Genomic DNA, 83,371 nt, shown 5'->3' on the forward strand with positions numbered 1-83,371 from the left:
CTTGTCGGGCCGCGACCTGGCTTTTCCTGATGATGTGCTGGCCATTGTCATCAACAAGAGCCCCCTCGTTTCCTGGTTGGGGCGCCTGAGCTCGATATTTCTGATCTTCTCGTGTGGCGAGCGCATATTGCGCTACGTGCTGAACGCTGGAAGCGAGCACAAGCGCATGCCCGGCATGCTGCTGTTTGCTTTCTGGATTTTTTATGTCAGCAATACATTGGCACCCGCGCTGTTCGGCCTATACCCATATTTTTCCCACGAATTCCTGTATGCGCTGCTGGCTTGCCAGGCGGCGCTGATGGCCAATACCAAGGCCAACGTGGATGCCATGACGGTCACACTGCGCAATTCTCTGCTGGCGCTGCTCGTTGCCAGTGCAGCTTGCATCGTATGGAAGCACGGCCTGGTGATGAGCACGAACTACCACGGTCTGGTGCCGGGCCTGAAGCTGCGTTATGCTGGGCTGACCAGCCACGCCAACAGCCTTGGACCATTGTGCATGCTGTTCATGCTGTGCCTGTGGTACCGGCCTTTCAAGAGTGACTGGCTGAGGCGCTGTGGCTGGATATTGGGTGGTGTCAGCCTGGTGCTGACGCAGTCGAAGACTAGCTGGATCGCTTTTGTCCTGTCGGTGGTGGTGCTGGCCTGGTATAGCCGCCGCGATGAAATCAACGCCCGCATCCAGGATTTCCGTCGCCCCCATCTGCCCGTGCTGCTGGTGCTGCTGATGATGTTTTCCGGCACCATGCTGTGCGTGATTTTCATGTTCGGCGGCGGTAGTGACAAGATTGCGCGTTTCTTCACCACTCGTGACGGTGCTGAACTGATGACCTTCATGGGACGCGAACAGATCTGGCAGATCGCCGTCGAAGAGTGGCGCAAAAACCCCGTGTTTGGCTATGGACTGAATATCTTCGATGAAACTTTCCGCAAGAGTATTGGCATGCCGTTCGCCACGCATGCGCACAGTCAGTTCTTTCAGAGTCTGTCTAGCGCCGGCAGCGTCGGCGCCTTCGGCTTGCTTTTCTACACGCTGGTGATCGCCTATTTTGTGGCTAACACCGTCCGGGCCAGCCAGGGTCTGTCGCTGGCGTTGTTTATCGTGCTTATTTGCAAGTCGATCAGTGAGGTGCCCTTGTCGCTGGCTAGCATTAGTCCTGACTTGCCGATTCATATGCTGCAACTGGCTGTGCTCGTCCGCTACTATGTGCCGGCGGCACAGCAGCGGCGCGAGAAAGCCTTGGCGCGGCGCAATATGATGGAAGGGAGTTTGTCTTGATGTTGTGCTCCGTCATTATTCCGCTGTATAACAAGGAAAAATATATCGTCTCGGCGATTGAGTCTGTGATAGCGCAAAGCTACCAGGATTTTGAAATCGTCGTCGTCGATGACGGCTCGCGCGATGGCGGCGCGGCGCTCGTAGAAGCGATGGCCGATCCGCGTGTACGTCTGATCCGACAAGCCAATGGCGGCGTGTCGCGCGCGCGCAATGCCGGAATCGCAGCGGCACGCGGTGAGCTTGTATGCTTTCTTGATGCCGATGACTGGTATGGTGTGGCGTTTCTGGAAGTGATGGTGAGCATGTACAGGCAGTACCCCGAGGGCAGCTTCTTCTCCAGTTCGTTCTTGTGTATGGAAGAGGCGGTGGATGGCCAACTTGATACTGATGTTGATGCCAATTTTTTCGCGTTGGACAATTTCTATGAATATCAGGCTGCGCATGGCGTCTTTTATTGTACTAATTCGATAGCTGTACCGCGTGCCACTCTACAGTCCATGCCGCAGTGTTTCCCTGAGGACGATCATTTCGGAGAAGATCAGGATTTGTGGTTCAGGTTGGCAGATCGTTTGCAGTTCATTTTTTGCCCAGCCAAGTTGGTGGCATATCGAATGGACGTTGCCGGCAGCCTTTGTGCCGTGCATGATATGCGCACCATGCCCGAGGTATACTCGCGGCTGGAGCAGCGGGCTTTGCGGTGGTCCGCCAGCGATCGTTCACGGCGGGCGGCATTGCGTATTGTGGCGTATGCATACGTGGGAGTTGCCCGATATGCCTTGCAAGATGGGCGTCGTGCCGACGCATTCACTGCCTTGCGCCGCGCCGCGCGTTACGCCGTCAGCATGCGATGGCTAGCGACGTTGCTGATGTGTGCAATAGGTAACGGGGCGTTGCTTAAGCGTTGGGAATTGTGGCGCGAACAGCGCATGCGCGACTAATCTATGGGTTGTAGAAAGGCAAAAACGGTATAATCAGGCTTGCACTGACGTATTTATGCGCGCCGACGGCAAGTGAGATGCAAAGCTGCGGGAAAAATCGGATGCTATTCCCGACAAGTTACCATTATTCTCATGGAGGCTACAAGTATGAAAGCCGCTAAACGAACTTTGCTTTGCAGCGTCGCCTGGTTGCTGTTCCCCTATTCCCCTTATGCTTATGCCGACTGGGCACAGTCCACGGATGTCCTGATTGTGCGGCCCAAGCCGGCGGGCATGGAGACGCAGTCGCAGAATCCTCCTAGCTTTACATGGGCTAGGCATGCGACCAATTTTGCATCTTATACTTTGGAAATTCGTCAAGGTGAGACCGTAGTGCGTTCTTACACGACTACACGTAATTGGTACTTGCCAAGCAAGGCATTGCCTAACGGAAATTACACGTGGCGCGTGCGACCCACTAGCAGCCCTGCGGAGTGGTCCACTGACCGTGCTTTTATCATTAGCACCGCGTCGCTGCCATTCGAATTGGCCGAGAATGACGCGTTGCGTGCGACAATTTTACGAAAATCCAGGCCACGCGCGCTGCAACTGAACATGCCACTGGCGAGCGCATGGTCGGCGGCTATGAAGGCCGAGCGCGGCGCTGCCTTGTTATCTTTGACGAACGAAGTGGTGCGTCAATCGACGGCGATTGCATATCCTCGCGATAGTGACTGGCCGCTTGTGTTGCCTAGCACCAAAATCGTCACGGCGGCACTTGCCGCTCAGATGGCATCTATCCGCACGTCGATTAATTTGAATACGCGTCAATTGACAGCTGCGACCTTGTTGTACCGATTGACTGGCGAAGAGCGTTTTTTGACCGAGGCATTGAAGCGTGGCAACGCCCTCGCTGCGCTTAGTCCCGCAGGCCCGACGAGTTATCTTGAACAGGATCAGGGGAGTCGCGCCATTTCGCTGGCGCTGATACGTGCCGTTGATACTATAGGTAGCTCGCTCGATGCCACGCGTCGGGCCGCCTGGCTCAACATCGTCAAATTACGTGTTACGGATTTTTATAAGGATATGTCCGCAAATAACGGTCGTATTGAGAATTATCCGTATGAGTCACACGCACATACAAATTTGTTCTTCCTGGCCTTGATTTCTGCCCTGTCCGTTGGCGATATCCCTGAAGCGAATACTTGGTTCGATTTTTCTGTGCGCTACATGGCTAGCTCGCTGATGGTCTGGAGCGGTCCGGAAGGGGGGTATTCAGAAGGTACTGCATATGCGGAATATACTGCTGATTACGCTTTGCAAACCTGGCCAAGTCTGGAGCAGGCGACGGGCATCAATCTGTTTGCCAAGCCATGGTCTGCCGGCCTGGCCCGTTTCTTCATGCATTTCGTGCCACCAGGCACGAAAACGCATTTGTTTGGTGATGGAAAGGAAAATGAGCCGGTATATCGCTTCGAGAAAGCGTTCGTCTCGCGTTTTGCTACCCCGCAGGCGGCTTGGTATGTGCGCAATATGCCAGGTACGGAGGATGCGTTGAGTCTACTGTCGGCGCCATATCCTTTGCCAGTAAATACTGTCACTGCTCCACCGGCGCCGCCAGCGAATGCTGCCCTGTATTCGAGCATTGGCTGGGTTGCCATGCATAGCGATCTCCAAAATTTTCTGCGTACCTCTGTTTACTTCAAGGCAAGTCCTTACGGCGCTATTTCCCATGGGCATGGTAACCAGAATGGCTTTGTGCTGACGAGCGCCGGGGTTCCCTTAATTAGCGAAACGGGCTGGTACGACTGGTATGGCTCACCAATGCACACGAGCTGGTACCGGCAAACCAAATCTGCCAATGCGCTGACTTATGATGGTGGTGTTGGGCAAGTCGTTGACGGATATCGCGAGCCGTTTCAAAGCAATGGCTACATCAAGGCGTTTTCAACAACTCCCTTGGTCGACTATGTGCAGGGTGATTCTACTTTGGCCTATGGTGGCGCCCTCGGCTCCGCAGTACGCCAGCTATGGTATTTACGTCAGAGCGATGCCGTGGTTGTGAGAGACAAGGCAAGTTCTGCGAATAAACGTCTGTTCGAGTGGAATTTTCACGCTCTTGCCCCAATCCTCGTTGATACTGCAGGCAAGGTTTCTATCGTAAAAAGTGGACGTTCCGTTTGCGTAACCCCTATTGTTGCAAATGGCTTACGCTTTGAGCGGCGCACCGGTCCGCCACCGAAAACGGGTGTCACTGAGGATCATGGAGTGTTTTTGTTGCCTGCGGCTACGAATAACGCCGAATTCCTGATGTTACTGGATGTCGGCTGTAAAAAACCGCTAGTCTCTCTGGCGCCTGCTGCTGGAGGGCGTAACGTTACCGTTGGCACACAGACCATTTTTATTGCCGATTGAGATAGGCATCTTGTTACATGTTCGTAAGCATTCAGCCACGCCTCCTTTCAATCAGTCTTGAGGCGTACTAGACTTTGCAAATGACAGCAGTGAACGATCTCGCTGCGCGGGCAGGAGGGGAGTTTTTCGACGGTTTGGGTCGGCCAGCGCAGGGGTTCCAAGCCATTGAGTTTGGCGCTGGCGAGCCGGCCGATGTCGACCGGCGCCACGGCGATACTCACTGCCGTCAATTGCAGGTTCATGCCGGCCGCCTACGCGGTGCGGCGACACCGCCGCCTCGGTAACGTTGTCGGACTTGACCGCCACCGGCACCAGTTCTGGTGTTTGGGCGCCGACGCCGTCGCGCAGCTTGCGTATCCAATAGCCGGCCTGGCGCACGGGCCAGCCATGCTCAAGCGCGAAGGCGCGTTGGCTCAGGCCAGTGTACGCCATTGCTGCGCCCGCTCTTTTTATGGGGCCCTGCGTACACTTCAATTCATTCTGATCTCCATAGCGAAAATCGGAGTACGGTCAGGCATTCCGGGTATTTACAGATGTGGCGGCAGGATGCTTATGCATAGTCATCCTGCCCGCTTGCTGCAACAGCGAGCGGGCGTTTTTCAATATTGCTATTGTGAGAATCCAAAGGTGTATTTCTCATGGCGTGGGGTGCGCAATGGTGCTTTTGACGATATTTGAGACACGGCATGTACTGGTCAATAGGGCTACCTTTATGTCATTGTTGCAATAACAAACCTATGTTCGTGATACTATTTACATAATTTTGATTTTGCAGGATTTGTAAATGCGTAAGAAAGTGACGAGTGTGTTGCCCGCTTTTGATCGGTTGAGAGTTTTGCAACTGGTGCCTGAGTCGCTGCCAACGTTTCGCGTGGATGTCGCGACCTTGTTTGGTAAATATCTTCCACGCGTTGGTATTGAGTGTGATCTGGTGGGGAAGCCAGGTGGGGTGGCAGCGGTAGCTGCGACGGGCTTTTCCCGTGTGCGTATGGCAAGTCCCATCGGTGGCCGGTTACGCCGGGAATGGTCGTTTCTTTGTACCTGCCTGCATGCGCTGCTGAAGGCTGATAGGCGCTCTTGCGATATTATCCAGGTACGCGACATGGTGTCCATCGGCACTTTGGGAATGGTTATTGCTCGTTGCAAACGCGTTCCATTTGCCTATTGGGTATCATTCCTGATGTGTGAAGCACGTATTGATCGCGCTCGTGCCCAACTGGCTGCAAACGGAGGACTACGCAATCGTCTGATTTTGCTCAAGGGATTGGTGGAAGAGCGCATTTTGTACCGTGTGTTATTGCCACGTGCACAGCATGTTTTTGTGCAAAGCGAAGCGATGTTGCAATTAATGCTAGATAAGGGGATTCCACGCGAGCGCCTGACTGCGGTGCCGATGGGAGTTGATACTCAGGAGCTTGCCTCGTCACCTGTCCGTGGTCAACGTCCATTGGGCTGGAGCAGCGGCCCCTTGATTGCTTACCTGGGCACTCTTGATGCCAGCCGTCAGATCGAGCGGATGATTGATGCACTGACGATAATACGTAAAAGCTATCCTGATGCGCGTTTGCTGTTGATTGGTAGTGCGGCCTTGCCGCAAGATGCCGGAAAACTGCGCGCGCGCGCGGAGGCAGCGGGACTGGCGGACGCAGTACGCATTACCGGCTGGTTGCCTTCGCCGCAGGCCTGGACTTTATTGGCTGGCGCCGATGCCGCTGTTTCATACTTTCCAAGAGGCTTGATTCACGATGTGTGTTCACCAACCAAGCTTCTGGAGTATCTTGCGCTTGGTATTCCCGTCGTCGCCAACGACAATCCAGACCAGGTTCGGGTGTTGCGCGACAGCGGTGCTGGCTGGCTGGTGGACAGTTCGACCGAAGCGATGGCGGAAGGTCTGCTGCAGATCCTGCGTGATCTTCCATCGGCCCGCGCGCGTGCCGGTCTTGGCCCTGCGTATATTGAAGCGCAGCGTAGCTATGGCGTCATTGCGGAAGCAGTAGGGCAATCTTACCGACGCATGGTTCCGGGCTGACCGTCTGCTAGTGTTATGTACAGACTTAGCAAGGCATTGCGTACCTGCACTGCATGGTGATTTTCAGCGACATGAATGTGGGCGGCTTGAACCAGGCGCTGATGCAGGGCTACGTCCTCCCACACTCGCAGCAATTGTGTCGCAAATGCCGCAGCATCCTGCGCAGGGGCTAGCAAGCCATGTACTTCATGTTTTATCAAATCGGGGATACCTCCCACGTTGGTGCTTACGACCGCAGCGCCACAAGCCATGGCTTCGAGTAGCACCATCGGCTGTGCCTCCGTGTGTGATGCTAGGGCCAGTACACGGGCGCGCCGCAGCAAGGCATTTTTTTCATCGGGACCTATCCAACCTGGAAAGCTCACCTGCTCGCTTACTCCAAGCGTGACGGCTTGTGCCTGCAGTTGCGCCAATGCAGGGCCGCTGCCGGCCATGATCAGGCGGGCGTCAGGATTTGTTGCAAACAGGGTGGAAAATGCCTGCAGTAGATCTTCCACGCCTTTTGCCGGCAGCAAGGCGCCCAGATACAGCAGCAAGGGAGCGCGTTGAGCCGCCTGTCTTTGCGTATTGGTGCTTTCAAACAGATGGGCGGGTATTGGATTGGGCCAGAAGCGTAATGGCACCAAAGGCGCGACTTGGCGTAGCCATGTTGCGGCCGGGGTTGAAAGGCATAGCAACTGATCGCTATGCCGAATTGTGGCGAAGGCGCAATAACGCTTCCAGGTCGGTAGTGCTTCGATGAAGCGAATAAAGCCACCGCTATGTAGGTGGAATATGATTTTGCGCCGCCACAGTACTGCGAGCCAGATAAACACGGCTTTACGCCAGAAGCTGGCGTCGGAAGCGACATGTACATGGAGAACCTTGCCCTTGCCGCGCATTAGCAAGCTGGCGTAGCTATATAGCGCCTTGGTGGCTGTGATGAGTTTGTGTAGCTTGCTGCCGTCGCTGAAGCTGGCCAACAAGCGTACTTGTCCGTTGTTAAACAGGCCAGATTCCACATATACCTTTATGACGCTTGCCATGCCTCCCTGGGCTTGGGGGTCGGGCCCTATCATGACGCACAGAGGGGTCTTACTCATAATGCCCCCTTGAACTGAAGTTGTGCTACCAAAAACGAACGTAATTTGTGGCATGTGTGCATAAAGCTCGTCAATATTGTCATGGAAAAGATAGGGATGGCGATCTGAATCAGGGGTTCATGTTTCTGTGCAGACCTTGTAAGTTTCCTGGTCCGTAGAGAGTGCGGGATGAAGTTGCATCAGAGGCAAGGTGTTATATGTATAATTTTATTGTAAACAGAGACACTCTGTGCACTGCACCAATTGCATTTTATACTATAATAAGGGTCTCTTTTACAATATTTTCGTCATGCTCCTGGTTTGTGCTGGACATGTCTTTAACTGCTTGAAAGTCAAATATGAACATTGTTGCAGTGATAGGTCTGGGCTACGTGGGATTGCCCCTGGTCGTAGAGTTTGGCAAGCTGGGACGTACCATCGGCTTTGATATTTCCGTTGAGAAGGTTCAAGCTTGTCAGCGCGGCACGGATCCTTCGCGTGAATTGAGTGATCAGCAGATGGCTTTGGCCGTGCACGCCGAGTATTCGTTCGAGCCGAAGATACTGGCTGAGGCCGACATCATCATCGTCGCCGTGCCGACGCCCGTCGACCAGGCGCACAATCCGGATTTTTCGCCCTTGATCGGGGCTAGCCGGACGGTCGGGCAGTACCTGAAGAAGGGCGCGACCGTCGTGTATGAATCGACGGTATACCCCGGCGCCACCGAGGAAGTGTGCATACCCGTGTTGGAAGAGGTCTCCGGCCTGAAGTGGATGCAGGACTTTTTTGTCGGCTATTCCCCCGAGCGTATTAATCCTGGCGACCGCAAGCACATGTTGACGAATGTCATCAAGGTCGTCTCGGGCGATACACCGCAGACGCTCGAGCGCGTGGCCACCATGTACGAGACCATCGTCGAGCCGGGCGTGCATCGCTGCTCCAGCATCAAGGCGGCGGAAGCCTGCAAGGTGATCGAAAACACCCAGCGCGACTTGAATATTGCACTGATGAACGAGTTGGCGATTATTTTCGACAAGATCGGCATCGATACGTCGGAAGTGCTGAAGGCGGCTGGCACCAAGTGGAACTTCCTGAAGTTCTCGCCGGGTCTGGTGGGCGGTCATTGCATCGGGGTCGACCCGTACTATCTGACGCACAAGGCAGAAATGCTGGGCTACCACCCGCAGGTGATCCTGGCCGGGCGCCGCATCAACGATGGCATGGGCAAGTACATCGCCGAGCAGACCATCAAGAACATGATCGCTTCGGGCAGCTATATCAAGGGCGCCCGCGTCAATGTGCTGGGACTGACGTTCAAGGAAAACTGTGCCGACTTGCGCAACTCGAAAGTGGGTGATGTCATCCGTGAATTGAAGACTTACGGCGTGGAAGTGTTTGTGCACGATCCGTATGCCGAACAGGAAGAAGCGATGCACGAGTATGGCGTGCGTCTGTTCAGCTGGGAAGAGCTGCCGCGCGCTGACGCCATCGTGGCGGCCGTATCGCACCAGCAATTGCTTGATTTGCCAGTGGAAGAGCTGCAGCGCAAGCTGATCAAGAACGGTTGCTTCATCGACGTCAAGGCGTGCTTCGACCAGCAGGCGCTGGAAGAGGCAGGCATCAAGGTCTGGCGCCTGTAAGGGCCGACGCCGGACACGGGCGCGGCATCTTTTTTTATTGTTGTAAGGGTAATTCATGCGTATCTGGTTTGAACTGACCAACTCGCCGCACATCAATATGTTTGCGGCCATGATCCGCGAACTGGAACGCGAACACGAGGTTGTAATCACGTGCCGGCCGCTGGCCAATACGGTCGAGCTGCTCGACCTGCATGGCTTCAAGTACACGGTGGTGGGCAAGCATTACGGCGGCAAGCTGTCGGCCAAGCTGTTTGGTTTCCCCGTGCGCGTCTACCAGCTGTGCCGTTTTCTGAGAGGCAAGAAGATCGATGTGGCGATCTCCCAGAGTTCCTTCCATTCGCCGGTGGCGGCGCGGCTGATGGGCATACGTTCCATCTACATGAATGATAACGAGCATGCGGCAGGCAATATCCCCGCGTTCCTGTTTGCCAACAGCATCATGGTGCCGGAGTTTCTCGGCATGGAAAAACTCAAGAAGCAGTGGGCTAATCCGCGCAAGGTCTTGCATTATCCTGGCGTGAAGGAAGGCATTTACCTGTGGGAACTCGACCAGCGGCTCGGCGCCAATGTCTTGCCGCAGCGGGCCGGGCGTGCGCGGCGGGTGGTGTATATCCGTCCGGAACCTTGGACGGCCCAGTATTACAAGGGCAGTCGCAATTTCCTTGATGAGTTGCTGCTAGGTATGAAAGACCACGTCGACATCATCTTGTTGCCACGCGGGAAAGAGCAGGGCGTGCACTACCAGGAACCCAAGTTTGCCGGCGTGCGCGTGGTGACCACGGCGCTCGACATCGCCGATATTGCGCCCGATTGCGACCTGTTTATCGGTGCTGGCGGCACCATGACGCGCGAGATGGCGGTGCTGGGCATCCCTACCATTTCTGTCTATCAAGATGCCTTGCTCGACGTCGACTGCCACTTGCTGGAGGCGGGTGCCTTCGAGCACTGGCCCAGCTTGACGGCCGCGCAGGCGCTGGCCTACCTGGACAGCGCCACGCAGAAACCACCGAATCGTAGTTTGCTGGAAAAGGGCCGTGCCGCGTATGACATGGTCAAGCGGCAACTCGTGGATAGATAATATTTGATTAACAACATCCGGGCGATGGCGGCACAGGCCCCGTTGTCCCGGCAGCGCTAAAGGACAGGATATTATGATACGCCTCGCAGTAGTAGGCTTGGGCAAGATGGGCTTGTCCCACCATTCCATGATCAATGCACATCCCGGTGTCAAGCTGGCGGCCGTCTGCGACGCCACCGGTTACATGCTCGACATCCTAGGGAAATATACGGGCGTGAAGACTTATACGGACTTCGACGTCATGCTTGAGGAGTTGGAACTCGATGCAGTGATCATCGCGACGCCATCGAGCATGCACGGCAAGATGGTACTGGCCGCGCTGAACAAGAATATCCATGTGTTTTGCGAAAAGCCGTTCTGTCTCGACACGGTGGAAGGCGAGCAAGCCACCCTCCTGGCGGAGGAAAAAGGTCTGGTCAACCAGGTCGGCTATCACTATCGCTTCGTTGGTGCCTTCCAGGAGGTCAAACGCCTGCTCGATCTGGGCGTGATCGGCGAAGTGACGCACATGCTGGCCGAGGCTTACGGTCCGGTGGTGCTGAAGCCGAAAGGTTCCACGTGGCGTACCCAGCGCTCGGAAGGCGGCGGTTGCCTGTATGACTACGCGGCCCATCCGCTGAACCTGCTTAACTGGTATTTTGGCGCGCCGCGCGGCGTGGGCGGTTCCGTGCTCAACAAGATTTTCTCGGCTGACACGGACGATGAAGTGTTTTCCACCCTGTATTACCCTGACGGCAAGAGCGCCCAGTTGTCCGTCAACTGGAGCGATGAGTCCTACCGCAAGATGTCGACGAAAATCAGCGTGTGGGGCAAGAACGGGCGCATCTCTGCCGACCGCCAGGAAGTCCAGGTCTACCTGCGCGACGCCAGTGGCGCGCCGGAAGGCTATGGCGAGGGCTGGACCGTGCGCAATACCACGGAATTGACGGAACCAGTCGATTTTTACCTGCGTGGCGAAGAATACTCGGCCCAGCTCGATTATTTCGTTCGTTGCATTGTCGATAAGCGCGCGGGTGATAACGTCAACTCCTTCGCTTCCGCGCTGGCCACAGACCGCGTCATTTCGATGCTTATCGCCGATGCGGAAAAGGGTCCAAGTGTGCTGTCCAGCGATGCTTTGCCGGAACTGCCGAAAAAGAAAAAAGGTTTCTTTTTTGGCCGCTGACAGCCGGCGCAGCTGGATTTTGATACGAAATATGAATGGAGCAGGAAATGGATCAACTCGATCGTTTGTTATTTGGTGATAATCAGTTCTTCGGTGTAAATCATATGTCTGAGGAAAAAGCACGGGCCCAGGCCATGCGCTTTCAGGATATCAAGGCCGTTATCGGCGTACTCGATAATGCATACGATGAAGGAGTGAAATCCTTCATGTGCACGACGCATGACCGTATCGCGCAGGTATGCGATCACATGCGCGCCGACCCGGTACGCTACAAGGATTTCAAATTTATGCCTTGCATGCCGTATGCCCACAAGTATGCCAATGCCGTCACGGAAGACGGCATCATGGGCGCACTCAAGCGTTTCACGCCCGACGAAGGCTTCCTGAATGCTGCCTTGCGTGGAGGCAAGGCATTGGCGACCAAGGATATCGAAGGCATCATCACCTTGCTGGTGGACGCGGAAATGAAGATGTTCGCCGGGCTGAATACGCCCGTTATCTTTCTGCAAAACGTGGTGGTCGATCTGTTGCTGGGCCTGGGTTTCAAGGAGGCCTTCTCGATTTTCGCCAACCACGTACGCAAGCGCTACAATGCCGAGCCTGGCTTCATCACGATGAATTTGCCGATGCTGCTTGACGTGCTCGAAGAGCAGGGCATCGACAACCCCATCGTCTGTTCGAACATCAATAAAGTGGGTTTCCGCATGTCTGGCGGTTTTGATGCCTACCAGAGCGCTTTGCGCGATCGCAAGTTTCGCGCGATCGCCATGTCCGTCTTCGCTTCGGGAGCCATTGCGCCCGAAGAGGCGATTGAATGGGTATGCCAGCAGCCGAACATCGAGTCGATTGTTTTTGGCGCTTCCAGTCGCGGCAATATCCGCAACACGCGCGAGCTGGTGGACCGCTACTGGCGAGCCGGGCAGGAGCAGACTTCATGAAGATGATCTACCTAGTGGCTGGCGCGCGCCCCAATTTCATGAAGATCGCGCCCATCGTGCGTGCGCTGCAAGGCCATGCGCGCCTGGCATACAAGATCATCCATACGGGCCAGCACTACGACCGCGACATGAACGACGTGTTCTTCGAAGAACTGGGCATTCCCGAGCCGGACGTATTCATGGCGGCCGGCGGCGGCACGCACGCGGAACAGACGGGCAAGATCATGCTGGCCTTCGAGCAGCTGTGCCAGGCCGAGCGGCCCGCCGCGGTGCTGGTGGTAGGCGATGTCAATTCAACGCTGGCCTGCTCGATTGCGGCGAAAAAGCTCGGTATTGCCGTGGCGCACGTGGAAGCGGGCTTGCGCAGCGGCGACATGAGCATGCCGGAAGAAATCAACCGTCTCGTCACTGACAGTATTTCGGACTGGTTCTTTGTCACAGAACCGAGTGCCGTCGAGCATCTGCGGCGCGAAGGCAAGGCCGATGCCGCCATCCATTACGTGGGCCACGTGATGGTCGACAACGTGTTGTACCAGGCTGAAAAACTGGGCCGTGAGTCGCCGCAGCAGTTTGAAACGTCGCCCTTCAAGGCGGCGCATAGCGTTGCCGGCGCCCGCTATGGCGTGGTGACTTTACACCGTCCGAGCAACGTCGACAGCGCCGAAGACATGCGCAAGGTGGCCGGTGCGCTGGTCGAGATCGCCGCCGAGCTGCCCCTGATCTTTCCCGTGCATCCACGCACGCGCGCCAACCTGGACAAGTTTGGCATCGATCTGGGTCCGAACATCACGCTGGTGGGGCCGCAAGGCTACATGGCCTTCCTCAATCTGTGGAAGGATGCAGCACTGGTGTTGACCGACAGTGGCGGTCTGCAGGAAGAGACCACGGCGTTGGGCGTACCCTGCATTACGATACGCGAAAATACTGAGCGTCCCGTTACCGTCGACGAGGGCAGCAATGTCCTTGCCGGTACAGATCCTCTGCGCATCGTGGCCGAGGCGCGCAAGGTGTTGCGCGGCGAAGGCAAGCAGGGCCGCCGTCCGTACCTATGGGATGGCCAAGCCGCGCAGCGCATTGTGGCACAACTGGACCAAGAGTTGGCATAGGCACTGGCAGGCAAGCGATAGGCTGGAAGAGGATGAGACTGGTGCACAGGGCGGACGCGGATAGCGCCGCCCAAGCGCCGGCATTGTTCTGCTGAGATGCCCGCCGGAGGTCGCATCCACCCCAAACAACGATGGAAAGCGATCCACCATGAAAGCAATGATTTTAGCGGCAGGCAAGGGCACGCGCGTGCAGCCCCTGACCTATGATTTGCCCAAGCCCATGATCCCCATCCTGGGCAAGCCCGTGATGGCATATCTTGTGGAGCACCTGGCGCAGCATGGCGTGACCGACATCATGGTCAACGTCAGTTATCTGCATGAAAAGATCGAGGGGTATTTCGGCGAAGGCCACCAGTTCGGCGTGCGCATCGGCTATTCCTTCGAAGGTTATACGAATGATACGGGCGAGGTCGTGCCACAACCGCTGGGTTCTGCTGGCGGCATGAAGAAGATCCAGGACTTTGGCGGCTTTTTTGACGAAACGACGATCGTGCTGTGCGGCGACGCCTTGATCGACCTCGACCTGCAAGCGGCCTTGCGCGAACACCGCAGCAAGGGCGCGCTGGCGTCCGTCATCACACTAGAAGTGCCTTGGGACAAGGTATCGAGCTATGGCGTGGTGGTCAGCGACGCCGATGGGCGCATCCGCGCCTTTCAGGAAAAGCCGGCGCAGGCAGATGCGCTGTCCAATTGCGTCAGCACCGGCATCTATATTTTCGAGCCGGAAGTACTGGACCTGATACCTGGCGACCGCCCGTTCGATATCGGTTCGGAACTGTTTCCTCTGCTGGTAGAGCAGGGCTTGGCTTTCTATGCGCAAAAGTGCCAGTACAACTGGATCGACATCGGCAGTGTGAAGGATTACTGGGAAGTGTTGCAAAGCGTGCTGATGGGAGAAGTTGCCCAGTTGCAGGTACCTGGCACCCAGATTGCCGATGGCGTGTGGGCTGGCCTCAATACCAGTATCGACTGGCGTGGCGGCACGCGTATCGAAGGCCCCGTCTACATCGGCTCGGGCTGCCGTATCGAAGCGGGAACCACTATCATCGGCCCCACCTGGATCGGTCACGGCAGCCATGTCTGTAGCGGCGCCGAAGTCGTGCGCAGCGTGCTGTTCGAATACACGCGTGTGTTGCCTGGCGTGGTACTTGATGAAATGATCGTCTTCAAGGATTACAGTGTCGATCGCGCCGGCCAGATGCGCCACGTATCCGATTACACGAGCGATGCCTGGGGCAATGCACGCGACCGGCGCCGCCAGCGCCGCGAAGAAGCGCCGCCGGCACTGTGCGCTTCCTATTAAACTGTTTGCCAAGTGAAACCATGAACATTTACCCAGTCATCCTGTCCGGTGGTTCGGGCACCCGTTTATGGCCGCTGTCGCGCGTCGTGCTGCCCAAGCAGTTGTTGCCGCTGGTCACCGACAAGAGCATGTTGCAGGAAACCGCGTTGCGTGTCAGCAGCCTGCCGAACCGCCGAGCCGGCGACAGTGCGCTGGCCGAGTTCGACCTCATGCCGCCGCTGGTGGTGTGCGGCAATGAACACCGCTTCATGGTCGCCGAGCAACTGCGCGAGATCGGCCTGCCGCCGCTGGGCATCCTGCTCGAGCCGGTGGGGCGCAACACGGCGCCGGCCGTGGCCGTGGCCGCGCAATACCTGTTGGCTATCGACCCGCAGGCGCTGATGCTGGTCTTGCCAGCCGATCACGTGATCACCGATGTTGCCGCGTTTCACCAAGCCATCGCCGAGGCGGCACTACTGGCGGCCGAGGGCGCGCTGGCCACCTTCGGCATCGTGCCCACGGCGCCCGAAACGGGTTATGGCTATATCCGCAGTGGCGCACCCGTGAGCCCGGGCGCCCTGGGCTGCAAGGTCGAGCGTTTCGTGGAAAAGCCGGACCTCGCCACGGCGCAGACGTTCCTTGCCGCCGGTAATTATTTCTGGAACAGCGGCATGTTTCTGTTCCGCGCCGAACGCTATCTGAGTGAGCTGGGGCAATTCCAGCCGGCCATGCTGGCCGCCAGCGAGGCGGCGGTGCGCGATGGCTACCGCGATCTCGATTTTTGCCGCCTGGAAGAGAAGGCCTTCGCCGCCTGTCCATCCGATTCGATCGACTATGCCGTTATGGAGCATACGGCGCATGCGGTGGTGCTGCCGGCCGCCATCGGCTGGAGCGATGTCGGTTCGTGGTCGGCCTTATGGGAAGTGCAGCCGGCTGACGGCAACGGCAACGTGGTGCGCGGCGACGTGTATCTCGATGGCGTCAGCAATTGCATGGTGCGCGCCGAGCGCCGCATGGTCGCTGTGTTGGGCGTGCAGGATTTGATCGTGGTGGAAACGGACGATGCCGTCCTGGTGGCGCACAAGGACCAGGTGCAGCGCGTGAAACAGGTGGTCGATCACTTGAAGCAGGCGGGGCGCAGCGAACACGTGCAACACCGCAAGGTGTATCGCCCTTGGGGCAGTTATGAAGGCATCGATATCGGCGAACGCTTCCAGGTCAAGCGCATCATCGTCAATCCGGGCGGTAAGTTGTCGCTGCAGATGCACCATCACCGCGCCGAACACTGGGTGGTGGTCAGCGGCACTGCCAGCGTCACCTGCGGCGAGAAGGTGACTCTGCTGACAGAAAATGAATCGACCTACATCCCCATCGGCATGACGCATCGGCTGGAAAACCCGGGCAAACTGCCCTTGCATTTGATCGAAGTGCAATCGGGTAGCTATCTGGGCGAGGATGATATCGTGCGCCTGGAGGATGTTTATCAGCGAGTATGAGCTACAGTTTTTACAATATCTCCACAGTGAAACTATTGGCCTTAAGAATGATGCCATAAGGTAACTTTATATTAAATATTCGTCAACATAAAAAATTACTTTATGTTATGATGTCATCTGGTTTTGTAAGATAACTCATGTGGATGCAAATGTATCCGCAACCACGGCCGGGGAAATCGCATGAAGAAAAATACATATTCGGTACTGTCCGCGCTGGCATTTGCCGGCTCGGCGTTGTTCGCGCAGTCAGCCTTTGCGGCACCCGTCGACATCAGCTCCATGCCTGGCGTCGTCAATCTGGCAGCGGGCGGTTCGCTGACCTTCGGCGATAAGTTCAAAAACAATCAAAAGAGCAATTTTTTCAATGACATGTTCAAGTTCAATGTGGCGCAGGCCAGTGACCTGAGCGTGGTATTGAGCTCGCGCAGCAGCAGTGATAAGAACGGCCTGAACCTGACAGGTTTCGGCTTGTACAGCAGCGTTGGCAATACCTTGCTGCTCGGTGGTAATCAGTTGTTGACCGGGATTGATGATAAATGGACCTTGTCGTATGCCCACCTGGCTGCCGGTTCCTATTACTTGAAAGTCAGCGGCAACGTGGTGTCGAATACGGGCGCCGCTTTCAGTGCGAACGGCAGTCTGGTATCGGCCGTGCCTGAGCCTGGGACGTATGCGATGTTGCTCGCTGGCTTGGGCTTGCTGGGTTTCATGGCACGCCGTCGACAAAAGGCTTGAGCCCAGCTGGGCTGATTGGCACCCTCGTTTGCATTTCCATCCCGCAGCTGGCCTGAGCCGGTTGCAGTCATCTTGGTGAAAAGTATGAAAAAATTTCTGAAATCCCTGTTTGTGGCAGCCATGTTTGCCGGCAGCAGCCTGGCAGCCCATGCGGCGCCGGTTGATATCAGCCACGCCACGGTAGACCTGACGCAAGACTTGCTCGACTATTCCAGTAGCGATCTGCTAGGCTCGTTTTCGTTGGCTCCAGGCCAGTTGGCTGGCGCGGGCAATAACTTTTTCAGCGACAAATTCACGTTCAGCGTCCAGGGTCTCAATGACCTGAGCGCACTGGCGACGTCGCTCAAGCCGAGCGCTAATTCCGGCCTGACATTGACCGGCTTCAGTCTGCGTAATGCCAACGGCATTCTGTTCAAAGGCGCGCTTGACTTGATTAATTTCACAGCGAAAGACCAGGCGTGGTCGTTGCAGTCCGGTTCCATGCCTTTGGCTGCGGGCAGTTATTTCCTGCAAATTGATGGTTATGTTGCTTCGCCAGCCGGCGGTAGCTATAGCGGCATCCTGGCAGTTACGCCGGTACCTGAACCAGAAACCTACGGTATGTTGCTGGCGGGCTTGGGCCTGGTCGGCTTCATGGCACGCCGCCGCAAGCTGCAGGCTTGAAGATAAAAAATTCTGTACATGAAACGGAGGCTGCGGCCTCCGTTTTTTTTTACCGTCGGATGATGTGGGGCTATAATCGTCACGCACAATGGGCGGCCGCTGCATGGCTGTTTCGATCTTTCTCAACGACGATATTGACCTTGCATAAATCTCTCTTCCTTTCGCTGGCGCTGGCCGCCGGCATCGCACATGCCGACGCGCCATCCATGGCGCCAGGATTGAATGCGCTGCAATTGGCTGTTGTGATCAATGACGCCGAACCGAACAGTATCGAAGTGGGGGAATATTACCGCCAGAAGCATGGTATTCCTGCCGCCAATGTCGTGCATGTGCATATCCCGAACAGGCCGCGCAAGCTGAGCATGGACCAGTTCGCGCAACTGAAGGAGCGCATCGACGCGCAGTTGAAGCCGGGCATCCAGGCGGTGCTGATGGTGTGGAGCGCACCATATGCGGTCGAATGCAATTCGATCACCTCTGCTTACACATTGGGTTATGATGCCGGGCAGTGCGCCAAGAGCTGCAGCGCCGGCAAGGCAAGTACTTATTTCAATAGTGATGCCGGCCAACCGTTTAGCCAACTGGGCTTGCGTCTGTCGATGTTGCTGCCGATTGATTTTGTCGACGAGGCTAAGGCGGTCGTCGACCGCGGCTCCGTTAGCGCTTTTTCCGTACCGGCCGCCAGTGCCTATTACCTCAATACGAGTGAAGGTGCGCGCAATAGTCGCGCGGCATTTTTTCCGCCGGCCGGGGTGGTGCGCCAGCGTAAGCTGACGATTAAGAACATGAAGGCAGATGTGTTGGAAGGCGCACAAGACATCATGGTGTACCAGACGGGCATGGCGAAGGTGGGCAAGCTGGAAACCCTGCGTTTCCTGCCCGGCGCCCTGGCCGACCATTTGACGTCGTTTGGTGGTGATTTGCAGGGTACCGCACAGATGAGCAGCCAGCGTTGGCTGGAAGCAGGCGCTACCGCCAGTTACGGCACGGTCAGCGAGCCATGTAATTACTGGCAGAAGTTTCCCAATCCCACGGTGCTGCTGCGCCGTTACCTGGGTGGCATGACGGCGCTGGAAGCGTATTGGGGCAGCGTCGCCTGGCCTGCCCAAGGCTTGTTCATTGGCGATCCCCTAGCCGCACCTTACGCTACTTTCCGGCGCTGACTGTAGACGGGCAGATGAAAAAAATGGCTCTTATGAGCCATTTTTTTATGCCTTGCCGTTGCGGCGGCGGCCTATCCAGCTCAGCAATCCCAAGCCCGCCAGTAGCATCAGATAGGTTTCCGGTTCCGGCACCGGAGGAATTGGCGGTATCACGATGTTCGAGCCGCCACCACTGCGGTCCAAGCCGCCGCTGGGGCCACCACCGCCGACACCACCACCACTACTACCAGCAGCCGGCGGCGCGGTGTTGCCGCTCGACAAGATCAGCGGTTCATACACGTCGCCAGCGGCCAGGGCGCGGCCAGCTTGATAGCCACGGCCTTCGATGGCCCGCTCTTCCTGGGCATAGATGAAGTCGCGGCTGCCGAATTGGTATTTACCCGTGCTGGCCAGCAGGCTTCCACTAGCGCCGTAGCCTTCATTGACGGCTTGGTCCTGGGCGTTAGCCAGGCGGTGGTCATTGCCAGAAAAGGCCGGTGTGCGCAATACCTGGTCTGACACGCCCGTGCCGAATTCGGGCGTCGAGCCGACACCGTTGTTGCTGCGCGAGCCAAAGTTGACGAAACCATTCGCTAGCCTGCAGGCGCTGCTTGAACTGTCGGGGTTGAATTCGCCTGCCTTGCCTGCGCTATCCGCATTGCCCGCTTCGCAGCGTTTGCCGTCCGCATTGGCCTGTGCTGTCGCTGTTTGCGCCTGTGCCATTCCCGCCGACATGAACAGTGCTGCCGCCATGGCGGCGCAGAAAGCAGTGTGGTGCTTAAGTGGTTTTAACATGGTGTATCTCTTTAAAATGCCCCCGAGCGTCGCGCTGGCGCGCTGTCCGTTCGTGATGCGATTAGTATTGCTACCGGTAATGCGACCTTTGTGTGCATCGCCGGATGAGCATTCCAAGAGACAAGCGAGGCTCGGGCCTGTTCTCATTGTCGCGGTATTGTTATTGCGAAGCTGCTTATCGTTGTCCACAATAAAACTTATTTGTTTTAAATATATCATATTTTCTCGCTGGCGTCTTTTATTTGCGTGTCGCACAGCACTGTGAATTGCTAAAAAATATGTCCATCCCCGCATCAAAAGAGGCCGGTAGGCACGGTTTTTACGCCATTCAACTTAATCAAATGTCATCAAGTTGTCATCCCCGGCCTTTAATATGCAAATAACAAGTCTGAAATACTTTTGTTAATTGTAGCGTGCCGGCCGATCATGTGGGGCCGGCGTCATTTATTTATCGACCGGGATCTTCATGCACACTTCGTTTTCCCCCTTGCGCACGCCGCTGCGCTTGACCGTCATGGCCGCCGTTCTGGCCAGTCTGTCCTTGCCAACAGTGGCTTTGGCTGCTTCCGATATCGTCATCAGCCAGGTATATGGCGGTGGCGGCAATACGGGGGCGCTGTATCGCAACGATTTCATCGAACTGTTCAACCGCGGTGCCAGCCCGGTGAACCTGAGCAACTGGAGCGTGCAATATGCGTCCGCTGGCGGCTCAAGCTGGGCTGTGACGGCCTTGCCGGCTATCGATTTGCAAGCCGGCCAGTATTTGCTGGTCCAGCAAGCCAAGGGTACGGGCGGTACGCAGGACTTGCCCACGCCGGACGCCTCGGGCAGCCTGGCCATGTCCGGTACAGCGGGCAAGGTGTTGTTAAGCAATAAAAAGACGGCCCAGACGGGCACCAACCCCGCGGGTGCTGCCATCGTCGACCTGGTCGGTTTTGGTACTGCCAACGGCTTCGAAGGCAATGTGGCGCCCGCGCCATCGAATACTCTATCTATTGCGCGCGCCAATGGTGGCTGCGGCGACACGGACGATAACAGCGCCGACTTCGCCTCCGGCAGCGTGACACCGCGCAACACGGCTTCCCAGCGCAACATGTGCGGCGGCCCCGTCGTACACCAGATCCTCACCACCTGCCCCGCCAGCCTGGCCTTGGCCGTGGGTAATGGCGGCAGCGCCGTGCTGCGTGCCGCCGATGTCGATGGCATCGTGAATGCGGCAAGTGTGATTTCCCCGGCCGTCGCTGGCATCAGCCTGGCCAATTTCAGCGCCGCTGGCGTGGCCGGCGAGAGCGCAAGCGTCAATTTGCGGGTGGCCGCTGGCGTGCCAGTGGGTAATTATCCTGTCGTCGTCAATTTCAGCAATGACCAGCAGCAAAGCGTTAGCTGCAAGATCGATGTTGCCGTGCAAGGCTTGGCGGCTGTCAGCCATACGATTCCACAAATCCAGGGTTCGGGCGCGGCTAGCCCCTACGCCAATTCCGTGCAAACGACGCAGGGCGTGGTCACCTTGAAAGTGGGCACGGGCTTCTTTATTCAGGATATGGCCGGTGACGGCGACCCGTTGACGTCGGACGGTATTTTTGTGTACACGGGCGCGACGGTCAGCACCGTGCAGCCGGGCGAGCTGGTGCGCGTAACGGGCACGGTGTTCGAGTACACCCCGACGGGCGCGAAAAATTCCTACACGGAATTGAAGGACGTGACGGCCATCCTGACGCAAAGCGCGGGTCACAGCATCGTGCCTGTGAACGTGACCTTGCCGAACGAAAATCTGGCCGCCGTGGAAGGCATGCTGGTGCGCTTCACGCAACCGTTGACCGTGTCGCAAAACGCCTACCTGGGCGCGCGCGGCGAACTGAGCCTGTCGGCGGGACGGCGCGAAGTGCCGACCAACCGTTATCCGGCCGGCTCGGCCGAAGCGCAAGCCTTGATCGCCGCCAATGCGGATAACCTGATCGTACTCGACGATGGCATTTTCGTCACGCCGTCGAGCATTCCTTACATCGGCCAGGATGGCACCGTACGCAGCGGCGACACGGTGTCGGACTTGACGGGCGTGGTCGATTTTGGTGCTATCGGCGGCGGTGGCGCCGCGTATAAACTGCAGCCGACGCAAGTGCCGCAGTTTTCGCGCGACAACTCGCGCACGGCAAGGCCGGAGCTGTCGCCAGGCAACGTCAAGGTGGCCAGCGCCAACGTGCTGAACTTCTTTACGACCTTTACCAATGGCAATAATATTTTTGGCCAGACGGGGCAGGGTTGTACTTTGGGCAGCTCGACTGCCAAGAGCAATTGTCGCGGCGCCGATAATCTGGCCGAGTTCTTGCGTCAGCGTGACAAGATCGTGGCCGAGCTGCAAGCTATCGACGCGGACGTGGTGGGTTTGATGGAAATCCAGAACAATGCTGAAATAGCCGTCACCTATCTGGTCGAGCAGCTCAATGCGGCCATTGGCGGCGTTACTTACGCGGTGGTGCCGAAACCAGCAGCGACCGGCACGGACGCCATCCGCGTGGCCATGATCTACAAGCCTGCCAAGCTGGGCCTGGTGGGCGGTGCTTTGTCGGACGCCAACGCCATCAACAACCGTCCGCCGATGGCGCAAACCTTCCGCGCCGCGAATGGCGAAAAATTCTCGCTCGTCGTCAACCACCTGAAATCGAAGGGTAGCTGCCCATCGAGTGGGCTCGACGCTGACCAGAATGATAGCCAGAGCTGCTGGAACGCCATGCGCGTGAAGCAGGCACAGCGCCTGATGGGCAGTTTCGTGCCGCAGGTGGCTGCTGCCGCCGGCGACGCCGACGTGCTGGTCATCGGCGACTTGAATTCGTATGGCGCGGAAGATCCGATCCAGGTCATCACGGGCGCCGGCTTCGTGAATGAACTCGAGCGCTTCGTGCGTCCGTCGGGCATGCCGTATTCGTATGTGTTCGGCGGCCAGAGCGGCTACCTCGACCATGCGCTGGCGAGTGCCTCGCTGAGCCCGCAAGTAGTCGACGTGGCCGAATGGCATGTGAATGCGGACGAGCCGGAAGTGATCGACTACAACATCGATGCGGCCAAGCCACAAGACTTGTACAACGCCTTGCCTTACCGCGCCTCGGACCACGATCCCGTCGTCATCAGCCTCGACTTGCAACCCGCCTACCGCGATATCACGGCCGGCGTGGCGCAAGCCAGTTCGGGCCTGACGTACAACCGTGTGACGCAAAAGTACACGGGTACATTTGCCTTCACCAACAAGGGCACGACGGCCATCAGCGGCCCGTTCCAGGTGGTGTTCGGTGGCTTGCCGGCCGGCGTGACCCTGGCCAATGCCAGCGGCAGCCATGCAGGCGCGGCCTTTGTCAGCGTTAATGCGGCCAGCCTGGCGCCCGGTGCGACCGCATCGTTCGCCGTCAGTTTTACCAATCCGTCGAAAGTGACGATCAATTATTCCGCCAGCATCTTTGCCGGCAAATTCTAAGGAACTATCATGTTGACTACGAAACTACATCTGACCCTGCGCCGCGTCGCGCTGGCCGCCATGCTCGCCGCCAGCAGCAGTGTGGCGCTGGCGGACCCGCTTGGCTATCACGTGGAAATCGATACCCGCGCCTTTTCCGGCGCCGGTTTCCTCGACTTCGCCTTTATCGCTGGCAATGACCCTGCGCCGGGCGCCAGTGCCACCTTGAGTCATTTTTCGGGCGCGTTCGGCGCACTGGAATCGAAGGAAGGCAGCGTCAGCGGGAGCTTGCCCGGCACTTTGGTCTTTGGCAATAGCGGTGCCTACAACGACTGGTTTCATCATGTGACCTTGGGTGGCAAGTTCGGTTTCAACATCGTCTTTAGCGGCGATTTCCTGAACAAGTCCGGCAACGTGGGCACGACCTTTGGCGTGGGCTTGCTCGATGCCTCGGCCACGTCCTACCTGGGCAATGTCAATGGCAATTTGCTGCAATTCGAACTGACCCCGCTCAACGGCGGCTTGCCCGCCAGCATAGCCGGCAGCACCTACGCCAGCATCGCGACGATCTCGGCGGTGCCGGAAGCGTCGGAATGGATGATGTTGACGGGCGGCCTGGCACTGATCGGTTTTGCCCTGCGCCGACGCCAGTCTGTTACGCCAGCATAGTCCTTGCAACGTGAACACAGCGCGCCCATGGCCCGCTGTGTTTTTTTTCATCAAAAATCTGACTCCGGTTGAAACCCCGTCCTTCAGGGCGGTAGCGAAGGAGTAAATTTCCCGGCACCGACCGTAATGCCGTTAAGTTAAGAGTTTTGGCCTGATTGATGAGCGCCAGTAAATTCGCTCAACCCAGAGGCAAAGAGCTGGGGTCGGACCCTCAGGGTCCGACCCCAGTCCTTGTTCTTGGGCTAAAAATAGCATCACTAACACTAACTTAACGGCATTTGGCACCGACCGGGCGATTTCCTACGTAGCGCTTGGGGAGGGGATATAAACCCCTTCCCAAGCTTATTTAATCGACAGGCCCATCGGCCTGGAGCCATTCAATTGCTTTTCAGGCTGTTGCATTTCCTCATGGACCATCGGCGCGGCATCGCGCTGCGCCTGCTCAGCCATTAGCGCTGGTCTTGCGGCGGGGCCTGTTTCTTTCCATTGCTGTCGCTAGTATGCGTGTGTTCGACGCTAGTGGGCGATACCTGCGCCACGTCCGGGCTCGCTCTCAGGCGCGCCACCTCGTCCGGCGTCAGCATGGCCGCGAAGCCGTTCAGAGTGACCGTGTAGCGGTATTGCACGGGCGCCCCGGCCACTAAGGCCAGCACGGCGCGCTGGCGCTCTTCCAGGTAGGCCGTGTAGCGGCGCGCCGCCTCGCTGCCGGTGTCGAGGCGACTGCCCTCCGAGACGGTGGGAACGAGGCCGGCTACGCCCCCCGTGTACGAGGCCAGCGGCGCATCCTTCAATTGCACGATGTAGCTGTGTCGCGCTTGCTGCGCCGGTTTGTGCTGCTCCGTCTGCACGGCACCGGCCAGGCCGGCGACTGCGGCAATGATGATAAATATCCAGTTTTTCGAGGGCATGGCAGGCTTTCCAGGCGGTTGTGAGGTCGTTGTCATGCCGATTCTACGCTTGTATCGGCGACCCATAAAAAAGCGCGCCCCGCAGGGCGCGCTGTGTTGCCGATCCAACGGTGTGCTTACAGCTTGGCGTCTGTTTTCACGTTGCGCATGCTCGGTACGGCAAGCGGCAGCGGGCTGTTCGTTTCCACGGACAGTACGGTGGTGGAGGCCGCCGCATTGTTTCCATCAAGGAAGACCACGCCGCCCAAGTAGCGCTTGCCCGTTTCCAGCGCCGACCAGCTAATGCCGGCCGTGGCGCTGCCGCCCACATACACCTTGCCTGGCAGGGTAGCTTTCAGGTTGCCGCCTTTGTCGGCCGTCGTGACGACCGCTGACGACAGGCTGAAGCCGGTCGATGCGCCGTTCGCCAGTGCGTAACCGACCACGCACAACTTGTAGCTGCCTGTCGCCGGGGTAGTCACACTGATCGACTCGTTCGAGCCGGAATTGGTCGAGGTGGCAACGGTCGCTCCAGCGCTGTTGAGTAGCACCAGGTCGAGGTCATTGCCGGCGCCTTCCGTGGTGTCGCGGTCGAAGGTTTCGAAGCGTGCCACCACCGTGTTGGCGGGAATGCTCACATTGACCACGCGCACGCCGCTGCCGCCTGCCTTACAAGCGGTGACTATCTGCGCCAACGTTTCCACGCTACCCTGCGGGGCCTGGCTGATGCTTTGCTCGCTGCGTGCCACTTCCTTCAGGCCGCCCGTCGCCGCGCCGACCTTGCCGGCAAAGCCGGTGGACAGAGTCAGCGAGCGCAAGCCGCTGACCTTGTCGGCCCGCAGTAATGCCGGCGACTGCACCGCGCGACCCGAGCGGGCAGTGACGGGGCTGCGGACCGTGTGCACGCCGTCGCTCCACACGAGGGCGCCGTACTGCCATGCGTTTTCCGGCGCCGTGGTGCGCGTCAGCGTCACGGTAAACGACTTGGTTTCTCCGGGCGCCAGCACCAGTGTGGCAGGCGCCACCGCCACGCTATAGCCGCTGACCGAGGCGCTGGCTGTGTAAGTGGCGCTGCTGCTGCCCACGTTGGTGACGCGGCGCGTCACCGTTTGCACGCCCAGCACGTTGCCGATGGTGATCGACGGCACGTTCAGGTTGTAGCCGGCAATGGTGCCGCCCGCACATTCTGCCGTCATGCCGACGCCGCACATGTATTTTTTGTAGTCAGCCAGGCTGGCGTCATACACGAGGCCTGGATCGGCGGCCTTGTTCGGCGTCACGTGGCCGGCGCCCTGGCCCCATGGCAGGATGCCGCGCGCGTCACCGGTCTGGGTGTCGGGCAGGGTGGTGCTGCCGGTGGTCATCAGGGCCGACTTGATGGCGGCAGGGCTCCAGCCAGGATGCTGCTGGCGCAGCAGGGCCGCCAGGCCGGCCACGTGCGGGCTGGACATCGAGGTGCCTTGCAGGAAGACATAGGCTTGCGCCGGCGTCAGGCTGCCATCTTGCACCGCGTCGCGCTGCGCGCGCGACAGGGCAGGCGAACCGCCGGCCAGGATGTCCACGCCAGGCGCGGTGAGGTCGGGCTTGAGCAGATTGGCGTCGTACAGGTTCGGGCCGCGCGAGGAAAAGTCGGCCACTACGGGGGCGGCAGGGCCGTTGCCCGTGGTGACGAAGCGCGAGATGGCCGCCGTGGCCGCTCCCGTTTGCGCCTGGGCGTTGATCAGCGCGCCATCGGCGGCGCTTACATGCACGGCCGGCAGCACGTGCGGATCCGATACCAGGCCCAAGCCCGTATCGACCAGCACCATGCCTACGCCACCGGCGTCGCGCACGGCGACGCCCTTGTCGGTGCGCGCCGTGGTGCCGCGCAAGCAGCTGACGACCTTGCCTGCGACCTTGGCCGGATCGAGCAGGGCTACGCCGCCGTTGTCGCCGGCGCGGTAGCACAGGGCCAGTTTTTGCGCATCGGCACCGGGCAGGCCCGCATCTTGCGCGCGGATCAGGGTGCTCGCTGGCAGCGGGTTGTAGTTGAGCGAGGCGCCCGTGTACCTGGCGCCATTGCCCAAGGTCACGCTGGCCTGGTTGGCGCGGTTGTGCGTCGAGGCGGCCACTGTGGTGATCCATGGGCTGACGTGGGCCACCGTGTTCGCCGGTCCCGCGTTGCCGGCCGAAGCGGCAACGAAGACGCCCGCGTTCGACGCGTGCAGGAAGGCTTGCTCGACGGGGTCGTTGACGCTGCCGCCGCCGCTGATCGAGTAATTGATCACGTGTACGCCGTCCTGGACGGCTTTTTCAATCGCCGCCACGCTGTCGCCGCCGTAGCAGCTATTTTTTGCGCCCGTCGGCTGCGTGTCCAGGTTGTAGGACCAGCACACTTTGTAGACGGACAGGCGGGCGCGTGGCGCCACGCCGGAAATGGCGCCCAACGGCGCGCCGTTTACGGTCACTGGCACGCCCGCATTGCCGCCCGCGGTGGACGAGGTGTGCGTGCCGTGGCCGCCTTCGCCGCTGGGGTTGCCAACGGAATCGCGCGGTGAGGTGAATTCGCTCCAGTGCTGGATCTTGTCCGTTTCGGTCAGGCGCACGGCATTGAAGTATTGCGCGCCGAGCAGCTTGTTATTGCAGTGCTCTTGTGTAAAGCCCTCGCCCGTCTGGCAGCTGCCCTTCCAGGCGGCAGGCGCGGCGCCGTATGCCAGCGTGGCGTTCGGGTCGAAGGTAGGGATGCCGTTGGCGTCGACCTTGTCCGCATACGACAGGTTTTCCGGCCACACACCGCCATCGACGATGCCGATGATGATGTCTTCGCCTGCATGCTGCTTGCCGCCCAGCTGGCTCCACAGGCCACCGGGCTGGTCCAGTCCCAGGAAGGTTGGCGTGTAGTTAGTTTGCAGTGCGCGCGGCTCGTCGGGGGCGATGCTGGCCACTTCGCCGCTGGCCTGCAATTGGCGCACTTCGGCATCGGTCAGCAGGGCCGAAAAACCGTTGAGGACGATCTTGTACTGGTATTGCACGGGGGCGGCGGCGACGAGCGCTTGCACTCGGGCTTGTTTCTGCTCGAGATAGTCGCCGTACAGCTGCACTTCCGCGCTGGCCAGGTCGAGGCGGCCGCCGGCAGCAGGCTGGGTTGCACCGAGGCCTGCTACCGAGCCGGCGTAGGAAGCGATCGGCTTATCGGTCAGTTGCACGATGTAAGGACGGCGCAGGTCGTCGGCCTGGGCCTGGAAGCTCAGGCTGGCAAACAGACTCAGTACGGCGAGTGACATGGGACGTAAAGCGGGACGGAAGGTCATGTAGGATTTCCTGTAACGGTGGCGGAAAGGGGAAAATCAGGCTTGCTGGCGGCGACGCGCCGCGAAACCAACGCATGCCAGGCCGAGCAGCAGCATCGCGTAGGTCGATGGCTCAGGTACCGAAGCGACGATATTGTCGAGCGCGAACTGGCCCTTGTTGGTACTGAAGGCGTTGCAATTGCCGGCCGTGTTACAAGTGAAACCGAAGAAGGCCAGCGAGGCGAATTGCTGGCTGCCGAAGTTGGCGCTGGTGTTGTAGTGCTGGAACTGGAAGTTGCCGCCGACTGGGCCGCCCAGCTGATACGTTTCATACAGGGAAGAACCGTTAGCATAGAAGCCTTGCACGCGCAACAGACCTGCCACCGCCGGGTAAGTAACACCCTGGGCGTAGCCGATGAAGCTGGCGTCGAAGCCTTGCAGGCTGATACGGCCGCCCGGGTTCAGTGGATCGAGGTAGGCGATGCCATCGTTGAGCGATGCATAGTAATTGCTTGTATTGTTGGTCGGACACGCCATGCCGCAGGCGGCCGGGTCCGTGCCGTCGTACACCGCGCCGACCAGATCGCCAAAACTGGCACCAGCCGCATTCGAGGCACCCGTGAGCCGGAATTTTCCGATTTCCAGAGCGCTGCCATGGCCGACATACTGGCTATCGAGATTGTTAAAATTGATCACATCAGCCATGGCGGCTGGTGCGCAGGCGGCGGACAGGGCCAGAATGGCGGCGCCGGTCCATTGTTTGGCCGAGAAAGGACTTGCTGCGGAAACTACCTTCGGATGCACGATACGAGTCATGAATTTTCCCTTGGTGATTATGTAGGATGCAATATGCTTTGCGTTTGGCTGCTTTTTTCTGCGCGGTTAGACACTACGAATACGCAGAAAAGCGATTTTTACTATAGCAAAAGCGACAATTCTATTGTTTTATATTCTTGCAAATTTAATTTGAAAGTTACAAATAATGAATGAATAATATTCATCGTGTACTATGATTTGGTAACCAAAAGTAGATGGTTTTCGGATTGAAAATAGTCGAGTAATCCAGCAGCCAACGCAGCGCGCGCGGCACGGCGGCCGTTTCGCGCGCACGCGATGGTTTCCCCCTGCAATTTGTTGTTCGCAGTACAAATAAAAGATTGTATTAACCATAAGCGGCATGGTAGGCTGATAAGGATCGGGCAAGCGCGTGTCGCCCGGGTGCGGCGATTCGCCGCGCGTAGCGATGCAATGGATTGAAGGCAGGCGATAGGGAGTTAGCGGATGCATGCAGCACACAGGCAGAACCTTGCGGCAACACGCGATGCGCGTGGTTTTACCTTGCTCGAATTGTTGGTCGTGATCGTGATCATCGGCTTGCTGGCGGCCTATGTCGGCCCCAAATATTTTGCCCAGTTGGGCAAATCGGAAGTGACAGTGGCCAAGGCGCAGATCGAGGCGTTTGAAAAATCCCTCGATACCTATCGCCTCGACGTAGGGCGCTATCCCACCACGGAAGAGGGCCTTGCCGCGCTGCTGGCCGCGCCGCCCGCCGCCGGCACGCGCTGGAATGGCCCCTACCTGAAAAAGGCCGTGCCACTCGACCCGTGGGGCCATGCCTATCAATATCGCGCGCCCGGCAGCAAGGGCGAATATGACATCGTTTCGATGGGCAAAGATGGCCAACCTGGCGGCAGCGGCGACAATGCCGACATCAGCTCGCAGTAAGGCCTGCGCGCTTACTCTTTCTCCACGGACAAGCCATCATGCAGTTTGAAGTACGCGCGCTTTCTACGGACCAGGCAGTTGCTAGCTTGCACACCTGCGTGATCGACGGCCGCGACGAGGCCGACGCGCGCCGCCAGGCCGAAGCGCGCGGTTTGTTCGTCAGCGCCATCCGTCCCGTGCGGGCCACGCCGTTCAGCGCTGCCGGTCGCCGGCGCGCGCGTGCCTTGCCACTGCTGCTGTTCAGCCAGGAGTTGCTGGCGCTGTTGCAAGCGGGCCTGGGCATCGTCGAGGCGCTGGAAGCCTTGCTGGAAAAGGAAGCGTCACCGTCCACGCGCAGCGTGCTCACGCGCCTGCTGGAAGGCTTGCGCGAAGGCAAGCGCTTTTCCGCCGCCTTGGCCGAGCAGGCCGAACTGTTTCCCCCTTTGTATATCGGCATCGTCAAGGCGGCCGAGGGCACGAGCGACTTGCCGCGCGCGCTGTCGCGCTATATCGACTACCAGCAGCGCATCGATACGGTGCGCGGCAAGATCGTCAGCGCCGCTATCTATCCCGCCATCCTGCTCGCTGTGGGCGGCGGCGTCAGTGCCTTCCTGATCAGCTACGTGGTGCCCCGTTTTGCCGAGGTCTACCAGGGCGCGGGACGCAATTTGCCGTGGATGTCGCAAGTCATGCTCAGCTGGGGCCAGTTCGTCACCGAACATGGTGTACTGCTGTTGCTGGGGCTGGTGCTCGCCGGCAGCGCTTTGTTCATGGCCGTGCGGCGCGTGCTGCGCCATGGCGGCGTGGCGCGCCTGTTGGCGACACTGCCCGGCATCGGCGAGCGCGTGCGCATTTATGAGCTGTCACGCCTGTACCTGACCCTGGGCATGCTGGCCGAAGGCGGCATCACCATCGTGCAGGCGATCGCCACCGTGCAGGCCATGGTTTCGCCTGGCATGCAGGCATCCTTGCAGCGCGCGCGCGGCGATATCGAGGCGGGCCAGCCGCTATCGTCGGCGTTTGAACAGCATCAATTGACGACGCCCATTTCCCTGCGCATGCTGCGCGTGGGCGAGCGCACGGGAGACATGGGGCCCATGCTGACGCAGTCAGCCGCCTTCTATGACGGCGAAATCAGCCGCTGGATCGACCGTTTCACGCGTACTTTCGAACCCTTGCTGATGGCGGCCATTGGCCTGGTCGTGGGCGCCATCGTGATCCTGCTATACATGCCCATCTTTGACCTTGCCGGCGACATTTCATGATGCAAACTGATTCCGCGCCCGTCGTGGCCATCGACGCTGCGCTGCTGCAGCGCGCCCGCTCCCTGAGCCGGCAATCGAAGCGTAGCCTGGTGGAGGAATTGCAGCAGCTGAGCGGCATCGAGGTGCGCGCCGTGGTGCGCGAACTGGCGCGTCCGTTTGGCCTGGGCGTGCTGGAAACGGCCGACATGCTGGCCCATGCACCTGCGTTCGACTTGCTGCCGCTGTCGCAGGCGCTGGCGCGCCACTGCGTGCTGCTGCGCGCCGCCGACGGCCAGCTGGTGGGTGTGATCGCCGACCCATTTGACCTTGACCTGCAAACCTGGCTCAGTACGCGCGCCGGGCTGGGCGCCTTGAACGTGCGCCTGGCGCTGCAGGCTGACATCGGCGCCTACCTGTCAAAGCAGGAAGAGTCGGCGCGCGCCGTCGATAGCCTGCTGCCGGGCGCCGCCACTGACGCGCGGCGCGATGGCAAAACGGCGGCCGTGCTGTCGTTCGCCAGCGTGTCGGAAGCGGCCAGCCCCGCCGTCAAGCTGGTCAATTCGACGCTATACGACGCTTTGAAGGCCGGTGCTTCCGACATCCACCTGGAGAGCACGGCCGGCGGCCTGGCCGTCAAGTACCGCGTCGACGGCGTGCTCGATCACGCCACCGCCGTCAATGGCATCGAAGTGGCTGAGCACATCATCTCGCGCCTGAAAGTGCTGGCCGAACTCGATATCGCCGAGCGCCGCGTACCGCAGGACGGCAGCTTCCGCGTCGAGGCGGGCGGGCGCGAAATCGATTTGCGCGTCTCCATCATGCCCAGCATCCATGGCGAGGATGCCGTCATCCGCATCCTCGACAAGCGCGCCATGATCGAGGCGTATGGCGCCCTGACACTGGAGGCGCTGGGCTTTGATGCGGCGTCGCTGGAAGCGCTGCGCGCGCTGGCGCAAGAAGCCTATGGCATGCTGCTCGTCACCGGCCCCACGGGTTCGGGCAAGACGACGACCTTGTATGCGGCGCTGACGGAAATCCACAACGGGCGCGAAAAGATCATCACCATCGAAGACCCCGTCGAATACCAACTGCCCGGCATTTTGCAAATCCCCGTGAATGAAAAGAAGGGGCTGACCTTCGCCAAGGGCTTGCGCTCCATCCTGCGCCACGATCCCGACAAGATCATGGTGGGCGAGATCCGCGACCGCGAGACGGCGGAAATCGCCGTACAGTCGGCCCTCACGGGCCATTTGGTGCTCACCACCGTGCATGCGAATAATGTCTTCGATGTTTTCGGCCGGTTTACCCACATGGGCATCGATCCGTATGCGTTCGTCTCGGCCCTGAACGGCATCTGGGCGCAGCGCCTGATCCGCACCAACTGTCCCCATTGCGCCACCGACTACACGCCCGACGATCTGGAACTGGCCAGCGTGGGCCTGGCGCGCGCCGACGTGGCAGTCTATCAGTTCAAGCAGGGCAAGGGGTGCGGCGACTGCCGCGGCACCGGTTACAAAGGGCGCCGCTCGATTGCCGAAATCCTCGTGCTGACCGATGAAATCCGCGAATTGATCGTCGATAAAAAGCCGATCCGCCAGATCAAGGCGGCCGCGTATGCGAACGGTACGCGCAGCCTGCGCCTGGCGGCGCTGGAACTGGTCAGACGGGGCGCCACCACTATCACGGAAATCAAGAGGGTCACCCTGCATGCGTAGAGGCATAGGAGAAGGACTGCGCCTGGGCGTGGCGGTGGGCAGCATGAGCCTGTGGCGCAGCAGCCGCTGGCGCTCGCCGGCCTGGACCTTGCTGGGTGAGGCGGCGTATGCGCCGGACGACACGCTGCATGGCGATTTTGCCGCCCTGGGACAGGCGCTGGCGCAGTTGCTGGACCGGCTGCTGCCGGCGGGGCAGTGCGCGCGCTGGCCATTGTCCGTGGTGCTTGACGACGCCTTTGCGCGCCTGTGGCGAGTGGACATGCCGCAAGGTGCCGCGCGTCTGAGCGACATCGAGGCGGCCGCCGCGCTGCGCTTTCAGTCGCTGTATGGCGATGCCCCCGGCCTGTGGCACAGCAGCAGTGCCTGGGATGCGCGTGCGCCGTTCTTCTGTGCCGTGCCGCGTGCGCTGCTGGCGCAGTTGACGCATGTGGCGGCCGCACGCAAGCTGGCCCTGATTTTTATTACACCGCAATTCGTACGCCACTGGAACCGCTGGCACGGCGCGTTGAAGCCGGGCGCCTGGTTTGGCCAGTTGCAGGACAATATCTTGACCCTGGGCATGCGTCACGATGGGCATTTGTGTGCCGTGCGTGCGCTGCCCGTGCCGCCTGGCGTGGGCGGTGATTGGCTGCTGCAGACGCTGGCGCGCGAAGCGCTGCTGCATGGCGTGATCGCGCCCGCGCTGCTGCAGCTATGCGGCGCGCCGCCAGCGGGCTGGCTGGCACCGGTGGGAGCGTTCCACTGTCAGGTACTGTCCACGCCAGACGGAGACGGCGCCTTGTCGCCGGCTGCCCGGCTGGCCCGCAGCGCAGGTGCCGCATGACGCGCCTCGATATCGATTTCGCGCCACCAAGCTGGCGCCGCAGCCTGTACCGCGTGCCTGCGTGGGCGTGGTTTGCAGGTGCGCTGGGCGTGGCGCTGAGCGTCACGGCGGCGTACAGCTGCAGCGCCGCGCTGCAGCGCCAGGCGGCAAGCGAGGCACGCTGGCGCCTGGCGCAGCAACGCGTGATGGCAGCGACGCAGCGGCCGGCGCCTGCATCGCAAGTGCTGATTGCGCCAGCGCAGGCGGCGGCCGTGAATGCGGCCATCCTGCAATTGAACCTGCCGTGGCGCGACCTGCAGGATGCGCTGGCGAGCGCCACGCCGCCCGCCATCGCGCTGCTGGCGCTGGAGCCGGATGCGCGCAAGCGCGTGCTGAAGATTACGGCCGAGACGACTGGCAGCGACGCCATGGTGGCTTACATCGCGCAATTGAAGCAGCAGGAACTGTTCGGCGAGCGCGTGCAACTGCTACGCCATGAAATCAACGCGCTCGATCCACATCAACCCTTGCGCTTCCAATTAGAAGCGCGCTGGGGCATGCCATGATAGCCATCGAGATCAATCTCTTGCGCCTGCGCGCGCAACTGCTGTTGCGCCGCCTGGGCGCGCCCGCCTGTCTGGCCGTGGCCTTGCTTGCGCTGGGCGCGGCCGCTTGGGTCTGGGCCTGGCAGCAGCGCGCCATGGCGGCGCAACTCGAGGCGCGGCCGTTGCCGCAGCCGTCGCTGGCCGTGGCGACTGCGGCGGCGGCGCCGGCGACGGCCAGCGAAAACATGGCGCGCTTTTATGCCGCCCTGGGACAGCAGCGTCATGCGGAGCAGCAGGTCAAGCAACTGTTTGACCTGGCTGCGAAGAATGGCCTGGTGCTGGCGCAGGGAGAATATAAAAGTGGCTACGACAAGGCCAGCCGCGTCACCACCTGGCAGGTGACCTTGCCGCTCAAGGGCAGCTATACGGCCGTATGGCAGTTCGCGCTGCAGGCGTTGCGTGCCATGCCCTTCGCTTCGCTCGACGAACTGAGTTTTCGCCGCGAACAGATCGCCGACACGCAGCTCGAAGCGCGCCTGCGCCTGACCTTCTATCTGGCCGACACGCTGTCCGATACGCTGTCCGATACGCTGTCCGACAGCGTGGGAGAGGCACCATGACGCCGCGCCATGGTCTCATGCTCGCCGGCGTGCTGGGCGCCGGCGCCTTGCTGCTGTTCGGCGAGCGCCAGCCCGTGGCCGAGGTGGCCGAGGCGGTGGAGCGGGCCGTCGCGCCCGCGCGCCATGCCGGCGGCAGGGCGCAGGCGGCGCAGCCGGCCATCCTGGTGCTGCTGCCGCGCAGCGAGGTGGCGGGCGAGGATGGCGACACCTTTGGCGGCGCCAATGGCGTCTTCCAGAGCCAGGACTGGAATCCGCCGCCGCCGAAAATGGCGCTGACGGCTGCGCCACCACCGCCGCCGCCGATGGCGCCGCCGCTGCCCTTCGTCTACCTGGGCAAGGCGGCCGCCGACGGCGCCTGGGAAGTGTTTTTGTCGCGCGCCGACAAGACGTATATCGTGCGCGCCAATACCGTCATCGATGGCGCTTACAAGGTCGTGACGATCGCGCCGCCCGTCATGACGCTCACCTATCTGCCGTTGAACCAGGTTCAGCAGCTTAACATTGGAGTACTCGATTGATGTCTCGTTCCTTTTCATCTGCGCCTTTTCTGGCGCTGCTGGCGCTGCTGGTGCTGCTGTCGGGCTGCGCGGGGCAGCAGGCTTACCGCGACGGGCGCGAGCTGATTGCGCAAGATCACATCGCAGCTGGCCTGCAAAAGCTGCAAGAAGCGCTGCGGCAAGACCCCGGCAACGCGCAATACCGCAGCGCCTACCTGCAGGCGCGCGAACGGGCAATCTCTAGCCGCTTGCAGCAGGCCGAGCGTCAGGCGCAGGCGGGCCAGAGCGAGCTGGCGCGCGCGGGTTTTTTGGGCGTGCTGGAAATCGATGCGCAGAATGAGCGTGCCAACAGCGGCTTGCGCGCGCTAGAGCGCGAGCAGCGCCAGGGTAAATTGCTGGCCGATGCACGCACGGCGTTTGAGGCAAAACAGTACGACCCGGCGCGCCAGCGCCTGAAGGCTATCCTCACGGAGCAGCCGCAACACGCCGGCGCGCGCGCGCTGCTGCGCGAGGTCGACGAGAAGACCGCGCCGCCCGTCGTCGAATCGGGCCTGGCCAGGTCGTACAAGCAGCCGATCACTATCGAGTTTCGCGATGCACCGTTAAAACAGGTGTTCGAGCTGATCGCGCGCCGTTCCGGCCTCAATTTTGTCTTTGATAAGGATGTCAAGGCGGACGCGAAAACCTCGATCTTCCTGAAAAACAGCACGGTGGAATCGGCCGTGTACTTCCTGCTGGTGACGAACCAGCTCGAACAGCAGGTGATGGATGCGAACACGATCCTGATTTACCCGAACGTGGCGGCCAAGCTGAAGGAATACCAGGAGGTGCTGGTCAAGACGTTCTTCCTGGCGAACGCGGACGCCAAGCAGGTGGCCAACACGCTCAAGACCATCCTCAAGACGCGCGACGTGGTGGCCGATGAAAAACTCAACATCGTCATCGTGCGCGACACGCCCGAGGCAATCCGCCTGGCCGAGCGCCTCATTGCGCTGCAGGACGTGCCGGAAGCGGAAGTGGTGCTGGAACTGGAAATCCTCGAAGTCAAGCGCAGCCGCCTGCTGGAACTGGGCGTGGCCTGGCCATCGAGCCTGTCGCTGACGCCGCTGAGTACCTCGGGCGGCGCCGGGCTGACCATCAACGACTTGAATAATCTGAACCAGCGCAGCATCGGCATAAGCAACTTGGCCGTGACGGCCAATGCCAATAAGACCGACGGCGATGCCAACATCCTGGCCAACCCGCGCATCCGCGTGCGCAACCGGGAAAAGGCGAAGTTTGTCATCGGCGACAGGGTGCCCGTGGTGACCACCACGATTTCGCCGGGCATGGGGGGCTTCGCTTTCGAGTCCATCAGCTACCTGGACGTGGGCCTGACGGTGAATGCCGAGCCGACCATTTATTTGAACAATGAAGTGGGGATCCGCATCTCGCTCGAAGTGAGCAACCTGGGCGCGCCGACCATCACCAAGAGCGGCTCGACCTTGTACCAGATCGGCACGCGCCAGGCCTCGACCATGCTGCAGTTGAAGGATGGCGAAAACCAGGTGCTGGCGGGCTTGATCAATAATGAAGAGCGCAGCTCGGGCAACAAGGTGCCAGGCCTGGGCGATATTCCCGTAGTGGGACGCCTGTTCGGCAGCAGCAAGGATGACAGCCAGAAGACGGAAATCGTGCTGTCGATCACGCCGCACCTGGTGCGCACGGTGCAGCGTCCGGAAGCGAATGAATCTGAATTCCCGGCCGGTACGGAGGGCAGTTTCCGTCGCCGTCCCGACATGGCGGCCAAGGCGCCCACGCAGATGCCGGGCACGTTGATCGTGCGTTCCGGCGCGTCGGCAGTGGGCATGCAGCCGGCGCCGGCGCAGCCGCTGATGGAGCCGGTCCAGCTGCCATCGAGCATACCGCAGAGCGTGCCCGCGCCGGCAGTGGCGCCATCGCCCGAGCCGGCCGCCTCGCCCCTGCCGATACCGGCAGGCCAGCCAGTGCCGTTGCAGGCGGCACCCGTACCGCTGTCATCGAGCCAGCCGGTGCCGCTGGCACCACTGGCACCACCGCCTGCCAAATGAGACTGGCGCGCACGCAGTGGCGAGACGGCGGCTTCAGCTTGATCGAGCTGCTGGTGACTCTGGCCATCCTGGGCGTGCTGGCCACCCTGGTGGTGCCCATCACGCAGGTGACGTTGCAGCGACGCCAGGAGCAGGAATTGCGGCGCGCACTGCGCGAGATCCGCCAGGGGCTCGATGCCTATAAACGCGCCGGCGACGAAGGCCGCATCGTGCGCTCGCCCGACGCCAGCGGCTACCCGAAAAGCCTGGAACTGTTGGTCGAGGGTGTGCCGGACCAGCGCAATCCCAAACGCAGCAAGCTGTTTTTCCTGCGTCGCCTGCCGCGCGACCCGTTCAATCCGGACGCGGGCCTGACGGATGCGCAGACTTGGGGCAAGCGCAGCTACGCCAGCGAAGCGGCAGCGCCGCGCGAGGGCGACGACGTCTACGATGTCTATTCCACGTCTGACAAGACGGGCTTGAATGACGTACCTTACCGCAAATGGTGAACCATGCCTGTCCATGATCGCAGCGTCCGCATGCGCGGCTTTACCCTGATCGAACTGCTGGTGGTGCTGGGTATCGTGGCTTTGCTGCTGACCCTGGCCGTGCCCCGGTATTTTCCCAGCCTCGACAAGGCCAAGGAAACTGTGCTGATCGATAACTTGCGCAATCTGCGCATGACCATCGACCAGTATCATGGCGATACGGGCCGCTATCCCGAGTCGCTGGAGCAACTGGTGGACAAGAAATACCTGCGCGCCATGCCCATCGATCCCATCACCGATAGCGACGCCAGTTGGATCATCGTGCCGCCACCCGACGATACGCCGGGGCGGGTGTACGACGTCAGAAGCGGCGCGCCCGGCAAGGACCGCAGTGGCACGCCATTTGCCGACTGGTAGCGATGATGCGCCGTCCGCAAGCCATCGCGCATCGCCTCCAGTGCGGCTTTACTTATCTGGGGCTGATCATACTGGTGGCCATCCTCGGCCTGGTGGGCGCTGCCGGATTGAAGATGGGTTCCCTGCTGCAGCGCCAGGCGGCGGAACAGGAATTGCTCGACATCGGCGCGCAATTTTCCGACGCTCTCTATAGTTACGCGGCCGCCACGCCGCCAGGACAGCCGCAACAGCCGCCGAATCTGGCGGCCTTGCTGCGCGATCCGCGTTTCCCCCAGGTGCGCCGGCATCTGCGCAAGCTGTTTGTCGACCCCATCACGGGGCGCGCCGAGTGGGGTCTGCTGTACCAGCCGGGCAGCAACCTCATCATAGGCGTGCATAGCCTGTCGAAGGCGACGCCATTGAAGGTCGGCAACTTCGCGCCGCGCTTTGCTGGCTTCGAGGGCAGGGTTCATTTTTCGCAGTGGCATTTCATGCTCGACCCACTAGCGCAAGCGGCCCAGGCTAGCGCAGCGGCGACCGCGCCTGGGGCGGAGTTGCCAGCGGACGCGCCTGACTTGCAGGCGCCGTCGTTGTTTTTTAAGCCTATTGCCTCACCGCAAGAACAGTCGCCGCCAGAGCCTGCTGAGGAGCATGAATCGCTAGATTCTGCCGAAAACGTTGCCGAGCCAGCCGTTGCACCTTAAAAATGCAGGAAAAACCGTTAGATCTGCTGCTAACTATTTTTTCAGGGAAAGTCGTCGATTTAGGAAAATATTTCACCCAAAAAATTGTTATCTTATAAGAAACTTTGGTGTGTTATTTATAATTAATTTAATGCATTTATGCTACTATTCTTAACGGTACTTCCGGTACCGTAAGCATTGGTGGCCTGCGCTTTGCAGCCATAAATCACTTTTTGGGGAATACACTATGAAATTGAAATTTATCGTTGCAGGCGTTTTAGCAGCCGCATCGTTGAGCGCTTATGCAGGCGATCAAGTCCTTGATATTACCGCTGACGGTAACACCCACACCTTCAACGCAGTTGTTGGCAATGGCATTTTGTCCGGTGGTCTGGATGAGATCATCCTGGGCGGCCTGGGTGCTGGCAAGTACAATATCGGCTTGTCGATTACCGGCCAGAAACTGACGTTCAATGCCCTCACGTCGAACCTGAATGCTCAGTTGGGTGAGTCCTTCTCGGCTGGCGGCCTGAAGTTCTTCGGCGTGGAGTACAGCGGTGTTGGCCCGTTCAAACTGCAACTGTTTGGTACCGCCCAAGCTGGCGCTAACTACAGCGGCACCTATACGGTAAGCGCCGTACCAGAGCCAGCAAGCTACGGCATGCTGCTCGGTGGCTTGGGTCTGCTTGGCTTCATGGCCCGTCGCCGTTCGGCAAAAAAAGCTGCCTGATATCGCTGCTGTGCAAGATGCAAAAACCCGCTTCGGCGGGTTTTTTTTTGATCTCAGTTATCTGCGCAAGGCGAGGTGCCGGCAACCACCTTCTGCATGGCTGCTCACACGCTGCGCTTGAAGTCGCGGAAGCGGAACCCTACCAGCAACAGGGTGGCAAAGTAAGCCACGGCGCACAGTGCCACCAGCAAGGCCAGTGCGCCGGCCCGTAACAGCGGATGGGCTTGCATAGCGATCCAGTCGATGCGCAGGGCGCCGAAGGCCGCCACCCCACCCATCACGATGAGCGCCGGCAACAGGCGCAGGAAGAACTTGGCCCAACCCGGTTTCGGCTGGTAGATGCCACGCTTGCGCAAGCCCCAGTACAGGAAGCTGGCGTTCAGGCAGGCACCCAGGCCGATCGACAGGGCCAGGCCGGCCACGGCGATGTAGGGCACGAATAATAGATTCATCAATTGCGTGGCGATCAGCACGCCGATGGCGATTTTCACGGGCGTGCGGATGTCTTGGCGGGCATAGAACGCGGGCGCCAGGGTTTTTACGAGGATGATGCCGATCAGGCCCAGGCTGTAGGCCACCAGCGGCTGCGTCGACATGCTCACGGATTCGGCTGTAAATTTGCCGTAGTGAAATAGGGTCGCGATCAGCGGCGTGGCCAGGGTTGCCATGCCGACGGCGGCTGGCAGTGCTAACAGGAAGGTCAGGCGCAAGCCCCAGTCCAGCAGCGCCGAGTATTGCGTCTTGTCGCCGTCCACATTCGCCTTTGACAGGCTGGGCAGCAAGATGGTGCCCAGGGCCACGCCCAGCATGGCGGTCGGAAACTCCATCAGGCGGTCGGCATACGACAGCCAGGAAATGCTGCCTTCGGCCAGGCGCGACGCGATACTGGTATTGATCATCAGGCTGATCTGCGCCGCCGAGACGGCGAACACGGCCGGCCCCATTTTCTTGAGCACGCGGCGCACGCCGCCGTCTGACAGGCCGATGGCGGGATTGAGCGACAGGCGCGGCAACATGCCGATCTTGATCAGTGCAGGAATCTGCAGGGCCACTTGCAGCAAGCCGCCGGCGAACACGGCAATGGCCATGGCGTAGATGGGCTGTTTCAATTGTGGCGCGAGCAATAAGGAAGCGGCGATGAACGATAGGTTCAGCAGCACGGGTGTGAATGCGGGAATCTTGAATTCGCGCCAGGTATTGAGAATGCCGCCGGCCAGGGCCACGAAAGACATGCAAGTAATATATGGGAACATCAGCCGCGTCATCCACACGGCGGCATCGAAGGCGCCCGCATCCTTGCTCAGGCCCGTGGCGATAGCGTACACGAACCATGGCGCGGCGACGATGCCGATGAGGGAAACGAGCACGGTGGCCCAGACCAGCGTGGTGGCCACATGATCGACCAGTTGCTTGCTCGCTTCCTGGCCATGCTGGTTCTTGTATTCCGACAAGATCGGCACGAAAGCTTGCGAGAACGCCCCCTCGGCAAACAAGCGGCGCAACAGGTTGGGGATGCGGAAGGCAACAATGAAGGCGTCCGTGTAAGCGCCGGCGCCAAAGGCGCGCGCGAACAGGCTTTCGCGCAATAATCCGGTTACACGGGACAGCATGGTCATGCTGGAGATGGCGGCGAGTGTTTTAAGCAAGTTCATGGGGGCAGATTATAGCCGGGTGCGGGGCCGGTAAACGCTTAAAATATGCTCACTGGTGCTGCCGATTCGCCCTTGCCCCGCCCATTTGCAGGTGTTTTTGGCGCCATATACGGTTTTTTGATTTGCCCCCGCTTGAAAATATCGCTATAATCGAAGGCTGTACAGAATTCTGTTACGCAGACACTAATGTTTGACAGGCACTGGTTTGGCACACATGGTTCGGCAGACGCACAGAACGCACCGGTTGGCAAACACTAATGTTTGCAAACGCACTTTGACCCTGTTTTAGGAAATTCCATGGCAAATACCGCACAAGCGCGCAAACGCGCTCGTCAAGCAGTTAAGCAAAACGCACACAATTCGTCCCAACGTTCGACCTTGCGCACGGCTATCAAAGCTGCTCGCAAAGCGATCCAGGGCGGCGACAAGGCAGCAGCTGCTGCAATCTTCCAAGCATCCGTGTCGACCATCGACCGTATCGCTGACAAGAAGATCATCCACAAAAACAAGGCAGCTCGCCATAAGAGCCGTCTGGCAGCTGCTTTGAAAGCACTGTCCGCTTAATATTCGCCAGCAGGCAAGCCACCCAGGTGGCCTTGCATGTGCCGGTACGCTGGCACTGGTTGAAAAGCAAAAACCCGCAGATTCGTTCTGGCGGGTTTTTTCGCGTGCGCGCATGCTTTTTGCCGCCTCGTTTGCCACCTCTTTTGCCATCCTGATGGCCATCCTCGGCCGCGTTTTCCGGCAACACCCTGTTGCCGGCCGCCACGGCTTAGTGCAACGGGGGCAAGTTGCCGATGCTCATGCCTGGCTTGATGTTCTTTTGCCTGAACCAGCCCAGGTTCATTTCCAGCGCATAGCGCACGGGGACTGCCTTGCTGGAGCAATGGCTGTCGAGCGTGAGCGCTTGCATGTCTTCGATGTTGACGATCTTGCCACTGGCATCGATAAAAGCCACAGATAGGGGCAGCGGCGTGTTTTTCATCCACATGCATTGCGTCGACGAGTGGTCAAAGACGAACAGCATGCCCGCATTCGGCGGCATCTTTTCGCGGTACATCAAGCCTTGTTCGCGTTGCTGTTCCGTGGCGGCTACTTGCGCCTGTATCAAATGCATGCCGGCCGAGAGTTGCACGCTCTTTTGCGGTGTCTGTGCTTGTGCAGTGCTGGCACACGCCATCAGGACGATGCACAGGCTGAGGCGGCGAAGGGACGTTTTCATGGGGCGTGACGGTGACTGCGAAGCGCCGATTAAGCCATGCTGGTGAGCGTCAGGTCAAGCATGCTGTCTGGTCGCGCTGAAAGCGTGGGGTCACAGCAACATGCTTGCTGCCGTAAGCCCCGGCGATGCCCTTTTTTCACGCGCTTGCCGGCGTCCGAGAGCGGCTATTTTGCCTTGCGCGCCTGGGCGATCAGGCTTTGCTGGTGCTGCTCACGCTTTTCCAATGTTTTGGGCCGGCACTTCGCACCATTCGCCGGGGAGCAAGGGGTGGCTGGCCAGAGAGAACGGGCCGATGGCGCTGCGCACCAGGCGCAGGGTGGGCAGGCCGACGGCAGCCGTCATGCGCCGTACTTGCCGGTTTTTTCCTTCTTTCAAGGTGATCGCCAGCCATGAGGTGGGCTGGTCGGCGCGCGCGCGGATGGGGGGATTGCGTGGCCACAACCAGTCCGGCTCGGCGATGCGCACAGCCCGGCATGGCTTGGTGATGAAGTCGCCCAGGTCCAGTGGCGCCTGCAGGCGTGCCAGGCTGGTCGCGTCGGGTACGCCATCGACTTGCACCAGATAGGTTTTCGCTTCCTTGCGGGCGGGGTGGCTGATGTCGTGCTGCAGGCGGCCGTCGTCCGTCAGCAGTAGCAAGCCCTCGCTGTCGGCGTCGAGTCGGCCGGCCGGGTAGATGCCGGGAATGCTCAAATGGTCGGCCAGGGTGACGCGGCCGTCTTGCGCTGAAAACTGGCACAAGACCTGGAATGGTTTATTGAAGAGGATGAGTGGCATGCTGATAAATGAATGGATGCAAACAATGGTGGCCGCAGGATGGCGCCGTAAAAGTGTGGCGCCATGTAAGATACTGGTACATAATGTGAAACGCTAGTCTTATATCTTATAGAAGACCTGATGCCAGTGTGGCGATAAGGTCCTCTGGCGCTGCATGCTGCAGTGTGAAGCAGATGGCCCGGCCATTCTTTCCCTGCTAGAGTGCGCTGTTGCCGCCATGTTCGGACTTGTTTTTGTAAACTCTGCAACCGCAGAGCGCGTCGCCGGCCAGTGTTGCCCGCCAGCGGTGTGTCCCACTTCGGAGATCACGATGTATCAACATATCACTGTACCTGCTGACGGCAAAAAAATCACCGTCAATGCCGATTTTTCGCTGAATGTACCAGATAATCCCATCATTTCCTTCATTGAGGGCGATGGCACGGGTGTCGATATCAGCCCGGTCATGCTCAAGGTGATCGACGCTGCCGTGGCCAAGGCCTACGGCGGCGCTCGCAAGATCAGCTGGATGGAAATCTACGCGGGCGAAAAAGCGACGAATGTGTACGGCCCCGATGTGTGGCTGCCGGAAGAAACGTTGGCCGCGCTGAAAGACTACGTCGTCTCCATCAAGGGTCCGCTGACTACGCCCGTCGGTGGCGGCATCCGCTCGCTGAACGTAGCCCTGCGCCAGCAACTGGACCTGTATGTCTGTCTGCGCCCCGTGCGCTACTTCACGGGCGTGCCGTCGCCCGTGAAAGAGCCGGAAAAGACTGACATGGTGATTTTCCGCGAAAATTCGGAAGACATTTACGCGGGCATCGAATACCAGCAAGGCTCGCCCGAAGCCAAGAAATTGATGGATTTCCTGATCAATGAAATGGGCGTGACCAAGATACGCTTCCCGGCCACCTCGGGCCTGGGCATCAAGCCCGTGTCCATTGAAGGCACGCAGCGCCTGGTGCGCAAGGCCATCCAGTACGCGATCGACAATGACAAGCCATCCGTGACGATCGTACACAAAGGCAACATCATGAAGTACACGGAAGGCGGCTTCCGCGACTGGGCGTATGCGCTGGCGCAAAAGGAATTCGGCGCCGAACTGATCGATGGCGGTCCCTGGTGCAAGTTCAAGAGTCCGAAGACGGGCCGCGACATCATCGTCAAGGATTCCATCGCTGATGCGTTCCTGCAACAAATATTGCTGCGTCCAGCCGAATACAGCGTCATCGCCACCTTGAATCTGAACGGCGATTACATTTCCGACGCGTTGGCGGCGCAAGTGGGTGGCATCGGCATTGCGCCGGGCGCCAACCTGTCCGATTCCGTCGCCATGTTTGAAGCGACGCACGGTACGGCGCCCAAGTACGCGGTCAAGGATTACGTGAACCCCGGTTCCCTGATCCTGTCGGCAGAAATGATGCTGCGCCATATGGGTTGGCTGGAAGCGGCCGATCTGATCATTGCGTCGATGCAGAAATCGATAGCCTCGAAGCGCGTCACCTATGATTTTGCCCGCCTGATGGAAGGCGCGACGCAAGTGTCGTGCTCGGGTTTCGGCAAGGTGATGATCGAGCACATGTAACTGGCGCGCCAGGGCAGGGTGCTGCACACCTTGCAGGCGAAAAAAAACCCCGTTGGACAACGGGGTTTTTCACATCTGAGGGCCGGCGGTGCTTAGGCTGCTTGGATGTTGGAAGCTTGCTTGCCTTTAGGGCCTTGCGTGACTTCGAATTGAACTTTTTGACCTTCTTTGAGGGTCTTGAAACCGTTCATGTTGATTGCGGAGAAATGCGCAAACAAATCTTCGCCGCCGTCATCTGGGGTGATGAAGCCAAAACCTTTGGAATCATTGAACCACTTAACTGTACCTGTTGCCATAAAAAGAACTTTCAAAATTAAAACAAATCACACGAGCCATAAAAGCAAGAAGCTTCTTGCCCCCTCCTCGACGTCTCATTCTTATCAAGCTGTACATTACTGCAACAGTCGATACAGCATTGTTGGCGGAATAAATAATGAAGTCAAGCGCTTTTCCATCGATATTGCCAAATTCTTCACAACAACCAAAAAAAGCAACTCTTGATTTTGACGGCAAGGTCGCCATCTGCGCAGTATTAAGAAAACGCGTAAGATTGAGAACAATTGGAAAGGCGCAGATATTGCGCATGACAACCACTGTGAAAGCATTAGAATAAGCGTATGGCAACCAAGCACGACACAGAAACCCTGCTGGAGCGGCAAGTGCTGAAGCCGCCACCGCTCTACCAGGTAGCCTTGCTCAATGACGACTACACCCCGATGGAGTTTGTGGTGGCCGTGATTCAGGAGTATTTCAACAAGGACCGTGAAACGGCGACGCAAATCATGCTCAGTGTTCATCGCTACGGCAAAGGAGTGTGCGGCGTGTTCTCTAAAGATATAGCGTGTACCAAAGTGGAGTTCGTTTTAACGCATGCGCGCAAGGCGGGGCATCCCCTGCAGTGCGTGATGGAGGAAGTATGATTGCGCAGGAATTAGAAGTAAGTTTGCACATGGCGTTTGTCGAAGCTCGGCAGGCACGGCACGAATTCATCACGGTTGAGCATTTATTGCTGGCACTGCTGGACAATCCCTCTGCTGCTGAGGTGTTGCGTGCCTGCGCGGTCAATATTGAAGACCTGCGCAAGACGCTCGCCAATTTCATCGGCGACAACACGCCGACTGTGCCTGGCACGGGCGAAGTTGACACCCAGCCGACGCTTGGCTTCCAGCGCGTGATCCAGCGTGCGATCATGCACGTCCAGTCCGCCTCGAATGGCAAGAAGGAAGTTACTGGCGCCAATGTGCTGGTAGCCATCTTCGGCGAAAAGGATTCGCATGCTGTCTATTACCTGCACCAGCAGGGCGTGACACGCCTCGATGTGGTCAATTTCATTTCGCACGGCGTGCGCAAGGACCAGTCGACGGAAAGCGCAAAAGCCTCCGAAGGCGTGGAAGAAGCGCCTGCCGATGGCCAGCCGAAGGAAAGCCCGCTCGACCAGTTCACGCAAAACCTGAACAAGGCCGCCGCCGAAGGCAAAATAGACCCACTGATCGGACGCGAGGAAGAAGTCGATCGCGTGATCCAGATCCTGTGCCGTCGCCGCAAGAACAATCCGCTGCTGGTCGGCGAGGCGGGCGTTGGCAAGACAGCCATCGCCGAAGGCCTCGCTTATCGCATCACGCAAAACGATGTGCCGGAAATCTTGCAAAATGCCGTCGTGTATTCGCTGGACATGGGCGCCTTGCTGGCCGGTACCAAATACCGTGGTGACTTCGAGCAGCGTCTGAAAGCCGTGCTGAAACAGCTGAAGGACAATCCGAACGGCATCCTGTTCATCGACGAAATCCACACCATCATCGGTGCCGGTTCGGCTTCGGGCGGTACGCTGGACGCTTCCAACCTGTTGAAGCCGGCACTGGCGAATGGCCAGCTCAAATGCATAGGCGCGACCACGTACACGGAATTTCGCGGCGTGTTTGAGAAAGATCATGCCTTGAGCCGGCGGTTCCAGAAAGTGGATGTCAACGAGCCGACCGTCGAGCAAACCGTGCAGATCTTGCGCGGTCTCAAGTCGCGCTTCGAAGAGCACCATGGCGTGAAATACACGGCGTCGGCCCTGACGACGGCGGCCGAACTGGCGGCGCGCTTCATCAACGACCGCCATTTGCCCGACAAGGCGATCGACGTTATCGATGAAGCCGGCGCAGCGCAGCGCATCTTGCCGAAATCGAAGCAAAAGAAAACCATCGGCAAGGCCGAGATCGAGGACATCATTGCCAAGATCGCGCGCATTCCGCCGCAAACGGTCAACCAGGACGACCGCAGCAAACTGCAGACGATAGACCGCGACTTGCGCAATGTCGTATTCGGACAAGATCCCGCCATCGACGCGCTGGCCTCGGCCATCAAGATGGCGCGCGCTGGCCTGGGCAAGACGGACAAGCCGATCGGCTCTTTCCTGTTCTCCGGTCCGACGGGCGTGGGCAAGACCGAGGTAGCCAAGCAACTGGCGTTCATCCTCGGCATCGAGCTGATCCGTTTCGACATGTCGGAATACATGGAACGCCATGCCGTCAGCCGTTTGATCGGTGCGCCACCGGGCTACGTTGGTTTCGACCAGGGCGGTTTGCTGACGGAAGCGATCACCAAGAAGCCGCATGCGGTCTTGCTGCTCGATGAAATTGAAAAAGCCCATCCGGACATTTTCAATATCCTGCTGCAAGTGATGGACCACGGTACCTTGACCGATAACAATGGCCGCAAAGCCGACTTCCGCAACGTGATCATCATCATGACGACCAATGCGGGTGCGGAAAGCTTGCAGAAGGCCTCGATCGGTTTCACCAATTCCAAGCAGGCAGGCGACGAGATGGCCGACATCAAGCGCATGTTCACGCCAGAATTCCGTAACCGCATCGATGCGACCATCAGCTTCCGCGCGCTGGACCAGGAAATCATCCTGCGCGTGGTCGACAAGTTCCTGATGCAGCTGGAAGAGCAGTTGCACGAGAAAAAGGTCGAAGCCGTGTTCACCGAGAAGCTGCGTGCTTTCCTCGGCAAGAAAGGATTCGACCCGCTGATGGGCGCGCGGCCAATGGCACGCCTGATCCAGGATCTGATCCGCAAGGCCCTGGCAGACGAGCTCTTGTTCGGCCGCCTGGTCACCGGCGGACGTATCACTGTCGACATCGACGACAAGGAGCAGATCTTGCTGGAATTCCCGGAACCGCCCGATGCGGCGCCGACGGCTGCACCGGAAACGGTGGAAGTGGAATAAGAACACCGAATCAAACCTTCTGCGCGTCGCGATTTGCGGCCTCCGATGCTCACTGTGCTCCAGCACAGTTCCGCGTCTCGGCCGCAACTCGCTGCCGCTCGCTACGGTTTTGTTCGGCGTTCAGAGCGTTTCTGCTCTTGTCGAAAAACCCGCCCACGAAAGTGGCGCGGGTTTTTTTACGTTTTTGTGGCCAATAAAGAAGGTTTTCTTCGGTCGTGCTTATGCCAGAATTGCTGTCCGGTATCGACATGATGTCCATGCCACCTTATTGCCCTGACCGCTATCTGGATGCTCGCATGAAAATTTCCCGCACTCTCGCCACCCTCCTGTTTTCCGCTGGTCTGCTCGGCAACGCTGCCGCCGCTCCTGCCAGCAGCTATTTCCGCTTTCCCGCCGTGCGCGGCGACAGCGTCGTCTTCACGGCCGAAGGCGATTTGTGGAAAAGCAGCGTGCATGGCGGCGCGGCGCAGCGCTTGACCACGCATCCCGGCTATGAAACGAATGCGGCAATGTCGCGCGACGGCCTGTGGCTGGCGTTTTCCGCTGCCTACGAAGGGGCGCAGGAAGCCTATGTGATGCCGCTGGCCGGCGGCTTGCCGCGACGTATTTCGTATGACAATGGCGCTGTGCTGGTGCTGGGCTGGACGGCGCAGGGTGAAGTGCTGGTCAGCACGCAAGGCACGGACGGTCCCGCCTCGCGCCGCATCGTCGCCGCCATCGACCCCGTGCAGCAGACGCGACGCGTGTTTCCCGTCGCTGATGCCAACGATGCCGTGCTCGACGACGCGGGCAAGACGCTGTTCTTCACGCGTTTCGGCCTGGCCATGACGAATGACAATGTGCGTAACTACCGGGGCGGCGCGCATGCCACCCTGTGGCGCTATGCGCTCGATGGCAAGGGCGAGGCCGTGCGCATGCATACCGAGCCTGCAGTGTTGGCAGGCAACAACAAACGCCCCATGTGGTGGCAGGGTCGTGTGGTCTATATCAGCGACGAGGGCGGCAGCGATAACCTGTGGAGCATGCTGCCCGACGGCTCCGATCGCCGCGCATTGACCAGCCACACGCAGTGGGACGTGCGCAACGCCGCGCTCGGTGATGGCAAGGTCGTCTACCAACTGGGCGCTGATCTGCATGTGCTGGACCTGGCCGCCCCTGCAACAGGCGCCTCGCAGCCGCTGGCCATCAGCCTGCTGTCCGATTTCGACCAGCAACGCGCGCGCCAGATCCGCTCGCCACTCGATACCTTGAGCAATGTCCAGCTATCGGCCAAGGATGAGCGCGTCATCCTCACGGCAAGGGGCCGTGTCAGTATCGCTGGCACGGGCAGCTTGCGCCGCGTCGATATCGCCATTCCCGAAGGAGCGCGGGCGCGCGATGCGGTCTTTTCCAGCGACGAAAAATCCGTCTTCGCCATCGTTGACACGAGCGGGGAAAACGAAATCTGGAAGTACGCCGCCGATGGTACGGGCAAGGGCGAGCAGCTGACGACGCACGGCGACAAGCACCGCTGGAAACTGTATCCGTCGCCGGACGGACGCTGGCTGGCGCACACAGATAAAAAAGGCCGCTTCTGGCTGCTGGACCTGACAAGCAAAGCGAACCAGCTGATCGATGATGCGGGCAAGGCGGGCGTGGACAAGCACGACGCAGTGCAATGGTCATCCGACAGCCGCAACCTGGCCATCGTGCGCGTGGCCAGCAACGAGCAGCGCGAGCAGATCGGCCTGTATAACATCGCGTCGAAGCAGTTGCAGTTCGTCACCAGCGACCGTTATACATCGGACTCGCCCGTGTTTTCGCCCGACGGGCGCTGGCTGTATTTCATGTCGGCGCGCAATTTCCAGCTGGCCAACGGGTCGCCGTGGGGTGACCGTAATATGGGCCCCGTGTTCGACAAGCGCATCGGCGTGTATGCGCTGGCGCTGCAGCCGGGCAACCGGTTTCCCTTCCAGCCCGACGATGAGCTGAGCCGCCCCGGCGTCAAGCCGGCCGAGACGGATGACGAAAAGGCAGCCGAACTGGCGGCGGAAAAGGCGCTGGAAAAGGTCGCTGGCAAGACGGCCTCGAAGAAAGCGGCGGCCGTGCTTCCGGACGTCGTCTTCAAGGGCCTGGCCGAGCGCCTGTATGAGGTGCCGCTGGCGGCCGGTAATTACAGCGCGCTCGCTGCCGACGACAAGCGCCTGTATTTCCTCGAGCGCGACAGCGGCGAGCACAAGTTCAGTCTGAAGACACTCGCCATCGGCAATACCGGCTCCAAGCCGGAACTGCTGGTGGCCGATGTGCGTGAATTCGACCTGGCCCAGGATAAAAAACATCTGTACTACAGGACAGCAAGCAGCGCGGCCGCCACCGGGCCGGGCGAGATGCTGGTAATCGAGGCGGGGGCCAAGCTGCCGGCCGACCTGTCGAAGGCAAAAGTCAAAGTCGACGACTGGACATTTGTCTCGAATCCGCGCCTGGAATGGAAGCAGATGTTCAACGACGCCTGGCGCTTGCATCGCGACTTCCTGTACGACGCGAAGATGCGCGGCGTCAACTGGACGGCGGCGCGCGACAAATATGCGCCGCTGGTCGAGCGGGTGACGGATCGGGCCGAGCTCAATGACGTGCTGGGCATGATGGTGGCCGAAGTGGGTGCCCTGCATTCGCAGATCCGTCCCGGCGAATTGCGCCGCACGGAACAAGAAGGCACGCCGGCTGGCCTGGGGGCTGTGCTGGTGCGTACCGGCGATGGCTATCAGGTCGAGCATGTCTATCGCAGCGAAGTGGAATTGCCTTCGGCGCGCTCACCCCTGTCGCGCCCCGAGGTAGACGTGAAGGCGGGCGACGTGATCACGGCCGTCAATGGCAAGGACGTGCTGGCCGCGCGCGATATCAGCGACCTGCTGCTGAACCAGGCCGACAAGCAGGTGTTGTTGCAGGTTAAACGTGGCAAGGGCTTGCCGCGCGCCGTCATCGTCACGCCCGTCAACATGGCAAAGCAGACAGCGCTGCGCTATGGCGACTGGGAATTGAGCCGCGCCGAGCAGGTGGCAGCCGCTTCGCAAGGGCGCATCGGCTACCTGCATTTGCGCGCCATGGGCGCCAACGACATCGCCTCGTTCGCGCGCGACTTTTACGCCAACATTAACCGCGAAGGCTTGATCATCGACGTGCGGCGCAATAACGGCGGCAATATCGATAGCTGGATCATCGAAAAACTGCTGCGCAAGGCCTGGGCCTACTGGGCGCCGCCGGGCGTGCAGCCGTCATCGAACATGCAGAACACGTTCCGTGGCCACCTGGTGGTGCTGGTCGATGAACTCACGTATTCGGATGGCGAGACTTTCGCCGCCGGCATCAAGGCATTGAAACTGGCACCGCTGGTGGGTAAGCGCACCGCTGGCGCCGGCGTCTGGCTCAGCGACAATACGCGCCTGCTCGATAACGGCATGGCGCGTGTGGCTGAAAACGGCCAGTTCGGCATCGACGGACAGTGGCTGATTGAAGGCGTGGGTCTGGTGCCGGACGTGGAGGTGGAGAACCCGCCGCATGCCACTTTCCTGGGCGCTGACCGCCAGTTGGAAGTAGCGCTCGACATGCTGGCGAAAAAACTCAGGGAGCAGCCGCATCCCGCCTTCCAGGCGCAGCCTATTCCGGCCCTGAAGTAAGGTCGCTACAGGCCGGTGACGGCCTTGAACTGTTGCGCGCGGCGGCGCGACACCTCGACCACGCTGCCATCGAGCAGGTGCAGGTCGAGGCCATCGGCCGCATTCGGCGCCACTTGCGCCACCTGTGCCAGGTTGACGATCTGGCGCCGGTTAGCGCGCAAGAATAGCGCAGGGTCGAGTTTTTCTTCCAGCTGGTTCAGGCTGCGCAGCATGAGCGGATGCTGGGCGCCGAAATGCACGCGCGTGTAGTTACCTTCCGATTCGAGCAGGTGGATATCGTCAAACGCGACGAACCAGCAGCGCTCCCCATCCTTGATGAAAACCTTGCGCGGTGCGGGTCGCGGCACGGCTTGCGCCCGCACGCCTGCACGCGCCAGCGCCGTGGCCAAGCGCGCAGCCTGCACGGGTTTTTGCAGGTAGTCGAGCGCGCTGACCTCGAATGCCTGCAGCGCGTACTGATCGAAAGCCGTACAAAAAATGACGTCGGGCACCGCGTCGAGCGTGGCCAGAAGGTCGAAGCCGGAGCCGCCCGGCATCTGCACGTCGAGCAGCAGCAGGTCGGGCTGCAGCTTGCCGATCTGCGCGACGGCGTCGGCCGCGCTGGCCGCCTCGCCCACGATGTCTACCGCGCCGCGCTGCACATGCGGCGCCAGCAGCCGCCGCAGCTCGGCGCGCGCCAGGCGCTCGTCATCGACCAAGAGTACCTTGAGCGGCGCTACGTGCATGCTTGCTCCGGCAAATGGATGGTAGCGTACACCCAGCCCGCCTGCTGGCGTAAATCCAGGCTGGCGCGCTCGCCGCAGGCAAGCTGCAAGCGCTGGCCCGCATTGCGCAGTCCAACGCTGGTGGAGCTGCCGGGTTCGCGCAAGGCGCCCGTGTTAGCGACCTCGATCTGTAGCATGGACGTGCCGTCGCTAGGGCTGGCGCGTCGCGCCGCGATGCGGATATCGCTGCCATCGGGACTCGTTTCCACGCCATATTTGACGGCGTTTTCCACCAGCGTTTGCAAGACCATGGGCGGTATGCGCACCTGCCCGATGTCGGGCGCGCTTATCTCGATGGCGAAGCTGACGCGCAGGCGTTCCTCGAAGCGTATCTGTTCGATCGCCAGGTAGGCGCGCACGGCATCGAGTTCGTCTGCCAGAGCCACCGTGGCGTGCTGGCCCGATTGCAGTGCATGGCGCATCAGGCCTGCCAGCTGGTCAATCATGTGCGCGGCCGCCTGGCGGTCTTCGAAGATCAGCGCGCGTATGCTATTGAGGCTGTTGAAGAAAAAATGCGGATTGACTTGTGCCTGCAGGGCACGCAGTTCTGCCTCTCGCCCGTTCAGCTGCAAGCGCAGCGTTTCCGCTTCCAGGTGCGCGGCACGGCGCAGCGACAGCGCGGTGAAGTAAAACACTGTCCAGGTCAGGAAAACTCCGAACCAGAACAGCAGCGCACCGGGCAACCAGGCCAGGCCGCGCAGGACATCGGGTGGATACATGACGTAGAAGGCGGCCGTCACGCTGGCTGTCTGGATGGCGCTCAGCAGGGCCAGTGACGGCACAATGCGCTTCCAGCGCAAGCCGTTTTTCGCCCAGCCGCGCCGACGCAGAATGCCGCGCCACAGGTGCGACAGCAGCAGCCCGCCCAGTGATCCCCAGCAGGCAATCGCGATGACAATGCGCAGCTGCGTCGAGCCGCCATACACGCTGTTGAACAAGGCCAGCGCGCCCCAACCGGCGAGCTGGAAGGTCCAGTACCAGTTGATCCTGGCCAGCAGCGGCGGACGCTGCACGGACGCGTTCACTGCCTAGTCCAGGAACTGTTCGACGCGCGCATACATCCAGTCCGGCTGGTCATACATGATGAAGTGTCGGGCCGTGTCGGCCAGCACGATCTGCACGCCGGGCAACTGCTGGTACTGCTGCTGGAAGGTGGCTTCGATGGCGGTGCGCGGGGCATACGCCTGGTAGGCGATCCAGGTACCCAGCACCAGGGTGGGCGACTTCACTTTCGTCATTTCCTGGCGCAAATCGCTGGCCATCAGGGTGCCCATGGCGCTGATGACCGTTTCGCGGTCCGAGCGCTGGCCCCAACCGATGATGCGTTCCACGTCAGCCGGCGCGCTGGCCATGGTGGCGACAGTACGGTGCTGGGCGGCGCTGGAACTGGCCTCATCCTGCGCCCGCATGGCTGCCTGCATCTGTCTTGACATGGCTTGCAGCTGCGCCGGCGTGGCGCTTGGCATTTGCACCGCACCCAGCGCCGGCAGCGAGTCGACGATCACCAGCTTGCCTGTCCGGGTGGGGTGGTCGATGGCCATTTTCAGGGCCAGGAAGCCGCCCAGGCTATGCCCGATGATGGCAGGCTGGCCCAGCTTGTTGGCGCTGATATAGTCGGCCAGCTGCTGTTCTGCCTGTGCCAGCAAGTCGCCTTCGATGGGCTTCACGCCGGCAAAGCCGGCCAGGGTTAGCACGTGGCAGGCATGCCCGGCCTGCGCTCCGCACAGACGCGCCACCGTGCCTTGCCAAACTTCGCCTGAAGACGCCAGTCCGGGTATCAGGATCAGGGGCCGGCCTTGGCCGGTGACGTCGACTGTGAAGGCTGCGGGCGCGGCGGCCTGGCTGGCGCCCGCCAGCATCACGGTGGTGAGCAAGATTAATGTTTGCAATGTGCGTTTCATAGGGTACTCCTCCTTGATGAACATCCTATCAGCGCAGGCGCCACGCAACCAGCGCTGTGGGATGAGCGGCGTCAGGGCGGGATGAACGGCTCAGATCCATGCGTCCTGATCCTGGCAGTGCTCGGGAAGATAGGCCAGGTATTGCACATGCGCGTCGACGGGCCATGGTCGGCGGTGGCGGGGGGAGGACATCAGCCTGTACGCAGCCGGCGCCACAGCGTCGTGCGGCTGATGCCCAGGTAGTCGGCCGCGGCATCGCGGCGGCCGCCAAAGCGCGCCAGTACTTCGCTGGCGCTTTCGGGCCGGACAGGTGGTGGTGCCGGCAAGGCGTCGCTGGCCGGCATGCTTGCCGCCTGGGCCGCCTGGGCCAGCTCGGGGGCGACCCCCAGCACGAAGGCCGGCGTCAGCGCCTGCAGTGGTTCGGCGGCCAGGAACAGGGCCAGGCGTTCGGCCAGGTTGCGCAGTTCACGCACGTTGCCGGGCCAGTCGTAGCGGCGTAACAGCGGCGCGCAGGCCTGGATTTCCGCGTGCAGGTTGGGGTGCGGGCGGGCGCCCAGCGCAGCCAGCGCGTTTTTCAGCGACCATTCGGCCAGGCCGGCAATGTCGTCGGCGCGTTCGCGCAAGGCGGGCAAATGCAGGCGCAGCACCGCCAGGCGGTAGAACAGGTCGGCGCGGAAACGACCTTCGCGGATGCGTTGCTCGAGGTCGCAGTGGGTGGCGCTGATGATGCGCACACTGATGGCGATGGGCCGCGTGCCGCCCACGCGCACCACTTCGCGCTCTTCCAGTACGCGCAGCAAGCGCGTTTGCAGGGCCAGCGGCATTTCGCCAATTTCATCGAGGAACAGGGTGCCGTGGTTGGCCGCCTCGAACAGGCCTGCATGGCCGCCCCGGCGCGCGCCTGTAAACGCTCCGTCCTCGTGGCCGAACAGCTCCGATTCGAGCAGGGATTCGGCGATGGCGCCGCAATTGATGGCGATGAAGGGCCGGTTCGCACCCAGGCTGCGCGGGCTTTCTCGGTGGATGGCCTGCGCTACCAGTTCCTTGCCGCTACCCGTCTCGCCCTGGATCAACACTGTCGCCGGCGAGCGGGCATACAGCACCACCGACTGGCGCAGCGCTTCCATCGCTTCCGATTCGCCGCGCAAATCATGCAGGCCATGGCGCGCGCGCAAAGTGTCGGCCACTACCGCGCGCCGGCCCCGGTTCGATTCGATCTGGGTCAGGCGCGCCAGTTCCAGCGCATCGTCGAAGGCGCGCCGGATGGCCGTGGCCGAATACACGAAGACGGCGGCCAGTCCGGCCTCTTCGGCCAGGTCGGTGACGAGGCCCGCGCCAACGACGGCCTTGATGCCGGCTGCCTTCAATTCGTTGATCTGCGCGCGCGCGTCTTCCTCGGTGGCATAGGTGCGTTGCGCAATATGCAGGCCGAAGGTGGTAGCAAATTCGGCCAGTTCCGGCATCGGGTCCTGGTAGGTGATAACGCCGATTTGCGGCGAAATGCGCCGTGCGCGCGCCAGCGCCTGCATTACGTCGTAGCCGCTGGCCTTGGCGATAATGACGGGTACCGACAGCCTTCCTTTCAGATAGGCGCCGTTCGAGCCGGCCGCGATGACGGCGTCGCAGCGCTCGGTGGCCATGCGTTCGCGGATATGGCGTACGGCGTCGTCGAAGCCCAAGTTGATCGGTTCGATCGTCGCCAGGTCGTCGTACTCGAGCGTGATGTCGCGGAATAGGTCGAACAAACGCGACACGGAGACGGTCCAGATGACGGGTTTGTCGCGCTGGTCGAGCGGAGGTTGAGGAGGGCGGCGCATGCTTTATTTTAAACGATTTGTTTCATTTTTTTGCCATCGAACGGCTTTGCAACGGGCGTGTTGCAAACAGCCTGTGACGTTTCATATATGGTCCATAATGAATATGGAAAAACCGCCGAAAACTGGTTTATGATCTAGTAGCAGCATGACGCTTGAAAATTTTTCCCAGGCGTATGTTTACTTTGCCTTTAACCATCGATGGCGTCCATGCACCGCGTACCGACCAGTCCCGATTTCATCGCCGAGGCCTTGCAGCTGATCGCCTTGCCTGCCTGCGCCTGCGATGCCAGCGGCATGGTAGTGGCGGTGAATGACGCCTTGAGCGCCTTGCTGGGCAGGGATGTGTCTGGCCGGCTGCTTGCCGAGTGTTTTGCCGACGCCTACCGCGCGTCGAGTACCAGCATGCTGCGTGGCGCGCTGGGTGTGGCCGGGCGCGAACGGCACTGGGACAGCAGCCTGCAGGGAGCCGATGTCGCCATCGCCGTGCAGGTATGGGCCAAGCCGCTGCCGCTGGGCGAAGGCTTGCCGGGCGCGACGCTGGTGTTTGCCGATATCAGCGTGCAGCAGCGCAACCAGCAAGCCTTGCGCAAGACCTTGCTGGAACAGCAGGCCATCTTGGAAAGCGCGGCCGTGGGCATCGTGTTTTCCAAGGGGGGCTTCATCGAGGAGTGCAATATCCGCGCCGCCGAGATGCTTGGCTATGCACGTCACCAGTTGACGGGCATGCCAGGCGCGGTGCTGTACCGCTCCGCCGAGCATTGCCGCACCCTGGGGCTGGAAGCGGCGCCGCTGCTCTCGAAAGGTAAGCCCTATCGCACCGAACTGGAATTGCGGCGCCAGGACGGTACGCTGTTTTGGAGCCGCCTGCACGGGCGCGCCGTCGATCCTCTCAATACGCATGACGGCACGGTGTGGATCATCGAAGATATCAGCGACCATCGGCGCGATGAAGACCAGTTGCGCCGTGCCTTGCTGGAAATGCAGGCCGTGATGGACAACGCGCCGCTGGCGATCGGTTTTCAGCGCGACAAGGGCGTGCTGCGTTACAACCGCCGCTTTGCCGAATGCTTTGGCTTTGATGGCGACAGTGGCGTGGGCCTGGCCGTCGCCGACCTGTATCCGTCGCGCGCGGCGTATGAGAACGTGGTGCGGCAGGCGTCGCCACTGCTGCGGCGCGGCCAGCCGTTCCAGGGCGAGATGGAGATGCGCCGCCGCGATGGCTCCACATTCTGGGCGCTGGCGTATGGCTACGTGCTGAACCCGGAGAGCCAGACCGACCGCGGCTTGCGCGACACGATCTGGCTGTTCGACGACCGCAGCGCGCAGAAGGCAGCCGAGGAGGCCACGCGCCAACTGATGCTGGAGCAGCAGGCCATCCTCGACAATGCGTCCGTCGGCATCCTGTTTTCGCGTTCGCGCCTGGTTTTGCGCTGCAATCCCCGCTTCGCCGAAATGTTCGGCTACGCGCAGGAAGAGATGATGGGCTTATCCACCGCCGAGCTGTTTCCCTCACCCGCCGCCTATGAGGAGTTTGGCATGCAGGCCAAGCCCCTGCTGGGACAGGGCTTGCCGTACGAGCAGGATGAAGCGCTGTTCCGCCGCCGCGACGCCAGCCTGTTCTGGTGCCGCATCCGCGCCAAGGCTGTCGACCAGGCGCACAGCGAGCAGGGCACTATCTGGATCATCGAAGACGTCACGGCCAGCCGCCAAGCGCAGATGGAGGTGGCAGCCATCATGACGAATGCATCGGTGAGTATCTTGTTTACCAAGAACCGCCAGATCTCGCGCTATAACCTGGGCTTTGCCGCGATGTTCGGCTACAGCGGCGACGAGGCGCTGGGCTTGCCCGGGCGCGCGCTGTACGTGTCGCAGCAGTCCTACGAGTTGCTGGGCGCGGCAGCCTTCCCCTTCCTGTCGCTGGCCAAGCCGTTCCAGACGGAAGTGGAAATGATGCGCCGTGACGGCAGCACCTTGTGGGCGCAGTTGATCGCCTATGTAGTCAATCCGGACGATCCCGCCGCTGGCACCATCTGGATTATCGAGGACCGCACGGAAGCCAAGCGCGCCGAAGAATCCTTGCGCAATGCGCTGTTGGAAAACCAGGCCATTCTCGATAGCGCCGTGCTGGGCATTTCGATGGTCGAGGGCGGCTACAATTTGCGTGCCAACAGCAAGATGGAAGAACTTTTCGGCTATGCCTCCGGCGAGATCAACGGCCTGTCGGTGCAGGCGCTGTATCCGGACGAGGCCGCGTGGGAAACCGCGCGTGGCGAGACGGCGCGCGATTTCTGCGCGGGCCGCGTGCACATGTCGGAATACCAGCTGGTGCGCAAGGATGGTAGCCGCTTCTGGGCGCGCCTGTCCGGCCGGCCGTTTGACCTGGCGCATGCGCATGGCCGTTCAGTATGGCTGGTTGACGACGTGACGGCGCGCCGCGAGGCGGCCGAGGCGGTGCGCCGTGCGCGCGACGAACTGGAACTGCGCGTGCAGGAGCGCACGGCCGAACTGGCCGGTGCCAATTTGCTGCTGCAAGGAGAGATCGTCGAGCGGCGCCAGGCCGAGGCACGCGTGCTTCACATGGCTTATCACGACAATCTGACCGGTTTACCGAACCGCGCGCTGCTGTCGGACCGCTTGGAACGGGCCATGCTGGCTGCGCAGCGTTCTGCGCGCAAGCTGGTCGTGATGTTCATTGATCTGGATCGTTTCAAGACCATTAACGATTCGCTGGGCCACATGACGGGCGATTTGCTGCTCAAGGAAGTGGCTGTCCGCCTATGCCACGCGGTACGCGCCAGCGATACGGTGGCGCGCCTGGGCGGCGATGAATTCGTCGTACTCTTGCCAGGCATCCACGACACCGACGAAGCGGCGTGCATGGCCGAGAAGATCATCGAGGCGCTGATGCCCGCCTTTCCGCTCGACGGCCATGTGCTGCACGTGACACCGTCGATCGGCATCTGTATGTATCCGGACGATGGCGGTGATGTCGATACCCTGATGCGCCATGCCGACGCGGCCATGTACCACGCCAAGGGCAATGGGCGTAATAATTACCAGTTTTTCACGCAGACGATGAATCAGACGGCGGCCCTGCACTTCGACCTGGAAAGCAGCTTGCGCACCGCGCTGGCGCAGCAGCAGTTCGAATTGTTTTACCAGCCCATCATCGATATCGCCACGCGCCGCCTGCATAGCATGGAAGTGCTGCTGCGCTGGCGCCGCCCCGGTCACGGCCTGGTGCAGCCAGACCGCTTCATTCCCATCCTGGAGGAAAACGGCTTGATCGTGCCGGTGGGCGAATGGGTCATGCGCCAGGCATGCGAGCAAAGCATGGCCTGGCAGTGCCAGGGTTTGCAGCCAGTGCCCTTGGCGGTGAATCTGTCGCCACGCCAGTTCATGCACAGGGGCTTGGTGGCGGCCATCGGCGCGGTGGTGCGGGAAACTGGCATCGATCCGGCACTGCTGGAATTCGAGATCACCGAGACGGCGCTGATGCAGCACGGCGAGCATACGCTGGAGATTTTACGGCAGATTAATGGCATGGGGCTGCGCCTGTCGATCGACGATTTCGGCACTGGCTATTCCAGCCTGGCCTACCTGAAGCGCTTCCCGGTGAAAAAGGTCAAGATCGACCGTGCCTTCATCAAGGACCTGGAATACAGCGCGGAAGACCGCGCCATCGTGGCGGCCATCATCGCGCTGGCTGACAGCCTGCAGTTGTCGACCGTGGCCGAGGGCGTGGAGACGGAAGAGCAGTTCGCCCTGCTGCAGGCGAACGGCTGCCGTTATGCGCAGGGCTATCTGTTTTCTGCCCCCGTACCTGCAGCCGATGCGCAACTGCTATTGGAGCGACGCAGCACTTAATTGACGGTGGCCATGACGGGTGCATGGTCGGAAGGCTGTTCCCACTTGCAGTGGTCCACTTTCGATGATGCCCGCACGGCTTAATCGATGGTTGCCACAACCGGTGCATGGTCGGATGGCTGTTGCCACTTACAGTGGTCCACTTTCGATGATGCCTGCATGGCTTAATCGATGGTTGCCACAACCGGCGCATGGTCGGATGGCTGTTGCCACTTACAGTTGTCCACTTTCGATGATGCCTGCATGGCTTAATCGATGGTTGCCACAACCGGTGCATGGTCGGATGGCTGTTCCCATTTACGGGGCACTCGGTCGATCACGCAGGCCGTGCAGCGGGCCGTCAAGTCTGGCGAAAGCAGGATATGGTCGATGCGCAGCCCCTTGTTCAGGCGGAAGCCCAGTTGGCGGTAATCCCACCAGCTGAACGATTTTTCCGCCTGCTCGAACAGGCGGAAAGCGTCTGTCAGGCCGATGTCGAACAGGCGCTGCAAGGCGGCGCGTTCCTTGTCCGAGACCAGTATCTGCCCAGCCCAGGCGACAGGGTCGTGCACGTCGCGGTCGTCGGGCGCGATATTGTAGTCGCCCACGACGGCCAGTTGCGGGTGCAGCAGCGCTTCTTCGGCCAGCCAGTCGTGCAGGGCGGACAGCCAGCCCAGCTTGTATTCGTACTTGTCCGAGTCGACACTCTGGCCGTTTGGCACGTAGGCGCACACGACGCGCACGCCGCCGATTGTCGCGGCCAGGATGCGTTGCTGCGCATCTTCATAGCGAGGATTGTTTTTCACCACGTCGGCGATCGGCAGCTTCGACAGGATGGCTACGCCGTTATAGGTTTTCTGGCCGCTGAAGACCACCTGGTAACCGGCCGCCTCGATCTCGGCGACGGGGAACTTGTCATCCGTGAGCTTGGTCTCTTGCAAGCAGAGTATATCGACCGGGTTGTCTGTTAGCCACTGCAGCACTTGCGGCAGGCGCACTTTGAGCGAGTTGACGTTCCAGGTGGCAATTTTCATGGGAAAAATCCTTGCTTGAATAGGTATCGATAAGCGCGAATCTTACCGCATGCGTGTCGTCGACGTGCTGCTCCCCGCTTGTCGTGCAAGTACTTTATTTTCCCACAGGGAAAAAGAGTGCTCATAAAGTGTTTATATTTAGCCAATCGTGGGGCAGGAATATTATGTTTTTGTGTATGATTGATCAATCCTTATGTTTGATTTAGCATAAGTGCTTGGCGTGGCGGGCTTTGTCGTGCCGTTTAACGCGACAAAGGTGTAAAGTTTCTCGCTAAAACGCGATAAAAACTACTAAAATGGCACAATGTAACAACTGTGTCATACGCCTTTGTTACAGCCAAGTTGAGAACCGAACAGGAAGCAGTTGTAATTAGTTGTAATTGCTATTCCGATTACATGACCACTGCGCCGTTACGGAGTGTTAATTCCGTCACTGGCGCCGCCAGACTTGTTATATAAATTGCAGTACTATATCTATGATACTATTTTGCAACATCAATAGATGGTACTATTTTGAAATGTTGCAGTTTTAATAGTGAGACTTGCGCGTAGCATTTGCAAAGGAAGAAAATGCGAACTGCATTTGAAGCGTGGGCGCAGCGTGACGGCCACATTGTGCGGCGAAGAGAAGATAAACCGGATGAGTACCTGATTTTCGAGACTCAGCGTCGCTGGGTGATCTGGCAGGCAGCTCTGACGCATGGCAAGATGCCGGCCAAGCCGCGCGTGAGCGCAGCCGAAAAGGCGGCGAAAGCCCAGCGCGCGCTGGAGATGTCCTCGGCTGAAGCGAGCGTGCGTAACAAGGTGCTCAATGAGGTGCTCGACGCCTTCAGCGGTGCCGATGGCGCTGCCGGCATGGAAGGCATACTGCAAGTGATCCAGAGCCTGAAGATGAAGCAGAAGGCACTGGCCGACGAGAAGAGCGAAGATTCAACGGCTTGAGGGGGCGACGATGCGTTATCGGCATTACAAGGGCGGCATTTATGAACTGGTGTGCGAAGCCACGCTGGAGGCAGATCTGACGCCGATGATCGTGTATCGCGCCGCGGACGGCACCATCTGGACCCGGCCGAAAGACGTGTTCTTTCAGCTGATCGAAGTCGAAGGCGTCATGGTTCAGCGTTTCGCTCCTATTAACTGATGGCAACTGATGGCCGCGTGCGTGCCTGGGATTATCTTCATGCGTAAATTGCTGCCAGCCGTTTTAGTGCTGGGTTTTGCCTGCGCCGTGGCGCAGGCCGAAACCATCGGTTCTGTCGACACGGTGTTCAAACTGATCGGCCCTGACCACAAGATCGTCGTCGAAGCCTATGATGATCCGCGTGTCGCTGGCGTTAGCTGCTACCTGTCGCGCGCCAAGACCGGTGGCATCAAGGGGGCCATCGGCCTGGCCGAAGACAAGGCTGATGCGTCCGTGGCTTGCCGCCAGGTGGGGCCGCTGCAATTCAAGGGCCAGCTGCCGCGCCAGGAGGAAGTGTTTACCGAGCGCGCCTCGATCTTCTTCAAGCATGTGCGCGTGGTGCGCATGGTCGACAGCAAGCGCAATGCGCTGGTCTATCTCGTGTATTCCGACCGCCTGATCGAGGGTAGCCCGAAAAACAGTGTTACCGCCGTCGCCGTGCCTGGCGAGCAGCCGATTCCCGTCCGTTGATTCCTGTCCCTTAAGCGAGCTTCCCATGCGCCTACCATCGTCTGCCGCCCTAGCCGTCAGGACGCTGCTGCTGTTGGCGTTGGGCGGCTGCGCCACCCTGACTGGCAACACCGAGCAGATGGTGCTGGTGCAAACCGTCCTGGATAACCGCGAATTGAATGGCGCGGGCTGCATCCTCAGCAACGATGTCGGCAAGTGGTTTGTCACGACGCCGGGGCGCATTACCATCCGCAAGAGCCAGGAGCCTTTGACAGTCGACTGCCGCAAGCACGGTTCGCCCGCCATTGCGACGGATGACCACATCGACCCCAAGCTCAATGGCAGCGTCTGGGGCAATATCATCCTGACCCTGGGCGTTGGCTATTTCGTCGACCGCAACACGGGGGCGGGCTTTGACTATCCATCGATTTTGACCATCGTCATGCAAGACCCCGCGCGCCTGGCTCCGCCGCCCGCGGCGATTTCCGCGTCGCTGCCAGCGCCCGCGGCGCCGGAGGCCGTGGTGCAGCCGAAAGTGGCGCCATCGCCCTTGCCCAATTCCGTCGTCTACTGATCCAATGACACATAAAAAAACCGCCAGGTCAGTGACCGTGGCGGCTGTCTTCTTACGTAGCGACGCCTGACAAAACCGTAGCGAGCGGGAGCGAGTGGTGGCCGAGAAGCGCAGCTGTACTTCATGTACAGCGAGCATCGCCGGCCGCCAATAGCCCCGCGCAGTAGCTTTGGTCTGGCCTTCTCTTAGACGCGGTTGATCAGGAACGTGGTCAGCAGCGGTACTGGGCGGCCGGTTGCGCCTTTTGCTCCGCCCGATTTCCATGCCGTGCCGGCGATGTCCAGATGCGCCCAGGTGTACTTCTTGGTGAAGTTTTCCAGGAAGGCCGCTGCCGTCACCGAACCACCGCCTGGCGTGCCGATGTTGGCCAGGTCGGCGAAGTTCGATTTCAGCTGCTCGTTGTACGCCTCTTCGATCGGCATGCGCCATGCCGTGTCGCTCGACTGTTTGCCCGCTGCCAGCAGTTCATTGGCCAGCTGGTCATGCGCTGCATCGCTGCGCGTAAACAGGCCGCTGTTGTGGTGGCCCAGGGCGACGACGCAAGCACCCGTCAGGGTGGCGATATCGACCACGACTGCAGGCTTGAAGCGTTCGGCGTAAGTCAAGGCGTCGCACAGCACCAGACGGCCTTCGGCATCGGTGTTCAGTACTTCGATGGTCAGTCCGTTCATCGAGGTGACGACGTCGCCTGGCTTGGTGGCGCGGCCCGACGGCATGTTTTCGCATGCGGCGATGACGCCGATGACGTTCAGCTTCAGATTCATTTCGCCGATGGCGCGGAAGGTACCGAGTACCGAGGCGGCGCCGCACATGTCGTACTTCATTTCATCCATGCCAGGACCAGCCTTGAGCGAAATGCCGCCCGTGTCGAAGGTGATGCCCTTGCCAACCAGGACCACCGGCGCGTCCTTGGCCTTGCCGCCCATGTGCTTGAGGACGATGAATTTCGGCGGCTGCTCGCTGCCGTTGGTGACGGACAGGAAGCTACCCATTTTCAACGCTTCGAGCTGTTTGCGGTCCAGGATTTCGACTTCGAATTTGTAATCCTTGGCCAACTGCTTGGCCGTGTTGGCCAGGTAGGTTGGGTTGGCGATATTCGCTGGCAAGTCGCCCAGATTGCGCGTCAGGTCGGAACCGTTGGCGATGGCGATTGCCTGCGTCAGTGCGCCGCGCGTGGCTGCCGTTGCTGGCGCTGCCAGGACGATCTTGCGCACGCCTGCTGGCGCCGGATCTTTTTTACTTTTTTGCGAGTCGCAGCGGTATTGGCTGTCATGTGCGGCTTGCACCACGCAACGGATTGCCCAATTTACGTCACGCTCTTTCACTTCCGTCAGCGGTAATGCGATAATGGCGTCCGCAGCGCCCAGCGAAGCGAAAGCCTTGAGGGTCGCTTGTACACCGGTAGCGAAACTTTTTTCGCTGACAGTTTCATCGCTGCCCATGCCTACCAGCAGAACACGTTCGGCGACGACGCCATCGACTGCGCGCAGCAGCAGGGTGCTGCCAGGCTTGCCGCTGATGTCGCCGGACTTCAGCGCAGCCGAAATTGCACCCTTGCTGTCCAGCGATTTTGCCGCAGGCGACAGTTTTTTGTTTTCGAATACCGCAACCGCGATGCATCCGCTTTTGGCCGTGCCGAGGGTGCTCTTGGTATCGAATGCTTTTATGCTAAAGTCCATTTGGTTCTCCGTTTTCATTTACTAGTAACGTGTTACTCAACTAACTGACCCGAATTATAAACTCCGAATGATCTTTCAACGCGCCCTTCGACGTGAATTGGCTAGTGCTGCCGGGGCCACCTTCACTGTTTTGTTCAGCATCCTGCTCACCTGGATGCTGATCGGTATTCTCGGCAAGGCGGCGGGCGGCAAGATTGCGTCGGCCGACGTCATGTCGCTGATGGTCTTTTCCGCTCTGATGCAACTGCCCACCATCATCATCCTTACCGGTTTCATTTCGGTGCTGATGGTCGTGACCCGCAGCTACAAAGAGTCGGAGATGGTGGTGTGGTTCGCCTCCGGTCTGAGCCTGTCGCGCTGGATCTGGCCGGTCCTGAGTTTCGGCTTGCCGCTGGTGCTGATCACCGGCATCCTGAGCCTGTATGCCACGCCGTGGGCGCAAAAGAAAAGCGATGAATATGTGGCGCGCTTTGAAAAGCGCGAAGACCTGCAGAAAGTCACGCCGGGCCAGTTCCGCGAATCGGCTGGTAGCAACCGCATCTTCTTCGTCGAGGGTGCCAGTGGCGAAAAGAACGTGGTGCAGAACGTCTTCGTCAATACCGTCGATGAAAAAGGCAGCGCCGTCGTCGTCGTCGCCCGCGAAGGCGTGATCAATACCGACGCCAAGGGTGAACGCTTCCTGGTGCTCAAGAGTGGACGCCGCTATCAGGGCGTGCCGGCGCAAGGGGACTTCCAGACCATGGAATTCGAGCAGTACATCATGCGCATCGAGAGCCGGCAGCAGGAACTGGGCGCGGAACTGGGCGTGCGCGCCATGAGCACCATGGCACTCATCGCCGATCCGAATCCCTATACCATGGCCGAATTGCTATGGCGCGTTAGTGCGCCCCTGATTGGCCTGATGCTGATTCTGCTGGCCATTCCGCTGGGCTTTGTCAATCCGCGTGCGGGCAGTTCTGCCAATCTGATCGTGGCCCTGCTGATTTTCTTTTCTTACAACAATCTTATCAAGGTCGTCGAAGCGAGCGTAAAACAGGGACGCCTGACATTTGGGCTGGCCTGGTGGCCGCTGCACCTACTGGCGGCACTGGCCGTCGTGGCGCTGTTTGCGTGGCGCCTGAATGTGAATCACCGCTATCATCCGCTGGTCTTGCTGGCGTCCTTCAAGCGCGCGCGCCGCGCCGGTAAACCAAGTAAAGCGGCATCGAAATGAAGATTTTACAGCGCTATTTTACGGTCTCGATATTCCAGGCAGTGCTGTTCGTGCTGCTGGCATTCCTGGCACTGCAAGCCTTCATCGACCTGACGGGCGAGCTGCCCAAGGTGGGCCGCAACGGCTACACCATCCAGTATGCATTCCTGTATGTGCTGGTGCTGGTGCCGGGGCATGTGTACGAGGTGATGCCGATTGCAGCACTGATCGGCACGATCTACACGATGGCGCAGTTTGCCGCCAGTTCCGAATTTACCATCATGCGCGCCTCGAGCATGTCAACGGCGATGGCGGCCGGTTTCCTGTTACGCATCGCTATCGTCTTTGTGGTCATTACCTTTATCTTCGGTGAACTGATTACCCCGCGCACCGAGCAACTGGCCGAACGCCTCAAGCTGACTTCGCGCGGCGCGGCCGTGTCGAGCGAATTTCGCTCCGGCCTGTGGACCAAGGATATGGTCAAGAGCGATGGCCTGACGGGCAGCGTCACCGGTTCGCGCTTTTTCAATGTCGGCGAAGCGCGTCCGGACGGCCAGCTGAAAAACGTCAAGCTATACGAATTTGACATCGATTTCCGTTTGCGTACCTTGACCGTAGCGAAGGGGGCGACGTATCAAGGCAATAATACCTGGCGCCTGACCGATGTGACGGAAACCTCGTTTTCGAACAGCGCGGCGACCTCGCCCGACTTCGAGCCGAAGCTGGCGAACTACTATGAGCAGGAAACGAGCATGGTACGCACCGTGCATAGTGCCAGCAAGGACATGGTGTCCGAAGTGACGCCGAAGATCCTGACGGTGTCGGCTTCGGATCCCGAGCGCATGTCGGCCAGCGAACTGGCCGTGTACACGCGCCATCTGGCCGAGAACAAGCAGGAGACCGAGCGTTTCCGCATCGCCTTCTGGAAAAAGCTGATCGATCCCCTGGCCATCTTCGTGTTGATGGCGCTGGCGCTGCCGTTCGCCTACATGCACACGCGCAGCGGCGGCATCAGCCTGAAGATATTTATCGGTATCATGATCGGCGTGAGCTTCATGCTGGTCAATACCCTTTTTTCGCATCTTGGGCTGCTCAGCACCTGGCCAGCCTTCCTGACTGCAGTGGCGCCGAGCACCCTGTATTTGCTGCTGGCGCTGGGCGCCCTGTGGTGGGTGGAACGGCATTGATGGAGAAGAACTTGAAACAGGCACTGATTTTGTTTGCACATGGCGCGCGCGCCGCATCGTGGGCCGCACCCTTCGAACGCTTGCGCGATTTGACCCAGGCGCGCATGCCCGACACCAGCGTGCACCTGGCCTTTCTGGAATTGATGACGCCACGCCTGCCCGAGGTGGTAGCAAGCCTGCTGGCTGACTTACCCGCAGGTGCAACCCTGGACGTTACGGTGGTGCCGGTGTTCCTGGGGCAGGGCGGGCATGTGCTGCGCGACTTGCCGCTCCTGGTGGAAGAACTGCGCCAGCAGCATCCGCAACTGCGCTTGAAGGTGGTCGAGGCGGTGGGCGAGAACGCCAGCGTGCTCGCTGCCATCGCCGATTACTGCGTGGCGGCGCCATGCTCCAGTGCTATCCCTTGAGCTGCGCCGCCAGCGCGATGCCAGCGACGCGCATCGACATCGTTTATCTGTGGGTTGATGGCGCCGATCCGGCCTGGCATGCGCGCCGACAGCAGGCATATGCCGACTGGGCGCAGGCGCATCCCGGCCAGTTGGCCCTGCACGGCAACGTGGCGGGGCGCTACCGCGACAACGGCGAACTGCGCTACAACCTGCGCGCGCTCGAGCGTTTCTTTCCCGACCACGGTCATGTCTATTTGCTGACGGACCGCCAGGTGCCTGCCTGGCTGCGTGCTTCTGCGCGCCTGACGGTGATCGACCATGCCAGCCTGATGCCTGGCGCATCCCTGCCGGTGTTCGATTCCGGTCATATCGAATCGTATCTGCACCATATTCCAGGCTTGTCCGAACGTTTCCTTTATCTCAATGACGATGTCTTTATCGGCGCGCCGTTCGTGCCCGCATTCTGGTTTGGCGAAGATGGCGACCGGCGTTTGAGCGTTTTTACGGAGAGCGCGCTGCAGCCTGATGTGCAGTGCTTGCGCGCCGACGTGGCCGCGCCTGTCAATTGCGCCACCTTGTCGCGGCAATGGCTGTCGGCGCAGTACGCCGATTATCGGCATGAACCGCAGCTGTATGCGCATGCGCCGCGGCCGATGCTGAAAAGCGCGCTGCATGCGCTCGAGGCGCTGGCGCCGGCCATGTTTGCCGGCGTGCGCGCGACAGTGTTTCGCTCCTGGCAGGTGCCAGCATTGCTGCCCGATCTGGTGCCGCGCTGGATGGTGCATCAGGGCATGGCGCGCGCGCGCATGCTCGACCCGCTGCATATCGCCAGCGGCGATGTGGAGGCGCCGCAGCAACTGGAACAACTGCTGGCGCAATTCGGCACCTTACCATTTTTCTGTATCAACGATACCTGCGACGAGGCCGACGATGACGACCCGCGCCTGCTGCGCGTGGCCGCCACACTGCAGCGGCTACTGCCGCTACCTTCCTCTTTTGAACACGCCTAAGCGCAGCCAGGCAAAGTGGGTTCGCGCAGGATGACTACGCGCTTGCATCTTGCCGGCACAGCTTTTTCATGCGGCGCAACAGGCTTCTTCTGCAGACATCTGCTCACTGCAAGGTCGCTCAAATACGTTGTATTTAGTCAGCCATAGCGCGCCAGAATGGCAGTGTCCTCGACGCCCTGGTGCGCGCGCGCGGCCATGGCATCGCCCAGCATCACCAGCACGGGGCCGTGGGTGTCGCCCAAGCCATGCGCGAGGGCGCTCAGCGGCAGGCGCACGATGCGCTGGTCCGGGCGGCTGCAGTTTTCAATCACGACCACGGGCGTGTCAGCGCGCCGGCCCTGGGCCAGCAGGCGCTGCGCCGTGGCGACGGCTTCGCGGCCACCCATGTATTGCACCAAGGTGTCGCAGTCGGGAATGCGTGTCTGGTCCGGTTCGCCCGGCGCCGTGCTGGACGTGAAAAAGGCCACGCTGCGCGAGACGCCCCGTTTGGTCAGCGGCTGCTGTGTGGCGGCGGCCGCCGCCAGCGCAGTGGTAATGCCGGGCACTACTTCGACAGCGATGCCCGCTTCTTCCAGCGCCCGCAGCTCTTCGTCGGCGCGGCCGAACAGCATCGGGTCGCCGCCTTTCAGGCGCACCACGATGGCGTGCTTGCGCGCATGGTCCACCAATTGCTTGTTGATGAACGCTTGCGCCGTCGATAACTGGCCGCAGCGCTTGCCAACAAGAACCTTTTGCGCCTGCGGGCACAGCTCCAGCATCTCTGCGGTCACTAGTGCATCGTGCAGCACGACGTCCGCCTGTGCCAGCAGGCGCGCACCGCGCAAGGTCATCAAGTCTTGCGCGCCGGGGCCGGCGCCGATCAGGTAGACCTTGCCGGGGTGAGATGTGGAGTGGTTCATGTTTGCTTTCTTCAGTCGAGACGCCGCTTACAGCCGAATCATGCCCGCCGCGACGGTCTGGTGGGTCACTTCATCGATCAGGATAAACGCACCGGTGGCGCGGATATCGGCATACGCGTCGGCCGCCAGTGCCTGCTGCACGTTCAGGCTGATGCGGGCGATATCGTTCAGCTTCAAGCCTTCAGCCGGATGGCGCTGTTGCGTATTGATATCGAGGATAGAATCAATCGCCGTCACTTTCGCCGCCGTCTGCTTGGTGCCGTGCTTGATCCAGTACTTGCGGCGCAGATCCAGCGCGTCTTCCGACAGCCAGCACACGTCGGCCACCACTTGTTTCAGCAAGGTGGCGGGACGGTCGGCTCCGGCCAGCAGGTCGCCACGCGAGATATCGAGGTATTCATTGAGCAGCAAGGTCACGGACTGGCCCACCACGGCAGTTTGCAGCGAGCCGTCCAGGGTGACGATATCCTTGACGCTAGCCGTCTGGCCCGATGGCTGTACCAGCAGCGTGTCGCCGATGCTGACCTTGCCCGCTTCGATACGCCCCATATAGCCGCGGAAGTCGTTTGCTTCGTGGCCATTGTGGCGTGCCACCAGCTGCACCGGGAAGCGGAACGGCGTGTCGTGCGATTCGTCGTAGACGGACAAGGACTCCAGCAACTCGATCAGGGTCGGGCCCGTGTACCAGCCCAGCTTGTCACCGCGTTCGACGACGTTGTCGCCCGTCAAGGCAGACAGCGGGATCGGCGTGATGTCCTTCAAGCCCAGCGACTGGGCGAACTCGCGGTAGGCGGCGACGATGCGCGTGTACACCGTCTCATCGTAGTCGACCAGGTCCATCTTGTTGACGGCGACGACCACATGCTCGATCTTGAGCAAATGGGCAATCGTCGAATGGCGTTTGGTCTGGATCAACAGTTCCACGCTGCCATCGTCACCGAGTTTGACTTTCGACACGTCGATCAGGATGATGACGGCATCGGCGGTCGAGGCGCCCGTGACCATATTGCGCGTGTATTGCTCGTGGCCCGGCGTGTCGGCGATGATGAATTTACGCTTGGGCGTGGCGAAGTAGCGGTAGGCCACGTCGATGGTGATGCCTTGCTCGCGCTCCGCTTCCAGGCCGTCCGTCAGCAGCGACAGGTCGACCGTGTCGCCCACCGTGCGCTTGTGCTTGGAGCGCGACATGGCGTCGAGCTGGTCGGCAAAGATGCCCTTGCTGTCGAACAGCAAACGGCCGATCAGGGTGCTCTTGCCGTCATCGACGGAACCGGCCGTGATAAAGCGCAACATGCCGCGCTCGACATTGACGGGTGAGGTGGTGTTCTGGCTTGCTGCGTTCATTAGAAATATCCTGCTTTCTTGCGTTTTTCCATCGAGGCTTCGGAAGTCTGGTCATCCATGCGGGTGGCGCCGCGTTCCGTGATTTGCGTAATTGCCGTCTCGGCGATGATGGCGTCGACTGTCGCCGCGTCGGACGACACGGGGCAGGTGCACGAGATATCGCCCACCGTGCGGAAGCGCACGACTTGCGTTTCCACCGTTTCGCCTTCGCGCGGCGGCGTCAGGTCCGTCAATGGCACCAGCAAGCCGTTGCGCGCGATCACCTGGCGTTCGTGGGCGAAGTAGATCGGCGGTAATTCCAGTTTTTCGCGGGCGATGTATTGCCACACGTCGAGTTCGGTCCAGTTCGAGATGGGGAAGACGCGCATGTTTTCACCGGGATGCACGCGCGTGTTGTACAGGTCCCACAGTTCGGGACGCTGGGCTTTCGGGTCCCAGGCGCCGAATTCATCGCGGAAGGAAAAAATGCGTTCCTTGGCGCGGGCCTTCTCTTCGTCGCGGCGCGCACCGCCGATGCAGGCGTCAAATTTGTGCTCGGCGATGGTTTCCAGCAAGGTCACCGCTTGCGCTGCATTGCGCGAATCCGTGGCCGGGTTGCGCAGGCGCACAGTGCCGCGCTGTATCGAGTCTTCGACGGAGCCGACGATCAGGCGTTCGCCCAGTTCAGCCACCTTCTTGTCGCGGAAAGTGATGACTTCCGGGAAGTTGTGGCCCGTGTCGATATGCACGAGGGGAAACGGGAATTTGCCTGGGCGGAAGGCTTTCTCGGCCAAGCGCAGCAGGACGACGGAATCCTTGCCGCCGGAAAACAGCAGCGCGGGGTTGGCCGATTCGGCCGCCACTTCACGCATGATGTGGATGGCTTCAGATTCAAGGCTGTCGAGATGACGCTGGTTCAAAATATTGCTCATAGGTGTGCTTTCTTGTTCTGCTGAGTCTGTTGTGTCTGATCAGGCTGCCACGGATTTGATGCGTATCAATTTGCCGTCCACCATGTGCAGGCCGCATTCCTTGGAGTCCGGGTTTTCCCACCACCAACGCCCGGCACGTACATCTTCACCCGGCTGTATTGCCCGCGTGCACGGTTCGCAGCCGATCGACGGGTAGCCCTGGTCGTGCAGCGCGTTGTAGGGCACATCGTTGGCACGGATATAGTCCCACACATCCTGCTCAGACCAGTCGGCCAGCGGATTGAATTTTGTCATTGCATGTGCGGCGTCTTCTTCCTGCACGTGCAGTTCGGCGCGCGTGCTGGACTGGGCGCGGCGCTGGCCCGTGATCCAGGCCTTGTTGCCGGCCAGGGCGCGTCCCAGTGGCTCGACCTTGCGGATGTGGCAGCATGCGCGGCGCATCTCGACGCTGTCATAAAACGCGTTGAGACCGTGCTGTTCCACGTAGCCAGCCACCGCTTCCGGCTGTGGACGGTACAGGATGATGTCGTGGTCGTAGCGGGCCTTGACCTTGTCGAGTACGGCCAGGGTTTCCTGGTGCAGTCGGCCTGTTTCCAGAGAAAAGATGCCGATTGGCAGCTTTGCCTTGAGAATCAAGTCAGTCAGCACCATGTCTTCGGCGGCCAGGCTGGACGCGAACACGGCCGGCGAAAAGTCCGCCGCGATGCGTGCCAGCGTTTGCCCGGTGGCGTCAATTAATGTAGTCAGATCACGCATGAGGCGTCCTCAGATGCCGGCCGCGTTGTCGCGGTCAGGATTCTGGCCTTCGCGCTGGTGGCGGCGGAACAGCGGTGATTTTTGATCCCACGAGGCCTGGTAGGTTTCCGAAAAGACAGACAAACCTTTCAGCGCGTCATGGATGCTGCGGTCAGGCCGCGTCGCATATGCGTCAAAGCCGACCCTATGCATGGAGAACAACTGGTCGCGCAGCACGTCGCCGATGGCGCGCAATTCCCCTTGGAAACCGAGGCGGGCGCGCAAGTTGAAGGCGATGGAATAGCCGCGGCCATCCGTGAATTTCGGGAAGTCCACGCCGATGACGGGCAGTTGCGCCACGTCGGCGGCCAGTTCTTCCGGGCGCTCGTCGCTGGCCAGCCAGACGCCGATGTCTGGCTGGCGCGCCAGCAGGGTCTCGCGCTGTGCTTGCCAAACGGACAGGGGGACGATGACCTTGCCGGCAGGCACGATGACCGTTTCCGGCGTCTCGCCCTCATCGAGGCGCAGCAAGCCCCAGCTATTGGGCACGACAGCGGCGTTCTTGATAATTTCTTCGCGTACTTCAAACATATTCGTCTTCTCCCACCAGGTTGCCGATCGTGATCGGCGTTGCATACACGTGTTCCTTGAACGGCGCCAGGCCCAGGCGCTGCGCCGTATCGACGAAGCGCTCGCCTTCATGGCGGTCGCGCACGTAGACGTGCAGCAGGCGGCCGATGACTTCAGGCATTTGCAGCGCAGAGAATGATGGTCCGATGATCTTGCCGATGGCAGCATGGTTGCCCTGCGCGCCGCCGATCGACACTTGATACCATTCGCTGCCATCCTTGTCGACGCCGAGGATGCCGATGCTGCCCACGTGATGGTGGCCGCAGGCATTGATGCAGCCGGAAATATTGAGTTCGATCTCGCCGATGTCATGCTGGAAGTCGATGTTGTCGAAGCGTTCCGCGATGGCGGCCGCGATCGGCAGCGACTTGGCGTTGGCCAGCGAGCAGAAATCGCCGCCCGGGCAGCAGATCATGTCGGTCAGCAAGCCGATGTTCGGCGTGGCCAGCCCGTGCGCCTTCGCTTCCTGCCACAGTTTGAATAGTTTCGATTGCTCCACGTCGGCCAGCACCAGGTTTTGCTCATGCGTCACGCGCAGTTCGCCAAAGCTGTAGCGCTCGGCCAGGTCGGCTACGAAGTCGATCTGCTCTGCCGTCGCGTCGCCCGGCGGCACGCCCGTTTTCTTTAGCGACAGCACCACGGCCACGTAGCCAGCGCGCTGGTGCGGCTTGGCGTTGCGCGCCAGCCAGTTCATATAGGCCTTGTTATCCGCGTGTTCCGCCTTGTAGTCGAGTTCTGGCAGGGCAAGGTAGGCGGGCGGATTGAAAAAGTCTGCTACGCGCTGCATTTCCTCGGCCGTCAATGTTTCCGCGCCGTCCTTCAAGTCGACCCACTCGGCTTCCACCTGGCGCGTGAATTCTTCCACGCCGATGGCTTTCAACAGAATCTTGATGCGCGCCTTGTATTTATTGTCGCGGCGGCCGTGCAAGTTATACACGCGCATGATGGCCTGGACATACGTCAGCAAATGTTGCCATGGCAGGAAGTCGCGCACCACGCTGCCCAAAATCGGCGTACGGCCCATGCCGCCACCGGCCATGACCTTGAAGCCCACTTCGCCAGCGTCGTTGCGTACGGCCGTCAAGCCGATATCGTGCACGGCGATGGCCGCGCGGTCTTCCTTGGCGCCATTGATGGCGACCTTGAATTTGCGCGGCAGGGCGATGAACTCGGGGTGGAAAGTACTCCACTGGCGCAACACTTCAGCATAAGGACGTGGATCGATGATTTCATCGGCCGCAACGCCGGCATAGGGGTCAGATGTTGTATTACGGATACAGTTGCCGGAAGTCTGGATCGCGTGCATTTCTACCGACGCGAGCTCTGTCAGGATATCGGGAGTTTGCTCCAGCTCGATCCAGTTAAACTGGATGTTCTGGCGCGTGGTGAAGTGGCCATAGCCGCGGTCGTACTTGCGCGCGATGTGCGCGAACATGCGCATCTGCTTGGACGACAGCAAGCCGTACGGCACGGCGATACGCAGCATGTAGGCGTGGCGTTGCATGTACAGGCCGTTTTGCAGGCGCAGCGGAATGAATTCCTCTTCCGTGAGTTCATTGGCAATACGGCGCACAACCTGGTCTCGGTACTGGGCGATGCGTTCTTTGATGATGAGGTGGTCGTACTGATCGTAATGGTACATATCAATTCCTAAAAAAGCCGGGGTACTGGAAGACTGCCTGGGATGATGTTCTTGATTTTGCTCTTGTTACATGGTGGTGCACTAATAGATTAGCTTCACTGCCACGCCGGTCAAGGTCATCGCCAGCAGTACGCGTAAAAACTTTTCTGGCACGGAGCGGGCGATCCAGGAACCGAGCGTGATGCCAGGCAGGGAGCCGACCAGCAGTGAGGCCAACAATTCCCAGTCGATGGAGCCGAGCCACCAGTGGCCCAGGGCGGCGATGGCTGTCAGGGGCACGGCGTAGGCGATATCGGTGCCCGCCACTTCGGCCGAGCTCATGCGTGGGTATAGCATCACCAGCAGGGTTGCGCCGATGGCGCCGGCGCCGATCGACGAGACCGTCACCAGCACGCCCAGCACGGCGCCGGCGATGCTAGTCGCGGCGGCAAGTTTCTTGCCCTGTAATTGTTTCTCAGGGTGTGCATTGATCCAAGCCAGCATGCGCCCCTTGAAGATGAGCGCCACGACGGTCAGCAGCACGGAGCCGGCGATCGAGTAACGAATGATCTGGCCGATTTCCGGCGACAGGGTGCCGAATGACTTCAATGCCAGGGTTGAGACGACGGCGGCAGGCAGGGCGCCGATGCACAGGCGCTTGACGATATCCCAGCGGACGGTGCCACGCAGGCGGTGCGTCAGGGTGCCGGCGCTCTTGGTGATCGAGGCGAACGCCAGGTCGGTGCCCACCGCCACGGAGGGCGACACGCCAAACAGCAAGGTTAACAGCGGCGTCATCAGCGAGCCGCCGCCCACGCCGGTCATTCCTACGAGTAATCCTACGGCGAATCCTGAGACTATATAAGACAAAGTCATGCTTGCACCCCCAAAGTACCCGCAATAGTAATAAACTTCGTGTTTATCCCAAACTACTTAGTACGCATTTGCTTATATGCGATATGCGTATAAGCATGAACGAAAAATCATGGGTGGTGCGGAAACTTGGCAAATGACGGCAATCTAGGGTAAACCAGCAATGAATCTCCATCAACTGCGCTTCGTGCGCGAAGCGGTCCGTCAGAACTATAACCTGACGGACGCCGCCAAGGCATTGTTTACGTCGCAACCCGGCGTGTCGAAAGCCATTATCGAGCTGGAGGAAGAGCTGGGCGTCGATATTTTTACGCGTCACGGCAAGCGCATCCGTGGCTTGACGGAGCCGGGTCGCCTGGTGCTGGAATCGGTCGAGCTGATCATGCAGGAAATCGACAGCATGAAGCGCATCGGCAAGGAATTCGCGGCGCAAGATAGCGGCAGCTTTACCATTGCGACCACGCATACGCAGGCGCGCTACACCTTGCCCAAGGTCGTGCAAGCGTTCATGCTGAAGTTTCCCAAGGTCAGATTGTCTTTACTGCAGGGTAACCCGCGCCAGATCGCCGAGATGGTGCAGCGCGACCAGGCCGACCTGGCCATCGCTACGGAATCGATCGCCGCCATCGATGGCTTGATCACCTTGCCATGTTATCAATGGGAGCATGTGGTGGTGGTGCCGCTCGACCATCCGCTGCTCAAATCGAAGTCCATCACCCTGGAAGAAATTGCCGCATTTCCCCTCATTACCTATGACAGCGCGTTTGCCGGACGTAACAAGATCGACCACGCTTTCGTGCTGCGTGGCCTGAAGCCGGACGTCTTGCTGGAAGCCATCGATGCCGATGTCATCAAGACTTATGTCGAGTTGGGCATGGGCATTGGTATCATAGCGGGTATGGCCTTCGATGCCGAACGCGACAAAGGCTTGCGCGCCATCCCTGTCGGCCATCTGTTTGGCATGAATGTGTCGCGCGTGGCCGTCAAGCAGGGCGCGTATTTGCGCAGCTATATTTATACCTTTATCGAGTTGCTGACACCAACCCTGAACCGCAAGCTCATTGAGCAGGCGATGAGCGGTGATAAAGAGCACTACGAACTATAACAATGCATGAAGTCGGCCGGGTGATGTGCCTGGCCAAGATTATTTAAGAAGAGAATAAACGATGATTACCGATCAGCTTGCCAAATATTACGCCACCATCGCGCAGCAGTACGAGCGCGTCTATGACAAGCCCGAACGCCAGGAAGACCTGGAAGTGTTGCGCGACAAGGTCGCTGACGTGCTGGAAGGGCACACCGTGCTGGAACTGGCCTGCGGCACCGGCTACTGGACGCAATTGGTCGCCGAGTCGGCCGTGTCCGTGCTGGCCACCGATATCAACGATGAAATGCTGGCGCTGGCCCAGGCACGCGGCTTGCCCGACAACGTCACCATTGCCAAGCTCGACGCATTCAATTTGCCCGATGACTTGTTGGGCAAGTTTACTGCTGTCTTCGCCGGCTTCTGGTGGTCGCACGTCAAGCGCGAAGACCAGGACAAATACCTGAAGCAATTGCGCAGCAAGCTGGGCAAGGACATCGTGCTGGTGCTGATCGACAATTCCTATGTCGATGGCAGCAGCACCGTCATCGCGCGCACTGACTTGGAAGGCAATACTCACCAGTTCCACACGACGCCGGCAGGCGAGCGCTATGAAGTGTTGAAGAATTTCCCATCGGACAGCCACCTGCGCAAGAAGTTTGCCCATTCGACCCGCGAAATCCGCATGAAGCGCCTGGAATATTACTGGCTGCTGAGCTGCCGTCTGAAATAAGGCTGGAACGGTAAGCTGAACCGCCTGCGGGCGGTTTTTTTTCGTCTGTTGTTTTTATGTCACACGCTATTGTGATAAAAAGCAACATCTTGTCGATGTCATATTGTTGAAGTAATTCGTGGGCATGATTCGGTTCAGCAGCTAAGCAGCAGCTCAACTTGTCCAACTTAATGTAGAGAATCTCAAGTGAAAAAAATTACTCTGGCAGCATTGATCATCGGCACCTTCGCAGCGGCGACTGCGCAAGCTCAATCGAACGTTACCGTCTACGGCGTGGTCGATCTGGGTATTGCCAAGACCACGGGTGCGGCGATGCTGGAACGTGAAAACCAGGCGTCGCGCATTGGTTTCAAGGGCACGGAAGATCTGGGTAGCGGCTTGAAGGCCATTTTCAACCTGGAAGGCGAATTCAAGGGTGATACTGGTGCGCAAGCGTCCACCAACACCCTGTTCGATCGCCAGGCATGGGTTGGCCTGACCGGTGACTTTGGTACCGTCTACCTGGGCCGTACCAAGGACCTGATCGACGGCACCCTGGCACGCGTTGATCCATTCAACACTTACGGCGTCATCGGCAAGATCAATGAGCCAGTCATGCGCGGCGGCCAGTCGCCAAACGGCGCACAAGCCATTCCGGCCACATCGGTCGTGGGCGTGTCGCGTGTGAGCAATGCTGTGACCTACAACAGCCCATCGTTCAGCGGTTTTGTCGTCAGCGGCCAATACGTTGCCAGCGAAATCAAAGATGCCGATTCGGGTTTCAGCGTGGTTGCCACGTATGACCAGGGTCCAGTGAGCGCACACGCCGGCTACCAGAAGAAAGTACAGTCCGTTGCTAACGCAGCAGCCGAGCCGAAACTGTGGATCGTCGGTGGCGGTTACAAATTTGGCCCTGCCAAAGTCACCTTTGATTACTCGAAAGCAGATACCGATGTTGCCGCTACCGGCGATTTCAAGAGCTACCTGCTGGGTCTGGCTTATGACATCGGCGGCGGCGCAATCAAGGTCAGCTATGTGAAGCAGAAGCAAGACAGCCGCACCGTCAGCGGCAAGGAAACGGCCAAGGCCTATGGTCTGGGCTACGACTACCCGCTGTCGAAGCGTACCGCTGTGTACGTCTACGGTGGCCGCGACCAGTTCAGCGAAAAATCGATGTATCAGCTGGGCATGACCCACAAATTCTAAGCATCAGTTGATGTGATGAATGAAAAAGGCGCCTGCGGGCGCCTTTTTTCCTTATGCCGTGGCTGTTTGCGTCACTTCCGCCTGCATGGGCAGCGAGATGTCGATGCGTGTGCCGCCCAGTTCGCTATCGGTGCCAATATAGATGCTGCCGTTCAAGCCCCATACCCGTTCGCGCATGCCTAGCAGTCCGAGTGCCGTGGCTTTTTCCAGGTCGTGTTCAGCAATGCCGTGGCCATCATCCTGGATGGTGATTGCCAGAGAGGAATTGATGCGGTGCAGGGCGATGGTGATGTGGCTGGCCTCGGCGTGACGCGCGATATTCGTCAGCGCCTCTTGCACGATGCGGTAGATGGCCGTGCTACGCGCGTCGTCGAGCACCAGGTCGGCCTCGTCGGCCAGCAAGTCAAAATGGATGGTGCGGCGCAACAGGAAGTCATGGCGCAGTTTTTGTAGTGCAAAATACAATCCCCCCTCATCGAGCGCGCGCGGCCGCAGGTTGCTGGCGATGCGCCGCAGCGAAGTGATGGCCGTCAGCAGCAAGCCATCCATGCTGTGCAGCAACGCTTGTAGCGACAAAGTCGTGTCCGTGTGCTGGCGTACCAGCGTCAGGTCGCCTCGCAAGGTAGCCAGCAATTGCCCTAGGTCATCATGCAGTTCGCGCGCGATATGCTTGCGCTCTTCTTCGCGGATGGATTGCAGCGCATTCGACAATTCACGCAGTTGCGAAAAGGAGCGAGCCAGTTGCTCGTGCATCTGCTGTCGCGCGCTGATGTCGCGCACGATGATGGTCAACACGCTGCCGCCATCTGCCTGCATGGCCGAGAGTGAACCTTCGAGCGCAAACATGGCCCCATCGCTGCGCCTGCCCGTCAGGGTGTAGTCGGTGGCGCGCCGGCCCGACAGGCGTAGTCCTTGATTGATATCGCCAAACGGCGCATCGCCATCATGGTTGCTCAGGCTGCAAAGAGTGCGTAAGTCGCGCAAGATGTAGTGGCCCAGGCGCATGCCGCGCATGCGGGCCGGCGTGTCGTCAAATAACCTGGCTGCCGCCGCGTTCGCATGCACGATGATTTGTTCGCTATCGATGCTGATGATGGCTTCGCTGGCGCTGGCGCTGTCAATGATGGCCTGGCCGTGCGCCCGCCGTTGCCGGCCGGCGTTCAAAGCAGGAAGCAAGCACAGTAAAAGCGCTGCCGCCATGCCCAGCGGCAAGATGCGCAGCAGGCGTGGACTGCCTCGATCAGGCATGGGCTTCTCCTTGCGAACGTGTACGAAGGCCGGCCGGACAGCGATGGCGGACAGGACTGTAGATAGCCTAAGCCGGCCACTGCGGTGCGGCTTGATGTGGCACAGAAAGGGGAAGAAAGAGGGCTATGCGCCGCGCCGGCATGCCGGGCGGCGACTCGCTTACATTTGCTTGAATAGGTGCAAGAAGCTGCGGCTCACTTCGAGCTTGTCGGATTTGCCTTTGATGAGTACCAAGTGACGGCCGCGGATGTCGCGCGTCACGCCTTCGATGGCATTGACGTTGACCAGTGTGGCACGGTGGATTTGCCAAAATAGCGAAGGATCGAGCTCTTCGGCCAGATCGCGCACAGGCTTGCGTATCAGTGCCTCATACTTGGCTGTCTGCACGCAGGTGTATTTCTCGTCAGAACGGAAAAATAAAATCTCATCGACGGGGATCATGCGCAAGTCCTGGCCGATGCTGGCCTGTATCCATTGCAGGTAGCTGGGCTTGGCCGTAATTTTTTCTGCCAGTTGCGACAGCATGGCCGTGACGCTGCCATTGACATCGAGCGCTGGCTTGTTCAAATGCGTTTTCAGGCGCTCGACCGTCACCAGCAAACGTTCATGCTCGGGTGGCTTGAGTACGTAATCGACTGCGCCCCGTTCGAAGGCTTCGACGGCGTGGGTATCGTAGGCGGTGACGAAGACGATATGGGTCTTGCTGCCAATCACTTGCGCCGCTTCCATGCCTGTCTTGCCCGGCATGCGGATATCGAGGAATGCAAAGTCGGGCTTGAGTTGCGCCACCAGTTCAATTGCTTCGTCGCCATTCTTGGCTTCGCCGATGATTTCCAGTTCTGGCCAGGCTTGGCCCAGGCGCAGGCGCAGCTGGTCGCGCATCAGTCTTTCGTCGTCGGCAATAATAGCGGTAGGCATAGGTCTCAAGTGTGAACAGGCGAAGATTGATTATTCAATGAATTAGCGTTTTTATCAACTATCTTATTGAGCTCGCTTATTTGGATAGTTGATACGGTACTTCGATCACGGCGCACACACCGCTGGGCTGGTTGGGTGTGATGGTCAGGCTGCCCTGGTCGCCATGCAGCAGTTTTAGGCGCTCGCGGATGGTGGGCAAGCCCAGGCCCGTGCCATCGCTGGGTACGACACCAAAGCCCAGGCCGTCATCGGTGACGATCACGCGCAGCTTGCTGTGTGCTACTTCGGCCAGGATGCGCAAGGTGCCGCCTTCCGGTTTGACTTCCAGGCCGTGCTTGATGGCATTTTCTACCATCGATTGCAGCATCATGGGAGGAAAGGCGGCGCTGCGCAGGCCGTCTGGAATCTGGAAGTCGACGGTCAGGCGTTCTTCCATGCGCATTTTCAGCAGGTTCAGGTACGCTTGCACCATGTCCGCTTCACGGCCCAGATTGGTAATCAGGGCGTTGTCGCGCATTTGCGGCAGTACGGCGCGCAGATACTGGATCAGGCTGCGTTGCATCTTCGCCGCACGCGGCGGATCGGTCTGGATCAGGTGCTCAACGGAGGCGAGGGTGTTGAACAGGAAATGAGGTTCGACTTGCGCTTGCATCATTTGCATTTTTGCTTCGCTGAGCTGGCGCTGCATGGATGCGCGTTCGGCCGCTTCATTTGCCGTAATGGTTTGCGCTTCCGCACGTTTCTTGCCGCCAACCAGAGCTTTCATGGCGAACAGGGCCAGCACCAGCAAAGACACAAAGCTCTTGAACCAAGTCGACGCTTGCTGGTGATAGCGTGATACTTTTTGTTCCGCAGCATCATCGACCGCTTCTTCTATGGCATTCGACAACTCTTCGCCGATTTGTGGTGGCAATTCGATATGGACCTCTTCCCCTGAAGCATTGGTGGTCACCGGATAGCTGGGTTTGGTGGCGGCGGCGGGCGGTTCGGGCGGTGCCGGCGGCACCGCTTTTGCCTGCTCGTCCGCAGTGGCGGCATCGGTCGTATCGCTGGCTGCATCAGCCGTGCTGCTACGCCGGTTCTTGCTGTTGCGCGGATTGAAATGGATGCCGGTATCGTCGATCAGGATATTCGTCTCACCCGAGCCTTTGCTGCTGCGCTTATGCGATTTGATGACGACTTCCTCATCCGGGTTGGACGAGAACAGTTCGTCTTGCAAAATGGAGCCGGCGATCAGGGCCAGGGCGGCGAACAGGAAAAATTTCCACCAAGATAGCTGGGTTACCCAAGTCGTCGTCGCGTCGAATGCTCGTTGCAACCAGGCGAGGATGGTTTTCAACAATTGAGGCAGGCTGGAAATCGGAAGCATGGAGAGCACTTTCAAGTACAAGAGTTAAGCGGCGCTGGGGGCAAGTGCGAGTCCTTGTTGAACAGCGTCAGAATCTGATGTTGCCACTGTGCCTAAAGACCTCGAACTATGCCAGTCGATTGCGACAGGCTGCACAAAAAGGCGCTTGAAGTGAAGACAATGCTTGCTGGGCAGAGAGGACAGGCTGCGGCGAAAAAGAAGGCTTGCAGAGTTTGCGGGCCAGGGCTATAATTCGCCCCCTTGCTGAACGACGCATGTAAATGCAAAGTAAAGCAGGGTAAAAAAGTTTTTAAGCGCAATGCGCTGAAAAACGGAGTTGACGGATTTAAAAAAATGCCTCATACTCTTCCTTCTTCGCAGCTGACAGACACAACGCTTTGTCGATAGCGCGAAAGTGGTAAATAAGTAGTGCCGAATACGTTCTTTAACAATTAACAGTCGATAAGTGTGGGCATTTGATGTAAGTGCAGCAGTGATCTTCGGATCGCTGTAAAACTTAAAATATCAAATGTTCACAAGAAATAATGAAATAGGATACTTCTTCGGAAGTAGCCTGTCAGTTTTTTGAGTGAGCGAATCTTTTGTAATGCAAAAGATTTGGATAGTAGTAATACTGTCCGACCTGTCAGAAATGACATTAAACAGAGATTAAACTGAAGAGTTTGATCCTGGCTCAGATTGAACGCTGGCGGCATGCCTTACACATGCAAGTCGAACGGCAGCACGGAGCTTGCTCTGGTGGCGAGTGGCGAACGGGTGAGTAATATATCGGAACGTACCCTAGAGTGGGGGATAACGTAGCGAAAGTTACGCTAATACCGCATACGATCTAAGGATGAAAGTGGGGGATCGCAAGACCTCATGCTCGTGGAGCGGCCGATATCTGATTAGCTAGTTGGTAGGGTAAAAGCCTACCAAGGCATCGATCAGTAGCTGGTCTGAGAGGACGACCAGCCACACTGGAACTGAGACACGGTCCAGACTCCTACGGGAGGCAGCAGTGGGGAATTTTGGACAATGGGCGAAAGCCTGATCCAGCAATGCCGCGTGAGTGAAGAAGGCCTTCGGGTTGTAAAGCTCTTTTGTCAGGGAAGAAACGGTGAGAGCTAATATCTCTTGCTAATGACGGTACCTGAAGAATAAGCACCGGCTAACTACGTGCCAGCAGCCGCGGTAATACGTAGGGTGCAAGCGTTAATCGGAATTACTGGGCGTAAAGCGTGCGCAGGCGGT

Annotated in this window: 72 protein-coding genes, 1 rRNA gene and 2 pseudogenes (1 of these 75 only partly in view); 46 read left to right on the forward strand and 29 right to left on the reverse strand. The window is 59.8% G+C overall.

The features are described from left to right. From ACQ4V8_RS08555 to ACQ4V8_RS08565, 3 genes are all read left to right on the forward strand, one after another. Positions 1-1,279 carry the 3' portion of an O-antigen ligase family protein gene (locus ACQ4V8_RS08555; protein WP_010395865.1) on the forward strand. 155 nt of this gene lie to the left of the window's left edge, so the window shows 1,279 of its 1,434 coding nt (coding positions 156-1,434); its start codon lies off the left edge, out of view; its stop codon occupies positions 1,277-1,279. Then, a complete protein-coding gene (locus ACQ4V8_RS08560) occupies positions 1,279-2,217 on the forward strand; it encodes a glycosyltransferase family 2 protein (protein ID WP_436571235.1) in 939 nt (312 codons plus the stop codon). The genes ACQ4V8_RS08555 and ACQ4V8_RS08560 overlap by 1 nt, the downstream gene beginning before the upstream one ends. A 147-nt stretch (positions 2,218-2,364) precedes the next feature. Further along, positions 2,365-4,611 carry a DUF4962 domain-containing protein gene (locus tag ACQ4V8_RS08565; protein ID WP_043461035.1) on the forward strand — a complete coding sequence of 749 codons (2,247 nt, stop codon included), beginning with the start codon at positions 2,365-2,367 and terminating at the stop codon, positions 4,609-4,611. A 47-nt stretch (positions 4,612-4,658) separates the two neighbouring features. On the opposite strand, the gene ACQ4V8_RS08570 is transcribed toward ACQ4V8_RS08565, so the two are convergent. After that, positions 4,659-4,853, reverse strand: coding sequence for a hypothetical protein (locus ACQ4V8_RS08570; RefSeq protein WP_070345585.1), 195 nt, complete (start codon positions 4,851-4,853; stop codon positions 4,659-4,661). Positions 4,854-4,902: 49 nt separating this feature from the next. Further along, positions 4,903-5,043, reverse strand: a pseudogene (gene tnpA / locus ACQ4V8_RS08575) (IS66 family insertion sequence element accessory protein TnpA); the annotation flags it as partial. A gap of 352 nt (positions 5,044-5,395) precedes the next feature. Here tnpA and ACQ4V8_RS08580 point away from each other — a divergent pair. After that, positions 5,396-6,640 (forward strand): glycosyltransferase, encoded by a 1,245-nt coding sequence (locus ACQ4V8_RS08580; protein WP_436571236.1) that lies wholly within the window; start codon positions 5,396-5,398, stop codon positions 6,638-6,640. Here ACQ4V8_RS08580 and ACQ4V8_RS08585 read toward each other — a convergent pair. Beyond that, a complete protein-coding gene (locus ACQ4V8_RS08585) occupies positions 6,616-7,722 on the reverse strand; it encodes a glycosyltransferase family 4 protein (protein WP_436571237.1) in 1,107 nt (368 codons plus the stop codon). The genes ACQ4V8_RS08580 and ACQ4V8_RS08585 overlap by 25 nt on opposite strands. A 338-nt stretch (positions 7,723-8,060) precedes the next feature. Between ACQ4V8_RS08585 and ACQ4V8_RS08590 the strand changes: the two genes are divergently transcribed. The 10 genes from ACQ4V8_RS08590 (at position 8,061) to ACQ4V8_RS08635 (ending at position 18,967) form a co-directional block, all read left to right on the forward strand. Continuing rightward, complete coding sequence (locus ACQ4V8_RS08590) at positions 8,061-9,341, forward strand: nucleotide sugar dehydrogenase (protein WP_010395879.1); 1,281 nt, start codon at positions 8,061-8,063, stop codon at positions 9,339-9,341. 55 nt (positions 9,342-9,396) lie between these two features. Continuing rightward, entirely contained in the window at positions 9,397-10,419 is a 1,023-nt protein-coding gene (locus tag ACQ4V8_RS08595; RefSeq protein WP_010395881.1) for a DUF354 domain-containing protein, read from the forward strand. A 73-nt stretch (positions 10,420-10,492) separates the two neighbouring features. Further along, entirely contained in the window at positions 10,493-11,584 is a 1,092-nt protein-coding gene (locus tag ACQ4V8_RS08600) for a Gfo/Idh/MocA family protein (protein WP_043461041.1), read from the forward strand. Between the two features lie 47 nt (positions 11,585-11,631). Beyond that, a complete protein-coding gene (locus ACQ4V8_RS08605; protein ID WP_043461044.1) occupies positions 11,632-12,522 on the forward strand; it encodes a hypothetical protein in 891 nt (296 codons plus the stop codon). Beyond that, complete coding sequence (wecB, locus tag ACQ4V8_RS08610; protein WP_070345581.1) at positions 12,519-13,628, forward strand: non-hydrolyzing UDP-N-acetylglucosamine 2-epimerase; 1,110 nt, start codon at positions 12,519-12,521, stop codon at positions 13,626-13,628. Before ACQ4V8_RS08605 ends, wecB begins: the two co-directional genes overlap by 4 nt. Positions 13,629-13,776: 148 nt before the next feature. Continuing rightward, a complete protein-coding gene (locus tag ACQ4V8_RS08615; RefSeq protein WP_010395889.1) occupies positions 13,777-14,931 on the forward strand; it encodes a nucleotidyltransferase family protein in 1,155 nt (384 codons plus the stop codon). 20 nt (positions 14,932-14,951) lie between these two features. After that, positions 14,952-16,406 carry a mannose-1-phosphate guanylyltransferase/mannose-6-phosphate isomerase gene (locus tag ACQ4V8_RS08620; RefSeq protein ID WP_010395891.1) on the forward strand — a complete coding sequence of 485 codons (1,455 nt, stop codon included), beginning with the start codon at positions 14,952-14,954 and terminating at the stop codon, positions 16,404-16,406. 180 nt (positions 16,407-16,586) lie between these two features. Further along, positions 16,587-17,141: an FxDxF family PEP-CTERM protein gene (locus ACQ4V8_RS08625; protein WP_010395894.1), complete on the forward strand. Its 555-nt coding sequence runs from the start codon at positions 16,587-16,589 to the stop codon at positions 17,139-17,141. Between the two features lie 84 nt (positions 17,142-17,225). Beyond that, positions 17,226-17,804: an FxDxF family PEP-CTERM protein gene (locus ACQ4V8_RS08630; RefSeq protein WP_010395896.1), complete on the forward strand. Its 579-nt coding sequence runs from the start codon at positions 17,226-17,228 to the stop codon at positions 17,802-17,804. A 134-nt stretch (positions 17,805-17,938) separates the two neighbouring features. Further along, positions 17,939-18,967, forward strand: coding sequence for a TIGR03790 family protein (locus tag ACQ4V8_RS08635; protein ID WP_010395898.1), 1,029 nt, complete (start codon positions 17,939-17,941; stop codon positions 18,965-18,967). A gap of 45 nt (positions 18,968-19,012) precedes the next feature. On the opposite strand, the gene ACQ4V8_RS08640 is transcribed toward ACQ4V8_RS08635, so the two are convergent. Next, entirely contained in the window at positions 19,013-19,741 is a 729-nt protein-coding gene (locus ACQ4V8_RS08640; RefSeq protein ID WP_436571238.1) for a PEP-CTERM sorting domain-containing protein, read from the reverse strand. A 466-nt stretch (positions 19,742-20,207) separates the two neighbouring features. Here ACQ4V8_RS08640 and ACQ4V8_RS08645 point away from each other — a divergent pair, with 466 nt between their 5' ends. Together ACQ4V8_RS08645 and ACQ4V8_RS08650 are read left to right on the forward strand one after the other, a co-directional pair. Beyond that, the gene (locus ACQ4V8_RS08645) at positions 20,208-23,207 is read left to right on the forward strand and encodes an ExeM/NucH family extracellular endonuclease (protein WP_436571239.1); all 3,000 of its coding nucleotides are present in this window, start codon (positions 20,208-20,210) and stop codon (positions 23,205-23,207) included. Positions 23,208-23,216: 9 nt separating this feature from the next. After that, positions 23,217-23,855, forward strand: a complete 639-nt coding sequence (locus ACQ4V8_RS08650; protein WP_010395903.1) for an NF038129 family PEP-CTERM protein — start codon at positions 23,217-23,219, stop codon at positions 23,853-23,855. A gap of 449 nt (positions 23,856-24,304) precedes the next feature. On the opposite strand, the gene ACQ4V8_RS08655 is transcribed toward ACQ4V8_RS08650, so the two are convergent. The 3 genes from ACQ4V8_RS08655 to ACQ4V8_RS08665 form a co-directional block, all read right to left on the reverse strand. Continuing rightward, the gene (locus tag ACQ4V8_RS08655) at positions 24,305-24,763 is read right to left on the reverse strand and encodes a protease inhibitor I9 family protein (protein ID WP_436571240.1); all 459 of its coding nucleotides are present in this window, start codon (positions 24,761-24,763) and stop codon (positions 24,305-24,307) included. Between the two features lie 116 nt (positions 24,764-24,879). Beyond that, positions 24,880-28,032: a S8 family serine peptidase gene (locus ACQ4V8_RS08660; protein ID WP_010395905.1), complete on the reverse strand. Its 3,153-nt coding sequence runs from the start codon at positions 28,030-28,032 to the stop codon at positions 24,880-24,882. 36 nt (positions 28,033-28,068) lie between these two features. Then, entirely contained in the window at positions 28,069-28,827 is a 759-nt protein-coding gene (locus ACQ4V8_RS08665) for an NF038120 family PEP-CTERM protein (protein ID WP_010395906.1), read from the reverse strand. A 465-nt stretch (positions 28,828-29,292) separates the two neighbouring features. Here ACQ4V8_RS08665 and gspG point away from each other — a divergent pair, with 465 nt between their 5' ends. The 12 genes from gspG (at position 29,293) to ACQ4V8_RS08725 (ending at position 39,483) form a co-directional block, all read left to right on the forward strand. After that, positions 29,293-29,736, forward strand: a complete 444-nt coding sequence (gene gspG, locus ACQ4V8_RS08670) for a type II secretion system major pseudopilin GspG (protein ID WP_196856956.1) — start codon at positions 29,293-29,295, stop codon at positions 29,734-29,736. Positions 29,737-29,774: 38 nt separating this feature from the next. Then, positions 29,775-30,980 carry a type II secretion system F family protein gene (locus ACQ4V8_RS08675; RefSeq protein WP_436571241.1) on the forward strand — a complete coding sequence of 402 codons (1,206 nt, stop codon included), beginning with the start codon at positions 29,775-29,777 and terminating at the stop codon, positions 30,978-30,980. Continuing rightward, positions 30,980-32,674 carry a GspE/PulE family protein gene (locus ACQ4V8_RS08680; protein ID WP_436571256.1) on the forward strand — a complete coding sequence of 565 codons (1,695 nt, stop codon included), beginning with the start codon at positions 30,980-30,982 and terminating at the stop codon, positions 32,672-32,674. The genes ACQ4V8_RS08675 and ACQ4V8_RS08680 overlap by 1 nt, the downstream gene beginning before the upstream one ends. Continuing rightward, a complete protein-coding gene (locus ACQ4V8_RS08685; protein WP_128089052.1) occupies positions 32,667-33,497 on the forward strand; it encodes a hypothetical protein in 831 nt (276 codons plus the stop codon). The genes ACQ4V8_RS08680 and ACQ4V8_RS08685 overlap by 8 nt, the downstream gene beginning before the upstream one ends. Next, a complete protein-coding gene (locus ACQ4V8_RS08690; protein ID WP_010395913.1) occupies positions 33,494-34,042 on the forward strand; it encodes a hypothetical protein in 549 nt (182 codons plus the stop codon). The genes ACQ4V8_RS08685 and ACQ4V8_RS08690 overlap by 4 nt, the downstream gene beginning before the upstream one ends. Then, complete coding sequence (locus ACQ4V8_RS08695) at positions 34,039-34,641, forward strand: hypothetical protein (protein WP_436571242.1); 603 nt, start codon at positions 34,039-34,041, stop codon at positions 34,639-34,641. Before ACQ4V8_RS08690 ends, ACQ4V8_RS08695 begins: the two co-directional genes overlap by 4 nt. Beyond that, entirely contained in the window at positions 34,638-35,159 is a 522-nt protein-coding gene (locus ACQ4V8_RS08700; RefSeq protein ID WP_196856951.1) for a hypothetical protein, read from the forward strand. The genes ACQ4V8_RS08695 and ACQ4V8_RS08700 overlap by 4 nt, the downstream gene beginning before the upstream one ends. Further along, a complete protein-coding gene (locus ACQ4V8_RS08705) occupies positions 35,159-37,207 on the forward strand; it encodes a secretin GspD/PilQ domain-containing protein (protein WP_436571243.1) in 2,049 nt (682 codons plus the stop codon). The genes ACQ4V8_RS08700 and ACQ4V8_RS08705 overlap by 1 nt, the downstream gene beginning before the upstream one ends. Beyond that, on the forward strand, positions 37,204-37,695 hold the full coding sequence (locus ACQ4V8_RS08710; RefSeq protein ID WP_010395924.1) for a type II secretion system protein: 492 nt from the start codon (positions 37,204-37,206) through the stop codon (positions 37,693-37,695). Before ACQ4V8_RS08705 ends, ACQ4V8_RS08710 begins: the two co-directional genes overlap by 4 nt. 3 nt (positions 37,696-37,698) lie before the next feature. Beyond that, positions 37,699-38,091: a type II secretion system protein gene (locus ACQ4V8_RS08715; RefSeq protein WP_010395927.1), complete on the forward strand. Its 393-nt coding sequence runs from the start codon at positions 37,699-37,701 to the stop codon at positions 38,089-38,091. Positions 38,092-38,093: 2 nt separating this feature from the next. After that, entirely contained in the window at positions 38,094-38,774 is a 681-nt protein-coding gene (locus ACQ4V8_RS08720) for a type II secretion system protein (RefSeq protein WP_436571244.1), read from the forward strand. Between the two features lie 226 nt (positions 38,775-39,000). Continuing rightward, entirely contained in the window at positions 39,001-39,483 is a 483-nt protein-coding gene (locus ACQ4V8_RS08725; protein WP_010395930.1) for an FxDxF family PEP-CTERM protein, read from the forward strand. Positions 39,484-39,587: 104 nt separating this feature from the next. Here ACQ4V8_RS08725 and murJ read toward each other — a convergent pair whose 3' ends face one another. Then, a complete protein-coding gene (gene murJ / locus ACQ4V8_RS08730) occupies positions 39,588-41,135 on the reverse strand; it encodes a murein biosynthesis integral membrane protein MurJ (protein ID WP_010395933.1) in 1,548 nt (515 codons plus the stop codon). Between the two features lie 297 nt (positions 41,136-41,432). Between murJ and rpsT the strand changes: the two genes are divergently transcribed. Beyond that, positions 41,433-41,699, forward strand: a complete 267-nt coding sequence (gene rpsT / locus ACQ4V8_RS08735; RefSeq protein WP_010395935.1) for a 30S ribosomal protein S20 — start codon at positions 41,433-41,435, stop codon at positions 41,697-41,699. A 208-nt stretch (positions 41,700-41,907) separates the two neighbouring features. Here the strand turns inward: rpsT and ACQ4V8_RS08740 are convergent, their stop codons facing one another. Together ACQ4V8_RS08740 and ACQ4V8_RS08745 are read right to left on the reverse strand one after the other, a co-directional pair. Then, on the reverse strand, positions 41,908-42,357 hold the full coding sequence (locus ACQ4V8_RS08740; RefSeq protein WP_010395936.1) for a DUF192 domain-containing protein: 450 nt from the start codon (positions 42,355-42,357) through the stop codon (positions 41,908-41,910). A 210-nt stretch (positions 42,358-42,567) separates the two neighbouring features. Further along, a complete protein-coding gene (locus tag ACQ4V8_RS08745; RefSeq protein WP_010395938.1) occupies positions 42,568-43,131 on the reverse strand; it encodes a pseudouridine synthase in 564 nt (187 codons plus the stop codon). Positions 43,132-43,441: 310 nt separating this feature from the next. Between ACQ4V8_RS08745 and icd the strand changes: the two genes are divergently transcribed. Continuing rightward, entirely contained in the window at positions 43,442-44,695 is a 1,254-nt protein-coding gene (gene icd / locus ACQ4V8_RS08750; RefSeq protein ID WP_436571245.1) for an NADP-dependent isocitrate dehydrogenase, read from the forward strand. Between the two features lie 92 nt (positions 44,696-44,787). Here icd and cspE read toward each other — a convergent pair whose 3' ends face one another. Together cspE and ACQ4V8_RS08760 are read right to left on the reverse strand one after the other, a co-directional pair. Further along, positions 44,788-44,991, reverse strand: coding sequence for a transcription antiterminator/RNA stability regulator CspE (gene cspE, locus ACQ4V8_RS08755; protein WP_010395943.1), 204 nt, complete (start codon positions 44,989-44,991; stop codon positions 44,788-44,790). Next, positions 44,972-45,280 (reverse strand): hypothetical protein, encoded by a 309-nt coding sequence (locus ACQ4V8_RS08760; RefSeq protein ID WP_142303304.1) that lies wholly within the window; start codon positions 45,278-45,280, stop codon positions 44,972-44,974. The genes cspE and ACQ4V8_RS08760 overlap by 20 nt, the downstream gene beginning before the upstream one ends. 32 nt (positions 45,281-45,312) lie before the next feature. Between ACQ4V8_RS08760 and clpS the strand changes: the two genes are divergently transcribed. Beyond that, a complete protein-coding gene (clpS, locus tag ACQ4V8_RS08765; RefSeq protein ID WP_010395945.1) occupies positions 45,313-45,615 on the forward strand; it encodes an ATP-dependent Clp protease adapter ClpS in 303 nt (100 codons plus the stop codon). Further along, positions 45,612-47,912: an ATP-dependent Clp protease ATP-binding subunit ClpA gene (gene clpA, locus ACQ4V8_RS08770; protein WP_010395947.1), complete on the forward strand. Its 2,301-nt coding sequence runs from the start codon at positions 45,612-45,614 to the stop codon at positions 47,910-47,912. Before clpS ends, clpA begins: the two co-directional genes overlap by 4 nt. Positions 47,913-47,961: 49 nt before the next feature. On the opposite strand, the gene ACQ4V8_RS08775 is transcribed toward clpA, so the two are convergent. Next, the gene (locus tag ACQ4V8_RS08775; RefSeq protein WP_208760692.1) at positions 47,962-48,171 is read right to left on the reverse strand and encodes a hypothetical protein; all 210 of its coding nucleotides are present in this window, start codon (positions 48,169-48,171) and stop codon (positions 47,962-47,964) included. Positions 48,172-48,208: 37 nt separating this feature from the next. Here ACQ4V8_RS08775 and ACQ4V8_RS08780 point away from each other — a divergent pair, with 37 nt between their 5' ends. Continuing rightward, complete coding sequence (locus tag ACQ4V8_RS08780) at positions 48,209-51,565, forward strand: S41 family peptidase (protein ID WP_436571246.1); 3,357 nt, start codon at positions 48,209-48,211, stop codon at positions 51,563-51,565. Positions 51,566-51,570: 5 nt separating this feature from the next. Here ACQ4V8_RS08780 and ACQ4V8_RS08785 read toward each other — a convergent pair whose 3' ends face one another. From ACQ4V8_RS08785 to prpR, 4 genes are all read right to left on the reverse strand, one after another. Further along, positions 51,571-52,290 (reverse strand): LytR/AlgR family response regulator transcription factor, encoded by a 720-nt coding sequence (locus ACQ4V8_RS08785; protein ID WP_070345573.1) that lies wholly within the window; start codon positions 52,288-52,290, stop codon positions 51,571-51,573. After that, positions 52,281-53,354: a sensor histidine kinase gene (locus tag ACQ4V8_RS08790; RefSeq protein WP_436571247.1), complete on the reverse strand. Its 1,074-nt coding sequence runs from the start codon at positions 53,352-53,354 to the stop codon at positions 52,281-52,283. Before ACQ4V8_RS08790 ends, ACQ4V8_RS08785 begins: the two co-directional genes overlap by 10 nt. A gap of 3 nt (positions 53,355-53,357) precedes the next feature. Next, positions 53,358-54,230 (reverse strand): alpha/beta fold hydrolase, encoded by an 873-nt coding sequence (locus ACQ4V8_RS08795; protein WP_436571248.1) that lies wholly within the window; start codon positions 54,228-54,230, stop codon positions 53,358-53,360. Between the two features lie 191 nt (positions 54,231-54,421). After that, a complete protein-coding gene (prpR, locus tag ACQ4V8_RS08800; RefSeq protein WP_070345571.1) occupies positions 54,422-56,047 on the reverse strand; it encodes a propionate catabolism operon regulatory protein PrpR in 1,626 nt (541 codons plus the stop codon). A 207-nt stretch (positions 56,048-56,254) separates the two neighbouring features. Between prpR and ACQ4V8_RS08805 the strand changes: the two genes are divergently transcribed. Then, the gene (locus ACQ4V8_RS08805) at positions 56,255-59,914 is read left to right on the forward strand and encodes a sensor domain-containing protein (protein WP_436571249.1); all 3,660 of its coding nucleotides are present in this window, start codon (positions 56,255-56,257) and stop codon (positions 59,912-59,914) included. A 248-nt stretch (positions 59,915-60,162) separates the two neighbouring features. On the opposite strand, the gene xth is transcribed toward ACQ4V8_RS08805, so the two are convergent. Further along, positions 60,163-60,927, reverse strand: coding sequence for an exodeoxyribonuclease III (gene xth / locus ACQ4V8_RS08810; RefSeq protein WP_010395965.1), 765 nt, complete (start codon positions 60,925-60,927; stop codon positions 60,163-60,165). 570 nt (positions 60,928-61,497) lie between these two features. Between xth and ACQ4V8_RS08815 the strand changes: the two genes are divergently transcribed. Genes ACQ4V8_RS08815 through ACQ4V8_RS08830 form a run of 4 tightly spaced genes read left to right on the forward strand, consistent with a single transcriptional unit; the run spans position 61,498 to position 63,131 of the window. Next, positions 61,498-61,869, forward strand: a complete 372-nt coding sequence (locus tag ACQ4V8_RS08815) for a phiTE_015 family protein (RefSeq protein WP_029496238.1) — start codon at positions 61,498-61,500, stop codon at positions 61,867-61,869. Between the two features lie 10 nt (positions 61,870-61,879). Then, entirely contained in the window at positions 61,880-62,068 is a 189-nt protein-coding gene (locus ACQ4V8_RS08820) for a DUF1653 domain-containing protein (protein ID WP_010395968.1), read from the forward strand. Between the two features lie 39 nt (positions 62,069-62,107). Beyond that, on the forward strand, positions 62,108-62,578 hold the full coding sequence (locus ACQ4V8_RS08825; RefSeq protein ID WP_010395969.1) for a CreA family protein: 471 nt from the start codon (positions 62,108-62,110) through the stop codon (positions 62,576-62,578). Positions 62,579-62,603: 25 nt separating this feature from the next. Beyond that, positions 62,604-63,131 (forward strand): hypothetical protein, encoded by a 528-nt coding sequence (locus tag ACQ4V8_RS08830; protein WP_436571250.1) that lies wholly within the window; start codon positions 62,604-62,606, stop codon positions 63,129-63,131. 185 nt (positions 63,132-63,316) lie between these two features. Here ACQ4V8_RS08830 and ACQ4V8_RS08835 read toward each other — a convergent pair whose 3' ends face one another. Next, positions 63,317-64,810, reverse strand: a complete 1,494-nt coding sequence (locus ACQ4V8_RS08835; RefSeq protein WP_010395974.1) for a leucyl aminopeptidase — start codon at positions 64,808-64,810, stop codon at positions 63,317-63,319. 67 nt (positions 64,811-64,877) lie between these two features. On the opposite strand from ACQ4V8_RS08835, the gene lptF reads away from it, so the two are divergent. The 4 genes from lptF to ACQ4V8_RS08855 are packed head-to-tail and all read left to right on the forward strand — an operon-like array spanning position 64,878 to position 68,588. Continuing rightward, the gene (lptF, locus tag ACQ4V8_RS08840) at positions 64,878-66,023 is read left to right on the forward strand and encodes an LPS export ABC transporter permease LptF (RefSeq protein ID WP_070345570.1); all 1,146 of its coding nucleotides are present in this window, start codon (positions 64,878-64,880) and stop codon (positions 66,021-66,023) included. Further along, positions 66,020-67,189 carry an LPS export ABC transporter permease LptG gene (gene lptG, locus ACQ4V8_RS08845; protein WP_436571251.1) on the forward strand — a complete coding sequence of 390 codons (1,170 nt, stop codon included), beginning with the start codon at positions 66,020-66,022 and terminating at the stop codon, positions 67,187-67,189. Before lptF ends, lptG begins: the two co-directional genes overlap by 4 nt. Beyond that, positions 67,189-67,596, forward strand: coding sequence for a sirohydrochlorin chelatase (locus ACQ4V8_RS08850; protein WP_010395980.1), 408 nt, complete (start codon positions 67,189-67,191; stop codon positions 67,594-67,596). The genes lptG and ACQ4V8_RS08850 overlap by 1 nt, the downstream gene beginning before the upstream one ends. Beyond that, positions 67,575-68,588, forward strand: a complete 1,014-nt coding sequence (locus tag ACQ4V8_RS08855) for a stealth family protein (protein WP_261980718.1) — start codon at positions 67,575-67,577, stop codon at positions 68,586-68,588. The genes ACQ4V8_RS08850 and ACQ4V8_RS08855 overlap by 22 nt, the downstream gene beginning before the upstream one ends. Before the next feature lie 137 nt (positions 68,589-68,725). Here the strand turns inward: ACQ4V8_RS08855 and cobA are convergent, their stop codons facing one another. The 7 genes and pseudogenes from cobA to ACQ4V8_RS08890 all read right to left on the reverse strand — a co-directional run bounded on the left by cobA (position 68,726) and on the right by ACQ4V8_RS08890 (position 75,604). Continuing rightward, positions 68,726-69,487, reverse strand: coding sequence for a uroporphyrinogen-III C-methyltransferase (gene cobA, locus ACQ4V8_RS08860; RefSeq protein ID WP_010395984.1), 762 nt, complete (start codon positions 69,485-69,487; stop codon positions 68,726-68,728). Between the two features lie 27 nt (positions 69,488-69,514). Further along, positions 69,515-70,831 carry a sulfate adenylyltransferase subunit 1 gene (locus ACQ4V8_RS08865; protein WP_280720745.1) on the reverse strand — a complete coding sequence of 439 codons (1,317 nt, stop codon included), beginning with the start codon at positions 70,829-70,831 and terminating at the stop codon, positions 69,515-69,517. Beyond that, positions 70,831-71,745, reverse strand: a pseudogene (gene cysD / locus ACQ4V8_RS08870) (sulfate adenylyltransferase subunit CysD); the annotation flags it as partial. The gene ACQ4V8_RS08865 and the pseudogene cysD, both read right to left, overlap by 1 nt. 36 nt (positions 71,746-71,781) lie before the next feature. Then, entirely contained in the window at positions 71,782-72,498 is a 717-nt protein-coding gene (locus tag ACQ4V8_RS08875; protein ID WP_010395990.1) for a phosphoadenylyl-sulfate reductase, read from the reverse strand. A 9-nt stretch (positions 72,499-72,507) separates the two neighbouring features. After that, positions 72,508-73,068, reverse strand: coding sequence for a DUF934 domain-containing protein (locus tag ACQ4V8_RS08880; protein WP_010395992.1), 561 nt, complete (start codon positions 73,066-73,068; stop codon positions 72,508-72,510). Then, positions 73,061-74,749, reverse strand: coding sequence for a nitrite/sulfite reductase (locus ACQ4V8_RS08885; protein ID WP_010395994.1), 1,689 nt, complete (start codon positions 74,747-74,749; stop codon positions 73,061-73,063). The genes ACQ4V8_RS08880 and ACQ4V8_RS08885 overlap by 8 nt, the downstream gene beginning before the upstream one ends. 81 nt (positions 74,750-74,830) lie before the next feature. After that, complete coding sequence (locus ACQ4V8_RS08890; RefSeq protein ID WP_029496239.1) at positions 74,831-75,604, reverse strand: sulfite exporter TauE/SafE family protein; 774 nt, start codon at positions 75,602-75,604, stop codon at positions 74,831-74,833. Positions 75,605-75,764: 160 nt separating this feature from the next. On the opposite strand from ACQ4V8_RS08890, the gene ACQ4V8_RS08895 reads away from it, so the two are divergent. The 3 genes from ACQ4V8_RS08895 to ACQ4V8_RS08905 all read left to right on the forward strand — a co-directional run bounded on the left by ACQ4V8_RS08895 (position 75,765) and on the right by ACQ4V8_RS08905 (position 78,603). Continuing rightward, the gene (locus ACQ4V8_RS08895) at positions 75,765-76,706 is read left to right on the forward strand and encodes a CysB family HTH-type transcriptional regulator (protein WP_436571252.1); all 942 of its coding nucleotides are present in this window, start codon (positions 75,765-75,767) and stop codon (positions 76,704-76,706) included. 61 nt (positions 76,707-76,767) lie between these two features. Further along, positions 76,768-77,418, forward strand: a complete 651-nt coding sequence (locus ACQ4V8_RS08900) for a class I SAM-dependent methyltransferase (RefSeq protein WP_010396001.1) — start codon at positions 76,768-76,770, stop codon at positions 77,416-77,418. A gap of 186 nt (positions 77,419-77,604) precedes the next feature. Further along, positions 77,605-78,603 carry a porin gene (locus ACQ4V8_RS08905; RefSeq protein WP_010396003.1) on the forward strand — a complete coding sequence of 333 codons (999 nt, stop codon included), beginning with the start codon at positions 77,605-77,607 and terminating at the stop codon, positions 78,601-78,603. 51 nt (positions 78,604-78,654) lie between these two features. On the opposite strand, the gene ACQ4V8_RS08910 is transcribed toward ACQ4V8_RS08905, so the two are convergent. The 3 genes from ACQ4V8_RS08910 to ACQ4V8_RS08920 form a co-directional block, all read right to left on the reverse strand. Next, on the reverse strand, positions 78,655-79,851 hold the full coding sequence (locus tag ACQ4V8_RS08910) for a PAS domain-containing sensor histidine kinase (protein ID WP_010396006.1): 1,197 nt from the start codon (positions 79,849-79,851) through the stop codon (positions 78,655-78,657). Between the two features lie 159 nt (positions 79,852-80,010). Beyond that, on the reverse strand, positions 80,011-80,769 hold the full coding sequence (locus ACQ4V8_RS08915; protein ID WP_010396007.1) for a LytR/AlgR family response regulator transcription factor: 759 nt from the start codon (positions 80,767-80,769) through the stop codon (positions 80,011-80,013). 76 nt (positions 80,770-80,845) lie between these two features. Continuing rightward, positions 80,846-82,138 (reverse strand): sensor histidine kinase, encoded by a 1,293-nt coding sequence (locus ACQ4V8_RS08920; RefSeq protein ID WP_070345562.1) that lies wholly within the window; start codon positions 82,136-82,138, stop codon positions 80,846-80,848. 650 nt (positions 82,139-82,788) lie between these two features. Here ACQ4V8_RS08920 and ACQ4V8_RS08925 point away from each other — a divergent pair. Next, positions 82,789-83,371, forward strand: a 16S ribosomal RNA gene (locus ACQ4V8_RS08925); the annotation flags it as partial.

Source organism: Janthinobacterium paucivorans, assembly GCF_051380805.1.
GTDB classification, from domain to species: domain Bacteria; phylum Pseudomonadota; class Gammaproteobacteria; order Burkholderiales; family Burkholderiaceae_D; genus Janthinobacterium; species Janthinobacterium lividum_D.

Excerpts from the sequence above, each read along its gene's own strand:
- ACQ4V8_RS08625 (WP_010395894.1), top strand. The coding sequence starts at position 16,587 with ATGAAGAAAAATACATATTCGGTACTGTCCGCGCTGGCATTTGCCGGC.
- ACQ4V8_RS08580 (WP_436571236.1), top strand. The coding sequence starts at position 5,396 with ATGCGTAAGAAAGTGACGAGTGTGTTGCCCGCTTTTGATCGGTTGAGA.
- ACQ4V8_RS08690 (WP_010395913.1), top strand. The coding sequence starts at position 33,494 with ATGACGCGCCTCGATATCGATTTCGCGCCACCAAGCTGGCGCCGCAGC.
- ACQ4V8_RS08615 (WP_010395889.1), top strand. The coding sequence starts at position 13,777 with ATGAAAGCAATGATTTTAGCGGCAGGCAAGGGCACGCGCGTGCAGCCC.
- ACQ4V8_RS08815 (WP_029496238.1), top strand. The coding sequence starts at position 61,498 with ATGCGAACTGCATTTGAAGCGTGGGCGCAGCGTGACGGCCACATTGTG.
- ACQ4V8_RS08645 (WP_436571239.1), top strand. The coding sequence starts at position 20,208 with ATGCACACTTCGTTTTCCCCCTTGCGCACGCCGCTGCGCTTGACCGTC.
- ACQ4V8_RS08775 (WP_208760692.1), bottom strand. The coding sequence starts at position 48,171 with ATGGACATCATGTCGATACCGGACAGCAATTCTGGCATAAGCACGACC.
- cspE (WP_010395943.1), bottom strand. The coding sequence starts at position 44,991 with ATGGCAACAGGTACAGTTAAGTGGTTCAATGATTCCAAAGGTTTTGGC.
- clpS (WP_010395945.1), top strand. The coding sequence starts at position 45,313 with ATGGCAACCAAGCACGACACAGAAACCCTGCTGGAGCGGCAAGTGCTG.
- prpR (WP_070345571.1), bottom strand. The coding sequence starts at position 56,047 with ATGCGCCGCCCTCCTCAACCTCCGCTCGACCAGCGCGACAAACCCGTC.
- ACQ4V8_RS08830 (WP_436571250.1), top strand. The coding sequence starts at position 62,604 with ATGCGCCTACCATCGTCTGCCGCCCTAGCCGTCAGGACGCTGCTGCTG.
- ACQ4V8_RS08780 (WP_436571246.1), top strand. The coding sequence starts at position 48,209 with ATGAAAATTTCCCGCACTCTCGCCACCCTCCTGTTTTCCGCTGGTCTG.
- icd (WP_436571245.1), top strand. The coding sequence starts at position 43,442 with ATGTATCAACATATCACTGTACCTGCTGACGGCAAAAAAATCACCGTC.
- cobA (WP_010395984.1), bottom strand. The coding sequence starts at position 69,487 with ATGAACCACTCCACATCTCACCCCGGCAAGGTCTACCTGATCGGCGCC.
- ACQ4V8_RS08710 (WP_010395924.1), top strand. The coding sequence starts at position 37,204 with ATGAGACTGGCGCGCACGCAGTGGCGAGACGGCGGCTTCAGCTTGATC.
- ACQ4V8_RS08655 (WP_436571240.1), bottom strand. The coding sequence starts at position 24,763 with ATGCCCTCGAAAAACTGGATATTTATCATCATTGCCGCAGTCGCCGGC.
- clpA (WP_010395947.1), top strand. The coding sequence starts at position 45,612 with ATGATTGCGCAGGAATTAGAAGTAAGTTTGCACATGGCGTTTGTCGAA.
- wecB (WP_070345581.1), top strand. The coding sequence starts at position 12,519 with ATGAAGATGATCTACCTAGTGGCTGGCGCGCGCCCCAATTTCATGAAG.
- ACQ4V8_RS08855 (WP_261980718.1), top strand. The coding sequence starts at position 67,575 with ATGCTCCAGTGCTATCCCTTGAGCTGCGCCGCCAGCGCGATGCCAGCG.
- ACQ4V8_RS08705 (WP_436571243.1), top strand. The coding sequence starts at position 35,159 with ATGTCTCGTTCCTTTTCATCTGCGCCTTTTCTGGCGCTGCTGGCGCTG.
- ACQ4V8_RS08900 (WP_010396001.1), top strand. The coding sequence starts at position 76,768 with ATGATTACCGATCAGCTTGCCAAATATTACGCCACCATCGCGCAGCAG.
- ACQ4V8_RS08920 (WP_070345562.1), bottom strand. The coding sequence starts at position 82,138 with ATGCTTCCGATTTCCAGCCTGCCTCAATTGTTGAAAACCATCCTCGCC.
- ACQ4V8_RS08595 (WP_010395881.1), top strand. The coding sequence starts at position 9,397 with ATGCGTATCTGGTTTGAACTGACCAACTCGCCGCACATCAATATGTTT.
- lptG (WP_436571251.1), top strand. The coding sequence starts at position 66,020 with ATGAAGATTTTACAGCGCTATTTTACGGTCTCGATATTCCAGGCAGTG.
- ACQ4V8_RS08630 (WP_010395896.1), top strand. The coding sequence starts at position 17,226 with ATGAAAAAATTTCTGAAATCCCTGTTTGTGGCAGCCATGTTTGCCGGC.
- ACQ4V8_RS08725 (WP_010395930.1), top strand. The coding sequence starts at position 39,001 with ATGAAATTGAAATTTATCGTTGCAGGCGTTTTAGCAGCCGCATCGTTG.
- ACQ4V8_RS08865 (WP_280720745.1), bottom strand. The coding sequence starts at position 70,831 with ATGAACGCAGCAAGCCAGAACACCACCTCACCCGTCAATGTCGAGCGC.
- ACQ4V8_RS08795 (WP_436571248.1), bottom strand. The coding sequence starts at position 54,230 with ATGAAACGCACATTGCAAACATTAATCTTGCTCACCACCGTGATGCTG.
- ACQ4V8_RS08700 (WP_196856951.1), top strand. The coding sequence starts at position 34,638 with ATGACGCCGCGCCATGGTCTCATGCTCGCCGGCGTGCTGGGCGCCGGC.
- ACQ4V8_RS08785 (WP_070345573.1), bottom strand. The coding sequence starts at position 52,290 with ATGCACGTAGCGCCGCTCAAGGTACTCTTGGTCGATGACGAGCGCCTG.
- ACQ4V8_RS08620 (WP_010395891.1), top strand. The coding sequence starts at position 14,952 with ATGAACATTTACCCAGTCATCCTGTCCGGTGGTTCGGGCACCCGTTTA.
- ACQ4V8_RS08685 (WP_128089052.1), top strand. The coding sequence starts at position 32,667 with ATGCGTAGAGGCATAGGAGAAGGACTGCGCCTGGGCGTGGCGGTGGGC.
- rpsT (WP_010395935.1), top strand. The coding sequence starts at position 41,433 with ATGGCAAATACCGCACAAGCGCGCAAACGCGCTCGTCAAGCAGTTAAG.
- xth (WP_010395965.1), bottom strand. The coding sequence starts at position 60,927 with ATGAAAATTGCCACCTGGAACGTCAACTCGCTCAAAGTGCGCCTGCCG.
- gspG (WP_196856956.1), top strand. The coding sequence starts at position 29,293 with ATGCATGCAGCACACAGGCAGAACCTTGCGGCAACACGCGATGCGCGT.
- ACQ4V8_RS08570 (WP_070345585.1), bottom strand. The coding sequence starts at position 4,853 with ATGAACCTGCAATTGACGGCAGTGAGTATCGCCGTGGCGCCGGTCGAC.
- ACQ4V8_RS08805 (WP_436571249.1), top strand. The coding sequence starts at position 56,255 with ATGCACCGCGTACCGACCAGTCCCGATTTCATCGCCGAGGCCTTGCAG.
- ACQ4V8_RS08850 (WP_010395980.1), top strand. The coding sequence starts at position 67,189 with ATGGAGAAGAACTTGAAACAGGCACTGATTTTGTTTGCACATGGCGCG.
- ACQ4V8_RS08715 (WP_010395927.1), top strand. The coding sequence starts at position 37,699 with ATGCCTGTCCATGATCGCAGCGTCCGCATGCGCGGCTTTACCCTGATC.
- ACQ4V8_RS08895 (WP_436571252.1), top strand. The coding sequence starts at position 75,765 with ATGAATCTCCATCAACTGCGCTTCGTGCGCGAAGCGGTCCGTCAGAAC.
- ACQ4V8_RS08760 (WP_142303304.1), bottom strand. The coding sequence starts at position 45,280 with ATGCGCAATATCTGCGCCTTTCCAATTGTTCTCAATCTTACGCGTTTT.
- ACQ4V8_RS08835 (WP_010395974.1), bottom strand. The coding sequence starts at position 64,810 with ATGGACTTTAGCATAAAAGCATTCGATACCAAGAGCACCCTCGGCACG.
- ACQ4V8_RS08640 (WP_436571238.1), bottom strand. The coding sequence starts at position 19,741 with ATGTTAAAACCACTTAAGCACCACACTGCTTTCTGCGCCGCCATGGCG.
- ACQ4V8_RS08740 (WP_010395936.1), bottom strand. The coding sequence starts at position 42,357 with ATGAAAACGTCCCTTCGCCGCCTCAGCCTGTGCATCGTCCTGATGGCG.
- murJ (WP_010395933.1), bottom strand. The coding sequence starts at position 41,135 with ATGAACTTGCTTAAAACACTCGCCGCCATCTCCAGCATGACCATGCTG.
- ACQ4V8_RS08605 (WP_043461044.1), top strand. The coding sequence starts at position 11,632 with ATGGATCAACTCGATCGTTTGTTATTTGGTGATAATCAGTTCTTCGGT.
- ACQ4V8_RS08560 (WP_436571235.1), top strand. The coding sequence starts at position 1,279 with ATGTTGTGCTCCGTCATTATTCCGCTGTATAACAAGGAAAAATATATC.
- ACQ4V8_RS08675 (WP_436571241.1), top strand. The coding sequence starts at position 29,775 with ATGCAGTTTGAAGTACGCGCGCTTTCTACGGACCAGGCAGTTGCTAGC.
- ACQ4V8_RS08720 (WP_436571244.1), top strand. The coding sequence starts at position 38,094 with ATGATGCGCCGTCCGCAAGCCATCGCGCATCGCCTCCAGTGCGGCTTT.
- ACQ4V8_RS08695 (WP_436571242.1), top strand. The coding sequence starts at position 34,039 with ATGATAGCCATCGAGATCAATCTCTTGCGCCTGCGCGCGCAACTGCTG.
- ACQ4V8_RS08910 (WP_010396006.1), bottom strand. The coding sequence starts at position 79,851 with ATGCCTGATCGAGGCAGTCCACGCCTGCTGCGCATCTTGCCGCTGGGC.
- ACQ4V8_RS08590 (WP_010395879.1), top strand. The coding sequence starts at position 8,061 with ATGAACATTGTTGCAGTGATAGGTCTGGGCTACGTGGGATTGCCCCTG.
- ACQ4V8_RS08915 (WP_010396007.1), bottom strand. The coding sequence starts at position 80,769 with ATGCCTACCGCTATTATTGCCGACGACGAAAGACTGATGCGCGACCAG.
- ACQ4V8_RS08825 (WP_010395969.1), top strand. The coding sequence starts at position 62,108 with ATGCGTAAATTGCTGCCAGCCGTTTTAGTGCTGGGTTTTGCCTGCGCC.
- ACQ4V8_RS08565 (WP_043461035.1), top strand. The coding sequence starts at position 2,365 with ATGAAAGCCGCTAAACGAACTTTGCTTTGCAGCGTCGCCTGGTTGCTG.
- lptF (WP_070345570.1), top strand. The coding sequence starts at position 64,878 with ATGATCTTTCAACGCGCCCTTCGACGTGAATTGGCTAGTGCTGCCGGG.
- ACQ4V8_RS08680 (WP_436571256.1), top strand. The coding sequence starts at position 30,980 with ATGCAAACTGATTCCGCGCCCGTCGTGGCCATCGACGCTGCGCTGCTG.
- ACQ4V8_RS08885 (WP_010395994.1), bottom strand. The coding sequence starts at position 74,749 with ATGTACCATTACGATCAGTACGACCACCTCATCATCAAAGAACGCATC.
- ACQ4V8_RS08890 (WP_029496239.1), bottom strand. The coding sequence starts at position 75,604 with ATGACTTTGTCTTATATAGTCTCAGGATTCGCCGTAGGATTACTCGTA.
- ACQ4V8_RS08820 (WP_010395968.1), top strand. The coding sequence starts at position 61,880 with ATGCGTTATCGGCATTACAAGGGCGGCATTTATGAACTGGTGTGCGAA.
- ACQ4V8_RS08875 (WP_010395990.1), bottom strand. The coding sequence starts at position 72,498 with ATGCGTGATCTGACTACATTAATTGACGCCACCGGGCAAACGCTGGCA.
- ACQ4V8_RS08650 (WP_010395903.1), top strand. The coding sequence starts at position 23,217 with ATGTTGACTACGAAACTACATCTGACCCTGCGCCGCGTCGCGCTGGCC.
- ACQ4V8_RS08660 (WP_010395905.1), bottom strand. The coding sequence starts at position 28,032 with ATGACCTTCCGTCCCGCTTTACGTCCCATGTCACTCGCCGTACTGAGT.
- ACQ4V8_RS08600 (WP_043461041.1), top strand. The coding sequence starts at position 10,493 with ATGATACGCCTCGCAGTAGTAGGCTTGGGCAAGATGGGCTTGTCCCAC.
- ACQ4V8_RS08745 (WP_010395938.1), bottom strand. The coding sequence starts at position 43,131 with ATGCCACTCATCCTCTTCAATAAACCATTCCAGGTCTTGTGCCAGTTT.
- ACQ4V8_RS08665 (WP_010395906.1), bottom strand. The coding sequence starts at position 28,827 with ATGACTCGTATCGTGCATCCGAAGGTAGTTTCCGCAGCAAGTCCTTTC.
- ACQ4V8_RS08585 (WP_436571237.1), bottom strand. The coding sequence starts at position 7,722 with ATGAGTAAGACCCCTCTGTGCGTCATGATAGGGCCCGACCCCCAAGCC.
- ACQ4V8_RS08880 (WP_010395992.1), bottom strand. The coding sequence starts at position 73,068 with ATGTTTGAAGTACGCGAAGAAATTATCAAGAACGCCGCTGTCGTGCCC.